Below are 112464 nucleotides of genomic sequence, written 5' to 3' on the forward strand. Positions count from 1 at the left end.
GCGCAGGGGAAGGTGCGGGACAGGCCGATCAGCAGGAACAACTCGACCGGCTCCTCGTCGCGCACCCGGCCGTCCTCGCGGGCCTTGCGCAGGGCCTCGTCGATGATCCGCCGGTAGTTGTCCTCGTTCAGCGCCAGCTTCGGCGGCGCGCAGTACAGCGGACGCTGGCCGCCGGTGGCCAGGGCGGCATTGGCATAGGTGAAGCCGTTGCCCAGTCCCAGCAGGTAGATGCCCTGGGCGATGCGCACTTCCGGATCGGCCGAATCCCGCTGCGCCTCGTAGTCGGCGACCGTCAGCGCGCATGCGCCATCGACCACGGTCATCGCGGCGAGCATGGACGCCGCCGCCAGCAATCGCGAAACCTTCAATGCATCCCCCAACAGGCCGGACCGGAAGGGCCACAGGCCGGCCGGGGCTCGCCGCCGCAGTCCTGCGGCGCTGCCCGGGCGCGTCCATGCAAGCCCGCGGCGGGACTCTGCTGGGACACGCCACGGCTGTCAATCCTGGCGTGCGCGCAGCACCGCCGCGATGCGCCTTGCGGCCCCGGTAGCGGCGGCGCGCCACGCGCGGCGCGGTCCGGCGCACGCCGTCTACAATGCCCGGATGTCGCCTTACCGGATGCCTGCATGCGCCTTGCCTTCTTCCCCGCCCTCGTCTCGCCGTTGCTGCTTGCCTTCGCCATGACGCAACCCGCCCCTGCCACCGCCGCGCCGGCGGGAGAAAAGCTCACCCTCGAGGCGATCACCGGCAGCGCGCCGCTGTCCGGCCCGACGCTGATGAAGCCGAAGGTTTCGCCCGACGGCGCGCGGGTGACCTTCCTGCGTGGCAAGGAGAACGACCGCAACCGCCTGGACCTGTGGGAATACGACGTGGCCAGCGGCCAGACCCGCATGCTGGTGGACTCCAGCGTGGTGCTGCCGGGCGAGGAAGTGCTCAGCGAGGCGGAAAAGGCGCGGCGCGAACGCCAGCGCATCGCCTCGCTCTCGGGCATCGTCGACTACCAGTGGTCGCCGGACGGCAAGGCCCTGCTGTTCCCGCTGGGCGGCGAGCTGTACCTGTACGACCTGGCCCGCGAAGGCCACGAGGCGGTGCGCAAGCTGACCTCGGGCGAGGGCTTCGCCACCGACCCCAAGCTGTCCCCGCGCGGCGGCTACGCCAGCTTCGTGCGCGACCGCGACCTGTGGGTGATCGACCTGCAAAGCGGCCGCGAGATCCGCCTGACCCACGACGCCAGCGACACCATCGCCAACGGCGTGGCCGAGTTCGTGGCCGACGAGGAGATGGGCCGCCACACCGGCTACTGGTGGGCGCCGGACGACAGCGCCATCGCCTTCATCCGCATCGACGAATCGCCCGTGCCGCTGCGCCAGCGCCACGAGGTGCACGCCGACCGCACCGTGGTGGTGGACCAGCGCTACCCCGCCGCCGGCGATCCCAACGTGCGCGTGCAGCTGGCCACCATCGCCCCGCGCGCCGGCGCCAGGCCGCGCTGGATCGACCTGGGCAAGGAACAGGACATCTACCTGCCGCGCGTGGACTGGCGCGACCCGCAGCGCCTGACCTTCCAGCGCCAGTCGCGCGACCAGCAGCGGCTGGAGCTGGTCGAGGCCGACCTGGCCAGCGGCCGGCAGCGCGTGCTGGTGACCGAGACCTCGCCGACCTGGGTGCCGCTGCACAACGCCCTGCGCTTCCTGCCCGACGGCCGCTTCCTGTGGGCCTCCGAGCGCAGCGGCTACCAGCACCTGTACATCGCCAGCGAGGACGGTAGCCAGCTGACCGCGCTGACCTCCGGCGAATGGGTGGTGGACGAGCTGCTGGCGGTGGACGCCGAGGCCGGCTACGCCTGGTTCTCCGGCACCCTGGATTCGCCGCTGGAGAAGCACGTCTACCGCGTGCCGCTGGCCGGCGGCGCGGTGGAGAAGCTGTCGAAGGAGCCGGGCATGCACGGCGCCAGCTTCGCGCGCAACGCCAGCGTGTACGTGGACTACTGGTCCAACGAATCCACCCTGCCGCAGACCGAGCTGTACCGCAACGACGGCACCCGCCTGGCTACCCTGCTGCGCAACGACCCGGCCGATCCGGCGCATCCGTTCGCGCGTTACCGCCAGGCGCAGCTGCCGGTGGAGTTCGGCACCCTGGCCGCGGCCGACGGCCGCACCGAGCTGCACTACAGCCTGATCCGCCCGGCCGGCTTCGACCCCGGGAAGAAATACCCGGTGGTGGTCTACGTCTACGGTGGCCCGGCCACCCAGACCGTGACCCGCAGTTGGGCCGGCCGCGGCGACGGCATGTTCAACCAGTACCTGGCGCAGAACGGCTACGTGGTGTTCTCGCTGGACAACCGCGGCACCCCGCGCCGCGGCCGCGACTTCGGCGGCGCGCTGTACCGCCGCCAGGGCACGGTGGAGGTGGACGACCAGCTGCGCGGCATCGAGTGGCTGAAGTCGCAGCCGTGGGTGGATGCGGCGCGCATCGGCGTGCACGGCTGGTCCAATGGCGGCTACATGACCCTGATGCTGCTGGCGCGCACCGATGCCTACGCCTGCGGCATCGCCGGCGCCCCGGTCAGCGACTGGGGCCTGTACGACACCCACTACACCGAGCGCTACATGGGCCTGCCGGCCTCCAACCCGGACGGCTACCGCGCCGCGCGCGTGCTGGAGCACATCGACGGCCTGGTCGGCCCCAAGGCGCCGAAGCTGCTGCTGCTGCACGGCATGGCCGACGACAACGTGCTGTTCACCAACGCCACCGCGGTGATGTCGGCGCTGCAGAAGCGCGGCCAGCCGTTCGAGATGATGGCCTACCCCGGTGCCCGCCACGGCCTGTCCGGCGCCGACGCGCTGCACCGCTACCGCCTGGCCGAGGACTTCTTCGGGCGCTGCCTCAAGCCCGGGCGCTGAGGCGCGGCTTTGTTCCCGGACGCGCTTCGCTCGTCCGGGAACAAAGCCGCAGCGGCCCCCAGGACAGGAACGCCGGCCCAAGGCCGGCGTTCCTGCTTTCAGTTGCCCGGTTCCACCGGCACGGAGGCCCCTGGCCGGCTGCCCGGTTCCGGCTGCGGCGCCACCGCCCCCGGCGGCACCCAGATGGCGACGCCGGCCGCCTTCTTCTGCGTGGTCGGGATGCCCACGCTGAGGCCGCCGGCGGTGTGGCGCCCGAAGCTGCCGGCGCCCACCGACATGCCCACCGGCGATCCGGACGAACCCACGCCCACCAACACCACGCCGTTGGCGCCCAGCGCCGCGGCCTCGCGCTTGAGCCGCGCCACCGCAGCGTCGGTCTGGCCCTGGGTGCCGAAGCCGACCGCGCTGGAGGCTTCCAGCTGGGCGATGTCCTGCGAGCCCGGCGGCGGCGCCGAGTAGATCTGCACCTGGGACGGGTCGATCGGCGGCCGCGCCTGGCCCAGCATGACCTTGGATGTGCCGGCGCAGCCGGCCAGCAGCAGGCCGGCCAGGGACGCGGCGATAAGTGGCTTCATGTGGCGCATGGCGGTTCCCCCTGGGTCCGATGGTGGTGGCCGGATGTTCCCCCCGGCCGGGTGAATCGGCCGCGAATCGCCCGGCGGGCGGGACAATCGGTCCGGGGAAGCGGCGCCGGCCCGGGGCGTATCATTCCAGGCCTGCAAGGAGCCATCCATGTCCTATCCCCTGATCCGCCCGCGCCGGATGCGGCGCGACGAGTTCTCCCGCCGCCTGATGCGCGAGAACGTGCTGACCACCAACGACCTGATCTACCCGGTCTTCGTCCACGAGGAGAAGGGCCGCGCACCGGTGCCCTCGATGCCGGGCGTGGAGCGGCTGTCGATCGACGAGCTGCTGCGCGTGGCCGAGCAGGCGCTGGAGCTGGGCGTGCCGGTGCTGGACCTGTTCGGCGTGCCCGATCCGGCAGCCAAGACCGCCGACGGCCGCATCGCCTGGGATCCGGACGGCATCGTCCCGCGCGCCATCCGCGCCCTGAAGTCGCGCTTCCCCGAGCTGGGCGTGATGAGCGACCAGGCGCTGGACCCGTACACCACCCATGGCCAGGACGGGCTGATCGACGAGTCCGGCTACATCCTCAACGACGAGACCATCGAAGCGCTGGTCAGGCAGTCGCTGGTGCACGCCGAGGCCGGCGTCGACATCCTCTCGCCCTCGGACATGATGGACGGCCGCATCGGCGCCATCCGCGAGGCGCTGGAGAACGCCGGTTTCATCAACACCCGGATCATGTCCTACGCGGCCAAGTACGCCAGCGCGTTCTACGGCCCGTTCCGCAGCGCGGTCGGCAGCGCCGGCAACCTCGGCAAGGGCAACAAGTTCACCTACCAGATGGACCCGGCCAATTCGGACGAGGCCCTGCGCGAGGTGGAGCTGGACATCGCCGAGGGCGCGGACATGGTCATGGTCAAGCCGGGCCTGCCCTACCTGGACGTGATCCGCCGGGTGAAGGACGCCTTCGGCGTGCCGACCTTCGCCTACCAGGTCAGCGGCGAGTACGCGATGCTCAAGGCGGCCGCGGCCAACGGCTGGCTGGACGAGAAGGCCTGCGCGATGGAGGCGATGCTGGCGTTCAAGCGCGCCGGCGCCGACGGCGTACTGACCTACTACGCGCTGGACGTGGCGCGCTGGCTGCGCGAGGACTGAGCCACGCCGGCCTGCGGGCGGCCCGGCGCTCAGGCGCCGGGCATGCAGCCGTCGGCCCCGCGCAGGGTCGGCACGGCGACCCGGTACAGATCACCCTTGCCGGCCTTCGGCGCCGGCGCCGAGCCGGTGACCAGCAGGTCGGCCGGGCGTGAAAGATCGACCACCGGCGCCCGCGTGTCGCGGTCCTCGGTGTTGAAGGACAGCCCCCATGGACCCTGCGCGGCATAAGCCACGCCCCGGCAGGCGGCCAGGTGGAGGCGCGAGCGGCCACTGGCCGGATCGCGCCGCGCGAACAGCAGCGCGCGGCCGCCGTCCAGCTCCAGCACGTCCAGTTCGTCGATCCGGGTGTTGACGCCCGGCAGGGGGCCGGCCAGGACGAAACTGCCATCGGGAAGGATCCGCGCGGCGTACAGGTCCAGCCCTCCGGCACCGGGGTGGCCATCGCTGGCGAACAGCAGGCGGTCCGCGGAGGGCGTGGGCGAATGCTCGTTGCCCGGCGTGTTGAGCGCGACCAGCGGCTCCGGCGTGCCCCAGCGCTGGCCGTCGAATGCCACCCGGTACAGGTCCAGGCCGCCGCGGCCATCCTCGCGTTCGGAGGCGAAGTACAGCCAGCGTCCGTCCGGCGAGAACGCCGGCTCGGTCTCGGTGCCGGGGGTGTTGAACGGCAGCGGCTGCGGATCGACCCAGCGGATGCCGTCGCGGCGGGCGATCCACAGGTCCATGCCGCCGGCGCCACCGGCACGGTCGCTGGCCCAGGCCAGCCACTGCCCGTCCGGGGAAACGCTGCCGCGCAGCTCATCGTCGCGCGTGGACACGGTCCACAGGCCCTCGATGCCAAACTCGGCCAGGCCGGACGCACTGGCCGGCAGGAGTAGACTCAGGCAAAGGGCCGTCCGCAGGTGGCTTCGCATGGCTCGGTCCGTAGTCCCGGGCCGGGCAGTCTAGCCGCCATCGGCCCCACCACCGCAACGTCGAGGACGCCATGCCCGAAGCCCGCTATGCCGTGTTTGGCCACCCCATCGCCCATTCGCTGTCGCCGCGGATCCATGCAGCCTTCGCCCGGCAGACCGGCATCGCCCTGCAGTACACGGCCATCGATGCCCCGCCGGAAGCGTTCGCCGACATCCTCGCGGCGTTCGCCGCCGGCGGTGGCCGCGGCGGCAACGTCACCATGCCGCTGAAGGAACAGGCGCACGCGCTGTGCGCCAGCCTCACCCCGCGCGCGCGCGCCGCGCAGGCGGTCAACACCCTGACCTGGCGCGACGGCCAGTGGCATGGCGACAACACCGACGGCGCCGGCCTGGTGCGCGACCTCACCGGCCGCCACGGCCTGGACCTGCGCGGCCGCCGCACCCTGCTGCTGGGCGCCGGCGGCGCCGCGCGCGGCGTGGCCGGCGCGCTGCTGGAGGCCGGCGTGCTGGAACTGGCGGTGGTCAACCGCACCGCCGCGCGCGCCGACGCCCTGGTCGACGCGCTGGGCCAGCCCGGCCGCGCCTATTCGCGCTACTGGGACGACCTTGCCAACCAGGGCGACTTCGAGCTGATCGTCAACGCCACCTCGGCCGCGCGCGGCACCGGCGCCGGCGCGTTCAACGCCCCGATCACCCTGGTCAACAGCCGCACCGTGGCGGTGGACATCAACTACGGCGAGGCGGCGATCCCGTTCCTGGCCTGGGCGCGCGCCGCCGGCTGCCTGCGCGTGGTCGACGGCCTGGGCATGCTGGTCGAACAGGCGGCCGAGGCCTTCGAGGCCTGGCACGGCGTGCGCCCGGACACCCAGCCGGTGTACGAGGAACTGCACGCGCAACACGCGCGCCTGGTCACCGCGGACTGAGGCCAGCAGATGCCGACCCAGTTGCTGACCATGCTGGCCTACCAGCTGCCGGAACTGCTGGCCGCCAGCCTGGTGCTGGCCCTTCTGCGCATCCGTACCCGCACCGGCGCCCCCGGCCGCAGGCTGGCCGTGGCCGGCGCCCTGGTGGTCCTGCTCGCGTCCCTGCTGCGCCTGCTGGCCAGCCTCGGCCAGGGCTGGGTGCTGGCCCGCGGCATGGCCGGCGGCGGCGAATCCCTGGGCACCTGGCTGGCGCTGTACAGCGCGGCGGTGATGCTGTTTGCGCTGGCGTCCGCGGTGGGCCTGGCCGTGCTGGGCTGGGGCGCGCTGCGCGCGATCAGCGCGGCCGGCGCCCGCGCCGCCTGAAGGCCGGCAGCGCCCGTTCGGCGGCCACGGACGCCGGGCCGCGCCTGCGCGGGAGGACAGCCCCGGCCGCTCAATGCGAGGCGATGTAGCCGCTGCCCGGCTCCCGCGGCGGCAGGGCGAAGCTTTCGCATCCGCCCCCACTGCACTGCTGGAGAACCATGAGTAGCAACCATCGCCAGGACTCCCACATCCTCCCCGGCATTCCCAAGCTGCCCGCACGTTGCGCGGCGATCGTCATGCCGCTGCTGCTGTCGGTGCTGATGAGCGCGATCGTCTCGCTGGTTTCCACGCTCAAGGCCGCGGGACTGGCGCCGGACCTGCTGCCGCGCTGGATCGGGCCTGGGGCCTGTCCTGGCTGATCGCCTTCCCGGTGCTGCTGCTGGTGCTGCCGGTGGTGCGGCGGCTCGCCGCGATGCTGGTGCGTGCGGCCTGAGCGGGCCGCGCAAAGCCCGGCTCAGGCCAGCGGCCGACGGTACACCGCAGCGCTGATGCACGACAGCACGCTGACCACGAACCAGCCGAACGGGAACAGCGACAGGGTCAGCAGCCAGGTCAGGGCGCCGGCGATGCAGGCGGCCAGGAACCACAGCACGGCCGAAAGCACCCGCCCCTGCACCAGCTGGCCCAGGCCGGGCACGACGAGGCTGCAGATGGCGGCAATCACGTTGCCCGCGGAGCCGGGTCCATTGCTCATTGCGCAACTCCTTTGAGTGGATGGCTCCATCCTCGCCGACCGATGCTGGCCGGCCAGTGAAGGAGGTCACGCGACCCAATCCGAAAATCCCGGCCTCACAGCAGCCCGTCGCGCTTGACCGCCAGGTAGCGCTCCACCAGCGCGCCGGGCAGCTCGGCCGCGGTCACGTCCAGGGTCATCACCCGGTGCCGGCGCAGCGCTTCGTGCGCCTGGGCACGCTGGGCCAGGTAGGCGGCGGTGGCGCCGGCGCGGATCGCGCCGCGCACGTCGTCCACTTCCGTGGCCAAGGCCTGGTCCAGCTCCTGCTCGCGCAGGCTGGCCACGCACACCAGGTGCCGGCGCTGCAGCAGGCACACCGCCGCCAGCAGGTCGTCGGCGTCCTCGTCGCGCACGTTGGTGCACAGCATCACCAGCGCGCGCCGGCGCTGGCGCAGGGCCAGGGCGTCGGCCAGGGCCAGGTAGTCGGTGGCCACCGCCTGCGGTTGCAGGTCGTAGCTGGCGCGCAGCAGGCCCTGCAGCGCGCCCGGCCCGCGCCGCGGCGGGATCCAGCGGTGGCCGGCGCCGCTGGCGAGCAAGCCCACCGCATCGCCCTGGCGCAGCGCCAGCCAGGCCACCACCAGGGCGGCATTGAGCGCGTGGTCGAAGTGCGACAGCCCGCCCTCGCTGGCGAGCATGCGCCGCCCGGTATCGACCACCAGCATCAGCTGCTGGTTGCGCTCCTCCTGGTATTCGCGCGAGACCAGCTTGCGCGCGCGGGCGGTGGCCTTCCAGTCGACCTGGCGCAGGCTGTCGCCGACGCGGTACTCGCGCAGCTGGCGGAAATCGGTGCCCTCGCCGCGGCGGCGGCGCACGTGCGCGCCCACCAGCAACGAGGCCTGTTCGGCGCTGAACAGCGCCAGCTTCGCCAGCGGCGCGAAGTCGGGGTAGACCCGCACCTGCTGCGGCTGGCCCGCGGTGCGCAGCGCGCGCCACAGCCGCCACGGCGACGGCAGGCGCAGGTGGGTGCCCTCGAACACGAAGCTGCCGCGCGCGGCCGGGACCAGCCGGTAGCGGACCCGGGCCACGCCGTGCGCCGGCAGCGACAGCCGCAGCGGCAGGCCCTCGGCGCGCCAGCCCGGCGGATGCAGGTCGGCCAGTTCCAGCCGCAGTGCCGGCACCGAGCGCAGCTCCAGCTGCAACTCGCGCGGCACGCCCACCGGCAGCACGTCGGCCAGGCGGCGCTCCACCTGCGGCGTGGGAATGGCGCGCAGGCGCCAGGCATCCACCGCCGCAAGCAGCGCCAGCAGCGCCACCAGCAGCCACCATGCCCACGCCGGGGCCAGGCCCAGCGCCGGCAGCACGCCGGCCAGCGCGCATAGCGCCAGCAGGGCCAGCAGCGGCATGCCGGGCCTCATCGCGCCTCCGGCGACCGGGCACTGCGGCGAGCGCTCACTTGCGCGGCGCCTCCACCCGGGCCAGCAGCGCGCGCAACACCTCGTCCGGCGACTGCCCGTCGATCTGCAGTTCCGCCGCCAGCGCGATGCGGTGGCGCAGCGCCGGCAGGGCCACCGCGCGCACGTCATCCGGGGTGGCGAAGTCGCGGCCCTCCAGCACCGCCTGCGCGCGCGCCGCGCGCACCAGGGCGATGCTGCCGCGCGGGCCCGCGCCCAGGGCGATGCCCGGCCACTTGCGGGTGGCGGCGACGATCCGCACCGCGTAGTCGACCACCGCCGGATCCATCGCGACCCGGGCCACGCCCTGCTGCATCGCCACCAGCTCGGCGGCGCCGACCACCGGCACCACCTCGTCCAGCTCGAAGCCGCCGCCGCTGCGCCCGCCGGTGACTTCGGCCACCATGCGCACCTCGTCCTGGTGGCGCGGGTAGCCGATCAGCAGCTTGAACAGGAAGCGGTCCAGCTGCGCCTCCGGCAACGGATAGGTGCCCTCCTGCTCCACCGGATTCTGGGTGGCCAGGGCCATGAACGGTGGCTGCAGCGGGAACGACTCGCCCTCGATGGTCACCTGCCCTTCCTGCATCGCCTCCAGCAACGCCGACTGGGTCTTGGCCGGGGCGCGGTTGATCTCGTCGGCCAGCAGCAGGTTGGTGAACACCGGGCCGCGGCGGATGCGGAAGCTGGCGCTGTCCGGGTCGTACACCGCGTGGCCGCTGATGTCGCTGGGCATCAGGTCGGGGGTGAACTGCACCCGCGCGTGCTCCAGCGCCAGGGCGCGGGCCAGCGCGCGCACCAGCAGGGTCTTGCCCAGCCCGGGCACGCCCTCGATCAGCACGTGGCCGCCGGCCAGCAACGCCACCAGCACCTGGTCCAGCACCTCCTCCTGGCCGATGAACGCGCGCGCGACCTCGGCGCGGATCGCGGCCACCCGGCTGGCGAGGGCTTCTCCGGTGATGGGTTGCAGGGTGGACGTGTCGCTCATAGCCGGTTCCTCATCTGGACCAGGGTGCGCATGCGCGCGTGGAATTCTTGGCGGTCGCCCGGGCGCTGCAGCGCTTCGCGCACCAGCTGCGGCGGCAGCTGCAGGCGCGCCGCCAGGGCCGCGGCGCGCTCGGCGCCGGCAAGCGCGTGGAGCGCCGGTTCGCGCCGCCGCAGCCGCGCCAGGAAGGCCTCGCGCAAGGCCGCGTGCAGCAGTTCGTGGTGCCCGCGCCGGTACAGCAGTTCGCCGCTGGCCTGCACGTGCTCCAGCAGCGAGCGCCGCGCTGCCACCGGCGCCGGCAGCCACGGGCCGAAGCGCTGGCCGTGCCGCCACAGCCCGGCGCCCAGCAGCAGCAACAGCGGCAGCCACACCATCCAGCCGCGCCGCAGCAGCTCCAGCCACGGCGGCAGGCGCTCGGACATGCGCACCAGGTGCACGGTGCCGCGGCCGTAATTGGGCGCCAGCACCTGCCGCGCCAGGGCCTGGTGCGGCACCTCGCGCAGCGGGCCGTTGCCGAGGAAATCCATGTCCGCCAGCAGGTCCACGTGGCCGCGGCCGTGGCGCCAGCGCGCCCAGGCCAGGCCATGCCCCTCCTGGCCCCAGCGCAGCTGCGGCGGGCGCGCCGCATCGGGCACGAAGCGGCGGCCGCGGCAGAACTCGACATGGTCCGGTTGCCGCGGCACGCGCAGGGGCTCGCAGCGCGGCGCGCGCAACCCCTGGCGCAGGCCCAGCGCCGCCAGCAGCGGCACCGCGCCCGGGTCGCCGCCGCGCGGCGGCGTGCGCAGCACCAGGTGGCCGCCGCGCGACACCCAGGCCAGCAGCTGCCCGGCGGCGGCGGCATCGACCCGCGCCGGGTCGCCGAGCAGCAGCACGGTGTCGCGCGGATTGCCGACCAGCGCGGCCGGCTGCAGGCCGTCGTGCCCCGCCACCGGGCGGCCGTCGGCTTCCAGGGTGCGGCGCAGGGCATACAGCGGGTCGGCCGCGGCCTCGCCTCCCGGCGGCAGCGGGATGCGCCGTTCGACCCGCTCGAAGTTGTGCAGGACCCAGGCGGTGGCCACCGCCAGCACCAGGGGCAGGCCCAGCGCGATGCCGCCGGCGAGGATCCCGCGCTCGCGTGCGTTCATGCGCGCCACCCCCAGCAGCGGCCGGCGTCCTCGACCAGGGCCTCGAACGCGGCCGCATCCGGCAGGCTGCCGGCATAGGCGGCGTACTGCCAGGTGCGCACGGTACGGGCGAACACCGTGCGCCCGGCATCGGGCGCCAGCGCCGCGGCGGCACGCAGGCATTGCGCCTCGGTGGCGCCCGGCGGGAGTTCGACCCGCGTGCGCACGGCCATCGCCACGACGCTGGCGCGATACAGCAGGGCCAGCGCCGCGCGCGGGCTGCCGCCGCTCCACAACCGGCGGACCGCGGCGGGAATGTCCTCGGGCAGGGCTTCCGGGGGCGCATCCGCATCCACTTCGACCATGGCGGCTGCCGGCAGCCGGCGCAGGCGGCCCGCGCCGCCACGCAACCAGGGCAGCCAGCGCCGCGCGGTCAACACCAGCAGCAGGAGCAGCGCGCCCAGCAGCAGCCACAGGCCGGACTCGGCCAGCCAGGCCACCACGCCGGAGAGCTCCCGCAGCCAGGACGGCAGCGTTGGCAATGGCGCCTGCGCCCGCGGGGCGCGCCGCTTCCATTCCATGACCACCCGCTCGCGGCCGAGCTGTGGGTCGCGGTAGGCGCGTGCGGCGGCGCGGCGGAACCCGGCATCGTCCTGCAGCTGCTCGCCGAACACCCGCGGCAGGGTCGGCCCGTCCTCGCCGGCCCGGATGCTGCTGCGCGCAGCGGCGTCCTCCGGCTCCGGCGCGTCGGCGGCGCGCGCGGCCAGCGGCAACGCCGCCAGCAGCGCCAGCAGCAGCGGTGCACCCTGTGCCAGCAGGCGCCGGCGCATGCGGCGGAAAGCCAGCTCCAGGTCCCAGGCCTCGCTCTCGCTGCGGCGGTTGAGGTACATGCCGAAGCCGGCGGCGACATGGAACGGCCCGACCACCGCCGCCGCGATCCACAGCAGCGCGGCCGCCACCAGCCACAGCCATTGCGGCGGCGGCCAGCCCAGGGACCGCCACCACGCCTGCAGCAGGTCCTGCGGCACGAACAGCAGCACCAGGCCGATCCCGCCAAGCGCCAGCACCAGCTCGAACGCCAGGCACACCGTGGTCAGCACGCAGGCCTGGGCGTACGCATTCGTGCCCACGGCGTGCCGCCGCGCCGTGCGCAGGTTGCCGCTGTTCCCCTCCAGCAGGTCCACCGGCAGCAGCAGCGATCGCGCCGGCCCGAAACGGCGCCACAGCAGGTGGGCCGGCAACGTCGCCGGGGCGAAGCGCGGTTGCGCGCGCAGCGTGGCCAGGGCGTCCGGCACCTGGCCGAACACCGCGCGCGAGAGCACGTACAGCGGGATCCGCTCCAGCGCCGGCTTCAGCCAGGCGGCCAGGACGATGCCCAGCCATGGCACGCCCAGCCACCAGGCCACGGCGTTGGCCGCCAGCGCCACCGCCAGGGTCGCCAGCAACCACGGCCGCCACACCGCCGCCGCGTGCCGGCGCAACAACGCGCTGCCCAGCTCCATCGCCTCCCAGGGCGAGCGCGGGCGCAGGTTGACCTGCAGGTCCTCAGGCCGCATCGGCATCCTCCGCGCCGCGGCCGCCGCGCCACAGCCAGGCCAGCACCCCGCTCCACAGCAGCGCGGCCACGCCGAAGCGCAGCCAGTCCGCCAGCCAGCGGGTCGAGGACCAGAACGCCTCGACGAAGGCCGCGCCCAGCAGCATCAGGGCCACGCCCAGGCACAGGCGCGCGCCGATGCGCCCGGCATGCACCAGCGCGTCGCGGCGCCTGCGGTTGCCCGGCGCCACCAGGGCCAGGCCCAGGCGCAGGCCGGCGCCGCCGGCAATCACGATCGCGGTCAGCTCCAGTGCGCCATGGGTGCAGACGAAGCGCCAGAACGGCCCGCCGTGGCCTACCGCCTGCAGGTAGCCGGCGGCGGTGCCGATGACCACGCCGTTGAACAGCAGCACCACCACCGTGCCCACCCCGGCCAGCAGGCCGCCGGCGAAGGTGCGCAGTCCGATGCTGATGTTGTTCATCACGTAGTGGCCGAACATGCGCCAGTCGTCGCCGCTTTCGCGGCCCAGCGCGCGCGCCGGGTCGGCGCTGTCGTACATGCGTTCCAGCTGCGCCAGCTGCTCCTGGCCGAGCAGGTGCTGGGCCAGGTCCGGGCGCCACAGCGCCAGCAGGCCGGTGGCCAGTAGCGGCAGCGCGAACAGCGCCAGCGAGGCCCACATCACCGGCGCCTGGGCACGCACCAGGCGCGGGAAGCCGGCGGCGACGAACTCCAGCGCGGTCCGCCAGCGCGGCGGCGGGGCGCGGTACAGCACGGCGTGGCCGTCCTGCATCAGCTGCTGCAGGCGCGCCAGCAGCGGCGCGCTGTAGCCGCGGCTGCGGGCCAGCGCCAGCTGCTGGCACAGGCGCCGGTAGCGCGCCGGGAATTCGGCATCGGGCATGGCCGCCGCGGCGCCGGGGGCGGGCGCGCCACGGGCATTGCCGCGGTGGCGCAGCCAGTACTCCAGCGCCTGCCATTCGGCCTGGTGGCGGGCGACGAACTGCTCCTGCCTCATCGCCGTCCCAGCAATGCGTTGGCGATGCCGTACAGGCGCTCCACGCCCGCGGCGCCGGTGGCGCCGGTCAGCGGCTGCAACAGCCCGGCCAGTTCCGCGCGGCGCGCCGGCGGCAGCTGCGGGGCGCGCTCGCCGAAGGCGACGATCGCCGCCTGTTCGTCCGCGCGCAGCGGCTGCCCGGGCGCGCGCGCCGGCACCGCCGGCACCTGCGGCGCGGCGGCCGGCGGCGGCACGTGCACCACCAGGGTGTCGGCGACCAGGTCGCCGACGCGGCGTCCGTGGCGGTCGCACAGGCTGGCGACCAGGCCGGTGGCGTAGCCGAACGGCAGCGCGTCCACCGTGCGTAGCAGGTTGCGCACGATCGCCTGCAGCCAGCCCACCGGCGCGCCGTCGCCGCCGACCACGCGCAGGCCCATGGCGCGCTTGCCCGGGGTCTGCCCGTCCCAGGCCACCTCGCACACGATCGGGTAGGCCCAGGTCACGGCGAACAGCAGGACCAGGCGCAGGCCCTGGCCGAGCCCGCCCATCAGGGCCAGCACGGTGCCGAGCACGAGCATGATCGCCATCCGCACGCCCAGGTCGATCAGCCAGGCCAGCGCGCGCGGCACCGGGCCGGCGGCCGGCAGGTGCAGCGGCACGCCCTCGGGGGTGACCACCTCGCGGTAGGTGTCGAGCAGGCGCGCGGGTTCGCCGGTCGCGTGCGCGCCGGTCGCGCTGCTGCCTTCGCTGGCCGGCGCTCCTGCCGGCTTGCCTGCCCGTGGCGGCATGGGTTCCCCGCTCCTTGCCCGCCGCCGACTTTAACCGGCCGCCGCGCGCCCTGCCCAGCCAGGGCCTACACTGGGCGCATGCATCCGCCGGCAGCCCCCGCCTTCGCGTGCCGCAGCGGTTGCGCCGCCTGCTGCACCGCCCCGTCGATCTCCTCGGCGATCCCCGGCCTGCCGCACGGCAAGCCGGCGGGCATGCCCTGCCCGCAACTGGACGCGGCCCTGCGCTGCCGCCTGTTCGGCCGTCCGGAACGGCCGGCCGTGTGCGCCTCGCTGCGCCCGGGCCCGGAGATGTGCGGCGCCAGCCGCGCCGAGGCGCTGGCGATCCTGGCCGCGCTGGAGGCGGCCACCACGCCGGATCAGCCGGCCGGCGCCATCCCCAGGTAGGCGTCCTTCAGGCGCACGTAGTGCGCGGCCGAGTAGTGCAGGCTCTCGATCTCGCGCTCGCCCAGCTTGCGCACCAAGCGCGCCGGATTGCCCAGCCACAGCTCGGCCTCGCCCACCACCTTGCCCGGACCGACCACCGCGCCCGCGCCGACGAAGCCGTACTTCTCCACCCGGGCACCGTCGAGCACGCGGGCGCCCATGCCGACCATGCACAGGTCGGCGATGGTGCAGGCGTGCAGGATCGCACCGTGGCCGACGGTCACGTCCTCGCCGACCAGGGTCGGGTAGCCGCCCTTGTTGTACGGGCTGTGGTGGCTGGTGTGGATGATGGTGCCGTCCTGGATGTTGCTGCGCGCGCCGATGCGGATGTGGTTGACGTCGCCGCGCAGCACGCAGCCCGGCCACACCGAGACGTCGTCGCCCAGCTCCACGTCGCCGATCACGACGGCGGCCGGGTCCAGGTACACGCGCTGGCCGAGCACGGGCGAGCGTTCGAGGTAGGGGCGCAGGTTGGGCGTTTGCATGGGCACATTGTAGGCGCGGCGGCGCGCGGCCCTACACTGCGCGCATGGATGCCCCTGCCGCCCCCGCCAAGTCCCTGCCCGTCGACCCGCCCACCGCGGTGGCCGAACTCGCGCCCACCCTGCAGCGCCTGCGCGCGGCCTGGCAAGGGCAGCGCCCCGGCTATGCGCAGCGGCGCGACGACCTGCGCGCCCTGCGCGCGGCGCTGAAGGCGGGCCTGCCGCGGATGGTGGAAACGATCGCCGCCGACTTCGGCCACCGCCCGCGCGAGGAAAGCCTGCTGGCCGAGGCCATGCCGGTGCTGTCCACCATCGACCTGCTGCTGCGCAACCTGCGCGGCTGGATGCGGCCGCGCCGGGTTTCGGCCGGCTGGCGGCTGTGGCCGGCGCGCGCGCAGCTGCGCAGCGAGCCGCTGGGCGTGGTCGGGGTGATCTCGCCGTGGAACTACCCGGTGAACCTGGCGCTGGTGCCGCTGGCCACCGCGATCGCCGCCGGCAACCACGTCTACCTCAAGCCCTCCGAGGCCACGCCCGCCACCTCGCGCTTCCTGCGCGAGTTGCTCCAGGAGGTGTTCCCCGCCGACCGCGTGGCCGTGGCCCAGGGCGGCGCCGACGTCGGCGCGGCGTTCGCCGCGCTGCCGCTGGACCACCTGGTGTTCACCGGTTCGACCGCGGTCGGGCGCAAGGTCATGGCCGCCGCGGCGGCCAACCTCACCCCGCTGACCCTGGAGCTGGGAGGCAAGTCGCCGGCCATCGTCTGTCCCTCGTATCCGCTGGAACGGGCCGCCGCGCGCCTGGCCACCGGCAAGTGGTTCAACGGCGGCCAGACCTGCATCGCCCCGGACTACGCGCTGGTGGTCGGCGGCCGCGAACGCCGCGATGCCCTGGTCGCAGCACTGCGCGCCGAAGCCCTGGCCCGCTACGGGGACCTGTCCGGGCAGGCCGGCGACTACACCCGGATCATCGACCAGGCCCAGTTCGCGCGCCTGCAGGCCTGGCTGGACGAGGCCCGCGCGCGCGGTTGCGAGGTGCTGCCGCTGGTGGATGGCCACGACCCGGCGCGGCGCCTGTTCGCGCCGACCCTGGTGCTGGACCCGCCGGAGGACATCGCGCTGATGCGCGAGGAAATCTTCGGCCCGGTCCTGCCGGTGCTGGCGGTGGACTCGCTGGAGGCGGCTATCGGCTTCGTCAACGCGCGCCCGCGGCCGCTGGCGCTGTACCCGTTCTCCGCCGAGCGCGGCGAGATCGAGCGGGTGCTCGGCTCGGTGCTGGCCGGCGGCGTCACCGTCAACGACACCCTGCTGCACTTCGCCGCCGAGCACCTGCCGTTTGGCGGCGTCGGCCCCAGCGGCATGGGCGCCTACCACGGCCGCGCCGGCTTCGATGCCTTCAGCAAGCAGTTGCCGGTGCTGTGGCAACCTCGGCGCAGCGCCAGTGACCTGCTGCGGCCGCCCTACGCAAGGCTGGCGCGCCTCATCGGATTCCTGCTGCGGTAGTCCCGGCACCGGAGGCCTGGGCGCCGTCCGTCGAAAACCCCGCATGCCGCTCGTCGCAGTGGCAGGCCCCCAGCTTTCCCCGAGACAATGCCCCAGCCGCTTTCCGCCCCCAAGGCCACCCGCCGCGAATGGATCGGCCTGGCCATCATCGCCCTTCCCTGCCTGGTCTACGCGATGGACCTGACCGTGCTGAACCTGGCACTGCCGGCGATCAGCGCGCAGCTGGATCCCAGCGCCAGCCAGCTGCTGTGGATCGTGGACATCTACGGCTTCCTGGTGGCCGGTTTCCTGATCACCATGGGCACGCTGGGCGACCGCATCGGCCGGCGCAAGCTGCTGCTGGCCGGCGCGGCCGCGTTCGCCGTGGCCTCGGTCATGGCCGCGTTCTCGCGCAGCGCGGAAACCCTGGTGGCGATGCGCGCCCTGCTGGGCGTGGCCGGCGCGACCCTGGCGCCCTCGACCCTGTCGCTGATCCGCAACATGTTCCATGACGAGCACGAGCGCCAGTTCGCGATCGGCGTGTGGATCGCCGCGTTCTCGGTCGGCGGCGCGATCGGCCCGCTGGTCGGCGGCCTGCTGCTGCAATGGTTCTGGTGGGGCGCGGTGTTCCTGGCCGCGGTGCCGGTGATGGTGCTGCTGCTGGTGCTGGGGCCGAAGCTGCTGCCGGAGTACCGCGACCCCGACGCCGGCAGGCTGGACCTGGCCAGCATGCTGCAGTCGCTGGGCGCGGTGCTGGCCGTGGTCTACGGGCTCAAGCGCATCGCCGAACATGGCGTGGATCCACGCGGCATCGCCGTGCTTCTGGCCGGCATCGCCCTGGGCGCGATGTTCGTGCGCCGGCAGCGGCACCTGCCGTATCCGTTCCTGGACGTGACCCTGTTCCGGCGCCCGGCGTTTTCCGCCGCGATCGTGGCCTACGCCCTCACCGGCCTGGCAATGATGGGCGTCTACATCTTCATGACCCAGTACCTGCAGCTGGTGCTGGGACTGACCCCGCTGCAGGCGGGCCTGGCCACCATCCCGTGGTCGGTGTGCTTCACCGCCGGCTCGCTGCTGGCGCCGCGGCTGGCGCGGCACTGGGGCGCGCGCCGGGTGATGGTGCGCGGGCTGGTGCTGGCCGCCGCCGGGTTCGTCGTCACCGCGCTGGTGACGCCGCCGCACGCGCTGTGGTTCCTGGTCGCCGGGATGATCGCGATGAGCATCGGCCTGGCGCCGGTGATGACGGTGGGCAACGAGCTGATCATCACCACCGCGCCGCCGGAGCGCGCCGGGGCGGCCTCGGCGCTGTCGGAGACCAGCGCCGAACTGAGCGGTGCGCTGGGCATCGCCGTGCTCGGCAGCGCCGGCATGCTGCTGTTCCGGCTGTGGCTGGGCCCGGCGCTGCCGGCGGGCCTGGAACCGGCCGAGGGCGCACGCGCCCTGGCCACCCTGGGCGGGGCGATGTCGGTGGCCGGCGGCCTGGCCGACGGCGGCGCGTTCGCCGAGGCCGCGCGCACCGCGTTCACCGATGCCATGCACGCGGTGGCCGTGTTCGGCGCGGCGATGATGCTGGCCGCGGCCTGGATGGCCGCGCGCCTGATGCGCGACGGCGAAGGCGAGGGTGCGCCAGTGCCGGCGCTGGACCAGGCCCCCGGCGCCTGAGCCTCAGGCCGGTTCCGGGAACGCGCGCTCCAGCCACTCCGGCACCGGCAGGCCCTTGCCGCGCAGGAAGGCCGGGTTGAACAGCTTGCCCTGGTAGCGGGTGGCGCCGTCGGCCAGCACGGTGACGATCGTGTGCCCGGGGCCCAGTTCCCGCGCCAGGCGCACCGCGCCGGCGATGTTCACCCCGCTGGAGCCGCCCACGCCCAGGCCTTCGTGGGCCATCAGCTCGTGTACCCAAGGCAGCGATTCGCTGTCCGGGATCGACCAGGCGTAATCCACAGGCGCGTCCCGGAAGTTGGCGGTGATCCGGCTGGAGCCGATGCCCTCGGTGATCGAACCACCTTCGGACGTCAGTTCCCCGGTGTTGACGTAGCTGGCCAGCGCCGAGCCGGCCGGATCGGCCAGGGCGATGGCCACCCCGGGCTTGCGCGCCTTCAGCGCGCGGCCCACGCCGGCGAGGGTGCCGCCGGTGCCGGTGGCGCAGACGAAGCCGTCGATGCGGCCGCCGGTCTGCTCCCAGATCTCCACCCCGGTGGTGGCTTGGTGGAAGTCGCGGTTGGCGGTGTTGTCGAACTGGTTGGCGAACCAGGCGCTGCCCGGCGCCCCGGCGTTCATCCGCTCGACCAGGCGCCGCGCCTGGTGCGCGTAGTGCTCCGGGTTGGCGTAGGGCACCGCCGGCACCAGCCGCACCTCGGCCCCGGTCACGCGCAGGGCCTCGATCTTCTCCCGGCTCTGGGTGGCGGGCATGGTGATGATGGTGCGGTAGCCGCGGCTGGCGCCCAGCAGCGCCAGGCCGATGCCGGTATTGCCGGCGGTGCCCTCGACGATGGTCGCGCCCGGGCGCAGCGCACCGCTGCGCTCGGCATCCAGCAGCAGGCCCAGCGCGGTGCGGTCCTTGACCGAGCCGCCAGGGTTGAGGAACTCGGCCTTGCCGAGGATCTCGCAGCCGGTCAGCTCCGAGGCGCGGCGCAGGCGGATCAGCGGGGTGTGGCCGATCGCGGCGGCCAGGTCGGTGCAGGTGCGCATGCTCGGGAGGGGCAAGGTGTCGGGGGCCTGCCGCAGATGGTGCGCGGATCGGCGGCGAAGTCCAGCGCCGCGGCGTAAAACCCGGATAATGCGCGCACGCCCCATGCCTGCGTCGCCATGAAGATCGCCTCCTGGAACGTCAACTCGCTCAACGTGCGCATGCCGCACCTGGAACAGTGGCTGCGCGCCTTCGCGCCGGACATCGTCGGGCTGCAGGAAACCAAGCTGGAGGACCACAAGTTCCCGGACGCGACCCTGGCCGCGCTGGGCTACCGCAGCGTGTTCTCCGGGCAGAAGACCTACAACGGCGTGGCCATCCTCTCGCGCGAGGCGCCGCGCGACGTGCTGGTCGGCGTCCCCGGGTTCGAGCACGAGCACAAGCGCGCCATCAGCGCGACCATCGGCGACCTGCGCGTGGTCAACCTGTACGTGGTCAACGGCCAGGACGTGGGTACCGAGAAGTACGAACTGAAGCTGGCGTGGCTGGCCGCGGTGCGGAACTGGCTGGAGCAGGAAGCGCGGCAGCACCCGAAGCTGGTGGTGCTGGGCGACTTCAACATCGCCCCGGACGAGCGCGACGTGCACGATCCGGCGGTGTGGAACGAGAACCACATCCTCACCTCCGCCGCCGAGCGCGCCGCGCTGCGCGGACTGCTGGACGTGGGCCTGCACGACGGCTACCGCCTGCTGCACCAGGAGGGCGGGGTGTTCAGCTGGTGGGACTACCGGATGGCCGCGTTCCGCCGCAACCTCGGCCTGCGCATCGACCTGACCCTGGTGTCCGAAGCGCTGCGGGGACAGGTCGCCGCCGCCGGCATCGACCGCGAGCCGCGCACCTGGGAGCGGCCCAGCGACCACGCCCCGGCATGGATCGAACTGGCCGCCTGAGCGGGGCCCGGGAAGGCGAAGGCCCGGGAAATCCCGGGCCCACGCCTCCTCGTCGTTCCGTTTTGCCGGCTCAGCGCACGCGTCCGCGCGTGAACAGGTTGACGATCGCCAGCAGGATCACCGCGCCGATCAGCGAGAACAGGAAGGTGCGGATGGTGATGGCTTCGTTGATGCCGCCGCCGAAGATCCATCCGGCCAGCACCGCGCCGACGATGCCGACGATGATGTTCAGCAGGATGCCCTGCTGCGCGTCGCGCCGCATGATCAGGCTCGCAAGCCAGCCGACGATACCGCCCACGATCAACCAGATGATGATGCCCATGACGTCCCTCTCCTCGAGTCCGCGTAGGTCACCCCGCGGCTGCGGGGGTGCGGGCCAATCAGACCCCCGCTGCCGTGAAGCGACCGTGCAAGGGACGCATCCGCCGCATGCACGCGCGCATCGCGCGGGATGCCGCCATGGCTGAGGCCTGGCGCTTCGGCCCGGTGCAGGTGCACGCGCTGCCCTACGCACCCGGGCAGCGCGGCGAGCCGCAGGTGCACGCCACCCTGGCGCGCTGGCTGCAGCGCGCGCCGGAGGAGCCGCTGCCGCTGCAACGCGACGCGCATGGGCGGCCGCGCCTGCTCGCGCCGTACGACGACTTCGATGCCGGCTGGAGCCACAGCGGCGAGCGCCTGCTGCTTGCGTTCGGGCGTGAGGTGGTACTGGGCGTGGACCTGGAGCGCTTCCGGCCGCGTCCGCGCGCGCTGGAACTGGCGCGGCGCTTCTTCGCCCCTGCCGAGGCGGAGTGGCTGCAGGCGCTGCCGGCGGAACTGCGCGAGCCGGAGTTCGTGCGCCTGTGGTGCGCCAAGGAGGCGGTGCTGAAGGCACACGGCCGCGGCCTGGCCTTCGGCCTGCACCGGCTGGAATTCCGCGCCGGGGACCCCGGCGCGCCGCTGCGCCTGCATGCCTGCGACCCGGGCCTGGGTGCGGCCGGCGACTGGCAGCTGCACGAGTGGATCCCGCAGGACGGCTACCACGCCGCCCTGGCCTGGCGCCCACGGGACTAGCCGCGGCGGGCGATAATCGCGCCCATGGATACCCCTCTCCCCGAACCGCTGCGCCGGCGGCTGGCCGACGGCCTGGCCGCGCTGGGCCTGGACCCGGCCCTGGCCCCCCCGCTGCTGGACTACCTGGCGCTGCTGCTGCGCTGGAACCGCACCTACAACCTGACCGCCATCCGCGACCCGGAGGAGATGGTCACCCGCCACCTGCTCGATTCCCTGGCCATGCACCCCTACGTGCGCCCCGGGGCGCTGGCCGACCTGGGCACCGGCCCCGGGCTGCCCGGCATCCCGCTGGCCATCGCCCGCCCGGACGTGCAGGTGACCCTGGTGGAGAGCAATGGCAAGAAGGCCCGGTTCCTGCGCGAGGCGGTGCGCCAGTTGAAGCTGGGCAACGCCCGGGTGCTGGAATCGCGGGCCGAGGTGGTGGCCGAGCCGGGCGCCTACGCCCAGATCACCGCCCGCGCCCTGGACACCCTGGCCGGGATCCTGGAGGTCGGCGGCCACCTGCTGGCCGCCGACGGCCGCCTGCTGGCGATGAAGGGCGTGGCCCCGGCCGAGGAGATCGCCGCCCTGCCCGCCGGCTGGGCCGCGCTGGCGGTCCATCCGCTGGACGTACCGGGGCTGGGGGCCGAGCGGCACCTGGTGGAGGTGGGCCGGGCGGCGTGAAATCCGCATAATGGCCCGTTCCGGACCACCCGCGTCCCCGTCCCGAGGCAGCCGCCCATGGCCCGCATCATCGCCATCGCCAACCAGAAAGGTGGCGTGGGCAAGACCACGACGGCCGTCAACCTGGCCGCAGCGCTGGCGCGCGCGCCCCGCCGGGTGCTGCTGGTCGACCTGGACGCGCAGGGCAACGCCACCATGGGCAGCGGGGTGGACAAGCGCGAGGTCGAGGCCTCCAGCTGCGACGTCCTGCTGGGCGAGCGCGACGCCCGCTCCACCGTGGTCCGCACCGCCGAGGACTTCGACCTGCTGCCGGGCAACATCGACCTGACCGCGGCCGAGATCCAGCTGATGGAGGTCGAGGGCCGCGAGCAGCGGCTGAAGGCCGCGCTGGAGCCGCTGCGCGGCGACTACGACTTCATCATCATCGACTGCCCGCCGGCGCTGTCCCTGCTCACCCTGAACGCGCTGACCGCGGCCGACTCGGTGATCGTGCCGATGCAGTGCGAGTACTACGCCCTGGAGGGCCTGAGCGCGCTGATGGAGACCATCGAGGCGCTGCGCCAGCGGCTCAACCCGGGGCTGGAGATCGAGGGGGTGCTGCGGACCATGTTCGACGTGCGCAACAACCTGGCCAACGCGGTCTCGGCCGAACTGATCGAACACTTCGGCGACCGCGTGTTCCGCACCATCGTGCCGCGCAACGTGCGCCTGGCCGAGGCGCCCAGCCACGGCCAGAGCATCGTCGGCTACGACAGCGCCTCGCGCGGCGGCGTGGCCTACCTGGGCCTGGCCGGCGAGGTGATCCGCCGCCAGGCGGCGCGGACCCAGGCCGCCCCGCAGAACTACGTGGAGGCAGTCTGATGGCCACCGCCAAGAAACGCGGCCTCGGCCGCGGCCTGGAAGCCCTGCTCGGCCCCAAGGGCGCCGCCGGCGCGGCCGCGCCGGTGGTGCTGGAGCCGGAGGCGCCACAGCCGGGCGACGTGCTGCGCACCCTGCCGGTGGGCCAGCTGCAGCCGGGCAAGTACCAGCCGCGCCGCGACATGGACCCGGCCAAGCTGGAGGAGCTGTCGGCCTCGATCCAGGCCCAGGGGGTGATCCAGCCGATCGTCGTGCGCGAGATCGCCCCGGACCGCTACGAGATCGTGGCCGGCGAGCGCCGCTGGCGCGCCTCGCAGCTGGCCGGCCTGGCCGAGGTGCCGGTGGTCCTGCGCGAGCTGGACGACCGCACGGTCATCGCCATGGCGCTGATCGAGAACATCCAGCGCGAGGACCTCAACCCGCTGGAAGAGGCCCAGGCCCTGCAGCGGCTGATCGACGAGTTCTCCCTGACCCACGCCGAGGCCGCCGCCGCGGTCGGCCGCTCGCGCGCGGCGGTGTCCAACCTGCTGCGCCTGCTCGACCTGCCGCCGGCGATCCGCGCCCTGGTCGAGGCCCGCCGCCTGGAGATGGGCCATGCCCGCGCCCTGCTGACCCTGTCGCCGGAGCTGGCCAGCAAGCTGGCCCACGAGGCCGCCGAGAACGGCTGGTCGGTGCGCGAGGTCGAGCACCGCGCCCAGCAGTTCGCCGCCGGCAAGGTCCCGGTAACCGGCAGCGCCGCGCGCAAGGCCAGGGCCGCGAAGGTGCAGCAGCCGGACATCGCCTCGCTGGAGACCGAACTGTCGGAGACCCTCGGCGCCAAGGTCGCCATCGCCCACGGCCGCGGCGGCAAGGGCAAGCTGGTGATCCACTACACCGACCTGGACACTCTGGACGGCATCCTCGAACGCCTGCGCGGGCCGCGCGGCTGAGGCGCGCGGCGGAGGTTCCGCCCCGTGGGCGCAAGCGCGACAATGTCGCCAACTGACACGGGCACCCCCACCCCATGACCGTCCTCGTCACGGGCGCCGCCGGCTTCATTGGCGCCTATACCTGCCGGGCCCTCGCCGCACGCGGCGACCAGGTCGTCGGCCTGGACAACTACAACGACTACTACGACCCGGCGCTCAAGCGCGACCGGGTCGCCGCACTGTGTCCGCAGGTGGACATCCGGCGCCTGGACCTGGCCGACCGCCAGGGCCTGGCCGCGCTGTTCGCCGAGGTCCGCCCACGCCGGGTCGTGCACCTGGCCGCCCAGGCCGGGGTGCGCTACTCGCTGCAGAACCCGCACGCCTACGTGGCCTCCAACCTGGAAGGCTTCGTCAACGTGCTGGAGCAGTGCCGGCATGGCGATGTCGAACACCTGGTCTACGCCTCCAGCAGCTCGGTCTACGGCGACTCGGCGACCCCGCCGTTCTCCGAGGACCAGCGCGTGGACCGGCCGCGCTCGCTGTACGCGGCGACCAAGGCCGCCAACGAGCTGATGGCCTACACCTACGCCCAGCTGTACGGGCTGCGCGCCACCGGCCTGCGCTTCTTCACCGTGTACGGCCCCTGGGGCCGCCCGGACATGGCGCCGCTGCTGTTCTCGCGCGCGGTTCTGGCCGGGCGCCCGATCGAGGTGTTCAACCACGGCCGCATGCAGCGCGACTTCACCCACGTCGACGACATCGTCGCCGGGGTACTGGGCGCGCTGGACCGCGCCGACGGCGGCGAGCGCCACGAGGTGTTCAACCTGGGCAACCACACCCCGGTGGAGCTGGAGCGCTTCATCGACGTGATCGCCGCGGCCGCCGGCCGCGAGGCCGTGCGCCATTACCGGCCGATGCAGCCGGGCGACATGGTCCGCACCATGGCCGACACCCGCCGCGCGCGCGAGGCGTTCGGCTTCGAGCCGCGCACCCCGATCGAGCAGGGCCTGCCGCCGGTGGTGCAGTGGTGCCGCGACTACTTCGGAAAGGACGCCTGATGACCGCTTCCCACCCCCAACCCCCGGCACCCGGGCTCTCGGTGGTCGTGCCGGTCCACAACGAGCGCGACAACATCGCCCCGCTGGTGGCCGAGATCGTGGCCGCCCTGCGCGGGCGGCTGGCGTTCGAGATCGTGTACGTGGACGACCACTCGGCCGACGACTCGCTGGCGGTGCTGCGCTCGCTCAAGGCGCAGGTGCCCGAGCTGCGGGTGCTGCACCACGCGGCGCAGAGCGGGCAGAGCGCGGCGGTGCGCAACGGGGTCAAGGCCGCGCGCGGGGCCTGGATCGCCACCCTCGACGGCGACGGCCAGAACGACCCGGCCGACATCCCCAGGCTGCTGGCCGCGCGCGACGCGGCCGCGCCGGAGGTCAAGCTGTTCGCCGGCTGGCGGGTGGACCGCCAGGACTCCGGCTCCAAGCGCTGGGCCAGCCGCTGGGCCAACCGCATCCGCTGCCGCCTGCTGCGCGACGACACCCCGGACACCGGCTGCGGGATCAAGCTGTTCGAGCGCGAGGTGTTCCTCGACCTGCCCTACTTCGACCACATGCACCGCTACCTGCCGGCGCTGGTGCAGCGCGCCGGCTGGAAGACGGTCAGCGTGCCGGTCAGCCACCGCGCGCGCACCGCCGGGGTGTCCAAGTACAACAACCTGGGCCGGGCCCTGGTGGGCATCCGCGACCTGCGCGGGGTGGCCTGGCTGATCGCGCGCAGCCACCGCACCCGGGTGGAGGAACTCTGATGTCGCTGCTGGACCAGCCGCTGGAATGGCTCTACTGGACCGGCCTGCACATCACCGGCTGGAAGCTGATCGGCTACACCGGCGCGCTGATGTTCGGCGGCCGCTGGCTGGTCCAGTTCCTGGCCTCGCGCAAGGCCGGCAAGCCGGTGATCCCGCGCCTGTTCTGGTACATGAGCGTGCTCGGCAGCCTGATGACGCTCAGCTACTTCCTGTTCTCGGCCAAGCAGGACTCGGTGGGGGTGCTGCAGAACCTGTTCCCCGCCTTCACCGCGATCTACAGCCTGTACCTGGACATCCGCCACCGCGGCTGGAAGCGCGACAAGGCCCCGCACTAGGGCCGGCACCGGCCGCCCGGGGGGCCGAACCCGGTTGCAACCAGGCACTTGGCCGCGCATAATGCACGGCTCGCTGCGTCCGGCCGTTGCCGGATCGGCCCGGGAACGCGATCCGGGCCCCCCCCTGCAGGCGAACCCCTTCCCGCATCGCGTTCGGCCAGGCCCACCGGGGCATGGCCGGCGGGGCCGCCGTCTCCCGGGCTATGGGCGACACCAGACCTTCCGAGGTGCGTATGTCCCGCGTTTGCCAAGTCACCGGCAAGGGCGTGCAGACCGGCAACAACGTCTCGCACGCCAACAACAAGACCCGCCGCCGTTTCCTCCCCAACCTGCACGAGCGCCGCTTCTGGGTGGCTTCGGAGAACCGTTGGGTGAAGCTGCGTGTTTCCACCGCTGCCCTGCGCACCATCGACAAGAACGGCATCGACGCCGTCCTGGCCGAGCTGCGTGCCCGCGGCGAGAAGATCTGAGGAGTAACCGACCATGGCTTCCAAGCGCGACAAGATCCGCCTGATCTCCTCGGCCGGCACCGGCCACTTCTACACCACCGACAAGAACAAGAAGAACACGCCGAACAAGATGGAGATCAAGAAGTACGATCCCGTCGTTCGCAAGCACGTGATCTACAAGGAAGGCAAGATCAAGTAACTGGTCGCCTCCCGTCCCGGAAGAAGCCCGCCGCCCGGCGGGCTTTTTCTTTGCGCCGGCCGCGACGGTTTCAACCGGTACAATCGCCCGATGCATCGCGACCACGACATCGCCATCGTCGGCGGCGGCGCCGCCGGCACCCTGGCCGCCATCCACCTGCTGCGCCAGGCGCGGCCCGGGCTGCGGATCGCGATCTACGAACCGGCACCGCGCCCGGGCGAGGGCGTGGCCTACTCCACCCGCCGCCCCGAGCACCTGCTCAACGTCCCCGCCGGGAAGATGAGCGCGCTGCCGGAGGAGCCGGCCGATTTCCTGCACTGGCTGGCCGGGCGCGCGGAATACGCCGGCGCCGGCGACCTGTCCGGACGCTACCTGCCGCGCCGCGACTACGCCGCCTACCTGGGCCAGCGCCTGGAGGAGGCGCGCGCCAGCAGCCCGGCCACGCTGGAGCTGCACCGGCACCGCATCACCGCCCTGCAGCGCCGCGACGGCGGCCTGCGCCTGCAGTGGGACGGCGGCAGCGCCGGCGCGGCACGGGTGCTGCTGGCCACCGGCAACGCCCTGCGTCCGCTGCCGGCGCGCGGCGCCGGTGCCCTGGCCGCGCCGCAGCTGCTGCAGGCCTGGGACAGCGAGGGACTGGCGGCGATCGCGGCGCAGGCACGGGTCTGCATCGTCGGCACCGGGCTGAGCATGGTCGACGTGGTCCTGACCCTGGAAGCCGGCGGCCATCGCGGCCCGGTGCACCTGCTCTCGCGCCACGGCCTGCTGCCGCTGGCGCACGTGCCGGATTCCCCGGTGGACGCCGGCCTGGACGTGGACGCGCTGCTGGCCCTGGGCCTGCGCGCGCGGCTGCGCGCCCTGCGCCAACGGGTGGCCGCGGCCGCCGCCGCGGGCCTGCCCTGGCAGGCGGTCATGGAGCGCCTGCGCCCGCAGGTACAGGCGCTGTGGCGCTCGCTGGACGCGGCCGACCAGCGCCGCTTCCTGCGCCACGTCGTGCGCTACTGGGACATCCACCGCCACCGCATCGCCCCCGAGGCCGGCGCGGTGCTGCGGCAGCTGGCCGGCAGCGGCCGCCTGCAGCTGCACCGCGCTCGCCTGGACCGGGTCGCCGCCGCGCCGCGCTGCGTGCAGGTGGGCGCGCGCGACCGCCATGGCCGCGAACTGGTGCTGGACGTGGACCACGTGGTCAATGCCACCGGCGTGGAGCTGCGCGTGCAGGCCATGCGCAACCCGCTGCTGGAGCAGCTGCTGGGCGAAGGCCTGGCCATGCCGGGCGCGCACGGGATCGGCCTGGCCACCGACGCCGACGGCCGCCTGCTCGATGCCGCCGGCCAAGCGCGCGGGGAGCTGCGCGTCATCGGCAGCCTGCGCATCGGCGAGGCCTGGGAAAGCCTGGCGGTGCCGGAACTGCGCGTGCAGGCACGGGACGTGGCCCGCGCCTGGGCGGATCTTCCGGCCTAGCCCGCGCCGATCGCGCGCAGCGCCGCGTCCAGTTGCGCCTGCGGCTCCAGCGCCGCGGCGATGGGCGTCACGTCGGACTCGCCGAGCGGCGGCTGCAGGGTGGCGAACTGGCTGTCCAGCAGGGCCACCGGCATGTAGTGCCCGCTGCGCTGGCGCATGCGCGCGGCGATCAGGCCAGCGTCGCCATGCAGGAACAGGAAGCGCAGCGGCAGCCCGGTGGCGCGCAGCATGTCGCGGTGGCGCCGGCGCAGGCCCGAGAACGCGAGGGTGACGCGCTCGCCGGCCGCGACCCGGTGCCGCAGTTCGGCGGCGATGCGCTGCACCCACGGCACCCGCATTTCGTCGGTCAGCGGCTGGCCGGAAGCCATGCGCGCCCGCGCCTCCTCGCTGTGGAAGTCGTCGGCATCGAGGAAGGTCGCATCCCAGGCCTGGGCCAGCGCCTGGGCCAGCGTGGTCTTGCCGCTGCCGGACACGCCCATCACCACCGCCACCCGTACCGGCGCGCTCATGCCGTACCACCTCCGGCAAGCGGCAGCTCGACTCGCACGCGGTAGATGCGGCCGGCCTCGACCGGCTGCAGCAGGCCATCGGCCAGCGGCTGGCCATCGAGCTGCACGCGCATCGCCTGCACGCCGGCCGCGCGCTCGACCTCCAGCTCGACCTGCGCGCCGCGGAACCGCCGCGATGCCCTGGCCGAATTCCAGTGCGAGGGCAGCTGCGGGGCGATGCGCAGGGCGTGGCCCTCGCCGCGCAGGCCGAACAGGTCCTCGACCAGGCAGCGGTACAGCCAGGCCGCGGTGCCGGTGTTGAACAGCTGGCTGGAGCGGCCGGCGGTGCGCGGATGCAGGCGCCAGGCGCCGCGGTAGTAGTTGGGCACGAACACCGGCAGCTGGCCGCGCTGCAGCATGTCCTCCGGGTCCGGGCCCGGGAGCATGGCGCGCAGCACCTGCCAGGCGCGGTCGGCCTCGCCGGCGCGGAACAGCGCGTGCAGGTAGAACGCGGCGGCGTGGTTGTAGACCGCGCCGTTCTCGGCCGAGCCGGGGAATTTCTGGGTCAGGCGGCCCACGTCCTCGCGCATGCCGGTGTACGGCGGGTCGAGCATGGCCGCCCCGTACGGCGAGAGCAGGTGCTCGTCCACCGCACGCAGCAGCTTGGCACGCCGCGCCTCGTCGGCCGCGCCGCTGAGCATCGCCCAGCTCTGCGGGTTGAGGTAGATGCGGCCTTCGCTGTCGGCGCGCACGCCGAACACCACGCCGTCGTCGGTGATGCCGCGGCCGTACCAGTCACCATCCCACAGGTGCGCGTTGACCGCAGCGTTGAAGGCATCGGCGCCCTCGCGGAACACGGCATCGGGACGGCCGTGGCGGGCGCTGATGTCGGCCCACAGGCGCAGGGCGTGGGCGCCGGCCAGCGACAGCCAGCCGGACACGCCGCGGCCCTTCCAGCCGACCATGTTCATCGGGTCGCACCAGTCGCCCTGGGCGATGTAGCTGAGGCCGCGTTCGTCGCGCTGGGCCAGGAGCCAGTACATGGCGCGGTCGATGCGCTCGGCCACGCTGGCGCTGGCGCCGTCGCCGCCGGCGACCACCTCGTCGAGGATCGCGTCGTCGCCGGTCTCGTCCAGGTAGGCCTGCAGGCATACCGGCAGCCACACGCAGTGGTCGGTGTGCGGCACCTGGTTGATGTACTTCAGCTCCGCACCCTCCACCAGCAGGATGCCGTCGGGCATGGAGCCGTCGGCGCGCTGCTGCGACAGCGCGTGCACGAACGCCGCGCGCGCGGTGGCCGGGCGCAGGTAGGCCATGCCCATGTGGTCCTGCAGGAAGTTGCGGGTCTGCGGGTCGGTGGTCAGGCGGTTGGAATCGCCGTGGTAGTAGACCTGGCGGGGCAGCCAGTGGTTGGCGAAGTGGTCCAGCCACGGATCCGGCGAGTCGATGCGCACGCAGCCGGCGCCTTCGGCCAGGTAGCGCTCGGTCGCCGCGGCCGCGGCGGCGAAGCCCTCGGCCGAGAGGTGGCGCCCGCGCAGCGCGCGGATCTCCTCGTCATCGTGCGCGGGGGCGAACAGGAAGCGCAGTTCCTCCTCCTGCTCCGGCTCCAGCACCAGGCGGTACTGCAGCGCCGCGGTCGGGGTCTCGTACAGGGCGTCGCCGCAGGCCAGGGCCTCGTGCCGGGCCACCGCGTCCGGCGCGTGCAGCCCGCCCTCGCCCTCGAACGCGGCCTGGTTGGCCTCCCAGGCGTCCGGCGCGCGCTCGTGCAGCAGCACGGTGAGGTCCTTGAACTCGCGCTGGCGGAACCACTCGGCGACCTTCTGGTACGGGGTGACGCTGCTGCAGACGATGCCGCCCAGATCCGGCCGGTAGCGCCCGCCCTGGTTCATCCACGACATGTAGCCGACCGGGAAGTACGGGTACAGGCTGATCCGGCGCCGGCGCCCGGACACGTTGCGCACGCGGATGCTCCACAGCTCGGCCACGTCGTCGGCGGCCAGGCGCACCGCCATCGCCACCTCGATGCCGTGGCACAGCACCGTCCAGGCCACGTCGCCGGCGCCCACCGAGAACGCGAACGCGTCCGGATGCCGGTTGACAGGCGCGTGCGGCGCCGAGAACAGGCTGCCGGTGTCCTCGTCGCGGACGTAGCAGAAGCGTCCCGGGTGGTGGGCGTAGTACGGCTGCTCCGGCTGCATGAAGGTTTTCGCCTCCAGCACCGGCGCATGCGCGTACTTGGACGGCTCCGGCTGCATGAACTGCGCGGTGGCATAACCGCGGCAGTTGAGCTGCAGCAGCATGCGCCGGTTCCACAGGAAGGTGGACGCCTGCGGCATCGCCGTGGGGCTCTCCAGCACGAAGCGCCGCCCCTGTTCGCGGAATCCGCCCACGCCGGGCACGCTGTCGATGGTCTGCTTGCCGTTCATGCCTGTGCTTCCCGCCTTGCCTCCAGTTCGCCCTGGATGCGCTCCAGCGCGGCCGCATCCAGCGGATAGAAACGCATCAGCCACGCCGCCAGCAGCGCCACCACGCCGGGGATCACCGTCAGCAGCAGGACGATGCCCAGGCGCGAGGCGTCCGACTGCGCCTCGTTGGCCACGTAGCCCAGCGCCGCCAGGGTCCAGGCGATGCCGGCCGAGGCCATGGCGCCGCCCATCTTCTGCGAGAACGCGGCGGCGGCGAAGGTCATCGCGGTGGCGCGGCGGCCGGTCTTCCATTCGGTGTAGTCGGCGCAGTCGGCGTACATGGAGAACGCCAGCGGCGACTTCGGCCCCAACATCAGCCCGACCAGGGTGTTGAGGCCCAGCATCACCCACACCTGCTGCGGCGGCACGAAGTACATCGCGCAGCTGAGCACGCCCACGCCGCCCATCAGCAGCATCAGCAGGGTGCGCTTGTCGAGGAAGCGGGTCATCAGCGGCGTGGCTGCCGCGCCCACCGCCAGCGCGATCGAGTAGGCGCCCAGGAACAGCCCGGTCAGCTGCGGCCGCTCGACGTGGTACTTGAGGTAGTACACCAGCGAGCCGGTGCGCATCACGATGGTGATCATGATCACCAGCGCCAGCACGAACAGCACCAGCCACGGGCGGTTGTGCAGCAGGTCCACGACGTCCTGGCGCACCGCGCTGCGCTGCTGCGGCGGCGGCTGGATGCGCTCGCGGGTGCTGGCGAACACCGTGGCGAAGCAGGCCACCGCGACCAGGCCGTACAGCGCCATGGTCAGCTGCCAGCCCAGCTGCTCGTCGCCGCGCCCCAGCCAGCGCACCAGGTCCAGGGTCAGCGCGTTGACCGCGGTGGTGCCGGCGAAGGCGGCGATGAAGCGGAAGCTGATCAGCGTGGTGCGCTGCTGGCTGTCGGAGGTCATCACCCCGGACAGCGCCGAGTACGGCATCGCCATCACGGTGTAGGCCAGCATCATCAGGGTGAAGGTCGCGTACGCCCACACCAGGCGCCCGTCCCCGTCCAGGCCGGGCACGGTCCACACCAGCACGCCGCTGGCCGCCAGCGGCAGCGCGCCCCACAGCATGTACGGGCGGAACCGTCCCCAGCGGGTGCGGGTGCGGTCGGCGACGGCGCCCATCAGCGGGTCGGTGACCGCGTCCACCAGGCGGGTGACCAGCATCATGGTGCCGATCGCCGCGGCGCCGAGGCCCATCACGTCGGTGTAGAAGATCAGCAGGAAGGCCGAGACGTTGGCCCAGTACAGGTTGAAGCCGAAGTCGCCGAGGCCGTAGCCGGCCTTCTCGCGGAAGGACAGGCGCGCGGATGGATCCGCCGCGGGCGCGGCCCGGTTCTGGTCGTGCTGCATTCCCTCTCCCTGGTGCAGGGCGCCGGCCGGGCGCCGTGGGCACGTGACAGCGTTGTCAGATTGCGCGCAACCCGGGCCCGAGGCAAGCGCCGCACCATGCGCCGCAGTACACTCGCGGGCCGGGTGAGGGGAGGCGATCGGGTTGGTCTCGAGCTGGATCCTGCTGCTGGTCTCGGTCGGCTACGCCGCGCTGCTGTTCACGGTGGCATGGTGGGGCGACCGCCGGCCGATGTACCCAGACCGCCCGTGGCTGCGTCCGGCGGTGTACAGCCTCGCGCTGGCGGTCTACTGCTCCTCGTGGACCTTCTACGGCGCCGTCGGCAGCGCGGTGCGCAACGGCCTCGGCTACCTGCCGATCTACCTCGGCCCGATCCTGCTGATGCTGTTCGGCTGGCGCATCATCGAGCGCCTGGCGCTGATCGCACGCAGCCAGAACGTGGTCTCCATCGCCGACTTCATGTCCGCCCGCTACGGCCGCTCGCGGCGGCTGGCGGCGCTGGTGGCGGTGATCGCCCTGGTCGGCATCATTCCCTACGTCGCCCTGCAGTACAAAGCCGTGGCCATGAGCCTGGCGGTGCTGTCGGGCCAGCACGTGGAACAGGCCGCGGTCGCCGCCGACCCGGCGCTGTACGTGGCCCTGCTGATGGCGCTGTTCGCCGCCATGTTCGGCACCCGCCAGGTCGACGCCACCGAGCACCACCACGGCATGATGCTGGCGATCTCGCTGGAGTCGCTGGTCAAGCTGGTGGCGCTGGTGGCGGTGGGCGTGTTCGCCTGGTCCTGGCTGCGCGGCAACGAGATGCGGGTGACCCAGGCCGCGCGCGAGCTGTTCACCCAGGCACCGCCGATGGGCTTCGTCGCCCAGACCCTGCTGAGCTTCCTTGCCATCGTCTGCCTGCCGCGCCAGTTCCAGGTGGCGGTGGTCGAATGCGGCGACGTGGCCGACATCCGCCGCTCGCGCTGGATGTTCGGCGGCTACCTGCTGGTGGTGACGCTGATGGTGGTGCCGATCGCCACCGCCGGCGTGTCCCTGTTCGGCGGCAACCCGCGGGTGGCCAGCGACACCTTCGTGCTGGCGCTGCCGCTGGCCGAAGGCAGCAGCGCGCTGGCGCTGGCCGCCTACGTCGGCGGATTCTCCGCCGCCACCGGCATGGTGATCGTGGCCAGCATCGCCCTGGCGACGATGGTCTCCAACGACCTGGTGATGCCGGTGCTGCTGCGCCGCGGCTGGGGCGAGCGCCACGCCGCCGCCGACGTCGCCTCGCTGGTGCTGTGGGTGCGCCGCCTTGCGATCCTGCTGCTGTCGCTGTGCGCGTACGCCTACTACCGCTGGATCGGCGGCGACACCGCGCTGGCCGCCTACGGCGTGATGGCGTTCGCGGCGGTGGCGCAGTTCGCCCCGGGCCTGATCGGCGGCCTGTACTGGCGCGGCGCCAGCCGCCGCGGCGTGGAGTTCGGCCTGCTCGCCGGCTTCGCCACCTGGGTGTACACCTTGCTGCTGCCGGCGCTCAGCCGCTCCGGGCTGTTCGACGGGCAGTGGATGGAGACCGGCCCGTTCGGCCTGTACTGGCTGCGCCCGCAGCAGCTGTTCGGGCTCAGTGGCTGGGATCCGCTGACCCACGGCACGTTCTGGTCGCTGCTGCTCAACGCCGGGGTGATGATGGTGGTCTCGGCGCGCTGGCGGCCCAGCGTGGACGAGCGCCTGCGCATCGCCCCGTTCCTGGACCCGTACGCCGAGCGGCAGACGCTGTCGCGCAGCGAGTGGTCGGGCAACGTCAGCGTCGGCGACCTGCTGGCCCTGGCCAAGCGCATCGTCGGCGAGCGCCACGCCCACCGCGCCTTCGTCGAGCAGGCGGCCGAGCTGGGCGGCGAGCTGCAGCCGGCCAGCGCCGCCGACCGCGCCTGGATCCAGTTCACCGAGCGCCTGCTGGCGGCATCGATCGGCGCCGCCTCCGCGCGCCTGGTGCTGACCTCGGTGCTGCGCGGCTCGGGCATGCACCTGGACGAGGTGATGGCGCTGCTGGACGAGGCCGGCCAGGAACTGCGCTTCAACCGCGAGATCCTCTCCACCACCCTGGAGAACATCAGCGCCGGGGTCAGCGTGGTCGACCCGGACATGCGCCTGGTGGCCTGGAACCGCCGCTACCAGCAGATGTTCGGCTACCCGGCCGGCATGCTCTACGTCGGCCGCCCGGTGGCCGACCTGATCCGCTACAACGCCGAGCGCGGCGAGCTGGGCGAGGGCGACATCGAGCAGCACATCCGCAAGCGCATCGAGCACATGCGCGCCGGCACCCCGCACGTGTTCGAGCGCGTGCGCGCCGACGGCACCGTGATCGAAATGCGCGGCCAGGCGCTGCCCGGCGGCGGCTACGTCACCAGCTACAACGACATCACCGCCTACAAGCACGCCGAGCAGGCGCTGCGCGAGGCCAACGAGACCCTCGAGCAGCGCGTGGCCGAGCGCACCCGCGAGGCCGAGGAGGCGCAGCAGTCGCGCACCCGCTTCCTGGCGGCGATCAGCCACGACGTGCTGCAGCCGCTCAATGCCGCGCGCCTGTTCGCCTCGGCGCTGCGCGACAGCGCCCAGGCCGACGTCGAGCAGCGGCACCTGGCCGAGCGCGTGGATGCCTCGCTGCGCGCGGCCGAGGAGCTGCTGGACGGCCTGCTGGACGTCTCGCGCCTGGACACCGGCGCACTCCAGGCGGAGACCTCCACCTTCGACGCCGGCGAGCTGCTGCGCGAGCTGGCGGCGCAGTACGCGCCGATCGCCGCCGGGCGCAGCCTGGACCTGCGCGTGCACGCGCGCGCCTGCGCGGTGCGCAGCGACCGCCGCCTGCTGCGCCGGGTGCTGCAGAACTTCATCGCCAACGCCCTGCGCTACACCCGCCAGGGCCGGATCGTGCTGGGCATGCGCGTGCGCGGCGAGGCCGTGTACCTGCAGGTGTGGGACACCGGCCCGGGCATCCCGCCGCAGCACATGCGCCAGATCTACGAGGAATTCCAGCGTTACCAGCAGCCGTTCGACTGGGGCGAGCGCGGCCTGGGCCTGGGCCTGTCGATCTGCCAGCGCATCTCGCGCCTGCTCGACCACGAACTGGACGCGCGCAGCAAGGTCGACCGCGGCAGCATGTTCTCCATCGCCGTGCCGCGCAGCGCGCAACCGGCGGCGGCGCCCGCGCCGGCGCCGATGGCGGTATTGCCCGGCGACGGCTCGCTGGCCGGCCTGCGCGTGCTGTGCGTGGACAACGACCGCGAGATCCTCGACGGCATGCGCATCCTGCTGGCGCGCTGGCAGGCCGTCGCCATCCCCGCGGCGACGGTGGACGAGGCGCTGGAGCGGATGGCCGACAGCGCGCCGCAGGCGATGCTGGTGGACTACCACCTGCACGACCGCATGGACGGCCTGGACGCGCTGGACGCACTGCGCGCGGCAAGCGGTGCCATCCCCGGCGCGCTGCTGACCGCAGACGGCCGCGACGAGCTCAAGCGCCAGGCGCGGCTGCGCGGCTACCGGCTGCTGACCAAGCCGGTGAAGCCGGCCTCGCTGCGCGCCTGGCTGGCGGCACAGGTGCCGGCCGCGGCGCGCGCCGGCGCCTGACCGGCGGCACCGTGGTTGCCGTGGCCCCGGTGCTGGTTTACCGTGGCCGCGTCCGCACCGACCCGACCATGACCGGTTTCCTGCCCCGCCTGTCCGCGCTGCTGCTGCTCCTGTGCCTGGCCCCCGCGCCACCGGCCTGTGCCATCGGCAAATCCACCGCCGCCGCGCCGCCGGCTGCTCCGGAATGCGGCGATCCCGGTCGGGTACCCGTGCCACCGCGACGACCTCCCATCGCCTGAAGCCACGCGCAAGCCACCGGTGCGACGCCCCTGCGTCGCGCTTCCTTCGCGTGCGCCCCACGGCGCCCCCAGCGGATCTTCGCCATGTCCCCGTCCCGGGATGCTTCCTTCCTGCCGGCTTCGCCGGCGCGCCGCCGCTTCGTCCAGGGCCTGGCCCTGGCCGGCGTGGCCGGCAGCGGCCTGCTGCGCGGCAACGCGCTGGCCATGACCCCGGCCGTGCTCAGCGGCCACGACTTCGACCTGGCCATCGGCCAGACCCTGCTCGACATCACCGGCCGCCCGCGCCCGGCGGTGGCGGTCAACGGCCAGGTGCCGGCGCCGCTGCTGCGCTGGCGCGAGGGCGACACGGTCAGCGTGCGCGTGCACAACCGCCTGCCCAACGTCCCCAGCTCGATCCACTGGCACGGCATCCTGCTGCCGGCCAACATGGACGGCGTGCCGGGCATGAGCTTCGACGGCATCGCGCCGGGCGAGACCTGGCTGTACCGCTTCACCCTGAAGCAGTCCGGCACCTACTGGTACCACAGCCATTCGCTGTTCCAGGAGCAGGCCGGGCTGTACGGGCCGATCATCGTCGATCCCCTGCAGCCGCCGCCGTACCGCTACGACCGCGAGCACGTGCTGCTGTTCTCGGACTGGACCGACCTGGCCCCGGACGCGCTGTTCCGCCGGCTGAAGAAGGCGCCCGGGTACGACAACCTCTACCGGCGCACCGCCACCGACTTCCTGCGCGACGTGCGCCGCGACGGCCTGCGCGCCACCCTCGCCGAGCGCGGCATGTGGGGGCGCATGCGGATGACGCCCAGCGACCTGTCCGACGTCAACGGCAACACCTATACCTACCTGCTCAACGGGCAACCGCCGGCGGGCAACTGGACCGGGCTGTTCCGCCCGGGCGAGAGGGTGCTACTGCGCCTGGTCAACGCCGGCGCGATGACCCACTTCGACGTGCGCATCCCGGGCCTGAAGATGACCGTGGTCGCCGCCGACGGCCAGTACGTGCACCCGGTGAGCGTGGACGAACTGCGCATTGCCGCGGCCGAAACCTACGACGTGATCGTCGAGCCCACTGGCCAGGACGCGTACACGATCTTCGCCCAGGACCTGGGCCGCACCGGCTTCGCCCGCGGCACGCTGGCGGTGCGCCACGGCCTGGCGGCGCCGGTGCCGGCGGTGGATCCGCGTCCGCTGCTGGCCATGGGCGACATGGCCCATGGCGGACACGCGGGCCATGGCGGACAGGGCAGGCACCGGACCGGGCACCACGACACCACCGGCCAGGCGCACGCCGGGCACCAAGCGGCGCAGGCGCACGCGGGCCACGACGGGCATGGCGGCCATGCTCCGGCCACGCCACGCGGCGTCGTCCACCCGCCCACTGAAGCCGGCAATCCGCTGGTGGACATGCAGGCCTCGCCCACCGGCCCGCGCCTGGACGATCCGGGCATCGGCCTGCGCGGCAACGGCCGCCGGGTGCTGGCCTATGCCGACCTGCGCAGCCTGTTCGAGGATCCGGATGGACGCGAGCCGGGCCGCGAGGTCGAGCTGCACCTGACCGGGCACATGGAGAAGTTCGCCTGGTCGTTCAACGGCGTGCCCTTCGCCTCGGCCGAACCGCTGCGCCTGAACTACGGCGAGCGCGTGCGCATCGTGCTGGTCAACGACACGATGATGCACCACCCCATCCACCTGCACGGGATGTGGAGCGACCTGGAAGACGCGCAGGGCCGCTTCCAGGTGCGCAAGCACACCGTGGACATGCCGCCCGGCACCCGCCGCAGCTACCGCGTGCGCGCCGACGCGCTCGGCCGCTGGGCCTACCACTGCCACCTGCTCTACCACATGGAAGCGGGGATGATGCGCGAGGTGCGCGTGGAGGAAGCCGCATGAGCCGCCTGCTCCCGACCCGCCTGCTTCCGGCACTGCTGGCGCTGCTGCCCGGCATGGCGTCCGCGCAGGAACCACCCGGACATGCGGCGCATGCCCGGCACCATCCCTCCACGGAGCCGGAACGCCACGCTGCGCATGCAGGCCATGCCCCGGCGCAGGCGCCCGCCGCTGAAGACCACGCCGGCCACCACCGGCACGCATCCACCGCGCCATCGCCGTCCGCACCGCAGCCTTCCAGCGACGCGCACGGGGAGCATGCCGGCGCAGGCCATGCGGAGCACGCTCCGGCACCGGGCCACGACGGACACGCCGGCCACGCGCCGGCCGGCCAGTCCGCGGCGGCGCATGCCATGCACGCGCACACCCATGGACCTGGCATGCCCGCAGCGGACGCCAGCCTCCCGCGCGAGCCGATCCCGGCCGTGACCGATGCCGACCGCGCCGCCGCATTCCCGTCCCTGCGCCATGGCCACGCGCACGACGCAGGCCGCAACGGCCTGCTGCGGATCGACCGGCTGGAAGCCTGGGATGCCAGCGGCGGCAGCGGCCAGGCCTGGGAGGCGCAGGCCTGGATCGGCGGCGACGTGCAGCGCCTGTGGCTGCGCAGCGAGGGCGAGCGCGAACGGTCGCGCACCCGTGCCGCGGAGCTGGAGCTGCTGTACGGGCGCGGTATCGCGCCGTGGTGGGACCTGCTGGCCGGGGTGCGCCGGGACTTCGCGCCGGGCGACGGCCGCACCTGGGCGGCGCTGGGCGTGCAGGGCTTGGTCCCGTACAAGATCGAGGTCGCGGCCACTGCCTATCTGGCCAGCGGCGGCCACACCGCGCTGCGTGCCGAACTCGGTTACGAACTGCCGCTGAGCCGCTACCTGGTCCTGCAGCCGCGGCTGGAGGTGGAACTGCGCGGCCGCGACGATCCGCTCCGCGGCATCGGCTCCGGGCTGTCCAGCGCCGAGGCGGGGTTGCGCCTGCGCTGGAACCTCACCCCGCGCTTGGCGCCCTACCTCGGCCTGGTGCACGAGCGCGCCTTTGGCGACACCGGCCGGTACCAGCGCGCGGAGCATGGCGGCGCCCGCGACACCCGTTGGGTTGCGGGCGTGCGCGCGTGGTTCTGAGCCCCTAGGGACCGGGCAGGGGCGCGGGCCCGCGCTCCTGCCGCCCTTCCCGGCGCTCCGCGTCCAGCCGCTCCACCGCGGCGACCACGGCCTCGTAGGCCGCCTCCAGCGCGTCCAGGTGCTCCGGGTCGCGCTCGCGCCGATATGCGTGCAGCGCGAATCCCAGCAGGTTGAGCCGGTTGCGCAGCTCGTGCAGCAGCAGATCGTCGCCGTCGGGTTGGCTCATGGAGCAGTCGCGCTCGCGTTGGAAGGCAGCCGGGGCGGCCTGCAGGTGCCACGTAACGGCCGCGGCCAGCCCCGGATGATGCGGGCGCCGGCGTGATGGTCCCGGCAAGCACCACGCACCGGAGGATCCGTCACGGCGCGGTGACGCGCCGTCCACGGGCCGCTGCGCACACTCCGCTCCACCGCCGCGCATGCGCCCTCCGGAGCATCGATGAACGCCGCGAGCCGCCATCCCACCGTGGATGCCCTGCGCCGGGCACCCGCGACCGTGCGCCGCGAGGCCTAGCCATGGACGCCCTGCTGCTGTCGCGCATCCAGTTCGCGTTCGTGATCTCCTTCCACGTGCTGTTCCCGGCCTTCACCATCGGCCTGGCCTGGTGGCTTTCCTTCGTGGAGTGGCGCTGGCTGCGTACCCACGATGCGGCCTGGCGGCGGATCTACTTCTTCTGGATGCGGATCTTCGCCATCTCCTTCGGCATGGGCGTGGTCAGCGGCATCGTCATGACCTTCCAGTTCGGCGCCAACTGGCCGGAGCTGAGCCGGGTCGGCGGCGGCATCCTGGGCCCGCTGCTGAGCTACGAGGTGATGACCGCCTTCTTCCTGGAGGCCAGCTTCCTGGGCGTGATGCTGTTCGGCTGGGGCCGGGTGTCGGAGAAGCTGCACTTCCTGGCCACCTGCATGGTCGCGGTGGGCACGCTGTTCTCGGCGTTCTGGATCCTCAGCGCCAACAGCTGGATGCATACGCCGGCCGGTTACGCGCTGGCCGGTGGCATCGTCGAGCCGGCGGACTGGCTGGCGATCATCTTCAATCCCTCCTTCCCCTACCGCCTGGTGCACATGACCCTGGCGGCGTTCATCACCAGCTGCTTCGTGATCGGCGGCGTGTCGGCCTGGCTCCTGCGCCGCGGCATCCAGGCCGACGAGGCGCGGCGCATGCTGCACGCGGCGGTGGCCTTCGCCGCGATCACCGTGCCGCTGCAGATCCTGGCCGGCGACATGCACGGCCTCAACACCCTGGAGCACCAGCCGATCAAGGTCGCGGCGATGGAGGGCCACTGGCATCCGGCCGAACCCGGCGCCGGGGTACCGCTGACCGTGTTCGCCGTGCCCGACCAGGAGGCGGAGACCAACCGCCACGCCATCGCCATCCCACGCCTGGGCAGCCTGATCCTGACCCATGAATGGGACGGCGACATCCCGCCGCTGACCTCGGTGCCGCCGGAGGAGCGGCCGCCGGTGGCGCCGGTGTTCTATGCCTTCCGGATCATGGTCGGCGTCGGCGTACTGATGCTGCTGCTGGCCTGGGCCTCGGCCTTCGCCTGGTGGCGCGGCACGCTGCTGCGCAGCCGGCTGCTGCTGGGCGCCTGGAACCTGATGCTGCCGGCGGGCTTCATCGCCCTGGTCGCCGGCTGGTTCGTCACCGAGATCGGGCGCCAGCCCTGGGTGGTACACGGGCTGATGCGCACCGCCGATGCGGTGGGCGAGCAGAGCGCCGGCATGGTCCTGGCTTCGCTTGCCACCTACGTCGTCGGCTATGCCTTCGTGTTCGGCTTCGGGGTCTGGTACCTCGCCCGGCTGGTGCGCCGCGGCCCGGTGCCCGACCGCGACGGCCCGGACCTGGAAGGCGGCGAGCGCACCCCGGCACGGCCGATCTCCGCGGCCGGCATTCCCGGAGAAGACCAATGAGCATGGAGCAATGGCTGCCGGTCGCCTGGTTCGTGGTGATCTGCTTCGGGATCCTGATGTACGTGGTGCTGGACGGCTTCGTCCTGGGCCTGGGCATCCTCGCCCCGTTCGCGCGCAATCCGCAGGAACTGGACCTGATGATGAACACCGCCGCGCCCATCTGGGACGGCAACGAGACCTGGCTGGTGCTGGGCGGCGTCGGCCTGCTCGCGGCGTTCCCGGCGGTGTACGCGCTGGTGCTGTCCTCGCTGTACCTGCCGGTGCTGGTGATGGTGATGGCGCTGGTGTTCCGCGGCGTGGCCTTCGAGTTCCGCTTCAAGGCGCGGCGCTCGCGCTGGGTCTGGGGCGGTGCGTTCTTCGCCGGATCGCTGCTGGCGGCGGTGGCGCAGGGCGTGATCCTCGGCGCCATCGTCCAGGGCCTGGCGGTGGAGGACGGTCGCTACGTGGGCGGCGCGTTCGGCTGGTTCAGTCCCTTCACCATGCTCACCGGGCTGGCGCTGGCCGCCGGCTATGCACTGCTGGGCGGCAGCTGGCTGATCCTCAAGACCGAAGGCCCGGTGCGCACCCTGGCCTGTGGGCTGACCCGGATGCTGGCCGGCGTGGTGATCGCCGCGCTGGGCCTGGTCAGCACCTGGCTGCCCTTCCTCAGCTCGCGGGTGATGGCGCGCTGGTTCGAGAGCGGCAACTTCTGGTGGCTGTCGCCGGTGCCGCTGTGCGCCCTGGTCGTGTCGGTGCTGCTGTGGCGCACGACCGGACGCGGCGGCCCCGATTCGCGGCCGTTCCTGCTGTCGCTGCTGCTGTTCGCGCTGGCCTTCGTCGGCCTGGTGCTGGGCATGTGGCCGTACCTCGTTCCGCCGACCTACACCCTGTGGCAGGCGGCCGCGCCGCCCTCGTCGCAGGTCTTCGCCCTGGTCGGGCTGGTCGTGTTGCTGCCGCTGGTGCTGGGCTACACCGCCTGGTCCTACCGCGTGTTCCGCGGCAAGGTCGGCGCCGACGCCGGATACCACTGACGCATCACGCCGCGACAACGGCGGGCGCGCACGGCCTTTACCGGCCTGCACACACACTGGCGGTTCCCCCCGACCACGGAGCACCGCCATGGCCCTGCCCGATTACCCGAAGCCGCCGTTCAAGCGCCAGCAGCAGTCCTTCCCCGGCAAGACCTCGCGCATGGAGCCGCGCCCGGACCATGGCGAGGACAGCTACGTCGGCAGCGGCCAGCTGGAAGGCAAGCGCGCCCTGGTCACCGGCGGCGACAGCGGCATCGGCGCCGCGGTGGCGATCGCCTACGCGCGCGAGGGCGCGGACGTGGCCATCGCCTTCCTCCCCGGCGAGCGCGACGATGCGCAGCACGTGCAGGAGCAGATCGTGGCCGCGGGCCGCCGCGCCCTGCTGGTGGAATGCGACATCAGCGACGCGCACCAGGCGGCCGACCTCATCGAACGGGTCCGCAAGGAATTCGGCGGCCTGGACGTACTGGTCAACAACGCCGCCTACCAGCGCTACTTCGAGAGCTTCGACGAGATCACCCTGGACGAGTGGCGCCGCACCTTCGAAACCAACGTGCACGCGGTGTTCAACCTGGTGCGGCTGAGCCTGCCGATGCTGGAGGGCGGCGGCTGCGTGATCAACACCGCCTCGGTCAACTCGAAGAAGCCCAAGCCCAACATCCTGCCCTACGCCGCCACCAAGGGCGCGGTGGCCAACCTCACCGTCGGCCTGGCCGGCCTGCTGGCCGACCGCGGCGTGCGCGTGAATGCGGTGCTGCCTGGCCCGATCTGGACGCCTTTCATCCCCGCCGGCATGTCGGAGGAGGAGGTCGAGACCTTCGGTGACCAGACGCCGTTCGGGCGGCCGGGGCAGCCGGCGGAACTGGCCTCGGCCTACGTGATGCTGGCCAGCGACAAGGCCAGCTACACCTCCGGCGCGTTGCTGACCATCTCCGGCGGCGCGGTGGTGGTGTAGGCGCCCCAGGCTCCCCGCAGCGCGGCAGGCTGCGGGGCGCGGGCGGAAGGTGGTGGTGCGTGCAGCGCGCCGCCGCTGCCGCGGAACAGGCGCGGCCCGTGGCGCGAACTGCGCTGGCACGGTGGCATGCGTTCCGGCGCGTGCCCTTCCAGCGCGCGCCAGCCGACCACCGCCCAGTGGCCTCCGCCGGCCGGCAGTTCCGGTGACCACCAGCAGCGGCCATCGAAGGTGCCGGCAAACCAGCGGGCGTAACCGTCCTCGCCGCGTGCGCGGATCGCCAGCGGCGCGCGCAGCGGCGGGACCACGTCCACGCTGCGGCAGCAAGGGCAGTCGCCGCCGGCGGACGCGGCGAGGCCGGGCGGCATTTGCGCGCTCATGCCGCGCCCCCGTGGATGCGGCCGCCATGGCCGGGGTGGTCCAGGGTACCGCACGGATCGCGCGGCGGCGCGTCCAGCTGCTGGCGGTCGGCCTGGCGCGCGGCCATGCGGTCGGCCAGCGCCGGTGCCAGGCGGCTGGCCAGCGAGTTGAACTTCGACATCGCGCCGACCTGGGTCGCGCGGCCGCCATGGCTGGCCGCGTGCAGGATGGCCGCGGCCACCCGCGACGGATCGATCAGCGGCGTCGGCAGCTTGGGCTCGCGGTCCATGTAGTTGCGCGCGTGCTGGGGGAACGGGGTATCGGTGGCGGTCGGCTGCACCAGCACGATCGAGACCGGGCTGTCGCCCACGTGCTCCTCCTCCACCCGCAGCGCATCGGTAAAGCCCTTCACCGCGTGCTTGGACGCCGAATACATGCCCTGCAGCGCCACCACCGCGTCCGACACCTCGCTGCCCAGGTTCACCAGCACGCCGCCGCTGGCGCGCAGGAACGGCAGCGCGGCCAGCGAGCCGTTGACCACGCCCCAGAAGTTCACGTCGAACAGGCGGCGGCTGTCGGCCTCGCCGACTTCCTCCAGCCGCCCGTAGATCGAGACCCCGGCATTGTTCACCCAGGTGTCGATGCCGCCGAAGCGCTGGTGCGCCAGCCGCGCCACCGCGTCCACGTCCGCGCGCCTGGACACGTCGCACTGCGCCGCCAGCGCCTGGCCGCCGGCGGCGACGATGGTGGCGACGGCCTCCTCCAGCACGTCCAGGCTGCGCGCCGCCAGGACCACGCGCGCGCCCTGTTCGGCCGCCGCCAGGGCGGTGCAAAGGCCGATGCCGCTGGAGGCACCGGTGACGACGATGACCTGCTGGTCCAGTGGCTTGTGCTGGGCCATGGGAGACTCCCGGTAACGGCGGGGCGGCCATTGGGCCCTGCGCGCCGGCCAGCCGGCGTGAAGCGGGGGCGCCGGAGCGTGCAGACCTTGCACGGCTGCGGTTCAGCCGAATGGCACCCGCCGCGCCACCATCATGTAGAAGATCGCCAGGAACGAGACCAGCGCCGGGAAACCGAGCGCGGTCCAGGCGCCAAGCACGCGGGCGTACTGCAGCGGCAGCTCGCGCCCCTGCGCGGCGGCGGCCACGGCGATGTCGCGCAGGCGCATCTGCAGCCACACCACCGGCAGCCAGCAGGCCGCGGCAACCACGTACAGCACGATCGACCAGTACAGCCACGGCGTGGACAGCGGGATGTGCAGTCCGCGGGCCAGGTACAGCCCGGTGAGCGGCTGCACCACGATGGTGGTGGCGGTGAACAGCCAGTCGGCCACCACTACCAGCCGCGCCACCGGCGCGATCACCGCCGGATCGCGGGTGCGGCTGATGAACAGCAGGTAGAACGCCGTGCCCACGCCCGTGCCGAACAGGAACGTGGAGGAGAGCACGTGCAGGTACTTAACGGTCACCAGGTCCATGCGCTCGGTCCAGCAGGATCAGGGCCAGGATCGCGCCGGCGATCGGGACGTTCTTCAGCAGCGGGCCGAACGGATGCAGCCAGAACTCCGGCAGCCACAGGCTGATCAGCACGGTGTATCCGGCCATCAGCGCCAGCTGGGCGTAGTACACCGGGCGCCGCCGCGGCAGCAGGAGCATGGCGATGCCCAGCAGCGCGTCGAGCAGCGCACCGCTCCACAGGGCCGCTTCGGCCACCCCGCCGTGCAGCCCGACCCGCGCCAGCAGCGCGTGGCTGGCCTCGCGCGGGTAGCCCCATAGCGAGACCCAGGCCGTGCCCAGCCACATCGCCGCCAGCGACACGCGCAGGGCAAGCACGGCGCGGCGGAGGCGCAGGCCGGCGCGCAGGCGCGCGGCCTCCGGGGCGGCGATGAAGACCGACGGATCGCGCGGCGGGCGGCCCAGCACGGCGGTGATGCCGTCCGGGTCGCCGGTATTGCCGGCTTCCAGCATGCGCAGCGCATCGGCCCCGACCAGGCCGCCACTCAGGCGCGCAGCCAGCGGCAGCAGCGGCCGCAGCGGCGCCATCGGCAGGCTTGCCACCCGGGGCGCGCGGCCCAGTGCCGCGCCCAGCTCGCGCAGGTAGTCGCGCAGCGGCAGCGGACGCGGGCCGACCGCCTCCAGCGTATCCGGCGGCTCCGCGCAGGTCGCCAGCCGCGCCAGCGCCTCGGCCAGGTCGTCCAGGTGCAGCGGCTGCACCGGCTGGCGTCCGCCGCCCGGCAGCAGCAGCAGCGGCCAGGTCGCCAGCCCCAGGAAGAAGCGGCTGCTGGCGCCCTGCGGCGAGAACACCAGCGAGGGACGCACGATCACCACCGGCGCCGGCAGCTGCCGCAACAGGACCTCGGCGCGCCCCTTGGAGTCGAAGTACGCGGTGCTGCCGCCCAGCTCCGCGCCCAGCGCGGACACATGCAGCAGCCGCCCGATCCCGGCCTGGACCGCGGCGCCGAACAGCGCGGCCACCGCCTTCACGTGCACCGCATCGAAGCTCTGCTGTGCTTGCGCCTGGAAGATGCCCACCGCGTTGACCAGTACGTCGTGGCCGCGCAGGCGCCGCACCAGCTCCCCTTGCGGCGGCAATGCATTGAAGTCCAGCGCCAGGTCCACCCCCTGCCCGCGTCCCGCGAGGACCACCTCATGACCCGCCTGCCGCAACCTGCGCGCGACCGCGCCGCCGATCATCCCGCGCCCCCCGGCCACGACGATCCGCAGGCGCCTGGATGGCGTGCCGTCCTGCTGCGTGCGCTCGGGTCCGGGGCGGTGGCGAGCATCATCTCCACTCTGGTGGTCTCCGCCCGCAGCCGGTGGCGCAGCGGATCGGTGCCCGCCGGCACCAATGCCGCCAGCCAGTGGGTCTGGGACTGGCCGGCCCGGCATGCCAGTGGCTGGTCGGCGCGGCATACCCTGCTCGGCTACGCCATCCACCATGCCAGCTCGCTGCTGTGGGCCGGCGGCTATGAGGCCTGGGGCCACAGGCGTCCGGCCGATCCGCCGTTGCTGCGCGCCGCCGGGATCGCCGCCCTCGCCTACGTGGTCGACTACCACGTGGTGCCGCGGCGGCTCAGCCCGGGCTTCGAGAACCGCATCGGCGCGTCCGGCGTGGCGGCCGCGTACGCGGGCTTCGCCCTGGGCCTGGCGCTGTGCGACCTGGTGAAAGCGCGCCGGCACGGCTCAGCCCCCGCGCGCGCGCAGCGCCGCGCGGAACTCGTGCAGCCACGGCAGCACGCACAGCGCCAGCGGCGGCAACAGCAGCGCCAGCCATAGCGGCGCCGGCGCCGGCTCGGGGCGCAAGGCCCAGCCCGCGGCGCGGTCCGCGCCGCCCTGCACCAGCACGATCGCGCCCAGGGCGATCCACGGCGCCATGTCCAGCACGCTGTGCAGGTGCTGCTCCAGTGGTGTGATCGTGCGCCGGCCGAACGCGGTCCGCGTGTCCACGTAACCGGCCACCGCATGCGCCACCACCAGGGCGGCAAGCACGGCGAGCAGGCCCGGGCCGGGCGCGAACGCGAGCCAGGCCAGCACGCCACCACCCAGCAGGCCCAGCTGCAGCGCATGCATGGACGACTCGCGCAGGCCGGAGGTGTGCGGCAGGTCGGTGCGGCGATGCTGGGCGAAGTCGAGGAAGCCGGCGGCCAGCCAGGCCAGGTATCCGGCATAGGCCCAGCCGCCGGCGGACATCAGTCCTCGTCCTCCAGTGCGTACGGTGCCAGCGGCGCGTTGGCCGGGCCGTTGAGCACCACGCCGGTGCGCGCCTCGAAGCGCGAACCGTGGCAGGGGCAGTCCCAGGACTTCTCCTCGCCGCTCCAGCGCACCACGCAGCCCATGTGCGTGCAGCGCGCGCTGTACGCATGCACCGAACCATCGCCGGCGCGGTACACCGCCACCCGGTGCAGGCCGCGGCGCAGCACCGCGCCGGTGCCGGGGGCGATGTCGGCCACCTCCGCCACCTGCGCGGGCCGCACCCAGTCGCGGTACTGCAGCACGGCGTTGGCGTTCTCGCGCAGCCATTCGCCGCCGGCGCGCAGCGGCTGGCGGCCGGGCTCGTAGAGTTCGCGCCAGGGATTGTCGCGGCCCTGCACCAGGTCGGCGACCAGCAGCCCGCCCAGGGTGCCATGCGTCATGCCGTTGCCCGAATCGCCGGTGATCAGCCACACGTTGTCGTGGTGCGGGTCGGCGCCGATGAAGGCCAGGCCGTCGGCCGGCTCCAGCACCTGGCCGGACCAGGCGGCATGGAAGGATTCAACCTGCGGGAAGCGCTCGCGGGTCCATTCCTGCAATCGCGCATAGGCCTGCGGATCGTCGTCCTGGCCGGTCTTGTGGTCCTCGCCGCCGACCAGCAGCTCCATCCATTCCGGATCGGCGGTCTCGCGCAGGCGCACGTAGTGGTAGGGATCGGCATCGTCCCAGATGAGCGCGTCGGGCACCGTGCCGGCGGGCACGCGCCCGGCGACCACGTAGGTGCGGTACGGCGCCTGCTTGGGGAAGGTGGCGGTGGTGCCGTGGAACGGCACGTTGGCGGCGACCACCACGGCGCGTGCGCGCAGCACGCTGTCGTCGTCCAGCTGCAGCACCGGCTCGTCGCCGCCGGCCACGCGCTGCACGTGCGCGCGCAGGAAGCGGCCGCCGGCATCGCGTACCTCGCGCGCCAGGGCCAGCAGGTAGCCGCCGGCGTCGATCCGCGCCTGGCCGGCGAAACGGATCGCCGGGCCGAACCGCGCCGGAAGTTCCTCGCCCGCCTCGCACCAGCGCACCTCCAGCCCGGACTCGCGCGCGGCCTGCATCTCCCGGCGCAGGCCCTCCGGCTCGCCCGCGTGCGAATACAGGTAGCCGGGCACGCGATGGAAGCCGCAGTCGGGCGCACCGTTGGCCAGGTCCTCGATCCAGTCGATCGCCGCCGCGTGGCTGGCCGCGGCCAGGCGCGCGCCGTCCTTGCCGTGGTGGCGCTGCAGCAGGGTGAAGCGGTCGTCCAGCGCGGAGGCCAGGTGCGCGGTGGTGCGCAGGGTCTCGCCCGCGCCCACGCCTCCGCGGTCGACCACCAGCACCTGCCTGCCCTCGCGCAGCAGGCAGGCGGCAGTGGTCAGCCCGGCGATGCCGGCGCCCACCACCACCACGTCCTGCACGGCGTCCGCTGCCTGCGCCTCGAACCAGGCGGCGGTGGCGTCGCCGATGGGCGCCCAGACCGGGATGGTGCGTGCGGTGGACATGCGGGGCTCCTGTGCGGCGGGGGCCTCCGCACCATCCGGCAGCCGGCGTGAACCCGCCGTCGTGCGCCGTCGGCGGGCAACCGGCCCTCACTCCACGGGGCGGCCGCGTTCCTCGCCGCGGCGGGCCAGGTAGTTGTAGATCGTGCGCACGCTGATCCCCAGCGCGCGGGCGGCGGCGGCCTTGTCGTTGCCGTAATGGGCCAGGGTTGCGTCCACCGCGCGACGTTCCAGGTCGGCCAGGCTGGTGCCGACGCTGAAGCCGATGCGCGCGCCCTCGCCGTCCGCGGGCGCCGGCACGCTGCCCTGCGGCTCCACGTGCAACAGCGGCGAGCGCTGCAGCAGGTAGGCCGCATGCACGGCGGCGCGCAGTTCGCGCACGTTGCCGGGCCAGGCATGCCGCAGCAGGGCATGGTCGGCACCGGGGGCCAGGCGCTTGTCCTGGCCATGGCCCTCGTTGAGCCGCTGGATGAACATGTCCGCGAGCACGACCACGTCCTGGCCACGCTCGCGCAGCGGCGGCACCCGCAGCGACAGCGCGCCGATGGCGTGGTACAGGTCCGCGCGCAGCAGGCCCTCGGCCACGCTGCGCGCGGGGTCGCCGGCGACGCAGAACAGCAGGCGCGGGGCCGGGGCATCGACGGTGGCCACCTGGCGCCCCTCGACCACCGCAAGCAGGCGTGCCTGCACATGCGGCGGCAGGCGCTCGGCGGCGTTTACCAGCAAGCTGCCACCGGCGGCGCGTGCGAACGCGCAGGCATGGGAGTCGGTGTCCGTTTCGCCAAACAGCGCCGCCTCCATGCGCGCGGCGGGCAAGGCACCGCAGTCCACCGCCACGAAGGCGCCTTCGCGGCCGCTGGCTGCATGGATGGCACGGGCCACGGCCGCACGCCCGCTGCCCGGCTCGCCGCACAGCAACAGCGGCGCGTCGCCTGCCGCAACGCGCAGCACCAGGTCCGCAAGCCGGCGCATGGCGGGCGAGCCGCCGGCCAGCTCGATGGCGTCGGCAGCCCCGCCCAGGCCCGGCCAGCTGCGCCGCGCGATGCGGCGCAGGACCGCCTGCAGCTGTTCCGGGCGGAATGGTTTGACCAGGTACTCCACCACCGGCGAGGCAATCGCGCGCACCGCGGTGTCGACGCTGGGACGGCCGGTCGCGACCACGATCTGGCCATGGCGCGCCAGGTCCAGGCCATCGAGCAGGTCCATGCCGTTGCCATCCGGCAGGGTCAGGTCCAGCAGGATCAGGTCGGTGGCGTGGTCGCGCACGAAGGCACGTGCTTCGGCCAGGGTGCCGGCCAGCTGCACGCCGCAGCCTTCGTCGGCCGCCAGCCTGCCCGCGGCGCGCGCGAAGCCGGCGTCGTCGTCGACGATCAGGACGGTGGGGGTCATGTGCGGCCTCGGGGGAATGAGTGCAGCGCCGACCCCGCCCGGTTAAGCGGGGGTAGGCGCGATCGCACGGCGGCGTCAAAGCGTGACGCGTGCAACCCGCCTGCCTGCCCCGCCGGGCGTGCGCCGGGCGGGGGGCGGGGCCGTCACTCGGTCGGCTGGGTGGGAGGCGGCGGATTGGTCGCCGGGTCGGTCGCCGGATCGGTGGTCGTCGGCACGCAGTTGGGATCGTTCTCCGCGCACGGCGTCGCCGGAGCATTGGGATCGGCGGGCGGCGGCATCGACGGATCGGTCATGGTCGGATCCGGCGTGGTGGTGTCGGCCGGGACGGTGGTGTCGGCGGGCGCCACCGTACCGGTGCTGGCCGGATCCACGGCGGGTTGTTCCTCGCGGCGGTCGCAGGCCGCGCAGGCCAGGACCAGTACAGCGCAAAGCAGGGGGATTCGCATGGCAGTCCTCCACGGATGCCGCACGTGCGGCCAGTGCATGAAACCCCGCCCGGGCTTTGGCCGGTGTGAACGCGCCCGCCGCGGTCCTGCAGCGCGTTTAACACAAACCTTAATCCGCTTTACGTGCCATGCACGGAGCGGGTCCGACAGTGCGCGTCCCGGCATCCATTGCCACATCGCGTCCCGAACATGCCCCGACCCCACCCCCCCGCGCGCAGCAGCGCGCTCGACCCGGCGCGGCTGCGCCGCCATCTTCCGGAACTGCTGCAGCAGTTCGTTCCCGACCCTTCGCCGCAACCGGCGCGTCCCGGCGCCCGCATGCCCGCGCCGGCGCGGCCTCCGGAGCGCCGCCGATGAACCGCGACCAGGACCAGCCGTCGCCGTCGCGGCAACCGGCCCGGCGCGGCGAACAGACCGGCAAGCACGACAGCCGCGACCGCAACGATCCGGAGGTGCAACCGGGCGCGCGCAAGGGCCGCGGGGAGCCGCCGCACGTGAACCCGGAGCCGCCGCGTGGACGTGGCCAGGGATAGGCGGCGCAGGACCCCCGCCCTGCTGCTGGTGGACATGATCAACCTGTTCGACTTCCCGGACGGGGCAGCCATGGCCACCGCCGCACGCCGCATCACCCCGGCGCTGGTGCGCCTGCGCGCGCGCTTCGACCGCGCCGGCGCGCCGGTGATCCACGTCAACGACAACTTCGCGCAGTGGCGTGGCGAGTTCCGCGACCTGGTCGCGTCCTGCGTGGAAGCCGGCGGCATCCCCGCGGAGATCGCCACCCGCCTGGCGCCGCAACCGCAGCACTACCACGTGCTCAAGCCCAAGCATTCGGCCTTCGCCAGCAGCGCGCTGCCGGTGCTGCTGGCCAAGCTGGGCGTGCGGCGCCTGGTGATCACCGGCATCGCCGCAGATTCCTGCGTGCTGGCCACCGCGCAGGACGCGAACATGGCCGAATACGGGACCTGGGTGCCCAGCGACTGCGTGGCCTCGCGCCAGCCGCAGCGCAAGCGCGAGGCGCTGTCGCTGCTTTCGCGTTCGCTCAACGCGCGCACCGTGGCCAGCAACCGCGTGCACGGGCTGTTCCCGCAATAGCACCCACCCGCTAAGGAAACGGCCGCGCGCGCGGCCGTTTCCCGTTCCCGGTTACTTTTCCACCGGCGTGGTGGTGCCCGCGCCCGGGCCTGCACCGAGGTCGGCGCCGGTGACCGGATCCACGTCCGGCCGCGACGCGGTGCGCTCCACCAGCGCCTTCATCGCGGCCTTCTGGCTGGCCGACAGCTTGACCGTGGCCTCGCCGTCGCCGCCGTCGACCGCGGCCTGCTGCCCGCGGTCGGAAACCACCTCCCACTGCGGACCGCTGTTCCACGGACCCTGGGCATCGCCAGGCCCCTGCGACATGTCGAAGTAGGCGTCGGTGAAGCGCGGATCGCCGGGCAGCTTGCCGGCCGGGAAGTTGTCCTGGATCGCGTACAGCGCCTTCTCGAACGACTTCTGGTGGGCGATCTCGCGGGTCATCAGGAAAGTCAGCGCGTCCTTGATCCCGGGATCGTCGGTGACGTTGATCAGCCGCTCGTACACGATCTTCGCGCGCGCCTCGGCGGCGATGTTCGAGCGCAGGTCGGCCATCGGCTCGCCGATCGTGTCCACGTACGCCGCCGTCCACGGCACGCCGCTGGAGTTCACCAGCGCCGGCCCGCCGCCGTACAGGATCTGCTGGGTATGGCTGGTGCTGTTCTGGGTGAGGCTGCGCATCTCCATCGCCTCCTCCATGCCCTCGGAGAGCACGGCCTTGGGACCGCTGTTGAGCATGGCGACGATCGAGCCGATGATCTCCAGGTGGCTCAGCTCCTCGGTGGCGATGTCGTAGAGCATGTCCTTGCGCCCGGGGTCGTTGTCGCCCAGGGCCTGGGTGAAGTAGCGCATGGCCGCGGCCAGCTCGCCCTGCGGGCCGCCGAACTGCTCGAGCATCAGCGTGGCCAGGTCCGGGTCGGGACGGGCGACGCGTACGGTGTACATCAGGCGCTTGTTGTGGATGAACATGGGGGAAACTCTCCGTGGGACCTGGCGGGGGGGGCTGGGTGGCGGCGTCAGCGCTTGGCGGTGACGCCTTCGGTGGTCTCGCGCGCGAGGAAGGCGAGGATCACCGACTCCTGGTGCTGCAGCAGCCAGTCGGCCATCGCTTCCTCTTCCTGCAGGATCTGCGCACACGGCGGCCACGTCCTCGCGGCCGGCCTCGCGCGCGGCGACCACCAGCGCGCGGTAGGACGCAATCTCCATGTGCTCGAACGCGTAGCTGATGCCCAGGCCCTTGGCGACCTCGTCGCTCATCATCGAGTTGCCCGCCGCGTGCATCGCCGCCATGGCGTCGGCGAGCATGCCGCGCGCCACCGGGATGCTGCCGTCCAGGCCACGGATGCAGGTCTCCAGGCGCTCGGACTGCTGCCGGGTCTCGGCGACGTGCGCCTCGATCCGGCCGCGCAGCTCGGGGTAGTGCTCCAGGCGGCCGGCCATGGCCTTGAGCATGGTCTCGGCTTCCTGTTCCATCGTGTAGGCATCCTGCAGCCACTTCAGCAGCCGCTCGGTGGTCGAACGCGTCATGTGTCTTTTCCCGTGATCGTGGCGGCAGGCGTGCCGCGGACGTCCGACCCTGCGCCCGTGCCGGTGCACGCCCCGTGTTACGTCCGTGCAGGGTTTGCACCGCCGGACGCCGGTACCGGCTCGGCGCAGCCTTCACATCCCTGACCGCCGGGCCCGCTATCTTGGACGCGGGACTTCACGCATCGATCACACCGGGGCCCGCGCACGATGCCGACGGAAAGTTCGATCATGGACACCACGCCCGCGCCGGCCGCCGGATGCGGGCCGGCCGAGGCCCTGCTGGAGTCCACTCCCGACCTGGCCTGCCTGTTCGACCGCCAGCACCGCTGCATCTACGCCAACCGCGCGCTGCTGGAGGCGCTGGGGCGCCCGCGCGCCGAAGTGATCGGCCGCTCGCTGCTGGAACTGGGCTACGCGCCCTGGGGTGCGGCCATGCACGGTTCGGAGATCGACCAGGTGTTCGCCACCGCGCGCCGCCTGCGCGGCGATGCCCGCTTCCACGGCCCGCGCGGCGAACGCATCCACGACTACATCCTGGCGCCGGTGCTGGCCGCCGACGGCAGCGTCCAGGCAGTGGCGGCCACCATCCGCGACGTCACCGAGCGCACCGCGCACGAAGACGTGGCCCGCCGCAACGAACGGCGCCTGCGCGCGATCGCCAGTGCCAGTTCCAGCGTCATCTACCGCCTGGACCCGGACTGGTCGCGGGTGCAGGTGCTGGTCGGGCCCGGGGTCGAGAACCCGCCGCCGCTGTCGCGGCTGGAACTGCAGGCGGAGCACCTGCATCCGGACGACCACGCCCGAGTGGCGCATGCGGTGGCGCGTGCGCGCGAGGAAACCACGGTATTCGAGGCCGAGTACCGCTGGCTGCGGGGCGGCGGCCGTTACCACTGGCTGGCCTCGCGCGTGGTGCCGGTGCGCGGCGACGACGGCAGGGTGCACGAATGGGTGGGTGCGACCACCGACGTGGAGGACCGCCGCCGGCAGGAGACGCACCAGCGCCTGCTGCTGGACGAACTCAACCACCGGGTCAAGAACACCCTGGCGGTGGTGCAGTCGATCGCGGTGCAGACCTTCGCCCGCACTGGCGCCGACCGCCAGGCGGTGGAACGCTTCCACGCCCGCCTGCTGGCGCTGGCCAAGGGCCACGAGCTGCTGACCGCCTCGCGCTGGAACGGCACCTGGCTGCGCGACGTGGTCGAGACCGCGATCGGCCCCGGCATGGGCCACGGCCTGGAGCGCTTCCTGATCGACGGCCCGCGGGTGTGGCTGGCGCCGCGGCCCTCGCTGGCGCTGTCGATGGCGCTGCACGAGCTGTGCACCAACGCGGTCAAGTACGGCGCGCTGTCGGCGCCCGGCGGCACGGTGGCGATCCGCTGGGAGGTGCACGAGGAGGGCGGCCACCCACGCCGGCTGCGGCTGGAGTGGCGCGAGAGCGGCGGCCCGGCGGTCGTCGAGCCGCAGCGGCGCGGCTTCGGCACGCGCCTGGTGGAACAGGGCCTGCGCCACGACCTCGACGGCGAGGTCGTGCTCGCGTTCGAAGCATCTGGCGTAAGCTGCCACATCGACGTGCCGCTGGTGGAGGCAAGCACAGCATGAGCGGGAACCCGCAACCGGTACGCGCGCTGGTGGTCGAGGACGAGTTCCTGTTGCTGGCGCTGCTGGAGGAACTGCTGCCCGACCTCGGCGTGGAGGTAACCGCGCGCGCACGCTCGGCCGAGGGCGCGGTGGCCGCGGCACGCACGCCCGAGCATTTCGACATCGCGCTGGTGGACGTGAACCTCGCCGGCGAGCAGTCCTACGACGCGGTGGACGCCCTGCTGGAGGCGCGCGTGCCGACGCTGTTCATCACCGGCTACGGCAGCGGCAGCCTGCCGCCGCGCTTTGCCACGCTGCCGGTGCTCAGCAAGCCGTTCGGGCGCGACGACCTGGCGCGGGCGCTGGCCGCGCTGTGCGGCGGGAGCCACGGCGCCGCCTGAGGCGCGGGTTCACGCCCCGCGAAGGCGCCGCGGCCGACCATGGCCGTTCCGCCGTACACGGCATGCACATCCGCCGAGGCGTATCCATGGCAGACGAACCCAGCAGCGGCGTCGCCGAGCTGAAGGCCGTGGTCCTGGACCTGCTGCACCCGGGAGCACGTCCGCCCCGCGACGCGCACGCCGCGCCCGAACAAGGACCCAGCCCCATGGCCGAGCACGCCAAGCACGACAGGCCGCAGCCTGCCGACACCGCCGATACCGCCATTTCCGGCAAGCCGGCCGCCTCCGGCAAGCCCTCCGGCCTGCCCGCGGCCTCCGACCGTGGCCGCCGGGATGCGGACGCGCCGGCCCGGCGCGAGGGCGGCAACCCCGGCCAGGTCGCCGGCCGTGCCGGTGGCCGCGATGACGCCTCGCTCAACGCCAGCGACGACCGTCCGGAGGAATACGGTACCGGCGCGGATTCCCGCCGTACCGGTCCGGACGCCGACCGCGGCGACTGGCCTCCGCGGGACTGGGACGGGACGGGCGACGGCGGACGCCAGCGCACGGCCGGCAAGGAGCAAGGCCCCGGCGGCTACGAGGACCGCTCGCAGGAACTGCACGACTACGGCCCCGGTCCCAAGGGCTCGACCGGCGAAGCCTGGCGTACCTACGAACACCACCGCGACGGCAACCCCGGCGCGGACGACCAGGGCGCTCCACGCAAGGACAAGCCGCAGGGCGGCGGCGGGAAGAAGTAGGGAAGGTTGCCGGCAGGCGGTGCTGGCGGGAATAAAGCCGGGTCACGACGAGCCTTCCGGGCGTCCATGCCGTCATCGGTGCGCTTGGCACCCGGGTGGCGGCATCCGGCGTGCGCGGCTGGGGAGGCCGCGCGGATCTCCATCCTCGGTCCTTCATGGACCGAGACCAGCTGGCCGCCGAAAGGGGATTTGGGCGGTGTGCAGGGGATTGGCGCCCGGGGGAATGTCCAGGGCGCCTGCACGCTGGCGCCGGGAATTATGTGAAAGAACGCCGGCGGGCGCTGTCAGGAAACTCCTGAAAATGTCAGGAAAAACCCGACACGCGCCGCGGGATCCAGTGTTCCATGCGGCGTTACGCGGCTCCGGCGGCACGCAGGCGCGCAGGGCGTCGTCGGTCCGATGATGCCAGCGGCGTGGCATTGCGCAATGCACCATGCGCCAAACCGCGACCGCGGTGGCGAATTGTGGCTGCCGCCCGCCGTCGGCGGCGGGTGTGGGCCCAACAGGATTCGAGCCAGGGAACAAGGGATTATGAGTCCGTCGCCACCACCTCATATCCAGGAAAATTAATCACTTACAAGCGCATGCGAGCCAACAAAAGCACGCTACGTCAGTAACTTGGCGCTGCAGAGAGGAGCGAGGGCTGGACCGCTTGCGCACCTCATCCCTACCCCCTGTCGGCCGTTCAGGCTGTTGCCCCGTGACGCGACAATGACCAGGTCGACGACAATGCCTCGGCCTGCCGCAACACCGTCTGCACGGCAGCATCCTGGAGGTCGGGCGGATAGCCGTACTTGCGCAGGATGCGCTTGACCAGCACCCGCATGCGGGCGCGGGCCGATTCCCGGTGCGCCCAGTCCACCGTCACGTTCTCGCGCAGGCTCACCAGCAGCTCGTGGGCAATCACCATGAGCTGATCATTTCCCATTACTTCAACCGCACTGTTGTTCTCGGCCAACGCCATGTAGAAGGCGTATTCCTCGTCCGACAGGCCGGACTCCTCGCCGCGCTGGTGGGCCGCGCGGATGTCCTTGGCCAGCTGGATGAGCTCCTGCAGTACCTCGGCCGTGTTGATGGCGTTGGCGTGGTAGCGGGCCACCGCATCCTCCAGTCGCTCCGAAAACGCCTTCGTCTGCACCACGTTGGCCTTGCTGCGCGAGCGGATGCCGTCGTTGATGAGCTTGCGCAGGGCCTCCAGCGCCAGGTTCTTCTTCTCCATCTGCTGCACCTCGGCCAGGAACTCGTCCGAGAGGATGGAGATGTCCGGGCTCCTGAGCCCGGCGGCCTTCAGGATGTCCACGATCTCGGTGGAGACCACGGCGCGGCTGACGATCTGCTGGATGGCCAGCTCGCGCTCCTGCCGGGTCGGGCCCGGTCCGGTGCCGCTCTTGACCAGTGCGGCACGGATGGCCTGGAAGAAGCCGACCTCCTCGCGGATCGCGCGTGCCTCGTCCGAGGCGGCGGCCAGGGCATAGGCCCTGGACAGGGCCAGCACGGCGTCCTGGTAGCGGCGATGAGCTTTTTTCTTGCCCTCGTCCGTAGTCTCCTGCGCCGCCAGCCGCTGCTGCATGTCCAGCACCCATTCGATGGCCTCCGCCATCACTGCCAGCCGCTCCTGCGGTGTTCCACTCAACGCCGTGGCGTAGTCGAAGCCATGGAACATGCCGCGCACGACCTCGTACTTCTCCAGCATCACCGCGATGGCCTCGGCCTCGTCGATGCCGGTGTTCTCGCGGTCCTTGGGCGAGTACTGCGCCAGCGCCGACTTCAGGTTCTGCGCGATGCCGATGTAGTCCACCACCAGGCCGGCGGGCTTGTCGCGGAACACGCGGTTGACGCGCGCGATGGCCTGCATCAGGCCGTGGCCGCGCATCGGCTTGTCCACGTACATGGTGTGCATGCAGGGCGCGTCGAAGCCGGTCAGCCACATGTCGCGCACGATCACCAGCTTCAGGGGATCGTCCGGATCGCGGGCACGCCTGGCCAGCAGGTCGCGCCGGGCCTTGTTGCCGATGTGCGGCTGCCACTCGGGCGGGTCGCTGGCCGCCCCCGTCATCACGATCTTGACCACCCCGGCGTTGTCGTCCGGGCTGTGCCAGTCCGGGCGCAGTTTGACGATCTCGTCGTAGAGGGCCACGCAGATGCGGCGGCTCATGCACACCACCATGGCCTTGCCGTCCAGCGCGGCCACGCGGCTTTCGAAGTGCTGCACGATGTCGGCGGCCACCTGCCGCAGGCGCTTTTCCGCGCCCACCAGCGCCTCGATGGTGGCCCACTTCTGCTTGGCGCGTTCGCGGGCGGTCTCTTCCTCGTCCTCCAGGATCTCCTCCACTTCGGCGTCGATCCTGGGCTTCTCGTCCTCGTCCAGCTCGATGCGCGCCAGGCGGGACTCGTAATAGATCGGCACCGTGGCGCCGTCCTCCACCGCCCGGCTGATGTCGTAGATGTCGATGTAGTGGCCGAACACCGCCGGGGTGTTGACGTCATCGGCCTCGATGGGCGTGCCGGTGAAGCCGATGAAGGAGGCGTTCGGCAGGGCATCGCGCATGTACTTGGCGAAGCCGTAGGAGACTTCGCCGGTCTTCACGTCCACCCGGGCCCTGAAGCCGTACTGGCTGCGGTGCGCCTCGTCGGCAATGACCACCACGTTGCGTCGGGTGGTCAGCGGCGCCGTGACTTCGCCGAACTTCTGCAGGGTGGTGAAGATCACGCCGCCCGATGCGCGGTTCAGCAGCGCCTGCAGGTGCTCGCGGCTCTCGGCCTGCACCGGCGTCTGCCGGATCAGGTCACGGCACATGGAGAAGGTGGCGAAGAGCTGGTCGTCCAGGTCGTTGCGATCGGTCAGCACCACCAGGGTCGGGTTCTCCATCGCCGGGTGCCTGACCAGCTGCCCCGCGTAAAGGGCCATCAGCAGGCTCTTGCCGGAGCCCTGCGTGTGCCAGATCACCCCCGCGCGCCGGTCGCCCGGGCGCTGGGACTTCACGCTGGGCAGACCGTATTCCGCGGGATCTTCGTCCACTTCCTGGACCTGCATGGCCGCGCGCACCGTGGACTCCACGGCCTTCTTCACCGCGTGGAACTGGTGGTAGCCGGCAATGATCTTCACCAGTCCGGAACCCGTTTCGCCAAAGACCGTGAAATCCCGCAGCAGTTCGAGCAGGCGGCGGTGCTCGAACACGCCTTCGACCAGGACCGGCAGTTCCGGGGCCCCCTTGGGCGCGACCTCCCTGCCGTCCGTGGTGCGCCACGGCATGAACCGCTCCAGGTCGGCGGACAGCGACCCCACCCGGGCGGAGATGCCATCCGACATGACCAGCAGCGCGTTGGTGTGGAACAGCTGCGATATCTGCTGCTTGTAGGTCTGCAGCTGGTTGAAGGCACCGGCCAGCGTGGCGTTCCCGCTGCCCGGCGCCTTGAGCTCGATCACCGCCAGCGGCAGGCCGTTGACGAACACCACCACGTCGGGCCGGCGGGTGTTCCGGCCGTTGATCACCGTGAACTGGCGCACCGCCAGCCAGTCGTTGTTCTCCGGGTCCTCGAAGTCGATCAGCGCCACCTTGCCGGCGGTCAACGTGCCGTCATCCGCGTAGTATTCGACATCCACGCCCTCCGTCAGCAGCCTGTGCAGGCGGCGGTTCTCTTCGAGCAGGGCGGGCAGTTCGGACTGCGTGACCCTGCCGATCGCGTCCTGCCGCGCCTCCGGCGGCACCCCGGGGTTCAGGCGGGCAACGGCATCCTCGAACCGCCTGCGCAGCACCACCTCATTGTGGCTCTCGCGCTCCGGCCGGTGGCCGTCTGGGCCGATGTCTTCCTCGCGTTCGATGCTGTAACCGAGCGCGCGCAGCTGATCCAGCAACGCGCTCTCGATCTCCGCCTCAGACAGAAATGCCATGCGTCTATCCCTCTTCCCTGCCGCCCGGCAGGGCGAGCATGTTCTCGATCAGGCGGATCATCACGTCCTTGTTCTTGGCGTCGGACTCCGCCACCAGCAGCGCCAGCGCCGCCAGGCCCACGTCGTTGATCACCGGTTCGCCGTTGCGCAGCAGGCGCCCGTTGCGTGCCAGAAAGTCCACGAACAGGAAGGCTCCGCTGCGCTTGTTGCCGTCCGCGAACGGATGGTTCTTGATGACGAAATACAGCAGGTGCGCGGCCTTGGTCTCCACCGTGGGATAGGCCGGCTCGCCGAACACGGTCTGGTCAAGGTTACCCAGCAGAGCCGCGAAGGCATCGCCGCGCTCGCGCCCGAAGAGCTCGGAAGCCTCGCCGCGCGCCATCAGATCAGCCTTCAGCCGCGCAATGGCGGCACGGGCCTCGTCCAGTGTCGGCAGCACGCCGCCCGGACTGCCCGCCGGTGCGGTCAGCAGCCCCTCGTCATAGCGTTGCAGCCACAGGAAGGTCTGGGTGTAGTGCGCGATCACGTCCACCAGCCCGCGGCCCTGATCGGCGGTCAGCGCCTCGCCCGCAGCCGCCTTTCTCACCAGCTGCAGCGCGGCTTCCAGCTCGGCGGCGTTGCGCTCGAAGCGCTGGCGGTTCAGGGTGAAGCCTCGGGTCAGGTGCTCGCGCAGTACGGTGGTTGCCCACTGGCGAAAGCGCGTGGCTTTCACGGAACTGACCCGATACCCCACGGAAATGATGGCGTCGAGGTTGTAATGCTTGAGCCGGCGTCGTACCTGCCGCGCGCCCTCCTGGCGAACTACCGAGAAATCCTCGGTAGTTGCCGCCTCCTGAAGCTCCCGCTCCTTGTAAATGTTCTTGAGGTGCAGGCTGATGTTGTCACTGGAAGTGCCGAACAGCTCGGCCATCTGCGCCTGCGTCAGCCACACGGTCTCTCCCTCCAGCCGCACCTGGACCGGACCGTTTTCAGCTTCGAAGATGACGAGTTGCCCAGCTTCGTTCATAAGTCACGTTCCTTGAGGAAGGCTTGGGCACCGGAGATACGCAGCGTGCCGGAAATCAGGCCGTGCGGATCATGCGCATCGAGCCGCGAGGCCCGCACGGCCTGTACGACCCTGCGGATCGCGTCCTGCCGCGCCTCCGGCGGCACGCCGGGGTTCAGGCGTTCGACGGCGTCCTCGAACCGCCTGCGCAGCACCACCTCGTCATGGCTCTCGCGCTCCGGCCGGTGGCCGTCGGGGCCGATGTCCTCCTCGCGTTCGATCCTGTATCCGAGCCCGTGCAGCTGGTCCAGGAGCGCTTGCTCCAACGCAGCTTCAGATAGGAAACCCACAATCCCCCTCCCGATTGACCTACCCCCCGGACGGGGTTAAACTCTGTGCCAGCTCATCTACCACGTGTAGAAGGAGTATCCGAAGCCCTTGCACAGCAATGTGCCGGGGCTTCAGTCGTTCTGGGCTGCGAGCCATGCATCCCGCTCCTTTCTGAACTTCCTGATCGTGTGCGCCCGCAGGCAGTAAGCCGTCTTCAGCAGATAGAACCTCGGCCCCTGCGCGGTCTGGCGCTTGGCCAGCACCACGGCGAAGTCGTGCTGTTCCGCCCAGATGACGACGTGGGTTTCTCCCCAACGCTCGTTCTCCCACCATGAAAAACCGGGTGTGCCTGCATCCGCATTCTGGATGCACCACGCCACCCAGCGCACCCTCTCGCAACGGCGCAGATCCGGAATGCGGTCGTCCTCATTGCGGTTGCGCTGGTCTGGTGCTTCGGAAATCAGGTGCCAGAAACCGTATCCCTTGCGCTTGGTCTTCGGCATGTACCGCACCTTGACCGGGTTGCCGCAGAACGTCAGGCCGGCGTGTGCCACGGTCTCCAGGTAGATGGCGTAGATCGCGTCCTCATACGCCTGCCAGTCGGCAAAGTCGCTCAAGGGAATCAAGGGAGGGGGCAACATCAAGACTGCGCCCTCCAGACAAGCAGGTTGAATTTTTCCGCCCGCCACAGGGAGTTTTGCTCCAGACTCAGCCCACTGCGATGCCGGATATGCGCCACCAGCGCCTGCTTGGCCGGGCTGCCATGCAGACCCCGGTGCACGTACGACAGCGCACCGATCAGCAAGTCCGCCAACTGCAGCAGCGGCACGTCGTGGGACTGCACCTGTTCGATCGACTCGATGATGCTGCGATCAAAGTCGTAATTGGCATTGCACAGGACTTCGTGCAGCTTCTCTACCTTGCGGCGCCCCCGCGTGTCCTTGATGTCTAGAAAGATCCGATAGTGCTTTTCCGGATCGATCAACCGGTTGAGCAGCGTGTACCACTGCTTGTAATAAAAATCATTGTGGCTTTGAGCAAAGCGCCCGTGATCCAGCAACTGCTTGTCCGGCACCACCAGGCCACGAAAACGCAGCAGAGGTTCGTCGAAGAACAAGTCCAATAACGCCTGATAGAACGGCAGCTTGCCCGGCGAAACCTTGACCCACTTGATCTCGAATCCGGGCGGCAAACCGTACTGAGCTTTCAGCGCCTTGACCTTTCGTGACAAGGACTTTTGCCGCTCCGCCGGGCACCACAAGGCCCCCAGCACCATGGCGTTCATGCCGTCGTTTTCCAGATGGCAGGACTCGTCGCAATAGATGTGGATGGTCTCGGTCATCAGCCACGTCCCTTGAGGAAGGCTTCGGCATCGGCGATGCGCAACTCGCCGGAGATCAGCTTGGGCAACAGGACGTCACGAAGAGTAGTAAGGCGTTCCGATTCCTCCTCAAAGGTATCGATTCGCGAAAGTGCGTTTGATGCTATGACGTCGAACTGATGAACAAGATCTCTTGGTGGCAATGCGAATCTGTACGTTGGGATCGCATCTTTCCCAAGGTGCAGCACCGTTGTCCCTGTGGTGTGTGAGTATGTATGCGCGACGAAAGCGTCGGATCGGCCAAGGTGATAGAGAAAAGATCGCGTTATACGATCAGACCGTGGTCGCACAATCATCGTATCCAGAGATGCAACCAGGGTTTGGTATTTGCGTGACTTGCGCACAATAGCAGCACGACCGACAAGTTCTGCCGCTTGTGTAACATCTGTGCAAGCAACCACAACTTCGCCAGGCTCAATGATCTGTTCTGGTTTGTGCTTTCCTGTAAACGGTTTTAGGCCGTCAGTGCGATAGCCACCCCCGCGAGCAAAAGATTTTAATGTTACGAGTGCGGTTGTGGATTCCGTCAACTCCTCACTTTTATATGAGCGCCCTTTTATTGTCTCAACAAAACCACCAAGCTCGGATACTTCCCACCCCTCCGGAATCTCCCCCAGCTCGGATTCGACGAGGCGGTCGGGGAAGAGGTCGTAGAGGTGGGCGGGGAGGCCGGGGAGGGATTGGCCGCGCTGCCAGCGGCCTTCCATCTTGGCGCGCACGGGTTCGAAGTCCACAAACCACGCCTTGAACAGGGCGCGGGCCATGGCTTCCAGCGTTTCGTTCTGCTTGCGGTTGAGCTCGATCTTGTCGTCCAGCGTGCCGAGGATGTGGGCGATGGCGCGTTGGACCTGGATGTCAGGAAGCGGAATCTGAAAAGACGGAAATTCCTTCAGGGCGATACGATCAACTGTAGCCCCATGAATGGTTCGACTTCGAATTAAATCCTGAAAATAAGGCGAAAGGTACGTGTAGAGAAAGAAGCGAGGATCAAGGCGCGTGCGATCAGTGCGTACCAGCCCCATTCTTCTGCCAAGACAGCATTCGAAATCTTCTGGAATCATTGCCGCCTCTCCCAAGCGAGTCTCGTAAGAAAATACGATGTCACCAGCTTGAGGCTTGACGCGCCGGGTCCACGTTTTGAAGTCCTCCAGCGTTACATGCCGAGTTTCCCTTAGATTTATGCGCCCATTTTGAAGAGCGCCTATTCCAAGGAATATTGGGCCTGCATCAATTGTTTTGGGAGTAGCATGCGGGCCATCAAATACCTTTGCTACTTCACCAATTGGAACCAAAGGCCACCTACCCGCCATACCCAAGCTCCCTCACGTTGGCCTCAATCGCCGCATCCAGCCGCGCCGCCTCCGCCCGCTGCCCGCGCCACCTATCCGCCATAGCCGTCCTCCCTCTGTTCATCAAACAGTCTCAAATACGGCTCGAACACGAACCGCCGGTTGCGCGCATAGCCGGTGATCTCGCGCAGCAGGCCGATGCCTTCCAGCCTGCTGACGATCTGGTTGGCGCCAGCGGGGGTGAGGTCCAGCCATTCGCGCACGGTGGCCACGTTGACGATGGGGTGGTCGAACAGGCGGTCCATCACACGCTGACCGTTGGCCGCAGCCCGGCCCAGCCCTTCCGTGATGCGGGCACGGAACTCTTCACGCATGCGCAGGATGGCGGCGGCGGTCCGGGCGGCTTCACGGCTGACGCTGACCACACCTTCCAGGAAGAAGCCCAGCCAGCCTTCCCAGTCCCCGGCGTCACGCACGGCCTGCAGGCGTTCGTAGTACTCGCTGCGGTGCTGCTTGAAGTAGTGCGAGAGGTAAAGCACCGGTTTGCTGAGCAGGCGCTTTTCCGTGAGCAGGAAGGTGATGAGCAGGCGCCCCACGCGGCCGTTGCCGTCGAGGAAGGGGTGGATGGTTTCGAACTGGGCATGTGCCAGCCCCACCTGGATCAGGGGCGGCAGGCCGGCGCCGTCGTGCAGGAACCTTTCCAGGTCGGACAGGGCGCCGGGCACCTCGTGCGGCGGGGGCGGAACGAAGGTGGCATCGGCCAGGGTGCAGCCGCCGGGGCCGATCCAGTTCTGGCTGGTGCGCAGCTCGCCCGGCGCGAGGCGTCCGCCGCGTACGCCCTGCATCAGTTCGGCGTGAATCTCGCGGATCAGGCGCACGGAGACGGGCAGGTCGGCCAGCCGGGCCAGGCCATGGTTCATGGCGCGCACGTAGTTGGCCACCTCGTTCACGTCCCTGGGGGTATCCGGGTCGAACAGTTGCGCCTCGGCGGCCAGCAGGTTCTGCAGGGAGCTTTGCGTGCCCTCGATTTGGCTGGAGAGCACGGCCTCCTTGCGGACGTACATGAACACGAACAGGTCGGGGTTGGGCAGCGTGAGCACGGCGCCGTCCAGCCGTCCCAAGGCGTAGTCGGCCTCCGACAGGCGCTCGCGCAGCGGGCCGGAGAGGTCCAGGGGCGGATCCGGCGGCAGGGGCGCAGGGACGAAGGCCCGGTAGCCGGCGGGCTGTTGCTGGTAGCGGCCGGCCCGGAAGCGCATGGGATGGGGTGTGTTCATCATGAACCGCGATGGGCTACTTGTTACACGTAGCGTTTATTATGAAACGGGTTCGTGGCTGAATTCAACGCGGCGTTGAAAAGCCCAGCGCCTCCAGATTGGCCTCGATTGCCGCATCCAGCCGCGCCGCTTCCGCCCGCTGCTCGCGCCACTGCGCCGCCAGCCGGTCCATCTTTTCCGCGAACGGCTCGCCGTCGTCTTCCTGCGCCGCCGCACCCACGTAGCGCCCGGGCGTGAGCACGTGGCCGTGCGTGCGGATGTCGTCCAGCGTGGCGGACTTGCAGAAGCCGGGCACGTCGGCGTATTCGCCCGCGTCCTTTTCGCCTCGCCAGGCGTGGTAGGTGTCGGCGATCTTTTTGATTTCCTCGTCGGTGAGCTCGCGCCGGGTGCGGTCCACCATCACGCCCATGTTGCGGGCGTCGATGAACAGCACCTGCCCGCGTCGGTCGCGCAGGCCCTTACCGGGGTTCTTGTTGCGGGCCAGGAACCACAAGCAGGCAGGGATCTGGGTGGAGTAGAACAGCTGGCCCGGCAGCGCCACCATGCAGTCCACCACGTCGGCTTCCAGCATGGCCTTGCGGATCTCGCCCTCGCCGCTCTGCTGTGAACTCATGGAGCCGTTGGCCAGTACCACGCCCGCCGTGCCGTTGGGGGCCAGGTGGTGGTGGATGTGCTGCAGCCACGCATAGTTGGCATTGCCCGCGGGCGGCACGCCGAACTGCCAGCGCACGTCCTCGCGCAGGCGCTCGCCACCCCAGTCGGAGATGTTGAACGGCGGGTTGGCGAGGATGAAGTCGGCCTTGAGGTCGCGCAGCTCGTCCTTGTGGAAGCTGCCTTCGTTGTTCCAGCGGATGTCGGCGTCGATGCCGCGCACCGCCAGGTTCATCTTGCACAGGCGCCAGGTGGTGTAGTTGCTCTCCTGCCCGTAGATGGCGATGTCGCCGATGCGGCCGCCGTGCTCCTGCACGAACTTGTCCGACTGCACGAACATGCCGCCGGAGCCGCAGCAGGGGTCATAGACGCGGCCGGTGTAGGGTTCCAGCATTTCCACCAGGACGCGCACCACCGAGCGCGGGGTGTAGAACTCGCCGCCACGCTTGCCTTCGGCGCCGGCAAACTGGCCGAGGAAGTATTCGTACACGCGGCCGAGGATGTCCTTCGATTTGTCGCCATCCTCGTTCAGCGCAATGCCGGAGATCAGGTCGATGAGCTCGCCCAGCATCACCTTGTTGAGCGCAGGCCGGGCGTAGTCCTTGGGCAGTACGCCCTTGAGGGATTCGTTCTCCTTCTCGATGGCGCGCATGGCGTCATCGATCAGGGTGCCGATGGTGGGCTTCTTCGCGTTGGCCTGCAGGTGCGACCAGCGCGCCTGCTTCGGCACCCAGAACACGTTTTCTGCCAGGTATTCGTCGCGGTCCTCGGCGGCGGCCGGGTCTTCGGTGAGCAGTGCCTGGTGCCTGGCCTCGAAGGCGTCGGAGATGTACTTGAGGAAGATGAGCCCCAGCGCAACGTGCTTGTAGTCGGAGGGCTCCATGTTGCCGCGCAGCTTGTCGGCGGTCTTGAAGAGGTCGGCCTCGAAACCCAGCGAGGCGCCGTTGCCGCTCTTGGCAGCGTTCTGGTTTGCCATCCTGCTTTTTTCCTTTGACGATGTCCCGGTCCACGCCATTGCACCCGGCCGAACCGGGCAGCAGCGCATGAGCCAGGCGCTCTCCACGACGTATATCGCCAGTGGGCCCGGAGGCCAAGACTGTCGACTCCACACACCGGCAGCCGGTTGCCCGCAATTGCCTCCCCAGGAACGCCCAGGTGACTCCCCTCACGGTCCTGGCGATGGCCCGTGGAGTGGCCCGAACGCGCTTGATGATCGTACTGCCGGGGCCGGGGGCTTGGACTTCCCAAGGGGAACCAAACTGGCCCAAGGGCCAGGTCGTCGCACTAGCGCGCCTTCGGGGGAATATGGTGGGCCCACCAGGATTCGAACCTGGAACCAAGGGATTATGAGTCCCCTGCTCTAACCGTTGAGCTATAGGCCCGCGGCGCGGTCCGGCAGTGTAGTGGAAGCGGGCGGCGCCCAGCCAGCACCGGGACGGCGCAAAAACAAAGGCCCCGCCGGGGCGGGGCCTTTGCCTAGGACCGGGGCCGGAGGGGCTTCAGTCGATGTCCAGGAACGAGCGCAGCTGCTCGGAGCGGCTCGGGTGGCGCAGCTTGCGCAGCGCCTTGGCCTCGATCTGGCGGATGCGCTCGCGGGTGACGTCGAACTGCTTGCCGACCTCCTCCAGGGTGTGGTCGGTGTTCATGTCGATGCCGAAGCGCATGCGCAGCACCTTGGCCTCCCTCGGGGTCAGGCCCGCGAGCACCTCGCGCACCGTCTCCATCAGGTTGGTGTTGGTGGTCGCGTCGATCGGGGACTCCACGTTGGTGTCCTCGATGAAGTCGCCCAGGTGCGAGTCCTCGTCGTCGCCGATCGGGGTCTCCATGGAGATCGGCTCCTTGGCGATCTTCATGACCTTGCGGATCTTGTCCTCGGGCATGTCCATCTCCTTGGCCAGCTCCTCCGGCGTGGCCTCGCGGCCGTACTGCTGGAGCATCTGGCGGGAGATGCGGTTGAGCTTGTTGATCGTCTCGATCATGTGCACCGGGATGCGGATGGTGCGCGCCTGGTCGGCGATCGAGCGGGTGATCGCCTGGCGGATCCACCAGGTGGCATAGGTCGAGAACTTGTAGCCGCGGCGGTACTCGAACTTGTCGACCGCCTTCATCAGGCCGATGTTGCCCTCCTGGATCAGGTCCAGGAACTGCAGGCCGCGGTTGGTGTACTTCTTGGCGATGGAGATCACCAGGCGCAGGTTGGCCTCGACCATCTCCTTCTTCGCCTTGCGCGCCTTGGCCTCGCCGTAGGCGAGCTGGCGGCCAATCTCGCGGATCTCGGCCAGGTCCAGGCACATGGCCTGCTCGATGGCGATGGTGGCCTGCTGCTCGGCGACGATCTGGTCCTTGACCTCGCGCAGCGCCGAGGACCACTTCTGCTTGCGCTTGAGGACCTCGTCCACCCAGTCGAGGTTGACCTGGTTGCCTTCCCAGGCACGCAGGAAGTCCTTGCGCGGCATCCTGGCGACGTTGGTGGCCAGGTGCAGCACGCGGCGTTCGCGCTCCTTGATCTCGTTGAGCACGTCGCGCAGCTTCCTGACCAGCACGTCGGTCAGCGGCAGCGGCAGCTTGAAGGTCATGAACTGCTCGGCCATCTCGGCGCGCAGCTTGACCACCTTCTTGTCCTGCGGGCCGCCCTTGGCGTGGGCCTTCTTGAACTTGGCGAAGTCGGCGGCCAGCTGCTCCATGCGGCGCGCGACCTCGGCCGGGTCGGGGCCGGTCGGGCCGGCATCGGCCTCGTCGTCGGTGGCGACCTCTTCCTCGTCGTCATCCACGTCGTCGGCCACCGCCTCGGCGGCGTCCTCGACCACCGGCGGCTCCGGGGTCTCGTCGAGCATGTCGTTGAAGCCGACCACCACCTCGGCCAGGCGCTTCTTGCCGGCCTTGTGCAGCTCGTACTCCTCCAGCAGGGTCTCGATCGAGGCCGGCACCGCGCCCAGCGCGGCCTGGACCTGGCTCAGGCCCTCCTCGATGCGCTTGGCGATGGCGATCTCGCCCTCGCGGGTCAGCAGCTCGACCGTGCCCATCTCGCGCATGTACATGCGCACCGGGTCGGTGGTGCGGCCACCCTCCGAATCCAGGGCGCTCAGCGCGGCGGCGGCTTCCTCGGCGGCGGTGTCGTCGATCTCGCGGCCACCGGTGTTGCCGTCGTTGAGCAGCAGGGTCTCGACGTCCGGAGCAACCTCATGGACATCGATGCCCATGCCGTTGATCATGCCGATGATGTCTTCGATCTGTTCCGGGTCGACGAGGTCATCGGGCAGGTGGTCATTGACCTCGGCATAGGTCAGATAGCCCTGCTCCAGGCCCTTGCTGATGAGCTGCTTGATTTCGGATTGGGCTGGACGTTCGTTGGCCATGTGCGGCGCCACCGGTCTCTGGGAAGGGGTGAAGTGAACCTAGCATTATAACAGGCCGGTGGGTCCATGCCCCTTCCGGCCTTTCACATCAACGACTTAAGCCACCGACCGTTCAGCCGCTCAGGCCTGCAGGAGGAAGGTGACAGGCCCGTCGTTGACCAGGCTCACCACCATATGGGCCCCGAAGCGGCCGGTTTCCACCCTGCCGGGGATCTGCCGGTCGCATGCCGCCACCAGCTGGTTGAACACGCGTTCAGCCTCCGCCGGCGCGGCCGCGGTGCTGAAGCTGGGACGCATGCCCGAGCGCGTGTCGGCGGCCAGGGTGAACTGGCTCACCAGCAGCAGGCCGCCGCCGGTATCGAGCAGCGAGCGGTTCATCTTGCCGGCATCGTCGGCGAATACGCGGTATCCGAGCAGCCGTTGCGCCATCCGCGCCACCTCCGCCTCTCCGTCCCCCGGCTGCACCCCCACCAGGGCCAGCAGGCCCGGCCCGGTCTGGCCGACCACCTCCCCTTCGACCTCCACCGAGGCACGGGTGACGCGCTGGATCAGGGCAAGCATGCGGGGCGGTTCTCCTGCAGGACGGGGACACCCAAGCATCGGGCCTGGGCGCGCCGCTGTCACCCGCCGCCGCGGCCGCCGCGGCCGACCCGCTAGACTTGGCGGATGTCAGCGCAACGCCGTGCCCGCTTCCTGTACGCCCTCGCCTCGCTCGTGGGCAGGCTCCCGTGGCCCGTCCTGTACCGCCTCGGCGACCTGGTGGCCGCGTTCTGGCGCTGGCGCGACGTGCGCGAGAGCCGGGTCACCCGGCGCAACCTGGAGCTGGCCTTCCCGGACTGGGCGCCAGCCCGGCGCGAGGAGCTTTACCGCCAGGTGCTGCGCACCACCGCGCGCCAGGCGCTGGAGACGCTCAAGCTGTGGACCCGCCCGCCGGAGGAGAACCTGCGGCTGTTGCGCGCCCGCCACGGCGAGGCGCTGTACGACGCGGCGCTGGCCTCCGGCCGCGGCGTGATCGTGGCCGCACCGCACTTCGGCAACTGGGAGCTGCTGAACCAGTGGCTGGCTTCGCGCGGGCGCATCGCGGTGGTCTACCGGCCGCCGGAGTCGGCCACCGGCGACGCCTTCCTGCAGCTGGTGCGCGGGGTCGACAACGTGCAGCAGGTACGCGCCGAGGGCCCGGCCGTGCGCCAGCTGTGGAAGGTGCTCAAGGAAGGCGGCGCGGTCGGCATCCTGCCCGACCAGCAGCCCAAGGCCGGCGACGGCGAGTTCGCCCCGTTCTTCGGCAAGCAGGCGCTGACCATGACCCTGCTCTCGCGCCTGGCCGAGCGTACCGGCGCGACCGTGCTGCTGGCCTGGTGCGAGCGGGTTGGCGACGGCCCGCAGTTCGAGCTGCACGTGGAGCCGGCGCCGGCGGCGATCGGCGACCCGGACCCCGGCGTCGCGGTGGCCTGCCTCAACGCCGAGGTCGAGCGCATCGCCCGGCGCGCGCTGGCGCAGTACCAGTGGACCTACAAGCGCTACACCCTGCGTCCGCCCGGCAGCGGCGAGGCCAATCCGTACGAGCGGCGCTGAGCCGCGCCGGCTGCCGCCGCCGGCCGCGAGCGCTTACGATCGGCTTCCGAAGCACGGACGGAGCCGAACTTGAGCGACTCGCCGCACCCCGCCCTTCCGCCCGCGTCGCCGGCCCTGCCGGCCGCCGACTGGCAGCCGCTGCCGCGCCGCGGTGCCTTGCTGTACGCCGGTGGCACCAGCCTGGCCTTCGCCGCCGCCGGCAGCGGTCTGGGCGTGCTCGCCAGCCAGGTGCTGCCGCTGCCGCCCGCGGCCACGCTGGCGATCGTGGTCGCGGCCATGCTCGCCCTGGGCCTGCTGTTCGGGGTGGTCCGCCACCGCCGCATCGCCTGGAAGCTGGACGAGGACGGTTTCGCCACCCGCCGCGGCGGGCTGTGGCGGACCGAGACCCTGGTCCCGGTGTCGCGGGTCCAGCACCTGGACCTGGAGCGCGGCCCGCTGGAGCGGCGGCTGGGACTGGCCACCCTGGTGGTGCACACCGCCGGCACCCGCATGGCCGCGGTGAAACTGCCCCTGCTGGCGGCCGCCGACGCCGAAGTGCTGCGCGATCGCCTGGCCCGCCAGACCGAAACCGACGACGCGCTGTGAGCCACGCCGACGCCAGCCTGCCCCCCGAACACCGGCTCCACCCCTGGTCGTGGCTGTTCGTGCTGTTGCAGCAGCTGCGCCAGTTCGTGGTGCCGCTGCTGGCGCTGCTGGTCGCCGGTCGCCGCGACACCGGGCCGTGGGAATACGCCGGGTATGCCTCGTTCATCGGCGTGGCGGTACTGGTCGCGATCTCGATCCTGCAGTACTTCACCTACCGCTACCGGATCGGGCGCGACGGCATCAGCGTGCGCACCGGCCTGCTGCGGCGGGACCTGCGCCAGATCCCGTACGCGCGGATCCACAACGTGGTGCTGCACCAGGGACTGCTGCACCGGTTGTTCGGCGTGGCCGAGGTGCGCCTGGAGGCGGCCGGCGGACAGAAGCCGGAAGCGCAGATGCGCGTGCTTGGCCTGGACCGGGCGCTGGAGCTGGAGCAGGCGGTGCGCGACCGCGGCGCGGCCCCGTTGCCGGCCGAGGCCACGGCACCGGCCCCGTGCGATCCGCCGCTGCTGGCCCTGTCCACCGCCGAGGTGGTCCGCCTGGGCCTGGTTTCCAACCGCGGCATGATCGTGTTCGCCGCCGGCCTCGGCCTGGTGTGGCAGGTGTTCCCCGAGAAGGCCGTTGCAGGCCTGCTGCAGGACTGGTTCCGCGGCGCGATGGGCTACGCCGGGGCGCTGCACCTGGGCTGGCTGGCGATGGCTGCCGGCGTCCTCGCCTTCGCGGCGGCGTTCGTGCTGGTGCTGCGCCTGCTGTCGGTGGTCCTGGCCCTGGTCCAGTACCACGGCTTCCGCCTGGTCGAGCACCAGGGCCGGTTGACCGTGGAGCGCGGCCTGCTGGCGCGCGTGCGCACCAGCGTGGCGCCGCGCCGGATCCAGGCCTGGCACCTGGAGGAAACCCTGCTGCACCGCTGGTTCGGCCGCCGCTCCCTGCGCATCGACACCGCGGTGGGCGGCCAGGAAAACGACCCGCGCAGGCTGCGCGAGCTGGCGCCGATCGCCCCGCCGGAAACCTGCGACGCACTGCTGCGGTACCTGGTCCCGCAACTGCAGTGGCCGCCGCAGTGGAAGCCGCTGCCGCGACGCGCCTGGTGGCGGCTGTTCGCCGCCAACGTGCCGTGGAACCTGCTGCTGGCCGCGGTGCTGTGCTGGCACTTCGGCGCCTGGGGCCTGCTGGTGCTGGCCTGGCTGCCGTGGTCGGCGTACGCCGCGCGGCGCCAGGCCGGATGGATGGGCTACGCGGTGGACGCGCGCCTGGTCGCGGTGCGCGGCGGCTGGTGGTCGCGCTGGTGGCGCATGGCCGAGGTCGACAAGATCCAGGCCCTGCGCCTGCAGCGCTCGCCGCTGGACCGCTGGCTGGGCACGGCCAGCCTGCTGCTGGACACCGCCGGCGCCGGGGCGATGGCGCCGCCGCTGCGGATCCGCTTCCTGCCGGAGGCCGAGGCACGCGCGCTGCAGGCGCGGCTGGCGCGGATGCTGGCCGCGCGCCGCCTGCGCTGGTGAGCGCGGCCGCGGGTCAGAAACCCCAGTAACCCAGCTCGCGGCGGATCTGCAGCGCGCGCCAGCGCGCGGCCAGCGGCTTGCGCGCCAGGGTGTGCAGCCCGGCCTGCAGCAGCGCTTCGGTGGCGTCGATCACCCGCTCCGAGGAACGGCCGTCGCGCCAGGGATGGATCGCGTCGGCGTAGGCCGCGATCGCCTCGCGCAGCGCCGGCTCCGGCGCGAACGCGCGCGCCAGCATCGCTGGCAGCGCGGCCGGGTCGTCGAAGTCGATCATGTGCGGCTTGGGCGCGCGGTTGCGGAAGGTCACCACCGGCTTGTGCTGGACCACGAACTCGGACACCACCGAGGTGGTGTCGGCCAGAAGCACGTCGGCGGCCCGCTGCGCGGTGACCAGCTGCTCGGGCTCGACGAAGGCGGCATTGGCGCCGGCCAGGGCGCGGTAGCGCTCGAACAGCTCCGGCGCGCACTTGGGATGCAGGGTCAGCAGCCAGTAGCGACCGCCCTCGGCGACCTGGGCGGCGATCGCCTCGTACAGGTGCGGGGCCGCGCTCAGGCGCTCGGTGAAGGTGGAGGCGAACATCACCACCGGACGGCCGCCGGCCGGCGCGCACAGGGCCGCGGCGGCGCCGCCATCGTCGCGGAACAGCGGATCGAGCTTGGGCCAGCCGGTCTCGGCCACGGCGAAATGGCGCAGCCGCGCGGCCAGCGCCTGGAACGGGGCGGTGGTCGCCGGGCCCTGGGTGCAGTACAGGTCGAACAGGCCGCGTACCCGGAAGTGGCCGCGGCCGTCGGCGCGCTTCTCCACGTTGAAGCCGTGGAACAGCTGCACCTTGGCCCCGGCCACGAAGGTCGGGACCTCGTTGGAGGCGCTGAACACCGCCCGCGGCCGCAGCCGCGCCGCGCCGCGCGCGTCCACCGCGCGCACCGGCGCCGGCAGGCGCAGGCCGGACGCGCCGCCGGCCAGCAGCGCGTGGACCGCATGGCCGCGGGCGTGCAAGGCGTCGGCCAGCGGTTGCAAAATGGGCAACCCGTAGCGTTCGGTCGCAAACAGCAGGTAGTCCGCCATCAATACTCCAGCCTCCCAGCCGGACCCCTCGCAAGGCGGCACCGTGCCGCTGTCGGCGTGCATTATCGCGTTCAACGAGGCGGCCCGCATCGGCGACTGCCTGGCCTCGCTGGCGTTCTGCGACGAGATCGTGGTGGTGGATTCCGGCTCCACCGACGGCACGGTGCAGCTGTGCGAGGCCGCTGGCGCGCGCGTGCTGCAGCGGCCGTTCGACGGCTTCCGCAGCCAGAAGCAGTTCGCGGTGGAGCAGGCCCGCCATGACTGGGTGCTGTGCCTGGACGCGGACGAGCGGGTCAGCTCGGAGCTGCGCGAATCGATCCTGGCCGCGCGCGCGACCGGCTTCGCCGGCGCGGCCGGCTACCGCTTCCCGCGGCTGTCGGACTACTTCGGCCGCTTCCTGCGCCACGGCAACGCCTACCCGGACCGGGTGCTGCGCCTGTTCGACCGCCGCCGCGGCGGCTGGCGCGGCCAGCGCGAGATCCACGAGGCCGCAAGCGTCGACGGCCCGGTGCGCACCCTGCGCGGCGACCTCATCCACTATCCCTACCGCTCGCTGGAGCAGCAGCTGGCCAAGACCCAGCGCTACGCAAGGATGATGGCCGAGCACGAGTTCGCGCGCGGCAAGCGCGCGTCCTGGACCAAGCTGGTGCTGTCCCCGGCGTGGCGCTTCTGGCGCGGCTACGTGCTGCGCGCCGGCTTCCTCGACGGCTGGCGCGGTCTGGTGTACGCCTACGTGCGCGCCAACTACGTGCGGCAGAAGGCGATCATGCTGTGGCTGCTGCAGCACGGACAGCCGGTGGCCGATCCGCCGCGCGAGTGACTCCCCTCTCCCTGCGGAAAGAGGGCGTGGGGTGGAGGGCCCGTGCCGCTTTGGGCGGTAGAGGGGGGTCAGCGCGGCGGCGCGGCCAGCTCGCGTGCGTCGAGGTAGCCGTCGCCGTTGGCATCCTGGCGCGCGAAGCGCTCGGCCAGGCGGCGGCGGTGTTCCTCCAGGCTGATCGGCCGGCCCTTGCCGCCGGGCTGCTCGGCCGGGGAGAGCACGCCGTCGCCGTCGCGGTCCATGCGCTCGAAGGCATAGCCCATCCAGGCCACGTACTCCTCCTGCGAGACCCGGCCGTCGCCATCGCTGTCCATGCGCGCCAGGTACTCGGAGGTACGCTCGACCTGGGCGCCGGCCGCGCCGGCGAAGGCCAGCAGCGCCCATGGCAACAGGCCCGGGCGGGTACGCCCGGGCCTGCGGCAGGCAAGGCGCGACGGGCGCTGCATCAATGCGCCAGGGCGTAGCCCTTCAGCCGCATCGAATACTCCTGCAGCGCGCGGATGCCGGAGGCCTCGGCCTCCTGGCACCAGGCCTGCAGCTGGCGCAGGCGCTCGGCGGCGTCGTTGCTGCGCGCTTCCAGCACCTCGGCCAGGCGCGCGCGGTATTCGACCAAGGCCTTGATCCGCGGGCGCTGCTGCACCCACTGCTGCAGCTGCTCGCGGGCGTCGGGCTTGAGCCAGCGGCCATCGTCGACCAGGCCGCGACGCATGCGCCGCGGCAGCAGCTCGCGCATGCGCGCGCCGGCGGCGGCGGCTTCCTCGCGCAGGGCCGGCATCAGCACGTTGCGGCGGTAGTCGGTCATGGCCTGGAAGCGGTGCGACAGCAGCGCGCGCAGGGTCTCGGTGTCCGGCACGGCGATGTTGGGGCGGATGTCCAGGCTCGGCGCGACGCGCAGCACCTTGGCCAGGCCCAGCTTCTCCAGGCCCTTGATCGCGGCCCAGCCGATGTCGAATTCCCAGCGGCGCATCGAGAAGCGCGCCGAGGACGGGAAGGCGTGGTGGTTGTTGTGCAGCTCCTCGCCGCCGATCCAGAACGCCCACGGGGTGAGGTTGGTCGAGGTGTCGGAGGATTCGAAGTTGCGATAGCCCCACCAGTGGCCCAGGCCGTTGACCACGCCGGCGGCCCAGAACGGGATCCAGGCCATCTGGATCGCCCACATGGCGATGCCCGGCAGGCCGAACAGGGTGAAGTTCACCAGCAGCAGCAGGGTCGGGCCGAGGTTGGCGTGCGGGGTGTACAGGTGGCGCTCGATCCAGTCGTCCGGCGCGCCCTTGCCGTACTGCTCGATGCTGGCGCGGTCACGGCGGGCCTCGCGGTACAGCTCCACGCCCTCCCAGAACACCTTGCCGATGCCGCGGGTCTGCGGGCTGTGCGGGTCTTCCTCGGTCTCGACCTTGGCGTGGTGCTTGCGATGGATGGCCACCCACTCGCGGGTGATCATCGAGGTGGTCAGCCAGGTCCAGAAGCGGAAGAAATGGGCGATGGCGGGATGGAAGTCCACGCCGCGGTGGGCCTGGCTGCGGTGCAGGTAAAGGGTGACGGAGAAGATCGTCAGCTGGGTGAAGACCAGCAGCACGGCCAGCAGGCCAAGCCAGCCGAGGCCGACAACGCCGGAAGTGAGGAACTGGATAACGGAATCGGACATCGCCGGTGGGACTCGCGGTAGCGGAACGGACCGGACCAGGGTCCGGCCGGGACATGATGGGCCCTCCTCCGGCAAACTTCATCCTGCACCGCACGGTCCGCGTCCTGGCGGCTGCTGCCGTTCAGGAAACATCGACATGTCCGCATCCTCCCCCCTGGCCCAGACCGCCCCCCTGCCGCCGCTGATCGAACTGGACCGCGCCAGCGTGGTGCGCGGCCAGGTGAAGGTCCTCGACAGCCTGTCCCTGCGCATCGACCAGGGCGACCACACCGCCATCCTCGGCCCCAACGGCTGCGGCAAGTCCACCCTGATCAAGCTCATCACCCGCGAGCTGTACCCGCTGGCGCGCGCCGGCGAGGCCCCGGTGCGGGTGCTGGGGCAGGCGCGCTGGCAGGTGGACCGGCTGCGTTCGCAGCTGGGCATCGTCACCGGCGACTTCGGCGCCACCCTGGCCGGCCTGGACGGGCTGAGCGTCGAGGACGCGGTGCTGGGCGGGCTGTTCGCCAGCTTTGCCCTGCCGCCGTTCAGGGAAATCGAGGACCACCAGCGCGAGCGCGCCGCCGAGGCGCTGGAGCGCGCCCATGCCCTGCCCCTGCGCCGCCGCTGCTACGCCGAGCTGTCGGCCGGCGAGCAGCGCCGGGTGCTGATCGCCCGCGCCCTGGTCAACCGCCCGCAGGCCCTGCTGCTGGACGAGCCCAGCACAGCGCTGGACCTGGTCGCCCGCGGCCACCTGCTGGCAAGCCTGCGTGGCCTGGCCCGCGAGGGGGTGACCCTGGTCCTGGTCACCCACCACGTCGAGGAAATCGTGCCGGAGATCGGCCGGGTGGTGCTGATGCAGGGCGGGCGCATCGTCGGCGACGGCGCCCCGGCGGACATGCTGACGGGCGAGCGCCTGTCGCAGGTGTTCGGCGGCCCGGTGCGGGTCTGGCAGGACCACCAGGAGGACGGGGTCCGCTACCTGGCGGCGGCGGGCTGAGACCATGCCCGAGCTGCCCGAGGTCGAGACCACCCGCCGCGGCCTGGCCCCGCACGTGGAGGGCCGGCGGGTCACCGCGGTGACCCTGCGCCGTCCGGACCTGCGCTGGCCGATCCCGCCGGAGGTCGCCCGCGAGCTGCCCGGGCGCCGCATCGCCGCGGTGCGGCGCCGCGCCAAGTACCTGCTGCTGGATACCGACGCCGGCGACAGCGCCCTGCTGCACCTGGGCATGTCCGGCATGTTGCGCGTGCTGCCGTCCGGAACGCCGGTGAACGTCCACGACCACGTCGACATCGGCCTGGACTCGGGCCGGGTACTGCGCTTCACCGATCCGCGCCGCTTCGGCTGCCTGCTGTGGCAGCCGGCCGGCACCGTGCACGAGCTGCTGCAGGGCCTGGGCCCCGAGCCGCTTTCCGGCGACTTCGACGGCGACTGGCTGTATGCGCGCAGCCGCGGCCGCAGCGCGCCGGTGAAGGCGTTCCTGATGGACCAGCGGATCGTGGTGGGCGTGGGCAACATCTACGCCGCCGAGAGCCTGTTCCGCGCCGGCATCTCGCCGCTGCGCGCGGCCGGCAAGGTTTCCCGCGCCCGCTACGTGGCCCTGGCCGACGCGGTGAAGGAGATCCTGGCCCACGCCATCACCCGCGGTGGCACCACCCTGCGCGACTTCCTCAACCCCGACGGCGCGCCCGGCTACTTCGAGCAGGAGCTTTCGGTCTACGGCCGCGGCGGCCTGCCCTGCCCGGCCTGTGGCAGCGTGCTGCGCGAGGCCAGCATCGGCCAGCGCACGAGCGCCTGGTGCCCGCGCTGCCAGCGCTGAAGGCGCGGCCAGCAAGCCCGTGGCGGCAGGCCGCTGCCGGCCGCGGCCAGGGACGCTGCCCGCCTGCCGGCCCGGCCGTGGTCCTGCCGGCCAGCCGGTGTTGCCGTTTGCTGAACAGGGGGAAGCCGCGCCAGCCATGGCCCGCGGCGGGTGCTTAAGATGACGCGCCCCTTCCCACTCCGATCGCGCCCATGCACCGACGCCAGTTCCTGGGCCGCACGGCCGCCATGCTTGCCGCCGCGGGCCTGCCGCTTCCGCTGCTGACCGCCGCGGCCGCGCCGCTGCCGCTCGGCCAGCGCCACCCCTTCGACTACGCCTGGCTCAAGGGCCATGCCCGCGCCCTGGCCGGACGTCCCTACCAGCCGCGCAGCGAGTCGCTGCCACCGTCGGTGGCGGCGCTGGACTGGGACCAGTACCAGTCGATCGGCTTCCGCCAGGACCACGCGCTGTGGGGCGACCTGCCCGGCTCGCGCTTCCAGGCCAAGTTCTTCCACCTGGGCCTGTACTTCAAGCGGCCGGTGCGCATGTTCGAAGTGGCCGGCGGCCAGGCGCAGGAACTGGCCTACGACCCGGGCATGTTCGACTACGGCCGCAGTGGCCTCGACGGCAAGCGCCTGCCGAAGGACCTGGGTTTCGCCGGCTTCCGCCTGAACTCGCCGGACGACGTGCGCCGCGACTGGGCCGCGTTCCTCGGCGCCAGCTATTTCCGCGCGGTCGGCGCGAGCATGCAGTACGGCCTGTCCGCGCGCGGCCTGGCGATCGACACCGGCATGCCGCGCCCGGAGGAATTCCCCGACTTCACCGCATTCTGGCTGGAACGCCCGCAGCCGGGCTCGGAGACCCTGGTGGTCTACGCCCTGCTGGATTCGCCCAGCGTCGCCGGCGCCTACCGCTTCGCGATCACCAGGGGCGAGCCGCTGGTGATGGACGTGGACGCGGCGCTGTACCCGCGCAAGGAGATCGAGCGGCTGGGCATCGCCCCGGCGACCAGCATGTACCAGGTCGGCGAGAACGACCGCCGCATGGGCTGGGACTGGCGCCCGGAGATCCACGACAGCGACGGGCTGGCCATGCACACCGGCAGCGGCGAGTGGATCTGGCGTCCGCTGGGCAACCCCGAGCACCTGCGCTTCAACGCCTTCGCCGACGACAACCCGCGCGGCTTCGGCCTGCTGCAGCGCGACCGCGAGTTCGACCACTACCAGGACGACGGCGTCTTCTACGAGAAGCGCCCGAGCCTGTGGGTGGAACCCAAGCACGGCTGGGGCCGCGGCTCGGTGCAGCTGGTGGAGATCCCCACCGTCGACGAGACCTTCGACAACATCGTCGCGTTCTGGAACCCGGAGGCCAGGCCGCAGCCGGGCCAGGAGCTGCTGTTCGGCTACCGCCTGTTCTGGGGCGCGCACCCGCCGGCGCGGCCGCCGCTGGCCGAATGCGTGGCCACCCGCACCGGCCTGGGCGGGGTGGTCGGCAGGAAACGCGAGTACTTCTCCTGGCGCTTCGCGGTGGACTTCGCCGGCGGCGAGCTGGCGGCACTGGCCACGGCCAACGCCGAGGTCGAGGCGGTGGTGGAGACCAGCCGCGGCCGCCTGGAGACCATCTCCGCCCGCCCGCAGCACGCGATCAAGGGCTACCGCGCCATGTTCGACGTGGTGCCGCCGGACGAGTCCACCACCCAGATCGACATCCGCCTGTACCTGCGGCACAAGGGCCGCGCCCTGACCGAGACCTGGCTGTACCAGTGGAATCCGCCGGCGCCGGCGCAGCGGATCCTCTACTGAGGCAATGCCGGAAACGGGCCGCGCAATGCGCGGCCCGCCTGTTTCCATCCGCCCTCGCCGGGTACCGGCCTCAGGCCGGCAGGGCTTCCCGGATCAGGTCGGTGAACTGGCCGAGCCGGAACGGCTTCTGCAGGAAGCGCGTGCCGGCCGGCAGCGGCGCCAGCTGGTAGCGCGGATGCCCCGAGGCGAGGATCACCCGTGCCTCCGGGTGCCGCTCCAGCAGCGTCGCCGCCAGCGCCAGCCCGTCCACGCCGCCGGGCATGTGGATGTCGCTGAAGAGCACGTCGCACGGCCATTCCTCGAGGATGCGCAGCGCCGCGTTGCCATCGTCGGCCGTGCGCACCTCCATGCCCATGTCCTGCAGCACGTCGCACAGCAGGTCCCTCAGCTCGAACTGGTCCTCGACCAGCAGCACCTTCGCCGGCGCGCTCATGCCGCGCCGTCCCGCGCGGCCGGGCAGGTCGCCACGCGCTTGTTGTCCATGCCCATCAATGGTCCCCTGTCGCTTCGCTCAAACCCGCACAGCTTGGGGATCGCGCGTGAAGACGGCGTAGACAGCCGCCTCGCTACCATCCCGCGTTTTCACTCGCTACCATCCCGCGTTTTCACATGTACGGAGCCGCCAGGGGAGATGGACAACCAGGGGAACGTGACCGGACGTGATTCCGGCATTCTCGCCGTCGCAGTGCTGCTTGCCGCCGCGACCATCGGCCTGGAACTCGTCGTACCCCTGGGTTACACGATCTGGCTGGTCTATTTCCTGGCGATCGGCACGACCATCTTCCAGCGCCGCGCCTGGGTGCCGCTCGGCGTGGCCGGCCTGGCCTGCGTGCTGCTGGTGATCGGCTTCAATCTCGCCCCATCCAGCGACAACTCCGCCTTCTCCGTGGTCAACCGCTCCATGGGCGCGGTCTGTTTCGCGACCACGGCGCTGATCGTCAGCCAGGCCATCCGCACACGGCACCAGGCCGAGCGCGCGCTGTGGCTGCAGCAGGCGGACAACGCCGTGGCCCTGGCCCTGCAGGGCGACCTGAGCCCGGGTGCCGTGGCCGAAGCCGCGCTGCGCGAACTGTGCAAGCTCACCGGCGCCCAGACCGGCGTGCTCTACCAGCTGGGCCAGGAGCAGCTGACCCTGGTCGGCGGCGTGGCCCTGGCGCGCAACGTGCCCGAGTCCATTCCCTCCGGCGTTGGCCAGCTGTGGGAGATCGTCATCCGGCCCGAACCGCGCATAGTGCGCGGCCTGGATGCCGCCCACGTGGCGGTGGAGTCGGCCCTGGGTGAGAGCCCGGCGCGCGAACTGCTGCTGGCCCCGGTCACCGCCGATGGCGTGGTCAATGGCGCACTCGAGCTGGGCCGCACCACCCACCTGGCCAACCAGGAACTGGCGCTGGAGCTGCTGCGCCGCTGCGCCGAGAAGATCGGCGTGGCCCTGCGCACCGCGCGCCTGCGCGCCGACCTCATCGCGCTGCTGGAGGAAACCCAGCGCCAGAGCGAGGAACTGCAGGCGCAGCAGGAGGAACTGCGGGTCGCCAACGAGGAGCTGGAAGAGCAGAGCCGCACCCTGCAGCAGTCGCAGGCCAACCTCGAGGCGCAGCAGGCCGAGCTGGAGGCGACCAACGTCCAACTGGAGGAACGCACCCACGAGCTGGAGGCGCAGCGCCAGTACCTGATCGCGGCCCAGGACGACCTGCTGCGCAGCCGCGCCGAACTGGCCGCGGCATCCCGCTACAAGTCCGAATTCCTGGCCAACATGTCGCACGAGCTGCGCACCCCGCTCAACAGCGCGCTGATCCTGGCCCGCCTGCTGGCCGAGAACCGCGAAGGCACGCTGACCGACGAGCAGGTCAAGTACGCGCGGGCGATCCATTCGGCCAACAACGACCTGCTTGCGCTGATCAACGACATCCTCGACCTGTCACGGATCGAGGCCGGCCACGTGGAGCTGGTCGACGAGACCCTGCACACCGGCACCGTGCTCGCCCGCCTGCGCGAGACCTTCGAGCCGCTGGCGCAACAGAAGGGCCTGGAGTTGCGCATGGAAGCGGCCGCGGACGCGCCGGCGCAGTTCGTGGCCGACGGCCAGCGCCTGCAGCAGATCCTGAAGAACCTGCTGGCCAACGCGGTCAAGTTCACCGAGCACGGCTCGGTATCGCTGAAGATCGAGGCCTGCGGCGAGCGGCGCATGCGCTTCTCGGTGAGCGACACCGGCATCGGCATCGCCCGGGAACAGACCGAGGTGATCTTCGAGGCGTTCCGCCAGGCCGATGGCAGCACCAGCCGGCGCTTCGGCGGCACCGGCCTGGGCCTGGCCATCTCGCGCGACCTGGCGCAACGCATGGGCGGCACCCTGGTCGTGGAGAGCGAGCCGGGCCGCGGCAGCTGCTTCACCCTGGAGCTCCCGGTCGACGGTGCGCCCGCCGCCGAAGCGGAGGCAGGAGCCGCGGTGCAGGCGGAAGCACGGCCGGCCGCGCCGGTATCGGCCGCGGTCGTCGCACAGGCGCAGGACGCAGGCAGCGCGCGGCCGGCCGGGGCCGTCCCGGCGCGCGTTGCAGACGACCGCGGGCAGCGCCGCCATCCCGGCCGCCTGATCCTGGCCATCGAGGACGACGCCCGCTTCGCCGAGGCGCTGGTCGCGCTGGCGCACGAGCTGGACTTCGACTGCGTGGTCGCGACCACGGCCGAGGAAGGGCTGGCCCTGGCGGCGGAGCATCGACCCAGCGGCATCCTGCTCGATATCGGCCTCCCGGACGTCTCCGGGCTCAGCGTTCTGGAACGCCTCAAGCGCGACCCGGCCACCCGCCACATCCCGGTGCACGTGGTCTCGGCCCTGGAACGCAGCCAGGTGGCGATGGAACTGGGCGCGGTGGGCTATCTGATCAAGCCGGCGACGCGCGAGCGCCTGGCCTCGGCCTTCCACCAGCTCGAGGAAACCCACGCCCGCGACATGCGCCGCCTGCTCATCGTCGAGGACGACCACGAACTGCGCGCGAACCTGCAGTTGCTGCTGGCCCGCGACCAGCTGGAGATCGTGGCGGTGGGCACCATCGCCGAGGCGCTCGCCCAGCTCGGGCAGAGCACCTTCGACTGCATGGTCACCGACCTGTCCCTCCCCGACGGCAGCGGCTACGACCTGCTGGAGCGGATGTCCAACGGCGCCGCCGGCGCCTTCCCGCCGGTGATCGTGTACACCGGCCGGGCGCTCACCCGCGACGAGGAGCAGCGCCTGCGGCGCTATTCCAAGAGCATCATCATCAAGGGCGCGCGCTCGCCGGAGCGGCTGCTGGACGAGGTCACGCTGTTCCTGCACAGCGTGGAGGCCTCGCTGCCCGACGACCAGCAGCGCCTGCTGCGCGAGGCGCGCCGGCGCGACGCCGTGCTCGACGGCCGCGCGGTGCTGCTGGTGGAGGACGACGTGCGCAACGTCTTCGCCCTGTCCAGCGTGCTCGAGCCGCTGGGCGTGCGCCTGGAGATCGCGCGCAACGGCCGCGAGGCGCTGGAGACGCTGGGCGGCGGGCGCGAGTTCGACCTGGTGCTGATGGACATCATGATGCCGGAGATGGACGGCCTGGCCGCGATGCGCGAGATCCGCCGCAACCCCTCGTGGCAGGACCTGCCGATCATCGCCCTGACCGCCAAGGCCATGGCCGACGACCGCGAGAACTGCCTGGCGGCCGGCGCCAACGACTACATCGCCAAGCCGGTGGACGTGGACAAGCTGATCTCGCTGTGCCGGGTATGGTGCGCGCGGCGATGAACGCGGCCGAGCTGTTCGACCTGGAGCTGGGCGTGCTGCTGGAAGCGGTCTACCGGCGCTACCACTACGACTTCCGCGACTACGCGACCTCGTCGCTGCGCCGGCGCGTGCGCCAGGCGATGGACCGCTTCGGCTGCGACTCGGTGGCCGCGTTCCAGCACCGCCTGCTGCACGAACCGACCCTGTTCACCGAGGCGATGCAGTACTTCACCGTGCAGGTCTCGGAGATGTTCCGCGACCCCGGCTATTTCCGCACCCTGCGCGAGCAGGTCGTGCCGGTGCTGCAGACCTATCCCTCGTGCAAGGTCTGGGTGGCCGGCTGCAGCACGGGCGAGGAGGTGTGGTCGCTGGCCATCCTGCTGCACGAGGAAGGCCTGCTCGACCGGACCCTGCTCTACGCCACCGACATCAATCCCGAGGCGCTGGAGGCGGCCGAGGCCGGCGTGTTCCCGATCGACCGCATGGCCGGCTTCAGCCGCAACTACCTGGCCGCCGGCGGCCGCGCCTCGCTGTCGGACTACTACACCACCGGCTACGACGGCGCGCTGTTCGACCGCCGCCTCAGGCGCAACGTGGTATTCGCCGACCACAGCCTGGCCACGGACGAGGTGTTCTCCGAAGTCCACCTGGTGTCGTGCCGCAACGTGCTGATCTACTTCAGGCGTGCCCTGCAGGACCGTGCGGTGGGCCTGTTCCACGACGCCCTGGTGCACCGCGGCTTCCTCGGCCTGGGCAGCAAGGAATCGCTGCAGTTCGGCGCGCACGCGGACCGGTTCGAAGCCTGCTCGCGCGAACACCGGCTGTACCGGAAGGTCTCATGAGCAAGGCGACGCCCCAGTCCCGCCGCTTCGACGCCATCGTGATGGGCGCCTCCTCCGGTGGCGTGTCCGCGTTGCGGATGCTGCTGGACGCGCTGCCTGCCGGCCTCCCGGTGCCGGTGCTGGTGGTCCAGCACCTGCCGCGGGACCGGCCCAGCCAGCTTGCGGAGCTGTTCGGGCACGGCTGCCCGCTGCCGGTGGCCGAGGCGGACGACAAGGCGCGGCTGTGCCCGGGCACGGTCTGGATCGCCCCACCCGACTACCACCTGCTGGTCGAGGACCGGCAGACGCTCGCGCTTTCGCAGGACGAACCGGTGATGTTCTCGCGCCCGGCGATCGACCCCCTGTTCGAGAGCGCCGCCGCGGTCTTCGGCCGGCGCCTGCTGGCGCTGCTGCTGACCGGCGCCTCCAGCGACGGCAGCCAGGGCATCGCGGCGGTGCGCGCCGCCGGCGGCACCGCCTGGATCCAGTGCCCGGATGAGGCCGCGTCCTCGACCATGCCGGCATCAGCCCTTGCCCACGCCGGGGCCGACGAGGTCCTGACCCTCGACCAGATACGCGAACGCCTGCGGAGTTTCCACCCATGAACGTCACTCTCTCCGTCCCCGCCGCCAGCCAGGCACCGGGCAAGGTCAACGTCCTGGTCGTGGACGACGTGGCCGAGAACCTGGTGGCCATGCGCGCGCTGCTGCAGCGCGACGACGTGGAGGTGCTTTGCGCCGGGTCCGGCACCGAGGCACTCGAGCTGCTGCTGGCGAACGAGGTCGCCGTGGCGCTGCTGGACGTGCACATGCCGGAAATGGACGGGTTCTCGCTGGCCGAGCTCATGCGCGGCGCCTCGCGCAGCCGCGAAGTGCCGATCATCTTCCTCACCGCCTCGCCCAGCGACCCGCGGCGCGCCTTCAAGGGCTACGAGGCCGGTGCCGTGGATTTCCTGCACAAGCCGGTGGAGCCGCAGGTGATCGCCGGCAAGGTCAAGGTGTTCGTCGAGCTGTTCCAGCAGCGCCGCCTGCTGCGGGAGCGCGCCGACACCCTCGAGCGTGCACTGCAGCTCAACGAGACGATGATGGCCGTGCTTACCCACGACCTGCGCACGCCGCTGTCGGCGATGCTGGTATGCGCGGAGAAGCTGGCGATGCAGCTGCCGGACGACGCCCGCGTGCAGCGCACGCTGGCGCACCTGGAGAACAGCGGCTGGCGCATGGCGCGGATGGTCGAGCAGCTGCTGGACTTCTCGCGCATCCGCAGCGGCGGGCTGCACCTGCAGCCGCAACCCCTGGAACTCGGCGACCTGCTCGCCGACGCGGTGGGCGAGATGCGGCGCGCCCATCCGGACGCCCGGATCGGGCTGCAGGTGTCCGGCCCGCTGCCGCTGACCGGCGATCCGGACCGGCTGGCACAGGTGGTCGCCAACCTGGTCGGCAACGCCGTCCTGCACGGCAGCGGCGGCCAGGTGGAGGTGGCCGCGGCGGCCGCCGGTACGGACGGCGTGCTGCTGCGGGTGTCCAATCCCGGGCGGATCGACGATGCATTGATGCCGCGCCTGTTCGAGCCGTTCAAGGGCTCGTTCCGCTCCAGCCATGGCCTGGGCCTGGGCCTGTTCATCGCCCAGCAGTTCGTCCTGGCCCATGGCGGGCGGCTGGACGCCGTCAACCGTGACGAACAGGTCCATTTCGAGGCCTGGCTGCCTTCGGCCGCCGGCCAGGGCTGAGCTCGCCGCCGGGTGGCGGGCGCCGCCGCGCGGCGATAGATTGCGCTGGCACGGATGCCTGCCAGGAGCGGCCAATGAAGCACGGGAACGGGATCGCCGATGCGCGCATCGTTACCCGCCTCGCCAGCGGCGTGCTGGCGCTCGCGGGGGTCTGGGCGATCGCCCGCACTGTCCTGCGCCTGCTCTCCGCAGGAACCGTGGACGCCCTGCAGCTGGCGGTGGCCGTCGGCGCGCTTTACGGGCTCTACCTGTTCGGCTGTTACGCGCTCACCGGACGACTGCCCCTGCGGGCGAAGGATCGCGGGAACGACTGAGGGCGCGGGCGTGCACCCGCCGCAGCGGGCGGCTACAGCAGCGGCGCCTGCAGCGGCTCGATCAGGCCCTCGCCACGCATGACCTTCTTGAACTCGGGCCGGCTGACCGAGACGTAGCGCTCGTTGCCGCCGATCTCCACCTGCGGACCGTCCTGCACGGCGTGGCCCTGGGCGTCGACGCGCACGTTCATGGTCGCCTTCTTGCCGCTGTGGCAGATGGTCTTGATCTCCTGCAGCTCGTCGGCCCAGGCCAGCAGGTACTGGCTACCCTCGAACAGCTCGCCGCGGAAGTCGGTGCGCAGTCCGTAGCACAGCACCGGGATGTGCAGGCGGTCCACCACCTCGCTCAGCTGCCAGACCTGGGCCCGGGACAGGAACTGGGCCTCGTCCACCAGCACGCAGCCGAGCCGGCCGTGGGCAGCGATGTCCGCCTCCACCAGCCGCTCCAGGTCGGTGTCGCGGTCGAACGGCGTGCCCTCGGCGCGCAGGCCGATGCGCGAGGCCACCACCCCGCCGCGGCCGCCGCGGTCGTCCAGGCGCGGGGTCAGGATCAGCGTGCGCATGCCGCGTTCGCGGTAGTTGTACGCCGACTGCAGCAGCGTGGTGGTCTTCCCGGCGTTCATCGCCGAGTAGTAGAAGTAGAGCTTTGCCATCGGCGGATTTTACGGCCTGCGCGGCCCCGGCACCCAGGCCGGCGCGCGCGGGCGGGCCGGCGCGGCGGCACCCGCCGCCGGGGGCGCGGGGCAACCGGCCGCCGCCCCCGGGCCCGGCACCGGGTAGAATGCCCCGCCCGTTACACCGTTCCTGCCGTGCTCAATCCCCAGCAACGCGCCGCCGTACTGCATGACCAGGGTCCTCTGCTCGTGCTGGCAGGTGCCGGCAGCGGCAAGACCCGCGTCATCGTCGAGAAGATCGCCCACCTGATCGGTTCCGGGCGCTACCCGGCGCGGCGCATCGCGGCCATCACCTTCACCAACAAGTCGGCGAAGGAAATGCGCGAGCGCGTGGCCAAGCGGATCAAGGGCGACGCCGCCGACGGCCTGACCATCTGCACCTTCCACGCCCTGGGCCTGAAGTTCCTGCAGATCGAGCACGAGGCCGCCGGGCTCAAGCGCGGCTTCTCGATCTTCGACGCCGACGACGCCGCCGCCCAGGTCAAGGACCTGATGCCGGGGGCCAAGCCGGACTCGGTCGAGGACGCGCGCAACCTGATCTCGCGGGCCAAGAACGCCGGGCTGTCGCCGGAGCAGGCGCTGGCCATGGCCCGCTCCACCCGCGAGATGGAGGCGGCCAAGCTGTACGCGCGCTACCAGGCGCGGCTGTCCACCTTCAACGCGGTGGACTTCGACGACCTGATCCGGCTGCCGCTGCAGATCCTGGAGAGCAACGAGGAGGTCGTCCGCGCCTGGCGCGAGCGCATCGGCTACCTGCTGGTGGACGAATGCCAGGACACCAACGACGCCCAGTACCGGCTGCTGCGCGCGATCGCCGGCCCGGCCGGCAACTTCACCTGCGTGGGCGACGACGACCAGAGCATCTACGCCTGGCGCGGCGCCAACCCGGAAAACCTGCTGCAGATGGAGAAGGACTATCCGCAGCTGAAGGTGATCAAGCTGGAGCAGAACTACCGCTGCTCCAACCGCGTGCTGCGCGCGGCCAACGCCCTGATCGCGCACAACCCGCACGTGCACCTGAAGAAGCTGTGGAGCGACCAGGCCGACGGCGAGCGCATCCGGGTATGGGAGTGCCGCGACAACGAGCACGAGGCGGAGAAGGTCGCCGGCGAGATCGCGTTCCTGCACGAGGCCAGGCAGGTGCCGTGGAACGAGTTCTGCATCCTGTTCCGCAGCAACCACCAGTCGCGCCCACTGGAAAAGGCGCTGCAGCTGCTGCGCGTGCCCTACCACCTGACCGGCGGCACCGCGTTCCTGGAGCGCCAGGAAGTGAAGGACGCGCTGTCCTGGCTGCGGGTGATCGCCAACCCGGACGACGACGCCGCCTTCCTGCGCGCGGTGCAGTCGCCCAAGCGCGAGGTCGGCGCCACCTCGCTGGCGCGCCTGGCCGAGCTGGCCGCCAGCAAGCACATGCCGCTGTCGCGCGCGGCCCAGGCCATGGGTGCGCTGCAGCAGCTGCCGCCGCGCGCGGCCAACGGCCTGCGCGCGTTCAACGACGCCATCGCCGACCTGCGCGAGCACTCGGCGAAGCTGAGCGCGGCCGACCTGGTGCGGCGCCTGGCCGAGAAGTCCGGCCTGCTGGCCGAGCTGCGCGCGCAGTGCAAGGACGAGGCCTCGTTCGAGCGGCGCAAGGCCAACCTCGAGGAGCTGGCCGAATGGTTCGAGGGCGGCCCGCGCGGCGCCAACGCCGGCGACCTGGCCGCGCAGCTGGCGCTGCTGTCGCGCAACGACAAGGACGACGGCGGCAACCAGGTGCGGCTGATGAGCCTGCACGCGGCCAAGGGCCTGGAGTTCGGCTACGTGTTCATCGTCGGCTGCGAGGACGGCACCCTGCCGCACGACGCCGCGCTGGAGGAAGGCTCGCTGGAGGAGGAGCGGCGCCTGATGTACGTGGGCATCACCCGCGCCAAGCAGCGCCTGTGGCTCAGCTACAGCCGGGAGACCCGGCGCTTCCGCGAGAAGGTGCGGCTCAAGCCCAGCCGTTTCCTCGACGAACTGCCGGCCGAGGAGCTGCAGCGCGACGGCGCCGACCCGGTGGCCGACGCCGAGCGCAAGAAGGAACGCGCCAGCGCGGGTTTCGCCGCGATCCAGGCGCTGCTGGACGACTGAGCCCGGCGGCTGCCGTCGGCCTCAGTCCCACTCCATCCGGTACCAGGCCGAGGCCTGCTGCCCCGGCTGCAGCCGCGGCGCGCCGAGGTTGAAGGCGTCGGCCGGGCCGGTCTGCGGCTCCACGCAGGTCGCATGCGCGGTGCCGTCGTACACCACCCAGTGGTCGCAGTTGGAGGACAGGCGCAGGACCTGGCCGCCCCGGTGCAGCACCACCGGCGCGGTGTTGATGAAGCAGTCGTCCCACGGCGGCGGCGCCGGCGCCACCAGCGGCAGGGTGGCGATGTGGCTCTCGTCGCGCGGGTACATCGCGCTGGGCGCGAACTCCAGCCGCTCCGGCTTGCGGAACCAGGGGTGCCAGCCGAAGGTCAGCGGCATCGCCCGCGCGCCGGCGCTCACCGCCAGCTCCAGCAACAGCGCGCGCGGCTCCAGCACGATGCGCTGGCGGGCATGGCCGCCGAACGGCCAGCGCCCGTCGTGCGGCAACTCCAGCGCCAGTTCCAGCCCGTGCTGCGACTGCGCGACCACCTGCCAGGGCATGACGAAGCCGACGCCGTGGATGGCGTGGCCGCCGAGGTTGCGCGGCAGCTGGTACGCCTGGCCCTCGAACGGGAAACGGCCGTCGCGGACGCGGCCGCACCACGGCACCATCGGGTACGAGCCCCAGGCGATGGCCGCGTCCGAACCGTACTCGCCGTAGCCGACCAGCTGCTCGACGCCGTCCACCCGGATCTGGGCGACGCGGCCGCCGGCCGCCGGCGCCACGTCGATCGAGACGGCGCCGTGGGCGAGGGTCAGCAGTGGGCCGGGGGGCAGCTCGGTGAGCGGCCCCGGGAACGCGGCCTCAGCTGCCATACGGGTGCAGGGTGCGGATGCTGCCGTCGGCCTCGTAGTGCAGCTCGCTGACCTTGATCGAGCGCAGGTGGGTCACGCCGCCGGACAGCACGGAATCGTGGTAGTACAGCCACCACTTGCCGCCGAACTCCACGATCGAGTGGTGCGTGGTCCAGCCGACCACCGGGGTGAGGATCACGCCGCGGTAGGTGAACGGGCCATACGGGTTGTCGGCCGTGGCGTAGCACAGCTGGTGGGTGTTGCCGGTGGAGTACGAGAGGTAGTACGTGCCCTGGTACTTGTGCATCCAGGGGCCCTCGAAATAGCGCCGCGCATGGTCGCCGGCCTTCAGCGGCCGGCCGGACTCGTCGAGGATCACGACCTCGCGCGGGGCCTCGGCGAACTGCTTCATGTCCGCAGACAGGCGCGCCACGCGGGCGCCCAGCGCCGGCTCGTCGTCGCCCGGCTCCTCGTGCGCGGCGTCGTAGCGGTTGTCGCGGTACTTCTGCAGCTGTCCGCCCCACAGGCCGCCGAAGTACATGTAGTACTCGCCGTCGTCGTCGCCGAACACCGCCGGGTCGATCGAATAGCTGCCCTTGATCGCCTCCGGCTCCGGCTTGAACGGGCCCTCCGGGCGGTCGCCGACGGCCACGCCGATCTGGAAGATGCCGTCGGCGCGCTTGGCCGGGAAGTAGAAGTAGTACTTGCCGTCCTTGCAGGCCGCGTCCGGGGCCCACATCTGCTTGGCCGCCCATGGCACGTCCTTCACGTGCAGGGCCACGCCGCAGTCCTCGGCCGGGGCGTCCGGGGAGGCCTGGCGGAAGACGTGGTAGTCCTCCATCTGGAAGTGGCCGCCGTCGTCGTCGAACGCGGCGCCGGTCTCGATGTCGTGCGAGGGATAGATGTACAGCTTGCCCTCGAACACGTGGGCCGAGGGGTCGGCGGTGTAGATGTGGGTCACCAGCGGCTGGGAGATGGCCTTGCCGGCCAGTTCCTTCAGCTCCGCCTCGGTGTATTCGCGGTCGGCCATTTCTCTCTTTCCCTTGTTGCTTGCGGCGGATCGGTCAGGCGGCCTGGGCGACGCGGCGTTCGGCCAGTTCGCGCTCGATCAGCGACTCCATCGGCTTGTTGATCTTGTAGAAGAACAGCAGCGCCACCGCCGCCAGGAACGGCAGCGAGCAGTACAGGCTGACCGACAGGCGGATGCCGTCGACGGTTTCCGGGGCCTGCGCCGACAGGTCGGCGTTGTAGCCGTGGTGGGCGAGGATGCCGGCGACCAGCGCGCCGCCCACGCTCAGGCCCACCTTCAGGCCGCACAGGATGGCCGAGAAGATGATCGCGGTGGCGCGGCGGTGGTTCTTCCACTCGGAGTAGTCGGCCACGTCGGCCACCATCGCCCACAGCAGCGGGATGGTGACGCCGTAGAAGAAGCCGTGGCAGATCTGCGCCAGGAACACCAGGCCGATGCGCTGCGGCGGGATCACGTAGAAGGCCAGCATGAACAGCGTGGACAGCAGCAGGAACACGCCGAACACGTCGCGCTTGCCGAAGCGGTCGGCCAGCTTCTTGGAGAAGCCGATGCCGACCACCATCAGGATGATGCCGCCGGCGTTGAACAGGCCGAACGCCGCGGTGGTGGCGTCCTCCGGCAGCTGGAAGCCCGCCAGGCCCATGCCGGTCAGCGCCGAGTTGATCCCGCCCAGCAGGGCGTAGAAGCCGATGCCGTGCAGGAAGCGCGCCATCGACGGCTCGTCGAGGTAGTACTCGAAGTAGTAGACGTAGGTGCCGCCCTTCAGCGCCAGGGTGGTGAACACCAGGATGGTCACCAGCAGCAGGATCAGCCACGGCCGGTTGGCGACCAGGTCGGCCAGGTCCTGGCGCAGCGGGGTCTTCTGCTCCTGCGCCGGCACCACGCGCTCGCGGGTGGTGAGGAAGGTGACCAGGAAGAACACGGTGCCGACCACGGCGAACAGCAGCATGGTGTTCTGGAAGCCCTGCACGCGGTCGCCGTCGCCGAGGATCAGCACCAGCGGCAGCAGCAGCGACTGCACCACCAGCTGCGCGAACATCACCGCCACGAAGCGGTAGGCCGACAGGCTGTTGCGCTGGCCCATGTCGCCGGTGAGCACGCCGCTGAGCGCCGAGTACGGCAGGTTGTTGGCCGCGTACACCAGCACCAGCAGGGTGTAGGTGGTGGCGGCGTAGATCACCTTGCCCTGCGGGCCGAGGTCCGGCGTGGTGAACGCCAGCAGCGAAAGCACGCCGAACGGGATCGCGGTGAACAGGATCCACGGCCGGAACTTGCCCCAGCGGCTGTGGGTGCGGTCGGCCAGCACCGCCACCAGCGGGGTGAACACGAACGCACCGAGCATGCCGACCACGAAGATGATGGTCGCCGCCGTCGCCGCGGGGATGCGGTAGATGTCGGTGTAGAAGAACGCCAGGAACGTCATCAGCGTCTGGAAGATCAGGTTGGCCGCCAGGTCTCCCAGGCTGTAGCCGACCTTCTCGCGTACGGTAAGGATCTCGCTGTGGCTGCTCATGCGTCCCCGGCTCGGATGCTGGATTGGAGGGTGGAAGATGCCACCCGGACTGTCTTCCCGGATGGGTGGCGGGTGCGTGCCCATTGCACGTTACCGCTACCATCGGGCTCGAAGCATACCCGAAAGGAAGGCTTGTGCCGGCCTGTCCGCGCAGGCATTGCTTGACCGCTCATGCGGCGCTTCCGCGCGGGCCTGGCGGACGCGCGCAAAAGCCTTGTTTCCAAGGGTTTTCCGCCCCCGGAAAGGACGCGGCCCACGCCGGCGCCGGAGCGCCGGGTGGGCCGCAATCCTTACTGCAGTGCAGCAATCAGAACGTGCCGCGGATGCCCACGGTGACGGTCCGGCCCGGGTCGTACAGGTCGTTCACCGCGTTCGGGAACGCGAAGTACGAACGGCGCTCCTCGCCGGTCAGGTTCAGCACGTTGAAGGTCAGCTGCGGCTGGGTCCTGATGTTCTTCAGCGTGTAGCTGGCCGACAGGTCGAGCTGGCCGCGGTCCTCGCCGTAGATCTGCGCGAACGGGATGCCCTGCTGGTTCGGGCCGGTGCCGGTGGCGCCCTCGGTCCAGGTGTAGGACAGGCGCACCGAGGCGACCTCGTTCTCCCAGTAGGCGGTGGCGTTCCACAGCGACGGGGCGACGCCGTAGACGTTGTTGGACAGCGCCTCCGCGTCGCGGCCCAGGGTCTTGATGTCCAACTTGGTGTAGTTGGCCATGAAGCCCAGGCCTTCCAGCACCACGCTCAGCGGCTGCACCCAGATCGCCTCCCAGCCGCGGATCTCCAGCTCGGCGTCGGCGTTGACCTGCTGCTGCACGTTGACCGTGGCCACGTCCGGGCCGCCGCGCGAGTTGATCGCCTGCTGCTGCGAGTCGACCAGGTCCTCGAACGGAATGCCCAGGCTGCGGAACGGACGGGTGGTCACGCCCTGGTAGGTGTAGCCCTCCACGCGCTTGTTGAACAAGGTCAGGCCGACGAAGCCCTCGGCCCCGGTGTACCACTCGCCACCGATGTCGAAGTTGGTGGAGATGTACGGGGTCAGGTCCGGGTTGCCCTGGTTGGCCACCTGCGCCGAGATGTCGGTGAAGGTGGTCGCCGGCAGCATGGAGCTGGGGTTCGGGCGGGTCATGGTGCGCGAGGCCGAGGTGCGCAGCACCACGTTGTCGGCCACGTCCCAGGCGGCGCTGAACGAAGGCAGCCACTCGGAGTAGTCGCCGTCCAGGGTCTGCCAGAAGCGGTTGCCGCCGATGGTCACCGGGCCGCTGATCTCCTGGTCGGTGGTCACGTAGCGCACGCCGAAGTTGTAGCGCAGGCCGCGGTTCATGATCTCCGACTCGCCGTTGACCATGACGTAGGCCGCCTTGGTGGTCTCGTCGAAGCCGCCGGTGGAGCCGCCGGTGTTCGGGCCGGCCGCCTCGTCCGCCGCGTCGCGGTACTGGGCGTAGTTGGTGTCGCGCATGAAGCGCTTGTAGTCCACCGAGACGAAGCCCGCCGGGCCCGGCACGATGTAGTCGGCCAGCCTGGCGTCGTCGACCAGGTCGAAGGCGTACGGCTGCCAGCCGCTGCCGGTGTCGCCGAAGCCCTGGATGCGGCGCTTGTTGTTGTCCCACGCCACGCCGAAGCTGACGTTGTTGCGGTCGTCACCCAGCTGCAGGTCGGCGCGGAAGCCGCTGGTCTCGGTGACGCGCTTCTCGTTCTGGGCCCACACGCGGCCGCCCTCCCAGGTCCAGCCCAGGTTGGGGTCGTTGAGGTCGATGTCGGTGGTCCAGCTCGGGATGCTGCCGTTGTTGGTGTACTGCAGCGTGGTGAACGGCGAGTTGAACAGGATCGTCGGCGACTCGCGGAACATCCAGCTGCGGCTGGCGTTGGCCTGCACGTCCAGCTTGATGTTCTGGTCGGCGCCGAACCAGAAGGTCGCGCCCGGGGTCACGTGCCAGTACTTGACGTCCTCGACGTACGGGCGCGCTTCCAGGAAGAACTGGGCGTTGGTGAAGGTGGCGCTGGTGACGACGTTGTTGGCGTCCAGCTGCATGTTCAGCGGGATCATCGCGCCGTTGCGGCCGACCAGGTTCATGTCCAGGCGCTGGTTGGTGCGGTGCGCCTCGGTGTACAGCACGTCGACGTAGGCCTCGACGGTCTCGTTCGGGCGCCACTGCACCGAACCGAGGAAGGCGTCGCGGTCGCGGTCGCCGGACATGTGCACCGGACGGCCGAGGCGCGGGATCAGCGCTTCGCCGATCTGGGCGGTGCTCAGGCCCGGGTTGTTGGCCTCCAGCCAGGCGGCGTCGATCGCCTGGCCCGGGGCCAGGCCGGCGGCGATGGTGGCGGCGTTGTTCGGCACCACGTCCGGGATGCGCCAACCGTTACCACCGGTGACATTGCACGGCTGGCCGAGGGCCGGGAAGGCGGCCGGGTCGCCGCCGCTGCCGCACTGGGCGTTGGTCAGGTTCGGGTTGGTCCAGCCGATGGTCTCGTAGCCCTCCACGCCCAGCTTGCCGCGCTGCGAGGTCACGCCGGCCAGCACGCCGAAGGTGCCGTCGGCGTTGGTCCAGGAGCCGATCAGGGTGCCGCGCGGGCTGGCCTTCTCGCTGTTGTCGTTGTAGTCGGCCTGCAGCGAGTAGGTCAGGTGGGTGCCCGGCATGTCGAACGGGCGCATGTTGCGCATGTCGATCACGCCCGCGGCGCCGCCTTCCGGCAGGTTCGCGGTCGGCGACTTGTAGACCGTCAGCTGGTTGAAGAACTCGGTCGGGAAGATGTTGAGGTCGACCTCGCGGTTCTGGTTGGTCGCATCCAGGCCGATCGAGGCGGTCGCCACCGAGGCGCCGTTGATGGTGGTCTTGGTGAAGCTGTTGGGCAGGCCGCGGATGGCGACGTTCAAGCCCTCGCCGTTGACGTCGCGGTTGAGCTGGATGCCGGGCACGCGCGACAGCGACTCGGCGATGTTGGTGTCGGGGAACTTGCCGATGTCCTCGGCGAAGATCGAATCGGTGAAGCCGGTGGAGTCACGCTTGGCTTCGGTCGAGTACTGCAGGCTCTGGCGGAAACCGCGCACGGTCACCGTGTCGAGCTGGACGGCCTGCTCATCCTGGCCGGCCTCGTTGTCCTGCGCGATGGCGCCGCCGCTGGCAAGCGCCAGGCACAGCAGGCCCAGGGCGCGCGACAGTTCTGTCTTGCAAGGCTTCTTCACCGTACTCCCTCCCGTTTCTGGTGGCCGGCGGCGCGACTCAAGGGGGTGCCGCAGTCCACCGGTGTCTTTCGCTGATTGGTATGTGGGTTCCGCTACCGGGCGATATCAGTTTGAAATCAATGATACCGGTCCCATGAGCGGCGGCGATGGTAGCGCCCGCTGAAAACCGTACGCAAGCGCGTGTTGGCTGAATGCGCGGATGTTGCAGCGCACGATGAAAAGCGCTGTTTTTCAAGGGACTTTTGCGGGCTCGGGATGACAGCGCTGACATCCCTGTTTTTGCGGCCGGATGCCTTGGTGATGGTTATCCCGCTGTGTTAATGATACCGATATCAATGCGGTTCACTTTCGCGGGAGGGTTTATGCTGCGCTGCAGTAAAAGACATTTTGTGTTGCGTTGCAGCAGCGCGGTGCGCGGAGGTAACCGGTGAACAAGGCCAGCCCGGCCGCCGCCGGATCCATCGGTCGCTACCGCTGGCGCGTGTGCGCCATGCTGCTGGCGGCGACCACCATCAACTACATCGACCGCCAGGTGCTGGGCGTGCTGGCGCCGTTCCTGCAGCACGAGATCGGCTGGAGCGAGCTGGAGTACGGCTACATCGTCATCGCCTTCCAGGCCGCCTACGCGATCGGCCTGCTGTGCGCCGGCGCGGTGATCGACCGCTTCGGCACCCGCATCGGCTACGCGCTGGCGATCAGCATCTGGTCGCTGGCGGCAATGGGCCACGCGCTGGCGGCCAGCGTGCTCGGCTTCATCGTCGCGCGCTTCGCGCTGGGCCTGGGCGAGGCCGGCAACTTCCCGGCCGCGGTCAAGACCGTGGCCGAGTGGTTTCCCAAGCGCGAGCGCGCGTTCGCGGTGGGCATCTTCAACGCCGGCTCCAACATCGGCGCGATCGCCGCGCCACTGATGGTGCCGGTGGTGGCCGTGGCCTGGGGCTGGCAGGCGGCGTTCCTGTGCACCGGCGTGCTCAGCGCGACCTGGCTGGCGGTGTGGCTGGCGCGCTACCGCAGTCCGGAGCAGCACCCGAAGCTGTCGCCGGCCGAGCTGGCGCACATCCGCTCCGACCCGCCGGAGTCCACGGTCAAGGTGCCGTGGCTGCGGCTGCTGCGCCACCGCCAGGCCTGGTCGTTCGTGGCCGCCAAGTTCATCACCGACCCGGTGTGGTGGCTGTTCCTGTTCTGGCTGGGCAAGTTCCTCGCCTCCGAGTACGGATTGTCGCTGGCCAAGATCGGCCCGCCGATGATCGTGGTGTACCTGATGGCCGATTTCGGCAGCATCGCCGGCGGCTGGCTGGCCGGGTGCTTCGTGCGCCTGGGCTGGAACCTCAACCGCGCGCGCAAGGGCGCGATGCTTGTGTGCGCGCTGTGCGTGGCGCCGGTGGCGCTGGTGACCCAGGTCGACAACCTGTGGCTGGCGGTGGGCCTGATCGGCCTGGCCATGGCCGGCCACCAGGGCTGGTCGGCCAACGTGCTCACCCTGCCCTCGGACATGTTCCCGCGCCAGACCGTGGCCTCGGTGGTGGGCATCGGCGGCTTCGCCGGCGCGGTGGGTGGCATGGCCATGTCGCTGTTCACCGGCGCGCAACTGCAGTCCACCGGCAGCTACGGCACGATCTTCCTGATCGCGGGCTCGGCCTACGTGGTCGCGCTGCTGGTGGTGCACCTGCTGGCGCCGCGCCTGGAACCGGCCCGTTTCGAACTCCCGCGCGCGCCCGGCTCCTGAGCCGGCGCGTGCCCCACTGACGCCGCGACCGGTGCCACGTGCGCCGGCCGCGGCCGCCGATGCGAGAGAGACGTTGATGACCAAGCGACACCTTGCCCTGCTGCTGGGCGCCGTGCTCCTGATCCCGGGCGCGGTGCTCGCGCGCCAGGACTGCCGCGCCCCGGCCGCGGTGTGCGAAGCCCGCAGCGCCGGCAGCCTGCCGCTGATCGAGCGCGGCACCCCGCTACCGGTGCTGGTGGACGAGGGCGACTTCGAGGCAGTGAAGCGGGCCGCCGAGGCGCTGCGCGGCGACCTGGCGGCGGTCGCGGGGCGGCCGGCGGCGGAGGCCGCCACGCCGAAGCTGGCGATCATCGCCGGCACCCTGGGCCGCAGCCCGCGGGTCGATCGCATCGTCCGCGAACACCGGATTGATACCGGTGGCGTAAGCGGCGTGTGGGAGGCCTACCTGCTGCAGGTGGTGGAGCGGCCGGAGCCGGGCATCGAGCGCGCCCTGCTGGTGGCCGGCGCCGACCGCCGCGGCACCGCCTACGGCCTGTACGAGCTGTCGCGCCGGATCGGCGTCTCGCCCTGGACCTGGTGGGCCGACGTGCCGCCGCCCAGGCGCGCCAGCCTGCACGTCGCGCCGGGCCGCTTCGTCGACGCGCCCAAGGTGCGCTACCGCGGCATCTTCATCAACGACGAGGACCCGGCCCTGGGCGGCTGGAGCAAGGCGACCTTCGGCGGCACCAACCACCAGTTCTACGAGCGCGTGTTCCAGCTGGTCATGCGCCACAAGGCCAACTTCCTGTGGCCGGCGATGTGGCTGCCGCGCGCGTTCTACGACGACGATCCAAAGAATGCGGAAGTCGCCGACGCCTACGGCGTGGTGATCGGCACCAGCCACCACGAGCCGATGATGCGCGCGCACGACGAGTGGTCGCGCTACGGCAAGGGCCCGTGGGACTACCGCCGCAACGCGCAGGTGCTGCAGGAGTTCTGGCGCGGCGGCGTGGAGCGCCTGCAGGGACGCGAGGCGGTCGTCACCCTGGGCATGCGCGGCGACGGCGACGAGCCGATGAGCGAGGAGACCGCCACCGCGCTGCTGGAGCAGATCGTGGCCGACCAGCGCCGGATCATCGGCGAGGCCACCGGCAAGCCGGTGGAGCAGGTGCCGCAGGTGTGGGCGCTGTACAAGGAAGTGCAGGACTACTACGACAAGGGCATGCGCGTGCCCGACGACGTCACCCTGCTGTTCGCCGACGACAACTGGGGCAACATCCGCCGCCTGCCCGACCCGGCCGACAAGCGCCCCGGCGGCTACGGCGTGTACTACCACTTCGACTACGTCGGCGGCCCGCGCAACTACAAGTGGCTCAACACCACCCAGGTCGAACGCGCCTGGGAACAGATGCGCCTGGCCTGGGCCCACGGCGTGGAGCGGCTGTGGGTGGTCAACGTCGGCGACATCAAGCCGCAGGAACTGCCGATCAGCGCCTTCCTCGACCAGGCCTGGGATCCGGACGCGGCCGACCTGGAATGGATCAGGACCTACCCGGCGCGCTGGGCGGCCGAGCAGTTCGGCCCGGCGCATGCGCAGGCCATCGGTGACATCCTCACCCGCTATACCCGGCTCAACGCGCGGCGCAAGCCGGAACTGATCGACGCCGCCACCTGGAGCCTGGTCCACGACCGCGAGGCCGGGCGCGTGCTGTCCGAATGGGATGCGCTGGTGGCGCAGGTGCAGGCACTGGCGCCGAAGATCCCGGCCAGCCATCGCGACGCTTGGTACCAGCTGGTCGAATACCCGGTGCTGGCCAGCGCCAACCTCAACCACCTGCACGTGGCGGTGGCGCGCAACCGGCTCTACGCCGCCCAGGGCCGCGCTTCGGCCAATGCCTGGGCCGAACAGGCACGCAAGCTGTTCGCCCGCGACGCCGAGCTGCAGCGCGTGTACGAGCAGGAGATCGCCGGCGGCAAGTGGATCCACATGATGAGCCAGCCGCGGATCGGCTATACCCACTGGCAGTCGCCGCCGCGCAACATCCTGCCGGCGCTGGCCAGCGTCGACGCGCCGGAAAAGGGCGTGACCGGCGTGGCGGTGGAAGGCGATCCGCTGGCCTACCCCGCCCTGCTCAAGGCCCCGCGCCTGCCGGAGCTGGATCCGGTCGCCGCCCCGACCCGCGAGGTGGTGGTGTTCAACCGCGGCCAGGCGCCGATCGCCTTCACCGCCACCAGCCGCGCGCCGTGGCTGAAGGTTTCCCCGGCTTCCGGCGAAGTGGCCGACGAGCAGCCGCTCAAGCTGGAAATCGACTGGGATGCCCTGCCGGAAGGCCGCCACGAGGGCGTGGTCTACATCCGTGGCCAGGACTGGACCGAAGTCTACGTAACCGTGCCGGTGCACAAGCCGCCGCAGCATCGCGGCGCGCGCGGCTTCGTCGAGGGCGACGGCGTGGTGGCGATCGAGGCAGAGCACTACGCGCGCGCGGTGCCGCCGCCCGGCGGGCGGTGGCAGGTGATCCCCAACCTGGGCCGCACCCTGTCGGCGGTCGCCGCCTGGCCGGCCACCGGCGAACCGCTGGTGCCCGGCGGCGACGGCGCGCGCCTGGAATACCCGGTGGTGATGCACGAGGACGGCGAGGTCGAGCTGCGCGTGCTGGTCTCGCCGACCCTGGACGTGCGCAACCGCGGCGGCCTGCGCTACGCGGTCTCGGTCAACGACGAGCCGCCGCAACTGGTCAACATCCGCCTGGATCCCAGCCCCGGCGATCCGGACTTCACCGCCTGGGAAGCGGCGGTGATCGACAACGTGCACGTGGCCCGTTCCCGCCACCGCGTGCGCGCCGGCGCCAACACGGTGAAGCTGTGGCTGGTCGATCCTGCGCTGGTGTTCCAGCGCATCGAGCTGGCGCGCCGGCCCATCCCCACCACCCTCGGACCCGCGGAAAGCGCGCGCCGCTGACGGCGCGCGTCCTCCACCCACCCGCATCGACACGGAAGATCCATGAGCACCACCGGCCGCCCGCTGCACCTGCACGAAGACCGCCTGTTCCCCTCCGATCCGACCCAGCGCGCGATCGCGCGCCGCCTGTATTCGCAGGTCGAGGGGCTGCCGATCATCAGCCCGCACGGGCATACCGACCCGGCCTGGTTCGCCGGCAACGCCAGCTTCGCCAACGCCACCGAGCTGCTGCTGGTGCCGGACCACTACGTGTTCCGCATGCTCTACAGCCAGGGCATCGGCCTGGACGCGTTGGGCATCCCCCGCGCCGACGGCAGCCGCGCCGCGGTCGACCCGCGCGAGGCCTGGCGCCTGTTCGCGCGCAACTTCCACCTGTTCCGCGGCACGCCCTCCTCGCTGTGGCTCAACCACGTGTTCCACGAGGTGTTCGGCCTGCGCGTGCGCCTGGACGCCGGCACCGCCGACCACTACTACGACACCATCACCGCCGCGCTGCAGGACGAGGCCTTCCGCCCGCGCGCCCTGTTCGAGCGTTTCGACATCGAGGTGATCGCCACCACCGAGGGGCCGCTGGACCCGCTGGTCCACCACCAGGCGATCCGCGACAGCGGCTGGAAGGGCAAGGTGGTGACCGCCTACCGCCCCGACGAGGTGGTCGATCCCGAGCACGAGGCGTTCGCCGCCGCGCTGGAACGCTTCGGCGCGATCACCGGCGAGGACGTGTACAGCTGGGACGGCTACCTGCGCGCGCACCGCAACCGCCGCGCCTTCTTCAGGTCGCTGGGCGCGACCTCGACCGACCACGGCCACGAGAGCGCGCTGACCGCGGACCTGTCGCGGGCCGAGGCCGAACGCCTGTTCGCGAAGATCCTCAAGGGCGGCTTCTCGCGCGAGGAAGCGGCGCTGTTCCGCGGCCAGGTGCTGACCGAGATGGCGGCCATGAGCCTGGACGATGGCCTGGTGATGCAGCTGCACCCGGGCTGCTACCGCAACCACAACCCGCTGCTGTTCGCCCGCCACGGCCGCAACGTCGGTGCCGACCTGCCGCTGGCCACCGACTACGTGCACGCGCTCAAGCCGCTGCTGGACCGCTTCGGCAACGAGCCCGGCTTCACCTTCATCCTGTTCACCCTCGACGAGAGCACCTACTCGCGCGAGCTGGGCCCGATGGCCGGCCACTACCCCTGCCTGTACCTGGGCCCGGCCTGGTGGTTCCACGACGCGCCGGAGGGCATGTGGCGCTTCCGCGAACAGACCCTCAGCACCGCCGGCTTCTACAACACCGTCGGCTTCAACGACGACACCCGCGCCTTCCTTTCCATCCCCGCCCGCCACGACGTGGCCCGCCGCATCGACTGCGCGGTGCTGGCCAAACTGGTGGCCGAGCACCGGCTGGACGAGGACGAGGCCGCGGAGGTCGCCGTGGACCTGGCCTACCACCTGCCCAAGCGCGCGTACAGGCTGTAACCCGCGCCGCGACGCCTCCCCGGCGCGCGGCGATCCCGTCGACCACCGGAGCCTGCCCATGATCCGTCCCCGCACCGCCCTGCTTGCCACCCTGGCCCTGGCCTGCGGCAACGTCCTGGCCGCACCGCAGACGCTCAGGGAGGCCTACCGCGACGACTTCCTGGTCGGCACTGCGGTCAACGACGCCATCGTCAGCGGCGAGGACGCGGCGCAGCAGGCGCTGGCGGTGCGGCACTTCAACGCCGTCACCCTGGAGAACTCGATGAAGGCCGAGGTCCTGCACCCGGAGCCGGGCAGGTGGGACTTCGAACGCGCCGATGCCTTCGTCGGGTTCGGCCGCAGGCACGGCATGTTCGTCGTCGGCCACACCCTGGTCTGGCACAACCAGACCCCGGACTGGTTCTTCCAGGACGACGCCGGCAGGCCGGCGGACACGGCGACGATGCGCGGCCGCCTGCGCCAGTACATCCACACCGTGGCCGGGCGCTACGCCGGCAAGGTGCATGCCTGGGACGTGGTCAACGAGCAGATCGGCGAGGATGGCCGCTACCGCGATACCGCCTGGGTGCGCGCCTACGGCGGCGACGGCGATGCGCTGCTGCGCGACGCCTTCCGCTTCGCTTCCGAGGCCGCACCGGATGCCGAGCTGTACTACAACGACTTCAACGCCTGGCGCCCGGAGAAGGTGGCCGGCATCGTGCGCATGGTGGAGATGCTGCGGGCGCACGGCATCCGCATCGACGGCGTCGGCATCCAGGGCCACTGGGGCCTCAACTACCCCTCGCTCACCGAGATCGAGGCTGCCATCGACGCCTACCACGCCGCCGGGGTCAAGGTGATGGTCACCGAGCTGGACGTGGACGTGCTGCCGCTGACGAAGGAAGGCCAGATCATCGGCCAGTGCATGCTGCACCCGCAGTTCCAGCTGCCCGAGTTCAAGCGCTTCCTCGACCCGTACCGCGAAGGACTGCCGGACGAAGTGCAGCGCCAGCTGGCCGACCGTTACGCCGAGCTGTTCGCGCTGTTCCACCGCAAGCGCGACAAGCTGGCGCGGGTGGCGGTGTGGGGCATCGCCGACGACATGTCCTGGAAGAACGGCTACCCGATCCCCGGCCGCACCAACTACCCGCTGCTGTTCGACCGCCAGCGCCAGCCCAAGCCGGCGTTGGAGGCGGTGCTGCGGGTGCCGCAGGGCAGGTAGGCGCCGCGCTCAGCCTTCCCCGCCGGCCTGCCCGGGCTGGCAGCGCAGCGGATGCGCCCAGCCCCCGGCCTTGACCACGGCGATGCGGTCGGCCGGATCGAAGGCCACGAGGATGTCGCGCTCGCGGTCCGGTCCGCCATGGGGATCGGACCACGGCAGCCGGCGCGCGGCGATCACCAGGAACGGCGAGGTCGCCAGCACCCGCCCGGTGCCGTCCCAGCAGCCGGTGTAGGCGCACAGCGACAGGCCGCCATCGCTGGCGAAGGCCAGGTCCATGGGGGTGAACTCGCCCTTGTTGGCGGCGCTGCAGCCATCCTCCAGGCAGGTCACCTCCACGTCGTTGAAGCAGCGCCAGGTGTCGGCGCGGGCGCCGCCGCAGGCCAGGCCCAGCACCAGCGCGGCCAGCGCGCACATGGACTTGCGCATGCATCTCCCCCCCCTTGGGTCTACCCGCGGCCGATGGTGCCGCGGCCCGGCGGTGTGCGCCAGCCTGAAGCGGACAGGTCGGCCGCCGCCGCGTCGCACGGATTGAGACGGCAGCCGCGTACAACCCCGCGCTCCACGCTGGAGCCGCCATGCCCGAACTAGCCCCCCTGACCGCGTTCGACCGCCCCGCCCTGCCCGTGCCCGAACCCGACGGCGCCAGCTTCGCCCTGCGCCTGGCCGGCAAGTACCAGGGCCGGGTCACCGGCCACTTCGTCCAGCCCGGGCGCGAGGGCCGCTACGCACCGCTGCCGCGGGAGCTCCCGCCGCGCCTGGCCGCGGCCCTGCGTGCGCGCGGCGTCGAACAGCTCTATTCGCACCAGGCCGAGGCCTGGGAGGCGGTGGCCGGCGGCGGCCACGTGGTGCTGGCCACGCCGACCGCCTCGGGCAAGTCGTTGTGCTACACCCTGCCGGTGGTCAGCGCGGTGATGACGCGCAAGGCCAAGGCGCTGTACCTGTTCCCGACCAAGGCCCTGGCGCAGGACCAGGTGGCCGAGTTGCTGGAGCTCAACCGCGCCGGCGACCTGGGCCTGAAGCCGGCCACCTTCGACGGCGACACCCCGGGCGACCAGCGCCAGGCGATCCGCCTCAACGGCGACATCGTGGTCTCCAACCCAGACATGCTCCACCAGGGGATCCTGCCGCACCACACCAAGTGGGCGCAGTTCTTCGAGGGCCTGGAGTACGTGGTGATCGACGAGATCCACAGCTACCGCGGCGTGTTCGGCTCGCACCTGGCCAACGTGCTGCGGCGGCTGAAGCGCGTGTGCGCGTTCTACGGCACGAAGCCGCAGTTCATCCTGTGCTCGGCCACCATCGGCAACCCGAAGGAACACGCCGAGGCGCTGCTGGAGGACGAGGTCCATGCGATCACCGAATCCGGCGCGCCCAGCGGCGACCGCCACGTGCTGCTGTGGAACCCGCCGGTGGTCAACCCGGACCTGGGCCTGCGCGCCTCGGCGCGTTCGCAGTCCACCCGCATCGCGCGCGCCGCGCTCAAGGCCGGGCTCAAGACCCTGGTGTTCGCGCGTTCGCGGACCATGGTCGAGGTGCTGACCAAGTACCTGAAGGACGTGTTCGACAACGATCCGCGCAAGCCGGCGCGGGTGCGCGCCTACCGCGGCGGCTACCTGCCCACCGAGCGGCGCGAGGCCGAGCAGGCCATGCGCGCCGGGCGCATCGATTGCATCGTCTCGACCTCGGCGCTGGAACTGGGCGTGGACATCGGCAGCCTGGACCTGGTGGTGCTCAACGGCTACCCGGGCTCGGTGGCCGCGACCTGGCAGCGCTTCGGCCGCGCCGGCCGTCGCCGGCAGGCCTCGCTGGGGGTGATGGTGGCCAGCTCCGACCCGCTGGACCAGTACATGGTGCGGCATCCGGAATTCTTCTCCGCCGCGCCGCCGGAGCACGCCCGCATCGCCCCCGACCAGCCGGTGATCCTGCTCGACCACATCCGCTGCGCCGCGTTCGAGCTGCCGTTCCTGCAGGGCGAGCACTTCGGCAGCGTGGAGCCGGAGGTGTACCTGCAGCTGCTGGCCGAGGACGGCGTGGTGCATCCGGAAGGCGGGCGCTGGGAGTGGATCGCCGACAGCTACCCGGCCAACGCGGTGAGCCTGCGCTCGGTGGCCGACGGCAACTTCGTGGTGGTCGACCGCACCGATGGCCGCCAGGTGATCATCGCCGAGGTCGATTTCAGCTCCGCGCCGCTGATGCTCTACGAGGGCGCGATCCACATGGTGCAGTCGGTGCCCTACCAGGTGGAGCGGCTGGACTGGGAGGGCCGCAAGGCCTACGTCACCCGCACCCACGTCGACTACTACACCGATGCGATCGACTACACCAGGCTCAAGGTGCTGGAGCGCTTCGACGGCGTGATTGCCGGCGCCGGCACCTGCCACCACGGCGAGGTGCACGTGGTGAGGCGCGTGTCCGGCTACAAGAAGATCCGCTACTACACCCACGAGAACATCGGCTATGGCCCGGTGAACCTGCCGGACCAGGAGCTGCACACCTCGGCGCTGTGGTGGCAGCTGCCACAGGCCGAGCTGGAGGCGCGCTTCGCCAGCCGCCAGGACGCGCTGGACGGCTTCCTCGGCGCCGGCTACGCCCTGCACGTGGTCGCCAAGGTCGCGGTGATGGCCGAATCGGCCGACCTGCAGAAGGCGGTCGGCAGCGGCGACGGCGCCTGGTTCGCCAGCGGCGACGGCCGCGGCCGCGGCCAGCTGCGTGCACTGGACGGCAGCATGGTCGATCCCGACCGCCACGACAGCTTCGTGCCCACCGTCTACCTCTACGACAACTACCCCGGCGGCATGGGCCAGAGCGAGCCGCTGTGGAAGCGCCAGCGCGAACTGGTGGTGCGCGCACGCGAACTGGTCGAACGCTGCGACTGCCGTGCCGGCTGCCCGGCCTGCGTCGGCCCGGTGCTGGCCGCGCAGGAGGACGAGGAGACCACGCCCAAGGCGCTGGCGCTGCGCGTGCTCGGCGCGCTGGAGGCGGCATGAGCCTGTCGCTGGCGAAACTGCAGCAGCTCAAGTGCCAGGCCGGAGCCAGCACGCCGCGCCGGGCGACGCCCCCGGCCACGCCCGGCGCGGCGGCCAGCCCCGACCTGGACCAGCTGCGCAGCCTGCTGCGGGTACGCGCGCGGCCGCAGGCCACGCCGGCCAGTGGCGACCGCCAGCTGCCCGGCGAGCAGATCGCGCCAGGCCTGTACCTGGTCGAGGAACGGTTGCACGACGAGCCGCTGCCGCAGGCCTTCGACGGCCGCTTCGACCGCGGCGAGCCGATAGATCCGGCGGACCTGCTGTTCTTCGATACCGAGACCACCGGCCTGGCCGGCGGCACCGGCACGCGCGCCTTCATGGTCGGCGCGGCGGACTGGCACCACGGCCAGCTGCGCATCCGCCAGCTGACCATCGCCAGCACGTCCGCCGAGGCCGCGATGCTGGACGTGCTGGCCGGCTGGGTCGGCCCGCGCACGGTGCTGTGCAGCTACAACGGCAAGTGCTACGACGCGCCGCTGCTGGCCACCCGCTACCGCCTGGCGCGACGCGCGCACCCGTTCGCCGGGCTGCGCCACGTCGACCTGCTCTACCCCACCCGCCGCCGCTACCGCGGCGTGTACGAGAACTGCCGGCTGGCGACGATCGAACGCCAGGTACTGAAGGTGGTGCGCGAGGACGACCTGCCCGGCTCGGAGGCGCCCGCCGCCTGGCTGGGCTACCTGCGCGGCGGCGGCGCCGGGCTGCTGCGGCGGGTGCTGGCGCACAACCGCCAGGACGTGATCTCCCTGTCGCGGCTGCTGCGGCACCTGTCGGCGGCCGGGGCGGAGCAGGCCGCCGCGGGGCTGCCGGGCGAAGCCATGCTGCCGGCGCCAGTCGCCTGAGGAGCCGGCGCGCGCGGCCGTGGCAGGCATGCGCACCGGCCGCGCGCGGGGCGGGAGCTCAGCGCCGGATCCGGGTGAACTCCGAGTACTCCCACTTGCGCAGGGCCAGCACCGCGCTGCAGCCGTTGCGCGCCTCCAGCGGCAGCTGCGAATCGTGGAGGGCGAGGGTGTCGAACTCGCGCGCCAGCTTCTCCATCTCCGCGGCGATGTAGCGCATGGAGCCGTCGGACAGCATGCCGGCAAGGAAGTGGAAGCCGTCCTCCGGCTCCGCGAACGGCGCGGCGAAGAACTCCGGCAGGATCCGCTCCAGGAAGAAGCCGTGCACCGGGCCGTTGCGCCTCCAGGTGAAGTTGCGCGCGGTCAGCTTGCGGATCCGGTACGGCGGCCGGTAGTCGATGATCTTCAGCGCGTCCAGGCGCAGCAGCAGCGAGACCAGCTCTACGTGGGCAAGTACTCGCGCTTCAACCCGGTGTACGGCGAAGGCTTCCTGCGCGCCTGGCACCGCGCCGGCCTGCTGCACTTCCACGGCCACCGCGACGGGGAAGGCCGGCTGCAGGCGATCGCCGGGGTGTTCGGCCACGGCCGCGTGGTGACCACGCCGATACTGGGCTACGACACCGGCCTGCCGCGGGAACTGGGCCTCTACCGCCTGGCCGCGATCAACGTCTACCGGCATGCCGCCGCGCACGGGCTGGAGGTCAACCTCAGTGCCGGTGCAGCCGGGTTCAAGCGCCTGCGCGGCGGGCGCCCGGCGATCGAGTACAGCGCGGTCTACGCCCGCCACCTGCCGGCGCGCGCGCAGCGCGCCCTGGACCTGCTCTCGGCCGCCAGCTGCCGGCTCGGTGCGCCCCTGTTGCGGAGATTCGCACTTTGACCTGGCATCCGGACCTGTACCGCCACTGGTATGCGGTGGCACGCACCGGCGAGGTGGGCGAGCGGCCGCTGGCCGTGACCCTGCTCGACACCCATATCGCCCTGGCCCGCGCCGGCGACGGCTGGATCGCACTGGAGGACCGCTGCCCGCACCGGCACGTGCCGCTGTCGGCCGGCTGCGTGGCCGATGGCCAGCTGCGCTGTCCGTACCACGGCTGGTCGTTCGACCGCGAAGGCAGGTTGCGCCACCTGCCCGGCCTGCCCGCGCACGCCCCGCTGCCTGGCGTGAAGGTACGCAGCTTCCCGGTGGTCGAATGCGACGGCTTCCTGTGGGTGCGCCCTGGCACGGAAGGCGAGCCTGCGCCGCCGGAGCTGGTCCGCGGCACGGACCCGGCCACGCGCCGCTTCCAGTGGCGCACCACCTGGAAAGCGCACGTGCTCGATGCCATGGAGAACTTCCTGGATCCGATGCACACCCACTTCGTCCATCCCGGCCTGGTCCGGGTGGAAAGCCGGAGGGTGGCGGCACGGGCCCGTTTCCAGGCCACCAGCGAAGGCTTCACCGTCGACTACCGCGGCACGCCGAAGCAGTCCGGGCTGCTTTACCGGCTGTTCGAGTCCGAGCGCACGATGGAGCGCGCATGGTTCGCCGCCCCCGGCAGCGCGCGCCTGGAGTACCGCTACGCCAACGGCAGCCGGATCCTGTTCGACCTGCACTTCAGCCCGCGCGACGCCGGATCGACCGAAGTGTTCGTGGGACTGCACGTGGAAGGCCGGCGTGCCCCGGCCTGGGCGATCCGGCTGCTGGCCTGGCCACTGCTGAAGAAGGTCAACGACCAGGACGTGCGCATGCTGGAACTGCAGGCGGGGAACCTGGCCCGCTTTGGCCGCCGGCGCGGGGCCTCGACCCCGATCGACGTGGTCCGTCCGGCGCTGGAGCGGTTCTGGAGCGAGGGCCGCCTGCCCGCGCCCGGCGAATGCTTCGAGGTGGAGATGATGCTGTAGCCGGCGCGGGCTACAGCGCCAGGTCCAGCAGCAGCACGCCGGCCAGCCCGACCACGGAGATGGTCGATTCCATCACCGTCCACGAGCGGAAAGTCTGGGCCATGGACAGGCCGAAGAACTCCTTGAACATCCAGAAGGCCGAGTCGTTGACGTGGGAGCCGAACACGCTGCCGGCGCCCACCGCCAGCACCATCAGTTCCGGCGACACGCCGGTGCTCTCCACCAGCGGACCCACCACGCCGGCGGCGGTGATCACCGCCACGGTCGAGGAGCCGATCATCACCCGCAGCAGCGCGGTGGCCAGCCAGGCGAACAGCAGCGGTGGCATCTGCCACTGCCCGGCCAGGGCAGCGATGGTCGCGCCCACCCCGCTGTCGACCAGCACCTGCTTGAACACGCCGCCGGCGGTGATGATCAGCAGGATCACGGCGATGCCGCCGATGGCGGCATTGAGCCAGCGCGTCTGCGTCTCCAGGCCCACGCCGCGGCGATGGCCCAGGAACCAGAACGCCAGCAGGGTCGACAGCAGCAGGGCCACGGTCGGGTTTCCAAGGAACAGCAGCGCGGTGCGCACCAGGCCTTCCGGCAGCAGGCCGTCGGCAACCACCGAGACGCTGATCAGCAGCACCGGCGACAGCGCGATCAGGAACGAGCATGGCGCGCCCGGCAGCTCGCCGCGCGCACCATCTTCCGGACCGTTGAACAGGTCCGGCAGCGGCGGGTTGATGGATTTCAGCCGGCGCGAAAGCCAGGGACCGGCGATCACTACCGCCGGCACGGCCATCACCAGGCCGTACAGCAGGGTGCGGCCCATGTCCGCGCCGAAGGCATTCACCAGCACCACCGGTCCCGGATGTGGCGGCAGGAAGCAGTGGGTGGTGCTCAGCGAGGCCACGGTGGGGATGGCCAGCAGCAGGATCGGCAGGCCGGTGCGTCGCGCCAGCGAGAAGACCAGCGGCACCAGGATGATGAAGCCGGCATTGAAGTACAGCGGGATGCCGACCAGGAAGCCGGTCAGCAGCAGCGCCCACTGGATGTTGCGCTCGCCGAAGGCGCCGATCAGGGTGGTGGCGATCTTTTCCGCCGCGCCGCTTTCCTCCAGCACCTTGCCCAGGATCGCGCCGAGCACGATCACCAGCGCCAGCCCGGCCAGCGTGCTGCCGACGCCGGCATCGATGGTCCTGACCAGGTCCTGCGGCGCGATGCCCAGGGCCAGGCCCATCGGGATCGCCACCACCAGCAGCGACAGGAACGGGCTCAGCTTGCGCGCGGTGAGCAGGATCTGCAGCGCGATGGCGGCGGCGATGATGAGGAACGTGGCCATCCAGCAACTCCCCGGGAGTGAGTGGTACGACGTCCGGCCATGGCCGGCGCGATCGGTTCGTGCGGGCGCGCGGGATCAGCCCTCCATTGCCGCGCGGCGCTGCGCCAGCGCCTCGCGGCCGGCGCGCAGGGTCTCGACGATGGCGTCCACGTCGTAGACGCAACCGCCCCAGGTCCCGCCGCTGGCTTCCTGCAGCGCGGCCCATAGCCGGGTGTCGGCCGGCAGCTTCGGATGCGGCGCGATGGCCGGATGCACCGGGCGCGAGGCCAGCACCTTCGCGCCTTCCTCCGGCGACAGCGCGTTCGCCTGGTCGGTGCCGATGAAGTCGATGCTCCCCTGCAGCGTGTTGCGGTCGATCACGATCCGCACCAGGTCGCCATCGCGCAGGCGACCGATCGGTCCGCCGGCCAGCGCCTCCGGCCCAACATGGCCGATGCAGGCGCCGGTGGAAACGCCGGAGAAACGCGCATCGGTCAGCACCGGCACGTGCTTGCCCCAGGGCAGGTACTTGAGCGCGGAGGTGAGCTGGTAGGTCTCCTCCATCCCGGTACCCGCCGGACCGCAGCCGGCCAGCACGACGACGTCACCGGCCACCACCGCGCCCTCGCCCCTGGCCTTGATCGCGGCGATGGCCTCGTGCTCGCTGGCGAACACCCGCGCCCTGCCGGTGTGGCGGTAGACGTTGTCCGCGTCGACCACGGAAGGATCGATCGAGGTGGCCTTGATCACCGAGCCATCCGGCGCGAGGTTGCCGACCGGGAACACCAGTGCAGATGTCAACCCGGCGGCGCGGGCCGCATCCGGGCCCATGATCACGTTGCCGGGATCGACGCCATCCAGCTCGCGCAGCCGCTGCCGCGCGATGCGGCGTGCCTGGCTGTGCTCCCACCATTCCAGGTTCTCGCCGACGGTGCGGCCGCTGACCGTGGGGATGTCCAGGTGCAGCAGTCCCATGTCGCGCAGGTGCAGCATCACCTCGGGCACGCCGCCGGCCATGAACACCTGCACCGTGGGATGGTGGCGCGGGCCGTTGGGCAGCGCGTCGACCAGGCGCGGCGTGGCGCGATTGGCCGCGGTCCAGTCGGCCACCGTGGGTGCGGCAAGTCCGGCGGCACGCGCGATCGCCGGCACGTGCAGCAGCAGGTTGGTGGACCCGCCGAAGGCCGCATGCACCAGCAGCGCGTTCTCCACCGCCTTGCGGGTGAGGATGGCCGACAGCGGCGTGCCGGCCTGGGCCAGCCGCATCAGGGCCAGCGCCGAGCGCCGCGCCATGTCCAGCCATACCGGCTCGCCGGAAGGCGCCAGCGCGCTGTGTGGCAGGGCCATGCCCAGCGCCTCGGCGATCACCTGCGAGGTCGCGGCGGTGCCGAGGAACTGGCAGCCGCCACCCGGCGAGCCGCAGGCACGGCAGCCCATGGCCGCGGCGTGTTCCAGGTCGATCAGCCCGTGCGCATAGCGCGCGCCGATGGTCTGCACCTTGGCCGTGTCCTCGGCACCGCGCGCCGGCAGGGTCACGCCGCCGGGCACGATCACGCCGGGCAGGTCGCCGCAGCCGGCCAGGGCCAGCATCATTGCCGGCAGGCCCTTGTCGCAGGTGGCGATGCCCAGCACGCCGCGACGCGTGGGCAGCGAGCGCACCAGGCGGCGCATGGTCATCGCCGCGTCATTGCGGTACGGCAGGCTGTCGAACATGCCGGTCGTGCCCTGGGTGCGGCCGTCGCACGGATCCGAGCACATCACCGAGAACGGCAGGCCGCCGTTGGCCGCGAACGTCTCCGCGGCCGCGCGCACCAGGCGGTCGATCTCCCAGTGGCCGGTATGCAGGCCGAGCGCGACCGGCTGGCCGTCCCCGGCACGCAGGCCACCCTGGGTGCTGACGATCAGGTACGGATCGCGCGCGATCTCGCTGGCGCGCCAGCCCATGCCGGCATTCTGGGTCATGCCGAACAGGTGCCCGCTGGGCGCCTGGCGCAGCATCGTATCGTCGATCGGCAGGCGCCCGGGCGGACCCTCGCCGGAGGTACGGGTTTCCGCCAGGGCGGTTCCGTCGCCGAGGATCACTCCCAGGGCATCAGCCTGCATCGTTCACCTCATGCGTCGGCGGTGGTCCACTTGCCGTCCACCAGGCGCCACAGGGTGCCGGTGGGATTGGCATCGCGCAGCGCCGGCGGCAGCCGGTGCGGGCGCACGTTGTCGTAGCTGTGCAACGCGGAGAAGCGCAGCAGCGAGGCCGGGATGCCGACCGCGGTGAACGCCGGGTGGCCGGTGGCCGGATACGGGCCGCCGTGGTTCTGCGCCGGCGACACCGCCACGCCGGTGGGCATGCGGTCGTTGATCAGGCGGCCGACGCGGGTGCGCAGCACCGGCGCGATCACGTCGTACTGCGCATCGTCCGAGCCGGCGGTGTCGCTGTAGATGGTACCGGTCAGGTTGCCCTCCAGCGCATGCGCGACC

100 protein-coding genes, 1 tRNA gene and 3 pseudogenes (1 of these 104 only partly in view) are annotated in these 112464 nt (G+C 71.5%); 52 read left to right on the top strand and 52 right to left on the bottom strand.

The window, feature by feature from the left end:
* On the bottom strand, nt 1-335 hold a 335-nt coding region (locus EIM47_RS13030; RefSeq protein ID WP_028915202.1), incomplete at its 3' end, for a hypothetical protein.
* Nucleotides 336-680: 345 nt separating this feature from the next.
* Between EIM47_RS13030 and EIM47_RS13035 the strand changes: the two genes are divergently transcribed.
* Nucleotides 681-2903, top strand: coding sequence for a S9 family peptidase (locus EIM47_RS13035; RefSeq protein ID WP_125077205.1), 2223 nt, complete (start codon nt 681-683; stop codon nt 2901-2903).
* 98 nt (nt 2904-3001) lie between these two features.
* Here the strand turns inward: EIM47_RS13035 and EIM47_RS13040 are convergent, their stop codons facing one another.
* Nucleotides 3002-3487 (bottom strand): hypothetical protein, encoded by a 486-nt coding sequence (locus EIM47_RS13040; protein WP_125077146.1) that lies wholly within the window; start codon nt 3485-3487, stop codon nt 3002-3004.
* A gap of 148 nt (nt 3488-3635) precedes the next feature.
* On the opposite strand from EIM47_RS13040, the gene hemB reads away from it, so the two are divergent.
* A complete protein-coding gene (gene hemB, locus EIM47_RS13045; protein WP_019398329.1) occupies nt 3636-4625 on the top strand; it encodes a porphobilinogen synthase in 990 nt (329 codons plus the stop codon).
* Nucleotides 4626-4654: 29 nt separating this feature from the next.
* Here the strand turns inward: hemB and EIM47_RS13050 are convergent, their stop codons facing one another.
* Nucleotides 4655-5536 carry a PD40 domain-containing protein gene (locus tag EIM47_RS13050; RefSeq protein ID WP_164514615.1) on the bottom strand — a complete coding sequence of 294 codons (882 nt, stop codon included), beginning with the start codon at nt 5534-5536 and terminating at the stop codon, nt 4655-4657.
* 71 nt (nt 5537-5607) lie between these two features.
* Between EIM47_RS13050 and aroE the strand changes: the two genes are divergently transcribed.
* The 3 genes and pseudogenes from aroE to EIM47_RS16010 all read left to right on the top strand — a co-directional run bounded on the left by aroE (nt 5608) and on the right by EIM47_RS16010 (nt 7255).
* Nucleotides 5608-6459 (top strand): shikimate dehydrogenase, encoded by an 852-nt coding sequence (gene aroE, locus EIM47_RS13055; RefSeq protein ID WP_028915206.1) that lies wholly within the window; start codon nt 5608-5610, stop codon nt 6457-6459.
* 9 nt (nt 6460-6468) lie between these two features.
* Complete coding sequence (locus EIM47_RS13060) at nt 6469-6822, top strand: hypothetical protein (protein WP_240626239.1); 354 nt, start codon at nt 6469-6471, stop codon at nt 6820-6822.
* A gap of 260 nt (nt 6823-7082) precedes the next feature.
* Nucleotides 7083-7255, top strand: a pseudogene (locus EIM47_RS16010) (DUF2798 domain-containing protein).
* Nucleotides 7256-7276: 21 nt separating this feature from the next.
* Here EIM47_RS16010 and EIM47_RS13070 read toward each other — a convergent pair.
* The 7 genes from EIM47_RS13070 to EIM47_RS13100 all read right to left on the bottom strand — a co-directional run bounded on the left by EIM47_RS13070 (nt 7277) and on the right by EIM47_RS13100 (nt 14255).
* Nucleotides 7277-7516 carry a hypothetical protein gene (locus tag EIM47_RS13070; protein ID WP_125077147.1) on the bottom strand — a complete coding sequence of 80 codons (240 nt, stop codon included), beginning with the start codon at nt 7514-7516 and terminating at the stop codon, nt 7277-7279.
* A gap of 95 nt (nt 7517-7611) precedes the next feature.
* Nucleotides 7612-8910: a DUF58 domain-containing protein gene (locus EIM47_RS13075; protein ID WP_125077148.1), complete on the bottom strand. Its 1299-nt coding sequence runs from the start codon at nt 8908-8910 to the stop codon at nt 7612-7614.
* Between the two features lie 34 nt (nt 8911-8944).
* Nucleotides 8945-9931 carry a MoxR family ATPase gene (locus tag EIM47_RS13080; protein WP_125077149.1) on the bottom strand — a complete coding sequence of 329 codons (987 nt, stop codon included), beginning with the start codon at nt 9929-9931 and terminating at the stop codon, nt 8945-8947.
* Nucleotides 9928-11052, bottom strand: a complete 1125-nt coding sequence (locus EIM47_RS13085; protein ID WP_125077150.1) for a DUF4350 domain-containing protein — start codon at nt 11050-11052, stop codon at nt 9928-9930. The genes EIM47_RS13080 and EIM47_RS13085 overlap by 4 nt, the downstream gene beginning before the upstream one ends.
* Nucleotides 11049-12587, bottom strand: a complete 1539-nt coding sequence (locus tag EIM47_RS13090; protein ID WP_125077151.1) for a DUF4129 domain-containing protein — start codon at nt 12585-12587, stop codon at nt 11049-11051. The genes EIM47_RS13085 and EIM47_RS13090 overlap by 4 nt, the downstream gene beginning before the upstream one ends.
* Complete coding sequence (locus tag EIM47_RS13095; RefSeq protein WP_125077152.1) at nt 12577-13578, bottom strand: stage II sporulation protein M; 1002 nt, start codon at nt 13576-13578, stop codon at nt 12577-12579. Before EIM47_RS13095 ends, EIM47_RS13090 begins: the two co-directional genes overlap by 11 nt.
* Nucleotides 13575-14255 carry an RDD family protein gene (locus EIM47_RS13100; protein WP_240626243.1) on the bottom strand — a complete coding sequence of 227 codons (681 nt, stop codon included), beginning with the start codon at nt 14253-14255 and terminating at the stop codon, nt 13575-13577. The genes EIM47_RS13095 and EIM47_RS13100 overlap by 4 nt, the downstream gene beginning before the upstream one ends.
* Before the next feature lie 168 nt (nt 14256-14423).
* Here EIM47_RS13100 and EIM47_RS13105 point away from each other — a divergent pair, with 168 nt between their 5' ends.
* On the top strand, nt 14424-14729 hold the full coding sequence (locus EIM47_RS13105; RefSeq protein ID WP_019398334.1) for a hypothetical protein: 306 nt from the start codon (nt 14424-14426) through the stop codon (nt 14727-14729).
* On the opposite strand, the gene EIM47_RS13110 is transcribed toward EIM47_RS13105, so the two are convergent.
* Complete coding sequence (locus tag EIM47_RS13110) at nt 14702-15253, bottom strand: gamma carbonic anhydrase family protein (protein WP_125077154.1); 552 nt, start codon at nt 15251-15253, stop codon at nt 14702-14704. The genes EIM47_RS13105 and EIM47_RS13110 overlap by 28 nt on opposite strands.
* Nucleotides 15254-15297: 44 nt before the next feature.
* On the opposite strand from EIM47_RS13110, the gene EIM47_RS13115 reads away from it, so the two are divergent.
* Together EIM47_RS13115 and EIM47_RS13120 are read left to right on the top strand one after the other, a co-directional pair.
* Complete coding sequence (locus tag EIM47_RS13115; RefSeq protein WP_019398336.1) at nt 15298-16746, top strand: coniferyl aldehyde dehydrogenase; 1449 nt, start codon at nt 15298-15300, stop codon at nt 16744-16746.
* An 87-nt stretch (nt 16747-16833) separates the two neighbouring features.
* Nucleotides 16834-18387: an MFS transporter gene (locus EIM47_RS13120; protein ID WP_125077155.1), complete on the top strand. Its 1554-nt coding sequence runs from the start codon at nt 16834-16836 to the stop codon at nt 18385-18387.
* A gap of 3 nt (nt 18388-18390) precedes the next feature.
* Here EIM47_RS13120 and EIM47_RS13125 read toward each other — a convergent pair whose 3' ends face one another.
* Complete coding sequence (locus EIM47_RS13125; RefSeq protein WP_019398338.1) at nt 18391-19413, bottom strand: cysteine synthase A; 1023 nt, start codon at nt 19411-19413, stop codon at nt 18391-18393.
* Between the two features lie 117 nt (nt 19414-19530).
* Between EIM47_RS13125 and xth the strand changes: the two genes are divergently transcribed.
* Nucleotides 19531-20301 carry an exodeoxyribonuclease III gene (gene xth / locus EIM47_RS13130; protein ID WP_019398339.1) on the top strand — a complete coding sequence of 257 codons (771 nt, stop codon included), beginning with the start codon at nt 19531-19533 and terminating at the stop codon, nt 20299-20301.
* A 70-nt stretch (nt 20302-20371) separates the two neighbouring features.
* Here xth and EIM47_RS13135 read toward each other — a convergent pair whose 3' ends face one another.
* A complete protein-coding gene (locus EIM47_RS13135; protein WP_019398340.1) occupies nt 20372-20623 on the bottom strand; it encodes a GlsB/YeaQ/YmgE family stress response membrane protein in 252 nt (83 codons plus the stop codon).
* A 137-nt stretch (nt 20624-20760) separates the two neighbouring features.
* Between EIM47_RS13135 and EIM47_RS13140 the strand changes: the two genes are divergently transcribed.
* The 10 genes from EIM47_RS13140 to EIM47_RS13185 all read left to right on the top strand — a co-directional run bounded on the left by EIM47_RS13140 (nt 20761) and on the right by EIM47_RS13185 (nt 28025).
* Nucleotides 20761-21351 carry a 4'-phosphopantetheinyl transferase superfamily protein gene (locus tag EIM47_RS13140; RefSeq protein ID WP_232211004.1) on the top strand — a complete coding sequence of 197 codons (591 nt, stop codon included), beginning with the start codon at nt 20761-20763 and terminating at the stop codon, nt 21349-21351.
* 24 nt (nt 21352-21375) lie between these two features.
* Complete coding sequence (gene rsmG / locus EIM47_RS13145) at nt 21376-22014, top strand: 16S rRNA (guanine(527)-N(7))-methyltransferase RsmG (protein ID WP_051403699.1); 639 nt, start codon at nt 21376-21378, stop codon at nt 22012-22014.
* Nucleotides 22015-22071: 57 nt separating this feature from the next.
* Nucleotides 22072-22875 (top strand): AAA family ATPase, encoded by an 804-nt coding sequence (locus tag EIM47_RS13150; RefSeq protein WP_019398343.1) that lies wholly within the window; start codon nt 22072-22074, stop codon nt 22873-22875.
* Entirely contained in the window at nt 22875-23801 is a 927-nt protein-coding gene (locus EIM47_RS13155) for a ParB/RepB/Spo0J family partition protein (RefSeq protein ID WP_028915213.1), read from the top strand. Before EIM47_RS13150 ends, EIM47_RS13155 begins: the two co-directional genes overlap by 1 nt.
* 74 nt (nt 23802-23875) lie before the next feature.
* Nucleotides 23876-24838, top strand: a complete 963-nt coding sequence (locus EIM47_RS13160) for an SDR family NAD(P)-dependent oxidoreductase (protein ID WP_028915214.1) — start codon at nt 23876-23878, stop codon at nt 24836-24838.
* The gene (locus EIM47_RS13165) at nt 24838-25581 is read left to right on the top strand and encodes a glycosyltransferase family 2 protein (RefSeq protein ID WP_125077156.1); all 744 of its coding nucleotides are present in this window, start codon (nt 24838-24840) and stop codon (nt 25579-25581) included. Before EIM47_RS13160 ends, EIM47_RS13165 begins: the two co-directional genes overlap by 1 nt.
* Complete coding sequence (locus tag EIM47_RS13170) at nt 25581-25916, top strand: lipid-A-disaccharide synthase N-terminal domain-containing protein (RefSeq protein WP_019398347.1); 336 nt, start codon at nt 25581-25583, stop codon at nt 25914-25916. Before EIM47_RS13165 ends, EIM47_RS13170 begins: the two co-directional genes overlap by 1 nt.
* Before the next feature lie 233 nt (nt 25917-26149).
* A complete protein-coding gene (gene rpmB / locus EIM47_RS13175; RefSeq protein ID WP_019398348.1) occupies nt 26150-26386 on the top strand; it encodes a 50S ribosomal protein L28 in 237 nt (78 codons plus the stop codon).
* Between the two features lie 13 nt (nt 26387-26399).
* A complete protein-coding gene (gene rpmG / locus EIM47_RS13180; protein WP_019398349.1) occupies nt 26400-26564 on the top strand; it encodes a 50S ribosomal protein L33 in 165 nt (54 codons plus the stop codon).
* Nucleotides 26565-26654: 90 nt separating this feature from the next.
* The gene (locus tag EIM47_RS13185) at nt 26655-28025 is read left to right on the top strand and encodes an FAD/NAD(P)-binding protein (RefSeq protein ID WP_028915215.1); all 1371 of its coding nucleotides are present in this window, start codon (nt 26655-26657) and stop codon (nt 28023-28025) included.
* Here the strand turns inward: EIM47_RS13185 and EIM47_RS13190 are convergent.
* From EIM47_RS13190 to EIM47_RS13200, 3 genes are read right to left on the bottom strand one after another with little or no spacing between them, the layout of a single operon-like run.
* Entirely contained in the window at nt 28022-28534 is a 513-nt protein-coding gene (locus tag EIM47_RS13190) for a gluconokinase (protein ID WP_019398351.1), read from the bottom strand. The genes EIM47_RS13185 and EIM47_RS13190 overlap by 4 nt on opposite strands.
* Nucleotides 28531-30939 (bottom strand): NdvB protein, encoded by a 2409-nt coding sequence (locus tag EIM47_RS13195; protein ID WP_125077157.1) that lies wholly within the window; start codon nt 30937-30939, stop codon nt 28531-28533. The genes EIM47_RS13190 and EIM47_RS13195 overlap by 4 nt, the downstream gene beginning before the upstream one ends.
* A complete protein-coding gene (locus tag EIM47_RS13200; RefSeq protein ID WP_125077158.1) occupies nt 30936-32321 on the bottom strand; it encodes an MFS transporter in 1386 nt (461 codons plus the stop codon). The genes EIM47_RS13195 and EIM47_RS13200 overlap by 4 nt, the downstream gene beginning before the upstream one ends.
* Before the next feature lie 142 nt (nt 32322-32463).
* Here EIM47_RS13200 and EIM47_RS13205 point away from each other — a divergent pair, with 142 nt between their 5' ends.
* The 3 genes from EIM47_RS13205 to EIM47_RS13215 all read left to right on the top strand — a co-directional run bounded on the left by EIM47_RS13205 (nt 32464) and on the right by EIM47_RS13215 (nt 39163).
* Nucleotides 32464-35922, top strand: coding sequence for a PAS domain-containing hybrid sensor histidine kinase/response regulator (locus EIM47_RS13205; protein ID WP_125077159.1), 3459 nt, complete (start codon nt 32464-32466; stop codon nt 35920-35922).
* 323 nt (nt 35923-36245) lie between these two features.
* Nucleotides 36246-38051, top strand: coding sequence for a copper resistance system multicopper oxidase (locus tag EIM47_RS13210; RefSeq protein WP_125077160.1), 1806 nt, complete (start codon nt 36246-36248; stop codon nt 38049-38051).
* A gap of 377 nt (nt 38052-38428) precedes the next feature.
* The gene (locus EIM47_RS13215; protein ID WP_233581676.1) at nt 38429-39163 is read left to right on the top strand and encodes a copper resistance protein B; all 735 of its coding nucleotides are present in this window, start codon (nt 38429-38431) and stop codon (nt 39161-39163) included.
* A 4-nt stretch (nt 39164-39167) separates the two neighbouring features.
* On the opposite strand, the gene EIM47_RS13220 is transcribed toward EIM47_RS13215, so the two are convergent.
* Nucleotides 39168-39389, bottom strand: a complete 222-nt coding sequence (locus EIM47_RS13220) for a hypothetical protein (RefSeq protein WP_028915222.1) — start codon at nt 39387-39389, stop codon at nt 39168-39170.
* A 287-nt stretch (nt 39390-39676) separates the two neighbouring features.
* On the opposite strand from EIM47_RS13220, the gene EIM47_RS13225 reads away from it, so the two are divergent.
* The 3 genes from EIM47_RS13225 to EIM47_RS13235 all read left to right on the top strand — a co-directional run bounded on the left by EIM47_RS13225 (nt 39677) and on the right by EIM47_RS13235 (nt 43039).
* Nucleotides 39677-41074, top strand: a complete 1398-nt coding sequence (locus EIM47_RS13225) for a cytochrome ubiquinol oxidase subunit I (protein WP_125077162.1) — start codon at nt 39677-39679, stop codon at nt 41072-41074.
* The gene (gene cydB / locus EIM47_RS13230) at nt 41071-42084 is read left to right on the top strand and encodes a cytochrome d ubiquinol oxidase subunit II (RefSeq protein WP_125077163.1); all 1014 of its coding nucleotides are present in this window, start codon (nt 41071-41073) and stop codon (nt 42082-42084) included. Before EIM47_RS13225 ends, cydB begins: the two co-directional genes overlap by 4 nt.
* Before the next feature lie 88 nt (nt 42085-42172).
* Nucleotides 42173-43039: a glucose 1-dehydrogenase gene (locus tag EIM47_RS13235; protein WP_019397327.1), complete on the top strand. Its 867-nt coding sequence runs from the start codon at nt 42173-42175 to the stop codon at nt 43037-43039.
* Here EIM47_RS13235 and EIM47_RS13240 read toward each other — a convergent pair.
* The 4 genes from EIM47_RS13240 to EIM47_RS13255 form a co-directional block, all read right to left on the bottom strand.
* On the bottom strand, nt 42988-43416 hold the full coding sequence (locus EIM47_RS13240; RefSeq protein ID WP_125077164.1) for a hypothetical protein: 429 nt from the start codon (nt 43414-43416) through the stop codon (nt 42988-42990). The genes EIM47_RS13235 and EIM47_RS13240 overlap by 52 nt on opposite strands.
* Complete coding sequence (locus EIM47_RS13245) at nt 43413-44297, bottom strand: SDR family oxidoreductase (RefSeq protein ID WP_125077165.1); 885 nt, start codon at nt 44295-44297, stop codon at nt 43413-43415. Before EIM47_RS13245 ends, EIM47_RS13240 begins: the two co-directional genes overlap by 4 nt.
* A 102-nt stretch (nt 44298-44399) precedes the next feature.
* A complete protein-coding gene (locus tag EIM47_RS13250) occupies nt 44400-44873 on the bottom strand; it encodes a DUF2269 domain-containing protein (RefSeq protein ID WP_026010230.1) in 474 nt (157 codons plus the stop codon).
* A complete protein-coding gene (locus EIM47_RS13255) occupies nt 44854-46089 on the bottom strand; it encodes an SDR family oxidoreductase (RefSeq protein ID WP_039730754.1) in 1236 nt (411 codons plus the stop codon). The genes EIM47_RS13250 and EIM47_RS13255 overlap by 20 nt, the downstream gene beginning before the upstream one ends.
* On the opposite strand from EIM47_RS13255, the gene EIM47_RS13260 reads away from it, so the two are divergent.
* Nucleotides 46045-46671 carry a hypothetical protein gene (locus EIM47_RS13260; RefSeq protein WP_164514614.1) on the top strand — a complete coding sequence of 209 codons (627 nt, stop codon included), beginning with the start codon at nt 46045-46047 and terminating at the stop codon, nt 46669-46671. The genes EIM47_RS13255 and EIM47_RS13260 overlap by 45 nt on opposite strands.
* Here the strand turns inward: EIM47_RS13260 and EIM47_RS13265 are convergent.
* The 4 genes from EIM47_RS13265 to EIM47_RS13280 form a co-directional block, all read right to left on the bottom strand.
* Nucleotides 46579-47085: a hypothetical protein gene (locus EIM47_RS13265; RefSeq protein WP_028915227.1), complete on the bottom strand. Its 507-nt coding sequence runs from the start codon at nt 47083-47085 to the stop codon at nt 46579-46581. The two genes, EIM47_RS13260 and EIM47_RS13265, sit on opposite strands and share 93 nt — an antisense overlap.
* A complete protein-coding gene (locus EIM47_RS13270) occupies nt 47085-48611 on the bottom strand; it encodes an FAD-dependent oxidoreductase (protein WP_125077167.1) in 1527 nt (508 codons plus the stop codon). The genes EIM47_RS13265 and EIM47_RS13270 overlap by 1 nt, the downstream gene beginning before the upstream one ends.
* 87 nt (nt 48612-48698) lie before the next feature.
* Nucleotides 48699-49997, bottom strand: coding sequence for a sigma 54-interacting transcriptional regulator (locus EIM47_RS13275; protein ID WP_125077168.1), 1299 nt, complete (start codon nt 49995-49997; stop codon nt 48699-48701).
* A 143-nt stretch (nt 49998-50140) separates the two neighbouring features.
* Nucleotides 50141-50443 carry a hypothetical protein gene (locus tag EIM47_RS13280; protein WP_019397318.1) on the bottom strand — a complete coding sequence of 101 codons (303 nt, stop codon included), beginning with the start codon at nt 50441-50443 and terminating at the stop codon, nt 50141-50143.
* 353 nt (nt 50444-50796) lie between these two features.
* Between EIM47_RS13280 and EIM47_RS13285 the strand changes: the two genes are divergently transcribed.
* Nucleotides 50797-50976: a hypothetical protein gene (locus EIM47_RS13285; protein ID WP_028915230.1), complete on the top strand. Its 180-nt coding sequence runs from the start codon at nt 50797-50799 to the stop codon at nt 50974-50976.
* On the top strand, nt 50963-51535 hold the full coding sequence (locus EIM47_RS13290) for an isochorismatase family cysteine hydrolase (RefSeq protein ID WP_343202898.1): 573 nt from the start codon (nt 50963-50965) through the stop codon (nt 51533-51535). Before EIM47_RS13285 ends, EIM47_RS13290 begins: the two co-directional genes overlap by 14 nt.
* Nucleotides 51536-51586: 51 nt before the next feature.
* Here the strand turns inward: EIM47_RS13290 and EIM47_RS13295 are convergent, their stop codons facing one another.
* Both EIM47_RS13295 and EIM47_RS13300 read right to left on the bottom strand, forming a co-directional pair.
* Entirely contained in the window at nt 51587-52483 is an 897-nt protein-coding gene (locus EIM47_RS13295) for a manganese catalase family protein (protein ID WP_125077170.1), read from the bottom strand.
* Between the two features lie 47 nt (nt 52484-52530).
* Nucleotides 52531-53041: pseudogene (locus EIM47_RS13300) on the bottom strand (ferritin-like domain-containing protein).
* A 228-nt stretch (nt 53042-53269) separates the two neighbouring features.
* Here EIM47_RS13300 and EIM47_RS13305 point away from each other — a divergent pair.
* The 3 genes from EIM47_RS13305 to EIM47_RS13315 all read left to right on the top strand — a co-directional run bounded on the left by EIM47_RS13305 (nt 53270) and on the right by EIM47_RS13315 (nt 55760).
* The gene (locus tag EIM47_RS13305; RefSeq protein ID WP_125077171.1) at nt 53270-54640 is read left to right on the top strand and encodes an HWE histidine kinase domain-containing protein; all 1371 of its coding nucleotides are present in this window, start codon (nt 53270-53272) and stop codon (nt 54638-54640) included.
* Complete coding sequence (locus tag EIM47_RS13310) at nt 54637-55020, top strand: response regulator (protein ID WP_019397312.1); 384 nt, start codon at nt 54637-54639, stop codon at nt 55018-55020. Before EIM47_RS13305 ends, EIM47_RS13310 begins: the two co-directional genes overlap by 4 nt.
* A gap of 86 nt (nt 55021-55106) precedes the next feature.
* On the top strand, nt 55107-55760 hold the full coding sequence (locus EIM47_RS13315) for a hypothetical protein (RefSeq protein ID WP_125077172.1): 654 nt from the start codon (nt 55107-55109) through the stop codon (nt 55758-55760).
* Nucleotides 55761-56445: 685 nt separating this feature from the next.
* Here the strand turns inward: EIM47_RS13315 and EIM47_RS13320 are convergent.
* The 11 genes from EIM47_RS13320 to dtd form a co-directional block, all read right to left on the bottom strand.
* A complete protein-coding gene (locus tag EIM47_RS13320; protein WP_125077173.1) occupies nt 56446-59652 on the bottom strand; it encodes a type I restriction endonuclease subunit R in 3207 nt (1068 codons plus the stop codon).
* Between the two features lie 4 nt (nt 59653-59656).
* Nucleotides 59657-60658 carry a RhuM family protein gene (gene rhuM, locus EIM47_RS13325; RefSeq protein ID WP_125077174.1) on the bottom strand — a complete coding sequence of 334 codons (1002 nt, stop codon included), beginning with the start codon at nt 60656-60658 and terminating at the stop codon, nt 59657-59659.
* Entirely contained in the window at nt 60655-60987 is a 333-nt protein-coding gene (locus EIM47_RS13330) for a type I restriction endonuclease (protein ID WP_125077175.1), read from the bottom strand. The genes rhuM and EIM47_RS13330 overlap by 4 nt, the downstream gene beginning before the upstream one ends.
* Nucleotides 60988-61098: 111 nt before the next feature.
* Entirely contained in the window at nt 61099-61584 is a 486-nt protein-coding gene (locus EIM47_RS13335; RefSeq protein WP_240626241.1) for a hypothetical protein, read from the bottom strand.
* A 23-nt stretch (nt 61585-61607) separates the two neighbouring features.
* The gene (locus EIM47_RS13340) at nt 61608-62309 is read right to left on the bottom strand and encodes a DUF3800 domain-containing protein (protein WP_125077177.1); all 702 of its coding nucleotides are present in this window, start codon (nt 62307-62309) and stop codon (nt 61608-61610) included.
* The gene (locus tag EIM47_RS13345) at nt 62309-63658 is read right to left on the bottom strand and encodes a restriction endonuclease subunit S (protein ID WP_125077178.1); all 1350 of its coding nucleotides are present in this window, start codon (nt 63656-63658) and stop codon (nt 62309-62311) included. Before EIM47_RS13345 ends, EIM47_RS13340 begins: the two co-directional genes overlap by 1 nt.
* A 71-nt stretch (nt 63659-63729) precedes the next feature.
* A complete protein-coding gene (locus tag EIM47_RS13350; RefSeq protein ID WP_125077209.1) occupies nt 63730-64893 on the bottom strand; it encodes a Fic family protein in 1164 nt (387 codons plus the stop codon).
* A gap of 82 nt (nt 64894-64975) precedes the next feature.
* On the bottom strand, nt 64976-66538 hold the full coding sequence (locus tag EIM47_RS13355; RefSeq protein WP_125077179.1) for a class I SAM-dependent DNA methyltransferase: 1563 nt from the start codon (nt 66536-66538) through the stop codon (nt 64976-64978).
* 330 nt (nt 66539-66868) lie between these two features.
* Nucleotides 66869-66944: transfer RNA gene (locus tag EIM47_RS13360), tRNA-Ile, on the bottom strand.
* A gap of 117 nt (nt 66945-67061) precedes the next feature.
* The gene (gene rpoD, locus EIM47_RS13365; protein ID WP_019397173.1) at nt 67062-68918 is read right to left on the bottom strand and encodes an RNA polymerase sigma factor RpoD; all 1857 of its coding nucleotides are present in this window, start codon (nt 68916-68918) and stop codon (nt 67062-67064) included.
* A 120-nt stretch (nt 68919-69038) separates the two neighbouring features.
* Nucleotides 69039-69479, bottom strand: coding sequence for a D-aminoacyl-tRNA deacylase (gene dtd / locus EIM47_RS13370; protein WP_028915234.1), 441 nt, complete (start codon nt 69477-69479; stop codon nt 69039-69041).
* Nucleotides 69480-69584: 105 nt separating this feature from the next.
* Between dtd and EIM47_RS13375 the strand changes: the two genes are divergently transcribed.
* The 3 genes from EIM47_RS13375 to EIM47_RS13385 all read left to right on the top strand — a co-directional run bounded on the left by EIM47_RS13375 (nt 69585) and on the right by EIM47_RS13385 (nt 72574).
* Entirely contained in the window at nt 69585-70490 is a 906-nt protein-coding gene (locus EIM47_RS13375) for a lauroyl acyltransferase (protein ID WP_026010199.1), read from the top strand.
* 69 nt (nt 70491-70559) lie between these two features.
* On the top strand, nt 70560-71075 hold the full coding sequence (locus EIM47_RS13380; protein WP_125077180.1) for a PH domain-containing protein: 516 nt from the start codon (nt 70560-70562) through the stop codon (nt 71073-71075).
* The gene (locus EIM47_RS13385) at nt 71072-72574 is read left to right on the top strand and encodes a PH domain-containing protein (protein ID WP_125077181.1); all 1503 of its coding nucleotides are present in this window, start codon (nt 71072-71074) and stop codon (nt 72572-72574) included. The genes EIM47_RS13380 and EIM47_RS13385 overlap by 4 nt, the downstream gene beginning before the upstream one ends.
* Nucleotides 72575-72587: 13 nt before the next feature.
* On the opposite strand, the gene EIM47_RS13390 is transcribed toward EIM47_RS13385, so the two are convergent.
* Nucleotides 72588-73640, bottom strand: coding sequence for a CDP-glycerol glycerophosphotransferase family protein (locus EIM47_RS13390; protein WP_199728411.1), 1053 nt, complete (start codon nt 73638-73640; stop codon nt 72588-72590).
* A 40-nt stretch (nt 73641-73680) separates the two neighbouring features.
* Between EIM47_RS13390 and EIM47_RS13395 the strand changes: the two genes are divergently transcribed.
* Nucleotides 73681-74457, top strand: a complete 777-nt coding sequence (locus tag EIM47_RS13395; protein ID WP_125077183.1) for a glycosyltransferase family 2 protein — start codon at nt 73681-73683, stop codon at nt 74455-74457.
* A 68-nt stretch (nt 74458-74525) separates the two neighbouring features.
* Here the strand turns inward: EIM47_RS13395 and EIM47_RS13400 are convergent, their stop codons facing one another.
* Nucleotides 74526-74900 carry an EF-hand domain-containing protein gene (locus tag EIM47_RS13400; protein ID WP_125077184.1) on the bottom strand — a complete coding sequence of 125 codons (375 nt, stop codon included), beginning with the start codon at nt 74898-74900 and terminating at the stop codon, nt 74526-74528.
* Nucleotides 74900-76099 carry a fatty acid desaturase gene (locus tag EIM47_RS13405; protein ID WP_019397165.1) on the bottom strand — a complete coding sequence of 400 codons (1200 nt, stop codon included), beginning with the start codon at nt 76097-76099 and terminating at the stop codon, nt 74900-74902. Before EIM47_RS13405 ends, EIM47_RS13400 begins: the two co-directional genes overlap by 1 nt.
* Before the next feature lie 136 nt (nt 76100-76235).
* Here EIM47_RS13405 and EIM47_RS13410 point away from each other — a divergent pair, with 136 nt between their 5' ends.
* The 3 genes from EIM47_RS13410 to EIM47_RS13420 all read left to right on the top strand — a co-directional run bounded on the left by EIM47_RS13410 (nt 76236) and on the right by EIM47_RS13420 (nt 79676).
* Nucleotides 76236-77075 (top strand): ATP-binding cassette domain-containing protein, encoded by an 840-nt coding sequence (locus EIM47_RS13410; RefSeq protein ID WP_019397164.1) that lies wholly within the window; start codon nt 76236-76238, stop codon nt 77073-77075.
* 4 nt (nt 77076-77079) lie between these two features.
* Complete coding sequence (mutM, locus tag EIM47_RS13415) at nt 77080-77895, top strand: bifunctional DNA-formamidopyrimidine glycosylase/DNA-(apurinic or apyrimidinic site) lyase (protein WP_125077185.1); 816 nt, start codon at nt 77080-77082, stop codon at nt 77893-77895.
* A 191-nt stretch (nt 77896-78086) separates the two neighbouring features.
* Nucleotides 78087-79676 carry a glucan biosynthesis protein D gene (locus EIM47_RS13420; RefSeq protein WP_125077186.1) on the top strand — a complete coding sequence of 530 codons (1590 nt, stop codon included), beginning with the start codon at nt 78087-78089 and terminating at the stop codon, nt 79674-79676.
* Nucleotides 79677-79746: 70 nt separating this feature from the next.
* On the opposite strand, the gene EIM47_RS13425 is transcribed toward EIM47_RS13420, so the two are convergent.
* On the bottom strand, nt 79747-80109 hold the full coding sequence (locus EIM47_RS13425; RefSeq protein WP_013536545.1) for a response regulator: 363 nt from the start codon (nt 80107-80109) through the stop codon (nt 79747-79749).
* A gap of 198 nt (nt 80110-80307) precedes the next feature.
* Here EIM47_RS13425 and EIM47_RS13430 point away from each other — a divergent pair, with 198 nt between their 5' ends.
* From EIM47_RS13430 to EIM47_RS13450, 5 genes are all read left to right on the top strand, one after another.
* Nucleotides 80308-83430: a response regulator gene (locus tag EIM47_RS13430; protein WP_125077187.1), complete on the top strand. Its 3123-nt coding sequence runs from the start codon at nt 80308-80310 to the stop codon at nt 83428-83430.
* The gene (locus EIM47_RS13435) at nt 83427-84251 is read left to right on the top strand and encodes a CheR family methyltransferase (RefSeq protein ID WP_125077188.1); all 825 of its coding nucleotides are present in this window, start codon (nt 83427-83429) and stop codon (nt 84249-84251) included. Before EIM47_RS13430 ends, EIM47_RS13435 begins: the two co-directional genes overlap by 4 nt.
* Nucleotides 84248-84835: a chemotaxis protein CheB gene (locus tag EIM47_RS13440; protein ID WP_125077189.1), complete on the top strand. Its 588-nt coding sequence runs from the start codon at nt 84248-84250 to the stop codon at nt 84833-84835. Before EIM47_RS13435 ends, EIM47_RS13440 begins: the two co-directional genes overlap by 4 nt.
* A complete protein-coding gene (locus tag EIM47_RS13445; protein WP_125077190.1) occupies nt 84832-85959 on the top strand; it encodes a hybrid sensor histidine kinase/response regulator in 1128 nt (375 codons plus the stop codon). The genes EIM47_RS13440 and EIM47_RS13445 overlap by 4 nt, the downstream gene beginning before the upstream one ends.
* Nucleotides 85960-86033: 74 nt before the next feature.
* Entirely contained in the window at nt 86034-86273 is a 240-nt protein-coding gene (locus EIM47_RS13450; RefSeq protein ID WP_125077191.1) for a hypothetical protein, read from the top strand.
* Nucleotides 86274-86305: 32 nt separating this feature from the next.
* Here EIM47_RS13450 and EIM47_RS13455 read toward each other — a convergent pair whose 3' ends face one another.
* Nucleotides 86306-86926: a thymidine kinase gene (locus EIM47_RS13455; protein ID WP_125077192.1), complete on the bottom strand. Its 621-nt coding sequence runs from the start codon at nt 86924-86926 to the stop codon at nt 86306-86308.
* 156 nt (nt 86927-87082) lie between these two features.
* Here EIM47_RS13455 and EIM47_RS13460 point away from each other — a divergent pair, with 156 nt between their 5' ends.
* Nucleotides 87083-89056 carry a UvrD-helicase domain-containing protein gene (locus EIM47_RS13460; protein WP_026010370.1) on the top strand — a complete coding sequence of 658 codons (1974 nt, stop codon included), beginning with the start codon at nt 87083-87085 and terminating at the stop codon, nt 89054-89056.
* Between the two features lie 21 nt (nt 89057-89077).
* Here the strand turns inward: EIM47_RS13460 and EIM47_RS13465 are convergent, their stop codons facing one another.
* From EIM47_RS13465 to EIM47_RS13480, 4 genes are all read right to left on the bottom strand, one after another.
* Entirely contained in the window at nt 89078-89908 is an 831-nt protein-coding gene (locus EIM47_RS13465) for an aldose epimerase (protein ID WP_028915240.1), read from the bottom strand.
* On the bottom strand, nt 89898-90917 hold the full coding sequence (locus EIM47_RS13470) for a glycoside hydrolase family 43 protein (RefSeq protein WP_028915241.1): 1020 nt from the start codon (nt 90915-90917) through the stop codon (nt 89898-89900). The genes EIM47_RS13465 and EIM47_RS13470 overlap by 11 nt, the downstream gene beginning before the upstream one ends.
* Nucleotides 90918-90951: 34 nt before the next feature.
* The gene (locus tag EIM47_RS13475) at nt 90952-92430 is read right to left on the bottom strand and encodes an MFS transporter (RefSeq protein WP_125077193.1); all 1479 of its coding nucleotides are present in this window, start codon (nt 92428-92430) and stop codon (nt 90952-90954) included.
* 307 nt (nt 92431-92737) lie between these two features.
* Nucleotides 92738-95611: a TonB-dependent receptor gene (locus tag EIM47_RS13480; RefSeq protein WP_125077194.1), complete on the bottom strand. Its 2874-nt coding sequence runs from the start codon at nt 95609-95611 to the stop codon at nt 92738-92740.
* A gap of 427 nt (nt 95612-96038) precedes the next feature.
* On the opposite strand from EIM47_RS13480, the gene EIM47_RS13485 reads away from it, so the two are divergent.
* The 4 genes from EIM47_RS13485 to EIM47_RS13500 all read left to right on the top strand — a co-directional run bounded on the left by EIM47_RS13485 (nt 96039) and on the right by EIM47_RS13500 (nt 102940).
* Complete coding sequence (locus tag EIM47_RS13485) at nt 96039-97334, top strand: MFS transporter (protein WP_125077195.1); 1296 nt, start codon at nt 96039-96041, stop codon at nt 97332-97334.
* Between the two features lie 76 nt (nt 97335-97410).
* Nucleotides 97411-100272 carry a glycosyl hydrolase 115 family protein gene (locus tag EIM47_RS13490; protein ID WP_125077196.1) on the top strand — a complete coding sequence of 954 codons (2862 nt, stop codon included), beginning with the start codon at nt 97411-97413 and terminating at the stop codon, nt 100270-100272.
* 42 nt (nt 100273-100314) lie between these two features.
* Entirely contained in the window at nt 100315-101739 is a 1425-nt protein-coding gene (uxaC, locus tag EIM47_RS13495; protein WP_019397911.1) for a glucuronate isomerase, read from the top strand.
* Nucleotides 101740-101797: 58 nt separating this feature from the next.
* Nucleotides 101798-102940 (top strand): endo-1,4-beta-xylanase, encoded by a 1143-nt coding sequence (locus tag EIM47_RS13500; RefSeq protein ID WP_019397912.1) that lies wholly within the window; start codon nt 101798-101800, stop codon nt 102938-102940.
* A 9-nt stretch (nt 102941-102949) separates the two neighbouring features.
* Here the strand turns inward: EIM47_RS13500 and EIM47_RS13505 are convergent, their stop codons facing one another.
* Entirely contained in the window at nt 102950-103366 is a 417-nt protein-coding gene (locus tag EIM47_RS13505) for a hypothetical protein (protein ID WP_019397913.1), read from the bottom strand.
* Nucleotides 103367-103515: 149 nt separating this feature from the next.
* Here EIM47_RS13505 and EIM47_RS13510 point away from each other — a divergent pair, with 149 nt between their 5' ends.
* Together EIM47_RS13510 and EIM47_RS13515 are read left to right on the top strand one after the other, a co-directional pair.
* The gene (locus EIM47_RS13510; RefSeq protein ID WP_125077197.1) at nt 103516-105927 is read left to right on the top strand and encodes a DEAD/DEAH box helicase; all 2412 of its coding nucleotides are present in this window, start codon (nt 103516-103518) and stop codon (nt 105925-105927) included.
* A 101-nt stretch (nt 105928-106028) separates the two neighbouring features.
* A pseudogene (locus tag EIM47_RS13515) lies at nt 106029-106808 on the top strand (ribonuclease H-like domain-containing protein); the annotation flags it as partial.
* 58 nt (nt 106809-106866) lie between these two features.
* On the opposite strand, the gene EIM47_RS13520 reads toward EIM47_RS13515, so the two are convergent.
* The gene (locus EIM47_RS13520; RefSeq protein ID WP_205948726.1) at nt 106867-107388 is read right to left on the bottom strand and encodes a hypothetical protein; all 522 of its coding nucleotides are present in this window, start codon (nt 107386-107388) and stop codon (nt 106867-106869) included.
* Between the two features lie 9 nt (nt 107389-107397).
* Between EIM47_RS13520 and EIM47_RS13525 the strand changes: the two genes are divergently transcribed.
* Nucleotides 107398-107682, top strand: coding sequence for a hypothetical protein (locus EIM47_RS13525; protein WP_164514616.1), 285 nt, complete (start codon nt 107398-107400; stop codon nt 107680-107682).
* On the top strand, nt 107679-108686 hold the full coding sequence (locus tag EIM47_RS13530; protein ID WP_125077199.1) for an aromatic ring-hydroxylating dioxygenase subunit alpha: 1008 nt from the start codon (nt 107679-107681) through the stop codon (nt 108684-108686). The genes EIM47_RS13525 and EIM47_RS13530 overlap by 4 nt, the downstream gene beginning before the upstream one ends.
* Nucleotides 108687-108696: 10 nt before the next feature.
* On the opposite strand, the gene EIM47_RS13535 is transcribed toward EIM47_RS13530, so the two are convergent.
* The 3 genes from EIM47_RS13535 to EIM47_RS13545 all read right to left on the bottom strand — a co-directional run.
* A complete protein-coding gene (locus EIM47_RS13535; protein ID WP_019397918.1) occupies nt 108697-110010 on the bottom strand; it encodes a gluconate:H+ symporter in 1314 nt (437 codons plus the stop codon).
* 75 nt (nt 110011-110085) lie between these two features.
* Complete coding sequence (locus EIM47_RS13540) at nt 110086-112092, bottom strand: YjhG/YagF family D-xylonate dehydratase (RefSeq protein WP_125077200.1); 2007 nt, start codon at nt 112090-112092, stop codon at nt 110086-110088.
* 8 nt (nt 112093-112100) lie between these two features.
* Nucleotides 112101-112464, bottom strand: the 3' end of a protein-coding gene (locus tag EIM47_RS13545; RefSeq protein WP_125077201.1) for an aldehyde dehydrogenase family protein. Its footprint extends 1235 nt past the window's final position; only the last 364 of its 1599 coding nucleotides appear in the window; its start codon lies beyond the right edge, outside the window — the gene reads right to left on this strand; its stop codon occupies nt 112101-112103.

It is taken from the genome of Pseudoxanthomonas sp. SGT-18, assembly GCF_003931645.1.
In the GTDB taxonomy this organism is placed as follows: domain Bacteria; phylum Pseudomonadota; class Gammaproteobacteria; order Xanthomonadales; family Xanthomonadaceae; genus Pseudoxanthomonas.

Coding starts and splice junctions, on each gene's coding strand:
- EIM47_RS13035 (WP_125077205.1), top strand. CDS start 681: ATGACGCAACCCGCCCCTGCCACCGCCGCGCCGGCGGGAGAAAAGCTC.
- EIM47_RS13040 (WP_125077146.1), bottom strand. CDS start 3,487: ATGCGCCACATGAAGCCACTTATCGCCGCGTCCCTGGCCGGCCTGCTG.
- hemB (WP_019398329.1), top strand. CDS start 3,636: ATGTCCTATCCCCTGATCCGCCCGCGCCGGATGCGGCGCGACGAGTTC.
- EIM47_RS13050 (WP_164514615.1), bottom strand. CDS start 5,536: ATGCGAAGCCACCTGCGGACGGCCCTTTGCCTGAGTCTACTCCTGCCG.
- aroE (WP_028915206.1), top strand. CDS start 5,608: ATGCCCGAAGCCCGCTATGCCGTGTTTGGCCACCCCATCGCCCATTCG.
- EIM47_RS13060 (WP_240626239.1), top strand. CDS start 6,469: ATGCCGACCCAGTTGCTGACCATGCTGGCCTACCAGCTGCCGGAACTG.
- EIM47_RS13070 (WP_125077147.1), bottom strand. CDS start 7,516: ATGAGCAATGGACCCGGCTCCGCGGGCAACGTGATTGCCGCCATCTGC.
- EIM47_RS13075 (WP_125077148.1), bottom strand. CDS start 8,910: ATGAGGCCCGGCATGCCGCTGCTGGCCCTGCTGGCGCTATGCGCGCTG.
- EIM47_RS13080 (WP_125077149.1), bottom strand. CDS start 9,931: ATGAGCGACACGTCCACCCTGCAACCCATCACCGGAGAAGCCCTCGCC.
- EIM47_RS13085 (WP_125077150.1), bottom strand. CDS start 11,052: ATGAACGCACGCGAGCGCGGGATCCTCGCCGGCGGCATCGCGCTGGGC.
- EIM47_RS13090 (WP_125077151.1), bottom strand. CDS start 12,587: ATGCGGCCTGAGGACCTGCAGGTCAACCTGCGCCCGCGCTCGCCCTGG.
- EIM47_RS13095 (WP_125077152.1), bottom strand. CDS start 13,578: ATGAGGCAGGAGCAGTTCGTCGCCCGCCACCAGGCCGAATGGCAGGCG.
- EIM47_RS13105 (WP_019398334.1), top strand. CDS start 14,424: ATGCATCCGCCGGCAGCCCCCGCCTTCGCGTGCCGCAGCGGTTGCGCC.
- EIM47_RS13110 (WP_125077154.1), bottom strand. CDS start 15,253: ATGCAAACGCCCAACCTGCGCCCCTACCTCGAACGCTCGCCCGTGCTC.
- EIM47_RS13115 (WP_019398336.1), top strand. CDS start 15,298: ATGGATGCCCCTGCCGCCCCCGCCAAGTCCCTGCCCGTCGACCCGCCC.
- EIM47_RS13120 (WP_125077155.1), top strand. CDS start 16,834: ATGCCCCAGCCGCTTTCCGCCCCCAAGGCCACCCGCCGCGAATGGATC.
- EIM47_RS13125 (WP_019398338.1), bottom strand. CDS start 19,413: ATGCGCACCTGCACCGACCTGGCCGCCGCGATCGGCCACACCCCGCTG.
- xth (WP_019398339.1), top strand. CDS start 19,531: ATGAAGATCGCCTCCTGGAACGTCAACTCGCTCAACGTGCGCATGCCG.
- EIM47_RS13135 (WP_019398340.1), bottom strand. CDS start 20,623: ATGGGCATCATCATCTGGTTGATCGTGGGCGGTATCGTCGGCTGGCTT.
- EIM47_RS13140 (WP_232211004.1), top strand. CDS start 20,761: ATGGCTGAGGCCTGGCGCTTCGGCCCGGTGCAGGTGCACGCGCTGCCC.
- rsmG (WP_051403699.1), top strand. CDS start 21,376: ATGGATACCCCTCTCCCCGAACCGCTGCGCCGGCGGCTGGCCGACGGC.
- EIM47_RS13150 (WP_019398343.1), top strand. CDS start 22,072: ATGGCCCGCATCATCGCCATCGCCAACCAGAAAGGTGGCGTGGGCAAG.
- EIM47_RS13155 (WP_028915213.1), top strand. CDS start 22,875: ATGGCCACCGCCAAGAAACGCGGCCTCGGCCGCGGCCTGGAAGCCCTG.
- EIM47_RS13160 (WP_028915214.1), top strand. CDS start 23,876: ATGACCGTCCTCGTCACGGGCGCCGCCGGCTTCATTGGCGCCTATACC.
- EIM47_RS13165 (WP_125077156.1), top strand. CDS start 24,838: ATGACCGCTTCCCACCCCCAACCCCCGGCACCCGGGCTCTCGGTGGTC.
- EIM47_RS13170 (WP_019398347.1), top strand. CDS start 25,581: ATGTCGCTGCTGGACCAGCCGCTGGAATGGCTCTACTGGACCGGCCTG.
- rpmB (WP_019398348.1), top strand. CDS start 26,150: ATGTCCCGCGTTTGCCAAGTCACCGGCAAGGGCGTGCAGACCGGCAAC.
- rpmG (WP_019398349.1), top strand. CDS start 26,400: ATGGCTTCCAAGCGCGACAAGATCCGCCTGATCTCCTCGGCCGGCACC.
- EIM47_RS13185 (WP_028915215.1), top strand. CDS start 26,655: ATGCATCGCGACCACGACATCGCCATCGTCGGCGGCGGCGCCGCCGGC.
- EIM47_RS13190 (WP_019398351.1), bottom strand. CDS start 28,534: ATGAGCGCGCCGGTACGGGTGGCGGTGGTGATGGGCGTGTCCGGCAGC.
- EIM47_RS13195 (WP_125077157.1), bottom strand. CDS start 30,939: ATGAACGGCAAGCAGACCATCGACAGCGTGCCCGGCGTGGGCGGATTC.
- EIM47_RS13200 (WP_125077158.1), bottom strand. CDS start 32,321: ATGCAGCACGACCAGAACCGGGCCGCGCCCGCGGCGGATCCATCCGCG.
- EIM47_RS13210 (WP_125077160.1), top strand. CDS start 36,246: ATGTCCCCGTCCCGGGATGCTTCCTTCCTGCCGGCTTCGCCGGCGCGC.
- EIM47_RS13215 (WP_233581676.1), top strand. CDS start 38,429: ATGCCCGCAGCGGACGCCAGCCTCCCGCGCGAGCCGATCCCGGCCGTG.
- EIM47_RS13220 (WP_028915222.1), bottom strand. CDS start 39,389: ATGAGCCAACCCGACGGCGACGATCTGCTGCTGCACGAGCTGCGCAAC.
- EIM47_RS13225 (WP_125077162.1), top strand. CDS start 39,677: ATGGACGCCCTGCTGCTGTCGCGCATCCAGTTCGCGTTCGTGATCTCC.
- cydB (WP_125077163.1), top strand. CDS start 41,071: ATGAGCATGGAGCAATGGCTGCCGGTCGCCTGGTTCGTGGTGATCTGC.
- EIM47_RS13235 (WP_019397327.1), top strand. CDS start 42,173: ATGGCCCTGCCCGATTACCCGAAGCCGCCGTTCAAGCGCCAGCAGCAG.
- EIM47_RS13240 (WP_125077164.1), bottom strand. CDS start 43,416: ATGAGCGCGCAAATGCCGCCCGGCCTCGCCGCGTCCGCCGGCGGCGAC.
- EIM47_RS13245 (WP_125077165.1), bottom strand. CDS start 44,297: ATGGCCCAGCACAAGCCACTGGACCAGCAGGTCATCGTCGTCACCGGT.
- EIM47_RS13250 (WP_026010230.1), bottom strand. CDS start 44,873: ATGGACCTGGTGACCGTTAAGTACCTGCACGTGCTCTCCTCCACGTTC.
- EIM47_RS13260 (WP_164514614.1), top strand. CDS start 46,045: ATGACCCGCCTGCCGCAACCTGCGCGCGACCGCGCCGCCGATCATCCC.
- EIM47_RS13255 (WP_039730754.1), bottom strand. CDS start 46,089: ATGATCGGCGGCGCGGTCGCGCGCAGGTTGCGGCAGGCGGGTCATGAG.
- EIM47_RS13265 (WP_028915227.1), bottom strand. CDS start 47,085: ATGTCCGCCGGCGGCTGGGCCTATGCCGGATACCTGGCCTGGCTGGCC.
- EIM47_RS13270 (WP_125077167.1), bottom strand. CDS start 48,611: ATGTCCACCGCACGCACCATCCCGGTCTGGGCGCCCATCGGCGACGCC.
- EIM47_RS13275 (WP_125077168.1), bottom strand. CDS start 49,997: ATGACCCCCACCGTCCTGATCGTCGACGACGACGCCGGCTTCGCGCGC.
- EIM47_RS13280 (WP_019397318.1), bottom strand. CDS start 50,443: ATGCGAATCCCCCTGCTTTGCGCTGTACTGGTCCTGGCCTGCGCGGCC.
- EIM47_RS13285 (WP_028915230.1), top strand. CDS start 50,797: ATGAACCGCGACCAGGACCAGCCGTCGCCGTCGCGGCAACCGGCCCGG.
- EIM47_RS13295 (WP_125077170.1), bottom strand. CDS start 52,483: ATGTTCATCCACAACAAGCGCCTGATGTACACCGTACGCGTCGCCCGT.
- EIM47_RS13305 (WP_125077171.1), top strand. CDS start 53,270: ATGGACACCACGCCCGCGCCGGCCGCCGGATGCGGGCCGGCCGAGGCC.
- EIM47_RS13310 (WP_019397312.1), top strand. CDS start 54,637: ATGAGCGGGAACCCGCAACCGGTACGCGCGCTGGTGGTCGAGGACGAG.
- EIM47_RS13315 (WP_125077172.1), top strand. CDS start 55,107: ATGGCAGACGAACCCAGCAGCGGCGTCGCCGAGCTGAAGGCCGTGGTC.
- EIM47_RS13320 (WP_125077173.1), bottom strand. CDS start 59,652: ATGGCATTTCTGTCTGAGGCGGAGATCGAGAGCGCGTTGCTGGATCAG.
- rhuM (WP_125077174.1), bottom strand. CDS start 60,658: ATGAACGAAGCTGGGCAACTCGTCATCTTCGAAGCTGAAAACGGTCCG.
- EIM47_RS13340 (WP_125077177.1), bottom strand. CDS start 62,309: ATGACCGAGACCATCCACATCTATTGCGACGAGTCCTGCCATCTGGAA.
- EIM47_RS13345 (WP_125077178.1), bottom strand. CDS start 63,658: ATGGCGGGTAGGTGGCCTTTGGTTCCAATTGGTGAAGTAGCAAAGGTA.
- EIM47_RS13350 (WP_125077209.1), bottom strand. CDS start 64,893: ATGCGCTTCCGGGCCGGCCGCTACCAGCAACAGCCCGCCGGCTACCGG.
- EIM47_RS13355 (WP_125077179.1), bottom strand. CDS start 66,538: ATGGCAAACCAGAACGCTGCCAAGAGCGGCAACGGCGCCTCGCTGGGT.
- rpoD (WP_019397173.1), bottom strand. CDS start 68,918: ATGGCCAACGAACGTCCAGCCCAATCCGAAATCAAGCAGCTCATCAGC.
- dtd (WP_028915234.1), bottom strand. CDS start 69,479: ATGCTTGCCCTGATCCAGCGCGTCACCCGTGCCTCGGTGGAGGTCGAA.
- EIM47_RS13375 (WP_026010199.1), top strand. CDS start 69,585: ATGTCAGCGCAACGCCGTGCCCGCTTCCTGTACGCCCTCGCCTCGCTC.
- EIM47_RS13400 (WP_125077184.1), bottom strand. CDS start 74,900: ATGCAGCGCCCGTCGCGCCTTGCCTGCCGCAGGCCCGGGCGTACCCGC.
- EIM47_RS13405 (WP_019397165.1), bottom strand. CDS start 76,099: ATGTCCGATTCCGTTATCCAGTTCCTCACTTCCGGCGTTGTCGGCCTC.
- EIM47_RS13410 (WP_019397164.1), top strand. CDS start 76,236: ATGTCCGCATCCTCCCCCCTGGCCCAGACCGCCCCCCTGCCGCCGCTG.
- mutM (WP_125077185.1), top strand. CDS start 77,080: ATGCCCGAGCTGCCCGAGGTCGAGACCACCCGCCGCGGCCTGGCCCCG.
- EIM47_RS13420 (WP_125077186.1), top strand. CDS start 78,087: ATGCACCGACGCCAGTTCCTGGGCCGCACGGCCGCCATGCTTGCCGCC.
- EIM47_RS13425 (WP_013536545.1), bottom strand. CDS start 80,109: ATGAGCGCGCCGGCGAAGGTGCTGCTGGTCGAGGACCAGTTCGAGCTG.
- EIM47_RS13430 (WP_125077187.1), top strand. CDS start 80,308: ATGGACAACCAGGGGAACGTGACCGGACGTGATTCCGGCATTCTCGCC.
- EIM47_RS13435 (WP_125077188.1), top strand. CDS start 83,427: ATGAACGCGGCCGAGCTGTTCGACCTGGAGCTGGGCGTGCTGCTGGAA.
- EIM47_RS13440 (WP_125077189.1), top strand. CDS start 84,248: ATGAGCAAGGCGACGCCCCAGTCCCGCCGCTTCGACGCCATCGTGATG.
- EIM47_RS13445 (WP_125077190.1), top strand. CDS start 84,832: ATGAACGTCACTCTCTCCGTCCCCGCCGCCAGCCAGGCACCGGGCAAG.
- EIM47_RS13450 (WP_125077191.1), top strand. CDS start 86,034: ATGAAGCACGGGAACGGGATCGCCGATGCGCGCATCGTTACCCGCCTC.
- EIM47_RS13455 (WP_125077192.1), bottom strand. CDS start 86,926: ATGGCAAAGCTCTACTTCTACTACTCGGCGATGAACGCCGGGAAGACC.
- EIM47_RS13465 (WP_028915240.1), bottom strand. CDS start 89,908: ATGGCAGCTGAGGCCGCGTTCCCGGGGCCGCTCACCGAGCTGCCCCCC.
- EIM47_RS13470 (WP_028915241.1), bottom strand. CDS start 90,917: ATGGCCGACCGCGAATACACCGAGGCGGAGCTGAAGGAACTGGCCGGC.
- EIM47_RS13475 (WP_125077193.1), bottom strand. CDS start 92,430: ATGAGCAGCCACAGCGAGATCCTTACCGTACGCGAGAAGGTCGGCTAC.
- EIM47_RS13490 (WP_125077196.1), top strand. CDS start 97,411: ATGACCAAGCGACACCTTGCCCTGCTGCTGGGCGCCGTGCTCCTGATC.
- uxaC (WP_019397911.1), top strand. CDS start 100,315: ATGAGCACCACCGGCCGCCCGCTGCACCTGCACGAAGACCGCCTGTTC.
- EIM47_RS13500 (WP_019397912.1), top strand. CDS start 101,798: ATGATCCGTCCCCGCACCGCCCTGCTTGCCACCCTGGCCCTGGCCTGC.
- EIM47_RS13505 (WP_019397913.1), bottom strand. CDS start 103,366: ATGCGCAAGTCCATGTGCGCGCTGGCCGCGCTGGTGCTGGGCCTGGCC.
- EIM47_RS13510 (WP_125077197.1), top strand. CDS start 103,516: ATGCCCGAACTAGCCCCCCTGACCGCGTTCGACCGCCCCGCCCTGCCC.
- EIM47_RS13535 (WP_019397918.1), bottom strand. CDS start 110,010: ATGGCCACGTTCCTCATCATCGCCGCCGCCATCGCGCTGCAGATCCTG.
- EIM47_RS13540 (WP_125077200.1), bottom strand. CDS start 112,092: ATGCAGGCTGATGCCCTGGGAGTGATCCTCGGCGACGGAACCGCCCTG.